The sequence below is a fragment of the Curtobacterium sp. MCBD17_026 genome (assembly GCF_003234895.2).
GTDB classification, from domain to species: domain Bacteria; phylum Actinomycetota; class Actinomycetes; order Actinomycetales; family Microbacteriaceae; genus Curtobacterium; species Curtobacterium flaccumfaciens.
This window is the reverse complement of sequence record NZ_CP126281.1, coordinates 2,908,795-3,019,073: the sequence shown is the minus strand read 5'-3', so window position 1 is coordinate 3,019,073 and position 110,279 is coordinate 2,908,795. Positions and strand designations below refer to the sequence as shown.

Below are 110,279 nucleotides of genomic sequence, written 5' to 3'. Positions count from 1 at the left end.
ACCCCGGTCTCAGCGTGGAGTCCTTCGGTGGCGCGCTCGAGCGCGGCCACGCCCCAGTCCTGCACCTCGTCGTGGAAGACGGTGAAGGCGGTCTCGTCGAACTGGATGATGTCGACGCCCGCGTCCTGGAGCTCGCGCGCTTCGTGGTTGCAGATCGTCCACCTCCGCAGGCCCTCTCGCTGAGTCCGGAGACGACACGCCCGGGTCACTTCTGAAGTTGTATATCTGATGTATTGGTGAGTTGACTGCTCATTGTCGGCAACGCCGCCGACGACGAGACCCGGCGTTGGGGCCGGAGAGAGAGGGGAAGTTTCATGAAGCAGTCGACCTACGGGCGGATCGTCTCGATCGGCGCAGTGTGCGCCGTCGTCGCCACCTCCATCATTGGTGCCGCGCCAGCCAACGCCGCGGCCGCACCGCCCGCCGCCGGTGACGTTGCCGCTCCGCGAACGCCGTCTGCAGTGTTGTCGGCTATCCGCGCCGACCTCGTTGCTTCCGGAGCCTCGTCTGACGTCGCGGCCTTCGACCACCTCAACGCTGAACAGCGACACGAGCTCGCCTCGTACTTCTTGGATCCGGCTGTTGCGTCTGCCGCAACTGCCGCCTCCGACGAGAGAGTGCTTGGCCCGGCGACCGTTCGCACGAGCGGGGACTTTGAGTGGGGTGAGGTGGAATCGTCGGGGGCCGAGCGAAGCGAGGATGGCGTCGGGGTGGGGACCAGGGCGGCATCGCGGTCCTCCTGGGGCACACAGTGGTTCGCCTTCGCTGGAATCAGGCTCACCGAGACGAAGGTTTCGATGTCGTACGAGTACAGCGGTACTACGGCGAGGAAGATGCTCGGATACTCGTGCACGGTCGTCAGGAACGTGCAGCCGTTCACTCAGGTGACGACCTCCAAGAGCAGCGGCTACATCAGTGGCGGGCAGGCCACCGCGAAGTGCAAGGTCGTCGTGAAGCGTGGCGTGCCGACCCCATGGGGAACGATTGCGTGGAGCACGTACTCCGCGGTCCAGCGGCTCAGCGCCAAGGGCAACGGCGCGATCACCTACAACCGCTGGGAGTGAACGAATTGACGTCTTGGACGGAGGAATAGACCATGAACCCGCTCGTTCCGACAGCGCTCGACGGAGTGCTGATGACCGTGTCACTCGTCGCTCTGTTCCTCGCACTCGCAGCGTTCATCTCGCTGATGCGATCCGGGTCGACCTCCGGCCGTCGCTTGATCGCATGGACCCTCGTCGTCCTCTTCATCCCGATCATCGGGCCGGCAACGTGGTTCGTAGCACGGCGCCGCGAGCGGTCGACCGAAGTCAACGGTGATGGGTTCGGCTCGTAGTGGTCGGAGCCGTCGCGCGAGATTCACGGACGCCATCTGGACACTGGCGCGCGAGTCTTCGCGCGGCTGACGGCTGGCGAACGGTCCGTGAGTCCCGAGGGCCGTACGACACCGCCTCGATGCTCGAGTGGGGGAGCATCACGAAGGGACTCGTGGGCACGACGGCCTGGGTCACACTCGAGGTCGAGCGGCCGGTCGTGCACTACCTCCCCGGTGTGCCCGATGCCGAGATGACCGTTGCTGACCTCGTCCACCACACCTCCGGTCTGCCCCGGCTTCCGGCCATGATGCGCGACCGCCTCTTCGGCGACCCGTACCGAGTGTCTGTCGGGGTTCCTCTGGATTTGACGGCTGCGATACCGGCCACGCCCCGAGGCCAGTTCGTGTACTCGAACCTGGGGTACGCCCTCCTCGGTGCGGTACTCGACGAGGTACACGGCGACTGGTTCGCCGCTGTACGCCAGCACGTCCTCGAGCCGGCGGGGATCAGCTCGGCGGTCCTCGTGCCAGCTCCAGCAGACCGGGTGGTGCCGAAGCTCTTCGGTCGCGCGATCAAGCCGTGGGCGCTCGGAGAATCGTCGTTCGCGGCGGCAGGCGGCGTCTGGTCGACGTTCGACGATCTCTGTCGCTACGCCGATTGGGCGCTCGAACCCGGAGCAGGGCACTCCCGCGCGGTGAGCTGGCAGCGGGAAGGAGCATCGATCTGGATCAACGGAGAAGTGCGAGCGGGAGGAGCGGTCATCGCCAACGCGGCAGGGATCACCGCGGTGGTGCACACGCTCGCGAAGGCCCCACGCGCGGCCGACGCGATCGCCACGGCGCTCATCGAGCGGGAAGCGCGGGAGACATGCAACGGCTGATGAACGAACCGATGGCCAACGCCCGCGGCCGACGCAGGCGAGCGGGGATCTTCGCTGCCGTCGTTGCCGCGTTCCCCGTCGTCGTCGAGGTTGCGCTCACCAGCGCCTGGTGGGATCGACTACCCGAACGGATCGCCACGACGTTCGGCCCCGACGGCAGCCCGAGCGGGTACGGAACACCGTTGGGAACCGCGATCCTGCTCGCGGCGATACAGGCGCTGTGCCTCGTGGCGGCGGTCGGCTCCGCTTTTGCTCGAGATCGGCGCAGAGGTCGCATCTCGTGCGCGGTCACCGCAGGGTTCGTCGCGGCTCTCGCGATGAGCTGGCTGATCATCGTGGGATTGGCGTCTTCGACGTTGAGTCCTACTGCTTGGTGGCTTCTCGCGGCGGCGCCCGCATGGGCCGTTGTTCCGTACTGGCTGCTTCCCCGACGAGGGACTGAAAGCGGATCGCTGAGGCAGTCACCGGGGTCGAGGGACGGTAAAGGGCGAGGGCGTTACAAACGCAACCTCGCAGCCGGACGGCAGCCGTGCCTCCAGGCCGGGTCGAGAGCCGCGCACGCGGCGGACGCAACACGAACGGCGGCTCTCTTCCGATCGGAAGAGAGCCGCCGTGGTGTTTCGCGGCGATCAGCGGGCCGACGGCACCGCCACGCGAGCGAGCTCGGCCCGCACGATGTCCGCACCAGCGGACAGCGCGCCGAGCTTGTTCAGCGCCGCACCCCGCGCCAGGGGCGCCATCCCGCAGTTGGAGCTCGGGATGAGCTTGTCGGCATCGACGAACTCGAGCGCCCGACGCAGCACCTCCGCGACCTCCTCCGGCGTCTCCACGGTCTCGGTCGCGACGTCGATCGCCCCGAGCATGACCTTCTTGCCGCGGATCAGCTCGACGAGTTCGAGGGGGACGTGGGAGTGGATGCACTCGAGCGAGACGATGTCGATGGACGACTGCTGCAGGAGCGGGAAGGACTGCTCGTACTGCCGCCACTCCGCCCCGAGCGTCTCCTTCCACTTGTTGTTCGCCTCGATGCCGTAGCCGTAACAGATGTGCACGGCGGTCTCGGCGCGCAGGCCCTCGGCTGCGCGTTCGAGCGCGGCCACGCCCCAGTCCTGCACCTCGTCGTGGAAGACGGTGAAGGCGGGCTCGTCGAACTGGATGATGTCGACGCCGGCGGCTTCGAGCTCGCGAGCTTCCTGGTTGAGGATCGTGGCGAACTCCCACGCCAGCTTCTCACGGCTCTTGTAGTGCTGGTCGGAGAGCGTGTCGATCATCGTCATCGGGCCGGGGAGCGCCCACTTGATCGGCCGGTCGGTCTGTGCGCGCAGGAAGCGAGCGTCGTCCACGAACACGGGCGCCCGGCGGCTCACGGCACCGACCACGGTCGGGACGGCCGCGTCGTAGCGGTCGCGGATGCGGACGGTCTCCTTGCGCTCGAGGTCGACGCCGTCCAGGTGCTCGATGAACGTCGTGACGAAGTGCTGGCGGGTCTGCTCGCCGTCACTGACGATGTCGATGCCACGGCGCTCCTGCTCGTGGACGGCGGAGCGGAGTGCGTCCTGCTTGCCCTCGGTGAGCGCTGCCCCCTGCAGGTTCCAGGGGGACCAGAGCTGTCCGGGCTCGGCGAGCCAGGACGGTTTCGGCAGGCTGCCGACGATCGAGGTGGGGAGGAGAGAGCGCATGGGAGTGACGATCCAGTCAGTCGAAGGGCAGAGGAATTCAGCGCGCGAGGGCGGGGTCAGCCCACCGAGCGAGGAGTGCGTGGTGCGGCCGCACCAGGTGCTCCTCGGTCCACCGGCCCTGCGTGATCCCGAGGCGGCTGCGCTCCTCGCGGTCGTAGGTCACCGGGGTGGGCGTGAAGTCGGTGTGGTCGAGGGTGGGGCGGTAGGTGCTGCCGGCCGGGGTGTTCGCGGCGTAGACCTCCGGGCGGTAGATCTTCTGGAAGGTCTCCATGGTGGCGATCGTGCCGATGAGCTGGAGGTCCGTGTAGTCGCCGGTCAGGTCGCCGCGCGTGTAGAACGCGAGCGGGGCAGCCGCTCCGGCGGGCTGGAAGTACCGGACCCGCATGCCCATCCGGCCGAAGTAGTCGTCGGTGAGCGAGGAGTGCTCGTGCTCGTACTCGGCGCCGAGCACCGGGTGGACGTAGCCGTTCCGGCGGTAGGTCTGGCTCGTCGAGACGCTGATGCACACGACGGGCTCGGCATCGAACTGCGAACGGAAGGCGTCGGACTCCAGGAAGCGCTGGAAGAGCGCCCCGTGCAGCTGTCCGAAGTCGGACGGGATGCCGGACGACGCCGAGGGCAGCAGGACGGAGAAGTCGTAGTCGCGCAGGTACGACGAGAAGTTGTTGCCGAGGATTCCCTGGTGGCGCTCGCCGGTGTGCTGGTCGAGGATCGTGACGTCGAGCATCTCGAGCAGCGGGAACTCCGCGTCCGACCCGCTGTCTGAGAACTCCAGCGCCACCGAGACGATGTCGAGCTGCAGACGGTAGCGGTCGTGCGCCGCGGCCAGCTCGTTCGCGCGCCCGTCGATCATCGTGAGCGCAGCACGGAGGTTCTCCTGACGGTGCTCGCCACGCGCCAGGTTGGCGAAGTTCGTGGTCAGCCGGGAGCTGTCGGCGGGGGAGTAGTCCTCGTCGAACCGGGTCCTGGTGATGCTGAAGGTGAGGTCGTTCGCCATGGTCGGCAATCTGTTCGTCGAGCGGCCCGTGGGCACGGTGGGAAGGATGAATCGATCATGCGGGAATGTTGAGCCATCAGGTAATACCGAGACGCTATGCACGGGTATAGCCTCGTCCTATGGCCCGGGTCTCGAACGACATCACCCTGCAGCAGCTCCGGTACTTCATCGAGGTGGCGACGGAGGGCTCGATCAGCGCAGCGGCCGATCTGCTCTACGTGTCGCAGCCGACGATGTCCGCGGCGATGAAGGACCTCGAGACGCGGATCGGGCGCCCGCTCTTCACCCGATCGGCCAGGGGCGTCGTGCTCACCGTCGACGGCGTCGAGTTCCTCGGGTACGCCCGACAGGTCGTCGAGCAGGTCTCCCTGCTCGAGCAGCGGTACGTCGGCGGCCAGCGGTCGCGTCGGCTGCTCGGGGTGTCCGCCCAGCACTACTCGTTCGCGGTGGAGGCCTTCGTCCGGATGGTCGAGGCCGCGGCTGCGGACGAGTACGAGTTCTCGCTGCGCGAGACGCGCACCTGGGACATCATCGAGGACGTCCGCACCCTGCGCAGTGAGGTGGGCATCCTCTACCGCAACGACTTCAACAAGCAGGTGCTCGGCAAGTTGCTGCGCGACGCCGGTGTCGTGTTCACACCGCTGTTCGTCGCACAGCCGCACATCTTCGTGGCCAAGCGGAACCCGCTCGCGTCGCGGGAGCGTGCGACCCTCGAGGACCTCGCCGACCTGCCTCGGCTCACCTTCGACCAGGGTGCGAACAACTCCTTCTACCTGGCGGAGGAGATCCTGTCGACGATGTCGAGCAAGCGGGAGATCCGTGTCTCGGACCGGGCGACGATCTTCAACCTCATGATCGGCCTGGGTGGCTACACGATCTCGACCGGGCTCATCAGCGACGACCTCGACCCCGAGATCGTCGCCATCCCCCTCGACGTCGACGAGCGCATCGAGATCGGCTGGATCGCCCACGCCTCGGTTCCCCTCACCGTGCAGGCGCAGACGTACCTGGACGAGTTGCGTGCGGTGGTCACCAGCTATGGCGTCGAGCCGCTCGGGTAGGCAGGCGGCGGGTCCGGCGGTTCCAGCGATCGGCCTGGAGGCGCGACATGCGTCCGTCGGGAGGCTGCGGTCCCGAGCATCGCCGTCACGTGCGGCGCGCTCCACCACAGGAGCGCGTCAGCAGGTGAATCCTTCAGGTCCTCACCCCAGATCGCGACGACGGCGCCCGACATCGGAGCCGCGAGAAGCGAACCGGAGTCGCTGTCCCAAGCCCGGAGTGACCAGTTCTCGCGGAGATCGGCGACGTGTACTCGCTGTCCGCCGGGTCGAGGTCGGTCGGCACCTCGTAGAGGTAGTACGAGTCGTAGTTGAGCAGGTCGATCCCGGCCTGCTGCAGGTCGACCGCACTCGCCCGCCGCGCTCGGCGTTCGCGCCGCTCCGCTGCGTCCTCGGTGTCGCCGTCGAAGCTCCAGTACGTGACGTGGATGCGCGGATCGAGTCGCCCGACCGCAACCCGATCGATCCCGTCGTTCCAGGCCCGGACTTCGCGGTTGCCGAGCGTGACCGCCATCGCGTTCATCCAGGCGACGCGTTGGGCGGCGGTGACGTCGTCGCCCCATTCATCACCGCCGATGTGCACGGTGCGGCTGGAGGGGAAGGTCCGCTGCACCTCTGATCCCGTTCTGGGTCAGTTCTCCAACCGCAGCTTGTCCGGCATACCGTCGGAGCACTTCGAAGTGGCAGAAATCTGATAATTGCCGGGATAGGCGTTGAAGCTCACCGAAGTCACCGGACCGCCTCGACCACGAACTCCGGGCACCGGATAGGCGCCTCCGCTCTGGTACTCCTCGACCTCGATGCCAAGGTCCTGCCAGTGCTTGCTCACCAACCGTATGTCGCTGTCCGCATCGGCCCCCGCGGTGTCCGCGCGCTTGATGACGTACACGAAGGCGGTCCCTGTCGCGCCACCCTGCTGCTCACACTCTCGAACGCCTGGACCGCTCACGTGCTCCCAAGTCCCGCCTGCTGCCGTGGAGGAATCTTCGACGAAGTCGACCACGGATTGCTTCGCTTCTGATGGTTGCATGCCGGGTTCTCCAGGATCATTGCTGCAGCTGGACAGGAAAAGCACGGAGCACCCAAGGGTCATCGCGATAGCGATCGACCTGTTGCGCTGGGAGCGCCTCGTCGTCACGGTTGCCCCTGCATCTGCTCGAGCACGCTCTTCTCGTACCACGTCATTCCTTTGGGCTCGTGACGGGTCATTGCCTCGGGATGCCCCGTGGTGGCCTGACCAATGTTGTACAGCGATTCCGTGTCGGTATCGAGGTAGCCGCGGTGATCGTCCGTGAGGACGTTGTGATCATCCACGGAGTGCTTCTTGCCATCTCCCGGAACGCCGTCGGTGCCGAACGCGGTCGCGCCGAATGCAGGAGCGTTGGGATCTTGACCGTGCGTCGGACTCAGTCTGCCGGTCTGTGCCCAGCGGTCGCCGCGGCCGGGCTCGATGGCCCAGATGTTCTGGGCTTGACCCGTGGCCCGCGAGTCGGCCTGTGCCCCGGATCTGACGGCTCGGGGCGTGCGGACGACAGTGGTGGAGTCACTTGGGTGTACGTGAAGCAGCGCGAGGGCGCGGCCGACCCGAGGGACGATCTCCGGAAAGTCGAGGCGCTGTGGAAGAGCCTCGGCATGACGACCGAGCGGTATCGGAGCGGCGGCGACGATCCTGATCTCGGGGTCCGGGGCCGCGGTGGTCCGATCGAGACGATCGACTTCCTCGCTTCCACAGTGGGTGGCTACAGCATCGACGCTGAATCGCAATGTGCCGACGGCCATTACGGAGAGATGACGGGGAGCGGCTCGACCAGCTGATCAGGGGCTCATCAACGGACCTCCGCTCGACCACAGCTCGTGCGCAATCCTCCGGCTGCTGCATGTTCGAGATGACCGTGTCCTGCGCGAAGGGCACGCTGTCCGTGTGGTCAGTCGGAAGAAGCGGGCGGCAGGTCGATGGCAGGCTCCCTCGGCCGCAACCCGAGCTCGGCAGCAGCCGTGAGGTACGCGCAGTACACCTCGCCGTACCGAGCGGTCGCGCGATCCGCACGAGCGACGTCCGTCGGGCGCTCGACGTTCGTCTCGTACCCGATCGTCCGGCGCTCCGCTGCCTCGTCACCGACCGCTACGGACCACCGCCAGATGTCGGAACTCGACGCAGTCGGCGGCGCATGCTGCAGCACCTCGTCCGGTACTGGGATCACTCGACGGTCGGGGGCGGCGCTGCGGAAGAAGGCGAAGAGCATCGCGGGAACGGCGACGACGCCTCCACCGAGGACCACGCCGGTGAGTCGGGCAATGATTGGCTCGTCTCCGGGCAGCAGCGGCGGCGCGACCACGAAGCCGAACGCGCCGCCTGCCATGTACCCAATCGCGAAGGCCGCCAAGGCGGACGCTGTTGCGAGCCGGGCCTGACGGCGCACGCCAGCGGGGTCGTGGAGTCGGCGCCACCGAGACGCGGTGTCGGCAGCGGGGCCGTCGCGGTCGACGTGCACGCGGCCGTCGGGGGCCCGGAAGAAGGGTGAGTCTGCACGCTCCGGATCGATCACGGGATTCCGTCAGCCCTGGTCATCGCCCCTGTGGTCAGCATCCGAAGTCCGGGCCCTGGTGAGTCTGCCCCTTGGCCAAGGAGCATCCGGCCAACGACCCGCGCAAGCGTGGCTCCGAACACGCAGACGAGCGCCGGCGTCCACCTCGTGATGCGTCGAGCGCGATGCTTCTGCGAGTTCACACCCTCAATCTACGGCGTGACGCCGCCAGCTTCCGCTGCTATGTTTGCGCGCACAACAAATCCGGGACGACGATGTCGGAGGACGCGCGATGACGCACGCAACAGAGCACCGCTTCGGTCAGACGACCCTGACGATCGTCGATGTCGAAGGCAATCCGATCCCCGATGCCGACATCACGGTCGAGCAGACCCGCCACGCCTTCGCCTTCGGCAACATCGGCTTCGACTTCATCGGACTCGCCAATGGCGAAGCAACCGGCGAAGCAGGCACCGAGCACCTCGCCGACCTCTACACCGACGTCTTCAACACCGCGACGCTCCCGTTCTACTGGGGCCGCTTCGAGCCCGAGCGCGGAGCCCCGGACACCGCCAGGCTCCTGACGACGGCGCAGTGGTTCCGCGACCGGGGCATCGCCCTCAAGGGTCACCCGCTCGTCTGGCACACCGTGCAGCCCGATTGGCTGCTGGGGCTCCCGCTGGACGAGGTCGAGCAGCTCCAACGCGAGCGCATCCGCCGCGAGGTCTCCTCCTTCGCCGGCGCGATCGACACCTGGGATGCCATCAACGAGGTCGTCATCATGCCGGTGTTCGACAACGGCGACAACGCCATCACCCCGCTCGCCCGGGCGAAGGGCCGCATCCCGATGATCCGGATGGCCTTCGACGAGGCCCGCGCCGCCAACCCGCACGCCACCCTGCTGCTCAACGACTTCGACCTGTCGAGCGCGTACGAGTGCCTGATCGAGGGCGTGCTGGAGGCCGGTGTGCAGATCGACGCCATCGGGTTGCAGACCCACATGCACCAGGGCTACTGGGGTGAGGACACGATGCTCGCGATGGTCGACCGGTTCGCCCGCTACGGCCTGCCGCTGCACCTGACCGAGACCTCGCTCGTCTCCGGTGACCTCATGCCCGCGCACATCGTCGACCTCAACGACCACCAGGTGGCCTCGTGGCCGTCGACGCCCGAGGGCGAGGCGCGCCAGGCCGACGATGTCGAACGGCACTACCGGAGTCTCGTGGGGCACCCTTCCGTCGAGGCGATCACCTACTGGGGCATCACCGACGCCGGCGCCTGGCTCGGCGCCCCGATCGGACTCGTCCGCGCCGACGGCACCCCGAAGCCGTCGTACGACGCGCTCCGCCACCTGGTCAAGGAGGAGTGGTGGCTCGGTCCGACGGTGCTGCGGACCGACGACCGCGGTCGGGTGCAGATCCGGGGTTTCCGCGGCGACTACCGCGTCGACGCGCGTGGCACGTCCACGGCGTTCGCCGTCACCGACGTGCCCACGCAGGTGCAGATCGTCGCGTGACCATCTGACGGCCTGGAGGCCCGGTGCGGCCCCGCCCCGCGCCTCCAGCCCGTCACCTGGTCGCGCGTCCTGCCGCCACCACGCCCCAGAGGGCTCCACCGACGAGGATCGCGGCGCACGCGACGAACGCGGGAACGTCGTCGGCGCGTCCGAGTGCGATGGAGACCAGGCTCACGACCACCGCCGCGCCGCCGGCGATGCTCGTCGGGACGATCGCTGCTCCGTGGCCGAGGACCCAGCTCTCGTCGCTCCGCATGGTCGCCCGGGTGCGGATGCCCACGAGCCCGTTCCGGCCGATGATGCCCCGCGCCGGCAGTGCGACGAAGACGATGGTCAGGACGGCGGCGGCCATCTCGATCGCGATCACGTGGTCTCCTTCTGAGTTGGTCGTCGCGCTCGCGTGTGCAGTGAGCCTGAGCTCGGAGCGCGTCAGTCCAAACCTGCCGGTATCCGGTGAAATACGCAAGCGGCAGCGGAGTCCACTACCGCCGCACGTACCGGTGCTCCGGCCGTCCCGCAGCCCCGTACCGCAACTGCATCGCCACGGTCCCGTCCGCCGTGAGCTGCGCCAGGTACCGCTGCGCCGTCGCTCGTGACACCCCGATCGCCGCAGCCACCTCGGCGGCGGATCGTTCCTCACCAGCGACGAGCTGCTCGAGCACCAGCGCCGCGGTGGCCGCCCGGGACGGCGACGCTCCACCGCTGTCGCCGGCGTGCAGGATCCGGAACGCCCGCTCGACGGCCTCCTGGTCGAGGGTCGACCGCTCGTCGAGCACGTTCCGCGACCGTGCGTACGCCTGCAGCCGCTCGGCCAGCACCCCGGCCGTGAACGGTTTGATCAGGTAGGCGAGCGCCCCGCTGCGCATCGCCCGACGCACGGTGCCGGAGTCCGAGGCGGCGCTCAGCACGAAGGCGTCGGTGTCGATCGACCGCAGCAGGTCGAGGCCGCTGCCGTCGGGCAGGTACACGTCGACGAGCACCAGGTCCACGGTCCCGCTCGACAGCGCGGCGCGGGCGGCTGCGAGGGTCCCGACGGGTTCGAGTGCCCGGAACCCCGGTACCTCGTCGACCTGCCGCCGGTGCAGGTCGGCGACGTGGAAGTCGTCGTCGACCACCAGCACGGTGAAGACGGAACTCACGACACCACTCCTTCCAGTCGGGCGCAGAAGACCGCGCCGTGGTCGTCACCGCCGGGGGAGGCGAGCCACACGTCACCGCCGTGCCGCCGGGCGATCTCCCGCGACAACGGCAGTCCGATCCCGAGCCCGTGCACCTGCGAGACGTCCTCCGACGCAGGAGCAGCCGCCGGCCCGCGGACGAACAACGAGTCCGCGGCGTCGGCCGGTACCCCCGGCCCGGAGTCCATCACCGACAGGTGCAGGGTCGTGCCGTCGTCGAGCACCTCGACCTCCACCCACGGGGATCCGCCGTCCCGCGACCGCTCGTCCCCGTCGAGGGCCGCCGACACCGCGTTGTCCACCAGGTTGCCGAGCACGGTCGTCACGTCGCCCGGTTCGGTGATCGTCCCCTGCACGAGCGTCTCCGCCCCGATCCGCAGCAGCACGCCCCGCTCCGCGGCCTCGACGCCCTTCGCCCCGAGGAACGCCTGCAGGTACGGCTCGGTCAACCGGTCGGCGTGCTGCACCGGGTAGCGCAGCGGCCCGCGCTCCTGCACGTCCGCCAGGTACGCCCGCGCTCGCGCGGTCTGGCCGATGTCGAGCAGGCCCGAGATCGCGTGCAGCCGGTTCGCGAACTCGTGGCGCTGCGCGCGGAGCGCCGTGCTCATCGCCCCGACGGCGTCGAGCCGCCGGGTCAGGGCCTCGACGTCGGTGCGGTCGCGCAGGACCGCGACCCGGCCCAGGTCGCGTCCGTCCCGGAACACGGTGCGGACGTCGACGAGCAGCACCCGGTGCCCGGCGACGATCGTGGCGCTCGCCGAAGCGGCCGGAGCCGCGGGGGACGCGGCGAGCATCGACCCGAGCGGTGCGGGCAGGTCGAGCGACGTCACGGGTCGACCGATCGGGTCCACCAGCCCGAGCAGCTGCAGGGCTTCGGGGTTGCAGACGGTGACGACCCCCGATGGCCCGATCGCGATGACCCCTTCACCGACGCCGCCGAGCACGGCCTGCTGGTTCTGCACGAGCGTCACGAGCTCCTCCGGTTGCAGCCCGAGCGTCAGCCGCACCAGCCGCCGCCGGATCAGCACCGAGGCGATCACCGCGAGCAGGACCGCCGCCAGCCCGGCACCGACCACCGGCATGCTGTCCTCGACCAGGGTGTCGTAGACGCGTGCCCGGTTGAACCCGACGCTCACCTCGCCGACGACGGGGGACTGCCGGGAGGCCCGCCTCGCCTCCGCCCCGCCGGCTGCGGGCGCGGAGACGGGCACCTTCGCCCGCGCCGACTCACCGAGCGTGCCGCGCGCCCAGGACACGGTCTCGCGACCGGCGAGTGCGGCGTCGGGGGAGGTGCTCACCATCTCGCCGATCCGGTCGACGTCGGGGTGGGCCAACCGGATGCCCCGGTCGTCGGTGACCACGACGAAGAGTGCCCCGGTCCGGCGCTGGGCCGCGACGGCCGCACGCTGGACGGGTCCGTCGGCGAGGACCGCGGGGTCGAGGTCGGTGCCGTCGACGCTCAGCCGGGCGACCGCGGCCCGGACGTCGGACTGCGCGGCGACGCTCTGTGCGATCGCGAGGGCGGTCCCCTCGGCAGCGCGCTCGAGCCGGGTGACCTCGATCCGGACGAACACGGCGCTGGTCAGGGCGACGACGGCGACGACCACGGCGAGCTGCAGCACGAGCACCTCGGTGGCGAAGCGGAGCCTGGGGCGCCGTGAACGGTCGTCGGTCACGACCCCAGCGTACGGAGGGCGAGCGGACGTGCCTGCGCACAATGCGCAGAAAGCGGTCAACGCGCGATGGTGCGCCAATGTGCAGAAGAGCGCCGCGCCTCCAGGCCGGGTCGTAGCGTGCCCGGACTGCCAGACACGGACGAAGGAGTCCTGATGCTCGTCATCCTCGGGTACGCGATGGTCCTGACCTTCATGGTCCTGATCATGACCAAGCGCATGTCGCCCATGCTCGCGCTGATCATCGTGCCGACCGTGTTCGGACTGTTCGCGGGGGCGGGTCTGGGACTCGGCGACATGGTGACCGAGGCGATCGGCACGCTGGCACCGACGGCCGCACTCCTGATGTTCGCGATCATGTACTTCGGGCTGATGATCGACGTCGGCCTGTTCGACCCGCTCGTCAGGTTCATCCTGCGGGTGACCGGCAACGACCCGGCGAAGATCGTGCTCGGGACGGCCCTGCTGGCCGGCGCAGTGTCGCTCGACGGAGACGGCTCGACGACGTTCATCGTGGTCACGGCGGCGATGCTGCCGATCTACCTGAAGCTCGGCATGAGCCCGGTCGTGATGACGTGTGTGGCCGGGCTGACGAACGGCACGCTCAACATCGTGCCGTGGGGCGGTCCCACCGCCCGTGCCGCCGCCGCGCTGAAGATCGACCCGACGGACATCTTCGTGCCCCTCGTGCCGTCGCTCGTGGTGGGGCTGCTGCTGTGCTTCACGTTCGCGTGGACGATGGGCCTGCGGGAGCGCAAGCGCCTCGGGCTGATCGAGTTCACCGAGGCCACACGGGGCGCACGGGTGCCGGAGCGGGCGAACGCCCGAGCGGGGTCACGGGTGCTCGCGGCGGTCGGCGGGACCGGCGGCGGGATGTTCACCAGCCCCACGGTGGCGCTCGGACTGCGCGGCGGCAAGGCCGACGGTCGGCGTGCGGACGGCGATGGCGTGGACGCCGTCGGGTCGGGGGACGAGAGCACGGGCACCGGCACCATGGCCGAGACGATGCTCGACCCGAACCGTCCGACGCTGCGGCCGAAGCGCATCTGGTTCAACCTGGCGCTGACCGTCGCCGTGATGGTGGCGCTCGTGCTGGGGCTCCTGCCGCTGCACTTCGTGTTCATGATCGGCACGGCGATCGCCCTGCTCGTGAACTTCCCGCAGCTCAAGCAGCAGACCGCGCAGATCGTCGCGCACGCCCCGAGCATCGTCGGTGTCGTGTCGATGGTGTTCGCCGCCGGGGTGCTGATCGGGGTGCTCGACGGCACCGGGATGGTCGCGGCGATGGCCGACTGGCTCGTCGCGGTGATCCCGGACTCGATGGGCCCGTACCTGGCGGGCATCACCGGTGTGCTGAGCATGCCGCTGACGTTCTTCATGAGCAACGACGCGTTCTACTTCGGGATCCTGCCGGTGCTGTCCGAGAGCGCCGCGGCGTACGGGATCACGCCGGCCGAGATGGCGCGGGCCTCGGTGGTCGGGCAGCCGGTGCACATGCAGAGCCCGCTCGTCCCCGCGATCCTGCTGCTGGTGTCGCTGGCGAACGTGAACCTCGGCGACCACCACAAGAAGGTGCTGTGGCGGGCCGCCGTGGTGGCCATGGCGATGCTCGTGGTGGCGATCGTGGTGCGGGTCATCCCGTTCGGATGAGCCGGCGGACGGTGCCGGTCCGGCGCGCGCCGGGCCGGCACCGGGCCGGGCGGCTCAGGCGGCGTCGAGCTCCCGCGTCAGAGCAGCGACGAAGTCGTCGATGTCCTGCTCCGAGGTGTCGTACGCGCACATCCACCGCACCTCGTTGCGGCTGGCGTCCCAGTCGTAGAACCGGAAGTGCTTCCGCAGCCGCTCGGCCACCCCGGCGGGCAGGGTCGCGAACACGCCGTTCGCCTGGGTCTGCTGGCTGAAGCCGACACCCCGGATGCTGCCGTCGGCGATGCCGGCCTCGAGTGCACCGCGCAGTCGGGCGGCCATGGCGTTGGCGTGCCCGGCGGAGCGCAGGTACAGGTCGTCGCTGAGCAGGGCGATGAGCTGCGCGGAGACGAACCGCATCTTCGACGAGAGCTGCATGTTCATCTTGCGCAGGTAGTGCAACCCCTCCGACGCCGAGGGGTTCAGCACGACGATCGCCTCGCCGTAGAGCATGCCGTTCTTCGTGCCGCCGAAGCTCAGCACGTCGACACCGGCGTCGGTGGTGAAGTCGCGCAGGGGCACCCCGAGGGATGCTGCAGCGTTGGAGATTCGGGCGCCGTCCATGTGCAGCTTCATGCCGAGCGAGTGGACGTGGTCAGCGATCGTCCGCACCTCGTCCACCGTGTAGGCGGTGCCGAGTTCGGTGGTCTGCGTGATCGACACGACGAGCGGCTGGGCGCGGTGCTCGTCGCCCCAGCCCCAGGCCTCGCGGTCGATGAGTTCGGGGGTGAGCTTGCCGTCGGGTGCCTCGACCGGCAGCAGCTTGATGCCGGCGACGCGCTCGGGCGCTCCGGCTTCGTCGGTGTGGATGTGCGCGGTCGCGGTGCACACGACCGCTCCCCACCGCGGCAGCATCGACTGCAGGCCGACGACGTTCGCGCCGGTGCCGTTGAACACCGGGAACGCCTCGGCCTGCGACCCGAAGTGGTCCCGGATCACCTCGTTGAGACGTGCCGTGTAGACGTCCTCGCCGTAGGCGATCTGGTGGCCGTCGTTGGCCGCGGCGATGGCGGAGAGGATCTCGGGGTGGACGCCGGCGTAGTTGTCCGAGGCGAAGCCCCGCAGGTCCAGGTCGTGCAGTCGGAGGGTCACTCGTTCATCCTAGGTTCGAGGGATCGGGCGCCGTGAGCGGGATGCGGGCGCCGTTGACGCCGGCCGGTGGGGTGTCCCAGAGCCGGACGACCTCGGCGCCGAGCTGCGCTTCGAGGCCGGACAGCGCGCCGACGACGAACACGGCGGCCGCCGCGGTCTCCGGCGCCTCCTTCCGGAACCCCTGCGCGACGGCACGGACCCAGGCGTCGGACGCGGCCTTCGCCGCCGCGTAGTTCGCGGCGCCGGCGGTGGGGGAGTCGACCGCGGTGGACGACACGAACGCGAGCCGTCCGGCAGGGGACGCCACCAGGTCGTCGTGGAACACACGGGTCGTGTTCCGCAGGGTCCGGAAGGCACGGTCGAAGAAGTCCCAGTCCGCGTCGGACTGACCGACGATGCTGCCACCGCCGCGCCACCCGCCGACCAGGTGGACCAGTCCGTCGACGCGGCCGACGTCCGCGTGGACGTCGTCGGCCAACGCGCTGACCGCACCGAGGTCCGACAGGTCGCACGTGCGGGTCGTGACGCCCGGGACGGACGCACGCAGGGCCTCCAGGGCGTCGGGTCTGGTGCCGACCGCGACGACGGCCGCACCGGCGGCGGTGAGTGCGCGCGCGACGGCCGCGCCGCTGGCACTGGTCGCACCGGCGATCAGTACCAGGCGACCGGCCACCGAGGCGTCGGTCACGCGGCGGCCTCGCCGACGAGCTCGGCGTCCGTGGTGCCGGTGATGCCGGCCGTGGACGCGATGACGGTCGCCATCTTCTTGTCGAGGGCCTCGTAGAACATCGACAGCGGGAACTCGTCGTCGAGCACCGCGTCGGTGTAACCGCGCGGCGGTCCGGCGAGCGTCTCCTCGGGCAGGCCACGCGCCCACTTCGACGCCGGGTGCGGCGTGAGCGTGCGTGTCAGCATCTCGTACGCGGCAAGCCAGTGCGCCGACTTCGGCCGGTCGATGGAGCGTCGGTAGAGCTCGTTGATCTCGTCACTCAGGGTGATGATCACGTCCGGTACCTCGGGCCAGTCGATCGTCAGCTGCGTGTCCGTCCAGTGCAGGACGCCGTGCTGGTGCATCCAGGCGAACAGCAGCTGGCCGCCGAGTCCGTCGTAGTTGCGGACGCGGCTGCCGGTGATCGCGAAGCGGAAGATGCGGTCGAAGACGACCGCGTACTGCACCAGGCGCGCGTGGTCGCGGATGGCGCGCTGCGCATCCTGGAGGCCCGCGTCGGGTCCGGCGGACAGCTCGCGTTCCAGACGCACGGACTCGCGGAACGCGGTCAGGTCGCAGCGGAGCTCCTCGAGCGAGTAGAGGAAGAACGGCATCCGCTGCTTGATCATGAACGGGTCGAAGGGCAGGTCCCCGCGCATGTGCGAGCGGTCGTGGATGATGTCCCACATCACGAAGACCCGCTCGGTCAGCTGCTGGTCGTCGAGCATCGCAGCGGCCTCGGCCGGCAGCTCGAGCTTGGTGACGTCGGCGGCGGCACGGACGACCCGGCGGTAGCGGGCGGCCTCGCGGTCCTGGAAGATCGCGCCCCACGTGAACGCGGGGATCGAGCGCATCGCGACGGTCTCGGGGAACAGCACCGCCGAGTTCGTGTCGTACCCCGGGGTGAAGTCGACGAACCGCAGCGCGACGAACAACGCGTTGCCGTGGTCGCCGGCCTCGAGCTCGGCGATGAACTCCGGCCAGATGACCTCGACCAGGACCGCCTCGACGAACCGCGAGGTGCTGCCGTTCTGCGTGACCATCGGGAACACGACGAGGTGGCCGAGCCCGTCGACGCGGTGCTGCTGCGGCTGGAACGCGGTGAGGGAGTCGAGGAAGTCGGGGATCCCGAAGCCCTGCTCCTGCCAGCGAGCGAAGTCGTGCTGCAGCACCTGCAGGAACGCGGCGTCGTGCGGGAAGTGCGGCGCCAGCTCGGCGACGGCCGGCACGATCACCGCGACGTGACCGGCGGCAGCGGCATGGTCCGACGGTTCGGGGACGGAGCCGTCCCGCGTCTGCAGGGCCTGCAGGCCGACGACTGCACGCTTGAGCCGGAGCCAGGCGGGGTGGGCGGCGATCTCGCGCACCGACAGGTGGTCCTCGACGACCTCGGGCTCTCCGACGATGGCGTCCTGCGAGATCTTCTGGACGAACTGGGACATGTCGAACCTCCCGTCATTGGGGTCGGCCGCGGATCTGCGGACGAGTGGTGCGCGTTACCGGATCGTCTCGAGCCTAGGGAAGTTCGGGGGACGCAAAGTTGCCCATCTCCGGTGGAATCGTGCGTCGTCACGATGCTCGCGCGTGGATCCGACTGCTGCGCACACGGAACCGTCGCCAGTCGTGCGTGGGCGGTCAGCGAGGTCGGAGTCAGCGGCGCTGGGCGGTTCACCCGGAGTCGATGTCCCCACGGGTCGCCGAGTCGATGTGCTCACGCTTGGTGACGGCATCGATCGCTTCGCTCACCGTCGAGTCCGGATGGGTCTCACGCCAGCTCCGGACCTGTGCCGGGTCTGGTGCTGACCCCGGGGGGATCGGCGTACTCCCGACGATGCTCGGAGCGAAGGCGGCGTAGGTGATCGTCGCGAGCGCTGCCAAACACGCGTAGAGCAGATCGAGCGAGAGCCAGGCGCCGACCGTCGACACGATCCCGAAGAGCACGATGAAGGCCGGCGCCCGGCGCCTCATCGGAAGCACCCTCGCTTCACTGCCGCGATGCCGAGGAGCTCAGCCCCCAGCGCAGCCGCAGCCCCGCCGAGGGCCCGGATCTTCTCCCAGCTGAAGGACGCGCCCCACATGATCCGGACTGCCTTCGTGACGCCGCCGAGCGAGTTGATCAAACGCTTGATCCTCACTTCTTTCAGTCTCTTTTCCTGGGTGTTGGCCCGGTGTGGGCCGCCGAGAGATGCATCACCGCGGTTCTGCGCGGAGCTGTCGGAACCACCCGAGCGCGAGTGGAATCGCGGTCCAAACGACGAACGACGTCATTGCGGGGCCGACGCCGACGCGGGTTTCCGAGGCGATCGTCCAGTCAAGACCAGGCGCCGCGAGCCACGACGCGAAGGCGTATGGATTCAGCCAGTTGAGGAGGGCTGGTGTGAACGCGAGGCCGATCGTGAGGAACAACGGACCGAACACAGCGATGACGAGTGCGGGCGCTGTTCGTAGCACCAGGCCCGCCACAGCCGTCGCGGTGAGCGTCGCGGCGATCGTCGTCGCGAGCATCTCCCAGAACTGCCGGAGTACCGCGATGTCGAAGACAGAAGCGGCTGAGGTGGGCCGTGTGACGGCAAAGACCACGGCAGCGAGGAGATGGATGACGACGAGCGTCGAGACGCCGAGGATCAAGACCGCGACGTAGCGGGCGCCGAGGATCCGCTGGCGTCGTGGCGTGATCGAGAACGTCGTCAACGCCGCACGCGTGGTCCATTCGGCCGTGAACGCCATGACAGCCAGGAGACCCATGAGCAGGGGAAGAGCCACGCTGAGTCCCGCCACGAAAGCGACGAACGTCTTCGTTTCCCACCCGATAAGGAAGGACAGCACCACTCCGCTGACAGCTGCGACTGCGAATGCCCATCGGGGACCGCGTGTGTCGAGAGCGCGTCGCATCTCGACGAGCACCAAACGGATCACACCATCCTCCCCTCGTACTCCGTGGCGGTGAGGGATGCCAGGTACGCGTCGAGCCGGATGTTCTCGCTCCTGAGCTCGAGGAGCGCGATTCGTGCATCCCGCGCAGCACGACCGACCTCCTCTGGTGCAAGGTCCACGAGCAAGCCTGCTCCCGTGGGGAAGGGATGGCTGCCGACGCGTCGGAGTGCCTCCTCAAAGCGCGGAAGATCTTCAGCGACGACGAAGGTGCGTCCGGCTTGTGTCCGAAGATCATCGAGTCGGGTTTCATCCACGATCCGTCCGCGGGAGATCACCACCAGGCGGTCGGCGGTCCGTTCCACTGCCGCGAGTTGATGAGTGGAGACGAGGACTGTTCCTCCCTGCTCCGCGAAGTGGAGCAGCAGGTTGTCGAGCCAACGCATTCCTTCGGGATCCAGGCCGTTGGACGGTTCGTCCAGCACGAGGGCACGTGGGTGCCCGAGTAGCGCGTGCGCCAAACCGAGTCGCTGACGCATGCCAAGGGAGAGTTTCCCGACTCGTCGGGCGGCAACCTCTGACAGGCCAACCATCTCGAGACACTGATCGACCCTTTGGAAGGGCTCGCCGATCGTGAAAGCTGTGAGCCGAAGAGTTTCGCGGACGGATCGACCTGGGTGGAAGGCTGACGCGTCCAGCAGGCAACCGAGGAAGCGGGCCGGATCGGAGAGCTGTTGGAGTTCCTGCCCGTTCACGAACGCGGCTCCGACATCGGCTCGGGTGATTCCGGTGAGGATCTTCAAGGCGGTGGACTTGCCGGCGCCGTTCGGCCCACAGAACGCTGTGATCGTCCCCTCGGGACAGGAGAAGGAGACGTCATCGAGCGCGATGCGTTTGCCGTAGGTCTTACCGACCCGACGGAGTTCGATCGGATCGGTCACGACATCAGCTGATCGAGCAGAAGTGCTGCCCCGATCGCTCCGACGCAGACCAAGAAGGCGGCGGGTGCCACCTTGCTCCTCGGTTCGACGATGCCAGCAAAGCCCGCTGCGCTGAGGCCGGCCGCTCCGGCCGCCACCGAGAGCGGCCACCCGGCGGCAACGAGGACGACACAGGTGGCCCCGAGCAGGACGGCCATCGCTGCGAGTCCAGCGCTGAGCAGTGGTCGTATACGAGATTTCCTTGCAGCCACAACCCCTCCTTACGTTGGGGCTTCGAAGGGGTGGTGCAGCCACCACCCCTTCAAAGCTGGGTCAGTTGAAGTACTTCCAGATGTCCCAGGCCGTGATGAGCGTGCTGACCGTCCCTACGGCAGCCTTGATTGCGGGCCACGCAGTGCGCTGGAAGGTTGCGAACGACTTCTTGACACCGTCCGAAAGCTTCTTCCACAGCGCGGGGACCTTCTTCAACGCATTGATCGCAGTGCGGATGAGCGATATCCAGCTCCGCTCGGTCTCGCCGACACGATCGGATGACCCCGCCGGTGCTGCGGTGTTGGAGAGGGGCCGCGCCCAAGCGGGGGCACCGGTCGCGGCCGCGCTGCGAGTGGTTGTCGGGCCGTGGGTCGGTGCGCTGCTCGACGCGGAGACCGGCGTCGATGCCGGGGCCACCGCAGCCGTCGCGGGCACGGATGTGCCGAGGACAGCTGCTGCCGTGACGCAGGCTACGACTCCTGTCGACGCTGCCCAGCTCCGCCGCTTGCGCTGATACATGATTGCTCCTTCGCGATCCGTACGTGCCGGTCCTGGTCGACCGGCAGGCTGTACGGGCAGCACGCTACCAACGTTTCAACCGCTGATGTGCGAAGTCTTGAAATATTACGAACGCGCTCATCGATCGGTACGGTGGTGGCCATGGCCCGATTCACGCCCCCAGCCGCCGACGCGATGCGCGCCCGGCTCCTGCTCGCCGCGCGGGACGAGTTCGCCGCGGTCGGACTGGCCGCCGGCAGGGTCGAACGGATCGGTGCCGCAGCGTCGAGCAACAAGGCACAGGTCTTCCACTACTTCGGCAGCAAGGAGGGGCTCTTCGACGCGCTCGTCGCCGACACCGTGACCGAGACGTTCGCCGAGGCACCGCTCGACACCGCCGACCTCGCCGCCTGGGCCGGCCGGGTGCACGACTCGTACGTCCGTCGCCCCTGGGCACAGCGGCTCGCGACGTGGCACCGGCTCGAGCGCGCCGACGTCCCGCTCGAATCCGTCGCGACGAGCTACGCCGACGCGGTGGCCGAGGTCGAGCACGCCCAGCGTGCCGGGGTCCTGCCGCGGGCGTTCCGGCCGGCGGTGCTGCTCGGACTCGTCCTGCACACCGCCGCGTTCTGGAGCGCGACCGCTCCGGAGTACGAGCCGCTGGTGCAGGCCGTGACGCCGCCACGGCGTCGCCAGGTCGTGGTCGACGCGGTCACGGCGCTGGTCGGCGGGAAGTCCTGACCGAGGGGACCGCAGGGACCAGCGTGAGCGTGCTCGGACCGAGCGTGCGGGACGGAGCCGCGCCGGGCCTCCTGGCCGTCCCTCAGTCGGCTGCGCCGGCGGCGACCCGCAGCGTCCGCTCCGCATCGTCGAGGTAGTCGGCGAGCAGCGCCGAGGCGGCGTCCTGGTCGCCACCGCGCAACGCGGACACGATCGCGTCGTTCCGGTCGACGAAGTCGGCGTGGAACGACGCCGGGTCGTCGGCGGTCAGGAAGGCGAGTCGCATCTCGGCGAGCAGCCCGTCCATCAGGGCGTGGATCCGTTCGCTCGGCACCGCGCGCACGAGCTCGGCGTGGAAGCGGATGTCGGCGGTGCCGACCGCGCCCCAGTCGCCCGCGGACGCTGCTGCCCGGGCGTCGGCGACCGCTGCGGCGGCCTCGGCGAGTGCCGGTGCGTCGGGGGTGCAGGCACGGACGGCCGCCTCCTCGAGCACCCGCCGAGCCGCGTAGAGATCGGCGACGTCGGCAGCGGAGAGTCGTCGGACGAACACCCCGCGGTTGAACACGTGCTCGACAAGGCGGTCGCGGGCGAGCAGTCGGAAGGCCTCGCGCAGGGTGTTCCGTGACACCCCGAGCTGGTCGCTCAACCGTTCCTCGGACAGCTGCGCCCCGGGGGAGAACCCACCCGACGCGATCATCGTGCGCAACCGCGTGGCCGTGGAGTCAGCGCCGCCGACGGTTCGGGTCATGGCACCGATCCTGGCACGGGTGGCGTTTGTGAAGGGCGTGTTACAGAGCGGAACCGGCTCTTGCGATTGTTGAACAATGCGGTCCAGACTGTCCCGCATGTTCGTCCTCATCGGCGTCGCCGTCGTCATCGTCGGCTTCGCGCTGCGCATCAACGCGCTCCTCGTCGTCACGGTCGCGGGCATCGTGACCGCGGCCATCGGCGGGATCGGTCCCGTCGGCATCCTCGACGCGTTCGGCAACGGGTTCGCCTCGAGTCGTTCCGTCACGACCTTCGCGCTCGTCCTGCCCGTCATCGGCCTGATCGAGCGCTACGGCCTGCAGGACCAGGCGAAGCGTCTGATCGCGAAGCTCGACAAGCTCACGACGGGTCGTCTGCTCGCGGGCTACCTGGTGATCCGCCAGGTCACCGCGGCGGTCGGCCTGACCAGCATCGGTGGCCCGGCGCAGACCGTGCGCCCGCTGGTGTACCCGATGGCCGAGGGTGCGGCGACCAAGAAGTACGGGCGGATCGACGACCGGATGCGCGAGAAGATCAAGGGCTACTCGGCCTCGTCCGACACCGTCGGCGTGTTCTTCGGCGAGGACGTCTTCGTCGCGGTCGGTTCGATCCTGCTCATCACGACGTTCGTCGACTCGACCTACGGGCTGTCGCTCGAACCGATCGACCTGGCCCTGTGGGCGATCCCGACGGGCATCGCGGCGCTCATCGTGCACGGCGGACGCCTGCTGCTGTTCGACCGCCGACTCGACAAGATGGCGGCGGACGCCCGTGCCGACGCCCCGACCCTGGGGGCAGCAGCGTGATCACCAGCGAATGGCTCTACTGGCTCATCGGCGCGTTCTTCATCGCCGTCGCCGTCCTGATCGTCACCGACACCGCGCACGCGAAGCGCCTGGGCAACGCGGCGTTCTGGGGCATCCTGGGCCTGTCGTTCTTCTACGGCACCTTCGTCGCCGCCGGCACCGTGCCGGCCTGGACGCTCGGGATCGCCGTCCTCGTCATGGTCGCGCTCGCCGGACTCGGCTTCACGGGCACGACGAGCCGCACCCGGGTCGCGAGCATCCCCGGCGCGGGCACGGGTGCCGAGACCGGCCCCGCCGAGCCCACCGGGGTGACGCAGAAGATCACGAACGCCGGAAGCGGCAGCGGCAGCGTGCTGGCCACCACCAGCCCGGACGAGCGCGCCGCGTTCGCGACGAAGTACGGCAACCGGCTCTTCATCCCGGCCCTCGTGGTGCCGGTGGTCGCCGTGCTGGTCGCGACGCTCGGCCCGCTCGTCTCGTTCGGTGGCGAACCGCTCCTCGCCGAGGGCAGCGCGACCCTGACCGGCCTGGGCATCGGTTCGGTGCTCGCCGTCGTCGTGGCCGTGTTCGTCCTGCGCCCGCCGAAGATCGCCACTCCGATCCGCGAGGGCGGTCGCCTGCTGCAGGCGATCGGCTGGGCGGCGCTGCTGCCGCAGATGCTCTCGACGCTCGGCATCGTCTTCACCCAGGCGGGGGTCGGTGACGCCGTCGGCACGATCATCAAGTCGGTGCTGCCCGACGGCTCGCTGCTCGCCGCCGTGGTCATCTACTGCCTGGGCATGGCCCTGTTCACGATCATCATGGGCAACGCCTTCGCCGCCTTCCCGATCATGACGGCCGCGATCGGCTGGCCCGTCCTGGTGCAGGGCTTCGACGGCAACCCCGCCGCGATCTTCGCGATCGGCATGCTCTCCGGCTTCTGCGGCACGCTCGTCACCCCGATGGCGGCGAACTTCAACCTGGTGCCGGCCGCCCTGCTCGAGATGCGGGACAAGTACGGCCCGATCAAGGCGCAGATCCCCACCGCCGCCATCCTGCTCGTCGTCAACATGGGAGTCATGTACCTTGTCGCATTCTGATGCCGCCCCGATCGACCTGACCCGGGCCGCCTGGGCCGACCGCTTCGCGGCCGTCGCCGCGGACAACACGACCCGCGAGTACCCCTACGCCGCGCACCACGCGACGTCCGGACCGGACGACCGAGCCCTGCCCGTCGAGCTCCACCCCGCCTTCGCCACGTCGTACGACTGGCACTCGTCGGTGCACATGCACTGGCTCGCGGCGCGCCTGGTCGCGCACGGCCTGCCCACCGACCTGGAGGCCCGGCTCACCTCGATCCTGCAGGCGCACCTCACGACGGATCACCTCGCGACCGAGGCGGCCTACCTGCGTGAGACGCCGCACTACGAGCGCCCCTACGGCTGGGCCTGGCTCGCACGGCTCGCCGCCGAGGTGTCAGCGTCCGAGGCGCCCGCGGTCCGGGCGCTGGCACCGGGGTTCGCGCCCGTCGTCGACGTCCTCGAAGACCTGGTCGTCCGGTGGATCGACGGCGCCGCGCACCCGGTCCGGCACGGCGTGCACTCGAACTCGGCGTTCGGGTTGCTGCTCGTGCTCGAGGCCGCCCGGTCGCTCGACCGTCCGGCCCTGGCGGCTGCGGTCGAGGGGGCTGCGAAGGACTGGTTCGGCGCGGACGCCGGGTGGCCGTTCGCCTGGGAGCGGAGCGGGCACGACTTCCTGTCCGCGGGCCTCGCCGAAGCCGACCTGATGCGTGCGGTGCTTCCCGCCACGGAGTTCGCCACGTGGGCGCGCGGCTTCTTCGCCGCGGTGCAGCCGGGCGACGTGATCCTGCGGTCGACGGTGGTCCGTGACGAGAACGACCCGCAGCAGGTGCACCTGTTCGGGCTCGACCTGTCGCGGGCGGGCTCGGCCCGGCGCATCGCGGACGCACTCCGCGCCGGGGCCCCGGACGACACCGGGATCGCCGACCTGCTCGACGACGCGGCCGATCGGCTGCTGGCCTCCGGGCTCGCGGCGAGCGTGGGCGAGGAGTACTACTCCACCCACTGGCTGGCGAGCTTCGCGTGGGATGCCATGGAGGCCCGGGAGCAAGCAGCCCGCTGATCGTTCGTCGGAAGGTCGGTCGTCTCCGGACACAACGAGGATCCGGAGGTACCTTCGGGGCCATGAGCGATCCGAAGGACGACGAGACCCTCGACGACTTCCGCGAGGCGCAGGAGACCGACTACGAACCGGAGCCGACCGTGCTCGACCCCGACGACCTGCCGGTGGTCGACGACGCGGACGACGAACTGCTCCCCGACGACGACCGACCGGTGCCGCTCGTCACCGACGACGACGCGATCTGAGCCATCGCGCCGCCGTCCTGCAGCGGCACCGGCGTCGGCGTCGGCGTCGGCGTCGCCTCAGTCGAGCGGGAGGGTCCGCGCGAAGGTGCGGGTGACCGGTGTCGCGGCGAGGAACGGTGCCATCGCCGGAGCGCCCTCCGGCGTCGCGCGCCAGGCCACGTAGGTGTCGTGGTCCTCGGCGGTCGTCCACGACTCGACGACGACCATGCGCGCCGGGTCCTCGTCGTCGACCAGGACCTCGAGCGACTCCAGGCCGTGGAACGACGCCGTCTGTTCGAGCGTCTCGCGGATCGCACCCTGGAGTGCGTCGGAGGGGGCATCGCTCTGGAACTGGACCTCGAGCAGGACGGTCATCGACATGGGGAACCTTTCGTCAGCGGTGTCCAAGCCAACCCCTGACCCCCTGCGCTTGTTCCGGGTCGGTCAGTCGACGATCCGGAACCGGAGCGGATCGCCCGGACGGAGCTGTGCAGCGAGGTCGATCGACGACGGTGTCAGGACCGCGACGACCGGGTACCCGCCGGTCACCGGGTGGTCGGCGAGGAACAGCACGGGGAAACCCTCGGGCGGCACCTGCAGTGAACCGGTCTCGACGCCCTCGCTCGGCAGCTCGCGTGCCACGGAGCGGACGAGCGGCGTCTCGGCCGTGGTGCGGACCCCCACGCGGTCGCTGTCCGCACTGACGGAGAAGTCCTGACCGGTCAGGGTCGCACGCCACTCCGGGGTGAACCAGTCGTCGCGCGGTCCGGGCACCACGTCGAGCACGACCGGCTCGTCGGGCCACCGCGGCTCGGGCTGCGGCACCGCGTCGACGATCGGCCACGACACCCGGGCGTCACCGACGGGCAGGACGTCACCGGCCGACAGCGGCGGCGGACCGAGGCGCGCGAGGGAGTCCCACGAGCGACTGCCGAGCACCGGGTCGACCGCGAAGCCCCCGAGGACCGCGACGTAGGCGCGCAGGCCCACGGTCGCGGTGCCGATCCGGAGCGTGTCGCCCGGGGCCAGGAGCAGCACCTCGTGCGAGGCCGCACCCCGGACCGACCCGTCCGCCCGCTCGACCTCGACGGGGCAGGCCGCGCCGGTGGTGGCCGCGACCACGTACGCGTCTGCGTGGAGCGTGACGGAGCCGAGCAGGGCCTCCAGGACGGCCGCGTCGGGACGGTTGCCGACCAGTCGGTTGGCGAGCGCCGCGGAGCCGCGGTCGGCGGCCCCGGCCGCGCCGAGGCCCATGTCGCTGAAGCCCGGGCGCCCGAGGTCCTGCGTGGTCGCGCCGTAGCCGACCTGCACGACGGTCAGCGCGCTCATCCCGCACTCGCCACGACGAAGCGGACGAGCGTGCCGGCGGGCGCGAGCGCCGGGGGTGTGCGTTCGAGCGACCACATCGGCACGTCGGTGCGACCGATGAGCTGCCAGCCGCCGGGCGAGGTCCTCGGGTAGACGGCGCTGAACTCGCCGGCCACCGCGACGGCCCCGCTCGGGACCGCCGTGCGGGCGGTGCTGCGGCGGGGCAGGTCGAGCGGTCGAGCACTGCCGGTGAGGTAGCTGAAGCCGGGCGCGAAGCCGCAGAACGCACTCGTCCAGAGCTGCCCGGTGTGCCATGCCACGAGCTCGTCCCGCCGCATGCCGGTCAGCTCGGTGACGGTGTCGAGGTCCTCGCCGTCGTACGTGACGGGGATGACGAGCGGTTCGGCGTCGTGTGCTTCGAGCGCTGCGCTGACCGGGCTGACCTGCGTGAGCTCGGCGCGGAGCCGGCCGGCGTCCGTCGTGGTCGGGTCGAACCGGAGCAGCAGTGTCCGGGCGCCGGAGACGATCTCGGTCAGCCCCGGCAGGGCGGCCTGCGCGAGCCCGGCGCGGAAGGCGACGACGTCGGCGAGGGACTCGAACGTGGCCAGGAGTGCGCTGCCGCCCGCGGAGCGGACCTCGGGACCCGTCACGGTGCGAGCGGCGGGGACGGTGCGAAGGGAGCGATCGTCACGCCGTGCTCGGTCAGCAGCGCTCGGATGGCTCGGGCCATCGCGACCGCGTCGGGGGAGTCGCCGTGCACGCAGACCGAGTCGGCACGCACGGCCATCTCGGACCCGTCGACGGCGGTCGCGACGCCGTCGGTGACCATGCGGAGCACCCGCGCTGCGACCTCGTCCGGGTCGTGCAGCACCGACCCCGGCTGCTTCCGTGACACCAGTGAACCGTCGGGTTCGTAGGCGCGGTCGGCGAAGGACTCGCTCACCGCGCGGAGCCCGTGGCGCTCGGCCGCCAGCAGCAGCTCCGACCCGGGCAGCGCGAGCACGGCGAGGGACGGGTCGACGTCGGCCACGGCTCGGACGACGGCCTCGGCCTGCACCGGGTCAGCGCAGGCGGTGTTGTACAGGGCGCCGTGCGGCTTGACGTAGGTGACGGCCGTGCCGGCGACGTGCGCCGTGGCGGCCATCGCGCCGAGCTGGTGCACGACGTCGGCGTACAGCTCGTCGGGCGTGACGTGCACGGGGCGGCGGCCGAACCCGATCAGGTCGCGGTAGGCCAGGTGTGCGCCGACCGCCACCCCGCGCTCGGCGGCGGCGCGGGCGGTGGCGAGCATGATCGTCGGGTCGCCGGCGTGGAACCCGCACGCGACGTTGGCGCTCGAGACGACGTCGAGCATCGCGGCGTCGTCGCCCATGGCCCAGGCGCCGAAGCCCTCGCCCAGGTCGCTGTTCAGGTCGATCGTGGTCACGGGTGCTCCCTGTCCTCGCGGGTTGTTGAACAATCTACCGATCGCCCCGGTCCCTGTCACCCGCTGCCTCCGACCGGACGGCGGTTTCCGAGGTGCGCCACGTACTGTCCGAGTCCTCAGTACCACCGGCGGCAGTGCTGCCGGATCGATCTCTGCACTGGAGCAGCTCATGACCGACAGTGACAACACGCACGACGCCCCGAAGAACGACTCCGAGGGCACCGAGAAGCCGGGCGGCCTCGGCGACGACAACACCATCCCGAACAACCCCGACGGCCTGGCCGCGGGCCACACGGGTGACGACTCGCACTTCAACCCGGAAGAGGACGGCGAGCACTAACGGCTCCTTCCGGCCTGCGGGTCGATGCAGAACGACACCGTCGTTGTCCTCCGACAGCGGCGGTGTCGTTTTGCGTCAGCACCACGTCCGTCAGCACCCGACGAAACATGCGCTACAAAACCTTCCGGCACGAGGTTTCCGGTGCTACAGTCCCGATCACCTAGCAGCACTAGGGATTCAGCGGGCGCCGAAGCCCCCTGTGACTCAAGGAGGAGTCATGTCGACACCGACGTCGAAGGAAGAACCCACGCGGGGCATCGCCGGGACCGCGTCCCCAGCGGTCACCGCAGCCGCCGGAGCCACCGCCACGGACGCCGCGGCGTCCCGGGCGTTCTCGGTCGAGGGCATCACGCAGTCCGTCAGCACCGTCCGGGTGGGTCGGGGGTACCTCTGGGGCCTCAGCTTCGCCCAGTTCGGTCTGTTCGTCGCCCTGCTCACCCCCGTCTTCGTGAGCATGTCGATCAAGGCGACGGAGCTGAACCCGACGAGCCCCGAGACCGTCGTCGGCTCGGTCCTGCCGTTCGGAGCGCTCGGCGCCCTGTTCGCCAACCCCCTGTTCGGCGCGCTCTCCGACCGCACCCGGACGCGGTGGGGTCGTCGTCGCCCCTGGATGGTCGGCGGTGTCGTCGTCTTCGTCGGTTCCCTCGCCTGGCTCGCGTTCTCGCCCGACGTGCTCCAGCTCACCCTGGCCTGGGTGCTGGCGCAGGTCTCCGCCAACGCCGTCCTGTCCACGCTCACGGCGAGCTTCGCCGACAACGTGCCGGAGTTCCAGCGCGGCAAGGCGTCGAGCGTCATCGCCCTGGCGCAGAACATCGCGATCCTGGCCGGGCTCTACCTGGCCGTGTACCTGGTCGGCAACCTGCCGCTGCTCTTCATCGCACCGGGCGTCCTGGCGATCGTCGCGGTCCTCGTCTACTCGGTCGTCGCCCGTGACGACCTGCCGACGACGCCGGTCAAGCCCTTCAGCTGGATCAACCTGATCAGCTCGTTCTGGACGAACCCGATCAAGCACCGCGACTTCGGGCTCGCCTGGTGGGGCCGCTTCCTCATCACCTTCGGCACGTTCATGTTCACGACGTACCGACTCCTCTACATGCAGGACCGCATCGGACTCCCGCAGGCCGAAGCGGTCGGGGTCGTGGCGTTCGGCGTGCTCCTCTACACGATCGCCCTGCTCGTCAGTGCCGCCGTCTCCGGCTGGGTGTCCGACCGGATCCAGCGTCGCAAGGTCTTCGTCTGGGGTTCGACGGCCATGACCGCCGTCGGCCTGGTGATCCTGGCCCACGTCGACAGCGTCGGCGGGTTCTACTTCGCCGAGATCGTCCTCGGCTTCGCCTTCGGCATCTACGCCGCGATCGACACCGCCCTGATCGTCGACGTGCTGCCCGACCCGGAGCGCCCCGGCAAGGACCTCGGTGTCATCAACATCGCGAACGCCCTGCCGCAGTCGCTCGCTCCCGCCGTCGGCCTGTTCCTGCTCGGCATCGGTGGTGGCCAGAACTACACGCTCATGCTCTGGGGTGCCGGCGTCGCCGTCATCCTCGGTGCCCTCGTGATCCTGCCCGTCAAGTCGGTCCGCTGACCGACGCGACCGCCTGGAGGCGCGACCCGCGCCCGCGACGCATCTCGCGCCTCCGGACGGTCACCTCCACCGCACGTGCCCGGCTCCGCGGGCGCGGTGACGGGCAGGGGTGGCGTGGTTCAGAGCTGCGGTGTGCGCTTGCCGAACAATGCGTCGAGGAACCGCGAGAACCGCGACTCCGGTTCGTGAGTGGTCTCGATCGAGCGGGTCGGCGAGCGGAACGCCAAGTCGTGCAGCATGTTCCGCTTCGACCCGTCCCAGTTCGCGAACAGGTAGGTCCCGCCGATGAAGGACATGCTCCGGACCGGCGTGCGCTTCCACGAGTCGGCAGCCACGTAGTACCCCGCGTGGCCGGCGCGGATGTGCTGGATCACAGTGTCCACGTCGATGACACCGGTCGGTGTCACGACGGCGGTGATGCCCGTGCGGTCGCGGGCGACGTACTCGATGAGGTGTTCGGTCACGATGGAACTCTTCGTCACGGTGGTGAGGCGCCACGGCAGGGAGCGTGGCGAAGGGGATTCGGAACCGCCGTTGCTTCCGTTTCCAGAGTACGTCCGCGGCGGGCGTGCCGTTCCCGGATGTCCACCGTTCGCAGACGGGTGAGCGTTCAGCGGATGGGGGTCCGGACGGCCCACTCCGCGATGCGTTCGATCGTGGCGCCGAAGTCCCTCGTGCCGGGTCTGTTGAGGAACGCGTGACGGCTGTCCGGCAGGACGTGTCGTTCGACTTCGATGCCCGCGGTCTCGAGCTCGTCCGCGAAGCGCTCGCCCGAGGCGCGCATGACGTCCCGCTCGGCGTCGATCACCAGGGCGCGGGGGAACCCGCCGAGGTCGTCGGACGCCGGGTAGACCGCAGCGGGGCGGCCGCCCGCGTACGCCCGGTTGCTCAGGTCGAGCAGCAGCGGCGCGTGCGTGAGCCGCCGGTGCCCTCGGACGAGTCGCCGCACCGCCGGGTCACGGGGGAGTCGGGCGTGGAAGAACCCGTAGGTCAGCACGAGGCCGGCCAGCGGCGGGGCGCTCGCGACCGCGGACGCCGCCAGGCACGCACCGGCGCTCGCGCCGCCGAGCAGCAGGCCGGACGGTGCCTCGTCGTGCAGGTGGCGGAGCACGGCGACGGTCTCGTCCCGCGCGTGCGGTGCCCGTCGTCGCCCTCGCGGTCCGCCCCGGCCGAGCCAGGGCAGTCCGGGCAGCGGTCCGAGGCGGTAGTCGACGGTCACGACCGGCAGGCCGCGCTCGGCGAGTGCCCGTGCGACGGCGTCGGACTCGGGCAGCTCGAGGTCGCCCCGGAAGAACCCGCCACCGTGCACCCAGACCAGGGTCGGGGACCCCGTGCCGCCGCTCTGCTCCGCCGGTCGGTACCGCCGGATGGGGACCGGTCCGTGAGGTCCGTCGATCCTGTCGTCCGCGACCTCGATCGCGTCCTGGTGCATCCCCCGCATGGGAGCAGTGTCGCAGCACGCGGGCGGGAATCAGGCTCACGGCGCTTGAATAGGCATACTTTTGTAGCGGCCAAAGGGGCACAGCCCGGGGACCATGCGTCAAGGCGGACGAGGCCAATGCGGACGCCTCGGACGGCACCACCGCGACCTTCACCTGGAACGGCGAGACCGGCCGCGTCGAGATGACGGGGGACACCCCGCCCGAGGGCAGATCGCGGCTGCACGACCACGTCGTCACTGTCGGTCGTGGTGATCCATACGCCGAAGTCGGCGCGCTGGCCGCGGGAGTCGCAGTACTCCACCGTGCCGTCCTGCCCGTCACGGCCACGGATCGTCCGCGAGCGCGACATGCTGTTCCCATGCAGTCCGTCCGTGCCGCCGTCCCCGGTGTCGCCCTCGCCGTGGCGATCGGCATCGTCGCCACTCTCGTCGGCCGTGTCGTCCCCGTGGTCGGTGGTCCCGTCCCCGCCGTCATGATCGGTGCCGTCCTGGGGTGGCTCGTCCGGCGTCGCACCGGTGGCTCACTCGCCGCACTGGCTCCCGGGGTGAAGTTCTCGTCCAGCCGGGTGCTGCAGTTCGCGGTGGTCCTGCTCGGCGCGCAGCTGTCCATCGGTGAGGTCCTGCGCATCGGCGGTGAGACCCTGCCGGTGATGCTCGCGACGCTCGTCGTCTGCCTGGTGGCCGCTTGGGGGATCGGCCGACTGCTCCGGGTCTCGGGCGCGCTCCGCACCCTGATCGGCGTCGGGACCGGCATCTGCGGTGCCTCGGCGATCGCCGCCGTGACACCCGTCATCGGCGCGGTCAGTGCGGACGTCGCCTACGCGATGTCCACGATCTTCCTCTGCAACATCGCGGCCGTCTTCGCCTTCCCGCTGCTCGGGCACGCTCTGGGCCTCAGTCAGCACGCCTTCGGCGTCTTCGCGGGCACCGCCGTGAACGACACGTCGTCCGTCGTCGCCACGGCGACGGTCTACGGCCGCCAGGCGACCGACACCGCGGTCGTCGTGAAGCTGGTGCGCACCCTGATGATCATCCCGATCGTCATCGGGCTGGCCGGACTGGAGGCCCGCCGCGCCTCCCGCGAGCAGCTCGCCCCCGCCTCGGGGCCGGGCCGCTGGTTCCGGGTGTTCCGGTTGGTGCCGTGGTTCCTGATCGGGTTCCTCGTGGTGGTGCTGCTCCGGACGGTCGGGGCCCTGCCCGCGTCCGTGGCGCCGGAGTTCGCGACGGCCGCCTCGTTCCTCATCACGGTGGCGCTCGCCGCGATCGGCTGCTCGACGGACTTCGCCGCGCTCCGCCGTGCCGGGTTCCGACCGATGCTGCTCGGCATCGCGCTCTGGGTCCTGGTGGCGGGGACGAGCCTGGGCATGCAGGCGGCCTTCGGTCTGCTGTAGGGCTTGCCGAGGTCCTCCATATCGTTTATCGTTGCATCGAAATTCGATGGTATCGATGATCGACAGGGAGACAGTCATGACCACACCCGTCTACGAACCGCCCCGCGGGCGGAACTCCTACCTGGCCTACGTCGTCTCGTGCGCGATCGGCATCGCGATCGTCGTGTGGCGGTACGTCGACCTGCTCGTCCACTCGATCACCTCGGGCACGGTGGCGGTGCCGATCCGGATCCGTGAGACCAGTGCCGTCCCGCAGCCTCCGGGTGGTGCGACGGTGACGTCCGACCAGCTCGTGCTCCGGGCGCCGATCGCCGACGTGCCAGGTGGTGCGATCGGGTACATCCGCGTCGGCGACGCCCTGGAGGTCCTGCTCGTCAGCGCCCTCATCGCCCTGGTCGCGGCGGTGGCCTGGAAGATCTCGCGCGGCGGGCTCTTCGACCGCTCGACCACCCGGATCCTCGACTGGCTCGCCGGCGCGGTGCTGGCCGCCGGGTTCCTGCCGTCGTTCGTCCGCCGCATGGGGTGGAACTGGGTGGTGTCCGGCCTCGGCTGGGACGGGTACCTGCCCACACCGGTGGTGGACCACCAGTTCCTGCCCGTGTACCTCGGCCTGCTCGTCGTCGTCTGCTTCCGGTTCGCGCTCACCGCCTCGCAGCGGATGGTGCAGGACCAGGCCGGGCTGGTCTGATGCCCCCGGAACAGGAGGACGGCCACGCGGTCGTCTGTCACCTCGACGACCTGCTGGCCGCGCGGGGGATGACACTGACCGAACTCGCCGACCGCGTCGGTGTGACCGTTGTCAACCTCTCGGTGCTCAAGAACAACCGGGCTCGCGCTATCCGGTTCTCCACCCTCACCCGACTGTGCGAGGTGCTCGGCTGCCAACCGGGCGACGTCTTCTCGGTGCGCACGGACTGACGACGGGAGGCCCGTCCTGCGTGAGCGGATCTGCTCACGTGGGACGGGCCTCCTGGCCGGGTCTGCCGTGCCTGCCGCGCCGGCGGCGTCAGCCGCGCAGTGCCTCGGACAGCTTCACGCGACTTCCGGTGCGGAGCAGGGCGTTCTCGTAGACGCGGGCGCCGATGACGACGACCGCGACGACCGAAGCGGCGACGATGAGGAGCGAGAGGATCGGCTCCCACCACTCGGCCGTCCCCAGGAAGATCCGCATGGGCATGCCGATCGGGGCGCTGAACGGCACGTACGACATGATGCCGAGGATCGTCGGGTTGTCGTACGCGACGATGATCAGGAAGTACGGGATCATCACCAGCATCATCACCGGGGTGGTGACGCTGCCGACGTCCTCCTGGCGGGAGACGAGCACGGCCGCCGCGGCGAACAGCGACGCCAGGAGCACGAACCCGATCGCGAAGAAGCCGATGAACCACAGGATGCTCGGGCCGAGCATCGCGAACATGTTGTCCTGCCCGGTCACCGCCAACGTGACGATGGCGGCGACGGCCACCGCGACGATCTGGGCGAAGGCCATGATGCTGTTGCCGAGCACCTTTCCGGCGAGCAGCGCCCGGGCCGGGATCGCGGACATCAGGATCTCGACCACCCGTGTCGACTTCTCCTCGACGACACTCTGCGCGATGGACTGGCCGAACGTCACCGCCGACGCGAAGTACACGACGCCGAACGCGATGGCGATGAGGTAGACCAGCCCACCCGGGAGTGCGTCCGGGTCGAGCAGCTCGATGCGCGGGGTGACGCTCAACGCCGAGACGACCTCGGACGGGGCCTCGTCGAGTCCGACGACCTTGTAGCCGAGCGGGTCGTCCGACGGCACGATCGCCGCGTCGACGTCGCCCGTCGTCACCAGCCGTTCGGCGTCGTCGACCGATGCCGACTTCGTGACGTCGAGCCCACTGGTGGTCGGCAGCGAGACGCCATCGACGACCGCGACCGGGATGGTGTCGTCGGCGGTGGCCTTGCTCACGATCCCGCCGACGACGATCGACGCGACGACCATGCCGATCAGGATGAGCGCCGAGACCACGAAGGCCTTGCTGCGGATGCGTGCCTGGATCTCACGTGCGGAGACGAGCCGCACGGCCTGCACGAAGGAGTTGTTCATCGGACGACCTCCCGGAAGACCTCGCTGAGCCGCGGCACCCGCGGTGAGAACGACCCGACGGTGCCGTGCTGGACGGCCCGCTGCAGGACACGCTGGGCGGTGGCGGCGTCGGCCTCGAAGACCGCGTACCCGCCGTCGAACTCGCGCACGGCCACACCCGGCTCGTCGCGGAGCCAGGCGACGTCCCCGTCGACCAGCAGCTCCCAGGCGGCCGGACCGGCCTGCTTGCGGAGTTCCTCCTGCGGGCCGGCGGCGCGGATCGTGCCACCGGCGATGACGACGACGTCGTCGCAGAGCCGCTCGACCACGTCGAGCTGGTGGCTCGAGAACAGCACCGGGACGCCCCGGGCAGCGGTCTCGCGCAGCACGCCGAGCACGGTGTCGACGGCCATCGGGTCGAGGCCCGAGAAGGGCTCGTCGAGCACGAGCACCTCGGGGTCGTGGGCGAGCGCCGCCGCGATCTGGACGCGCTGCTGGTTGCCGAGCGAGAGCTTCTCGACGGGGTCGCCGGCGTGTGCGGTGAGTTCGAGGCGTTCGAGCAGCTCGCCGGTGCGGCTCGTCGCGGCGCGCTTGTCGACGCCGTGCAGCCGGGCCAGGTAGGTGATCTGCTCGGCCACCGGCATCTTCGGGTACAGGCCGCGTTCCTCGGGCATGTAGCCGAAGCGGCGGCGGTCGGCGGGCCGGACCGTGGTGCCGTCGATCGAGACCGTGCCGGCGTCGGCTTGCAGGACACCGAGCATGATGCGCATGGTGGTGGTCTTGCCGGCGCCGTTGCCGCCGACGAACCCGGTGAGGCGTCCGCTGCCGACCGTGAACCCCACGTCGTCGAGCACCCGGCGGTCACCGAAGTGCTTGGTCACCCCTTCGATGGTGAGCATGTCGTTCCCCTTCGTCGCGACGCTGGTCGTCGCTGCGTCCGACGCTATTGGCCGGGAGGCACGCCCCGCCTCCGCCGTCAGGCGGGACTCGGGTGGGTGCCCGGCTCCACCGCGTGGGGGAGGAGGGCGGGCGGGTCGCGCCGTGCCGTGCCTCCAGGACGGATGCGTGTGCATGTTCCGACGTTCCACGCGTCGATCGACTCACGTTCTGTCGGAACTTGCACCCACATGCGATGCGTGTGCATCTTCCGACGTTGCACGCGTCGATCGAGTCGTGGAAAGTCGGACTTCGCGGCGGCAGCCGGTCGACGAGTTGCGCTCGGTCAGCCGGCGACGCCGTGCTCGAACGCCCAGACGACGGCCTGGATCCGGTCGCGCAGTGCGAGTTTCTGGAGCACGTTCGACACGTGGGTCTTCACGGTGGCGTCCCCGACGTAGAGCTCGGCGGCGATCTCCGCGTTGCTCAGACCTCGGGCGAGCAGCCGCAGCACCTCGGTCTCCCGCTCGGTGAGCCCGGCGGCGGCGAGTGCGTCCTCGCCCGTCGTGGCGGGTGTCGTGGTCGTGGTGGTCGCCGGGGGCTGCGCCGCAGCCGACGCCGTCGCCCGGCTGATCACCCGGCGCGTGACGTCCGGCGCGAGCAGGGCGTCCCCGGCGGCGACGGTCCGGACCGCGTCGATCAGCCGCTCGGGGGAGGCGTTCTTCAACAGGAACCCGCTCGCCCCCGCCTCGAGCGCCTGGAACAGCGCGTCGTCGCTGTCGAACGTGGTGAGGATGAGCACCGCCGGCGGATCCGGCAGCGCCGCGATCCGCCGTGCCGCCTCGAGCCCGTCGACGCCGGGCATCTGCACGTCGAGGCAGACCACGTCCGGGCGGAGCTCCTGCACGGCCTCGACCGCACGCGCGCCGTCCGAGGCTTCGCCGACCACGCGGAACCCCGGCTCGGACTCCAGGATCACGCGGAACCCGGCGCGGACGAGCTCCTGATCGTCGGCCAGCACGATCGTCAGGTCGGTCGTTCCGTTCACGTCGTCGGCAGCCATGCGCGCACCAGGTAGCCTCCTCGGGCTCGTGGCCCGATCTCGATCCGTCCGTCCACGGCGGCGACGCGTTCCCGCATCCCGACGTGTCCGAGGCCGCTGCCGGAGGTGCTCCGGGCGGCACGGGCACCGAGCCCGTCGTCCGTGACCTCCACCTCGACGCCGTCGTCCAGGTACCGCAGCCGGACGTCGGCGCGGGCGGTCGGGCCGGCGTGCTTGAGGATGTTCGTCACCGCTTCCTGCACGATCCGGTACGCCACCGCGGCCACCGTCGGCGGCACCGGGCGCTCGTCGCCCACGACGACGTACTCGGCGGGGTGGCCGGCCACCCGGGCGGACTCGGCCAGTTCGGCGATCCGCGTGATGCCCTCGGTGCTCGGGCCGTCGCCACCGGCCGCCCCCAGGCCGCCCGCGTCGTCGTCGGAGCGCAGGGTCCCGAGCATCCGCCGGAGTTCCTCCACCGCGGTGCGGGCGCTCTCCTCGACCACCCCGAGCGACGCCGTCGCCTGCGCCGGGTCGCGGTCGATCACGCGCCGTGCCGCACCCGCCTGCACGCCCATCAGCGAGACGTGGTGGGCGACCACGTCGTGCAGCTCGCGGGCGATCCGTACCCGCTCGATCGTGACGGCCTGGGCCGCTGAGCGCTCCCGCTCGGCGGCGAGTTCGGCGGTGCGTTCGGCGAGCTCGTGTCGTGCGACCGCGGAGGCCCAGGCCCGGTTGCCGGCGTACCAGGCGGCGCCGAAGTAGATCACGTTGATGACGATGTTCAGCAGCGAGATGGCGACGTAGGGCGCCACCGGCGAGTCCGTGTCGTTCGGGAGCGCGTTCGGTGACGCCCACCCGAACGAGATCGCGACGAACAGCCACGCGAACATGCCGCCGATGACGACCCAGCGCACCGCTTCGGCCCGCACCCGATCCGAGCACCACGCGCCCACCGTGTAGAGCGCGATGAAGAGCGTGAAGTTGACGAGGAAGACCTCGGGCACCTGGAGCAACTGCGTCGCGGCGAACGCCACCGCCGACACCAGGGCCACCGACATCGGGAACCGCCGGCGGAACGCGATCGGGGCCGCGTTCGCGACGATCATCAGCGCGGAGACCCACCAGGAGGCCTGGTCGTCGCCGTAGGTGCCAGCCGACCCGTACAGGAACGTCGTGACGGCGAGCCCACCGGCCAGCACCACCGCGAGCACCGTGTCCTGCCGGTACTCGTGCTGCCCCACCGGCAGTCGCGACCACTCCGCCGTCGTCCCCATGCAGGAAACGCTACTGGGTGCCCCCGGTCAGGAGTAGCCTCCCGCCAACGAGCAGGGGAGACGCGATGCAGTTCCTCGTCAACGTCATCGACGACGGCCAGGCCGCCGCCGTCGGCGACACGTACTCCGCTACCGACGCCGAAGCCGCCGCGGTCGACGCCTTCAACGAGCGGATGGCCGACGCGATCGTGTTCGCCGCCGGGGTCTCCGCACCGGCCGACGCCACCGTGGTCGACGCCCGCGGGGGCGCGGCCGACACGAGGACCGGGCCAGCGACGACCGGGCCAGCGACGACCGGGTCCGCCACGGCGGGGTTCGCCAGCAACTCCGACGAGTACGTCGCCGGGTTCTGGGTCATGGACCTCCCGGACGCCGAGACGGCTGCCCGGGTGGCGCACCAGGCGTCGCAGGCGTGCAACCGGAAGATCGAGCTCCGCCCGCTGCTCTGACGGCACGGACCCCACCCGGCCGACGGACCACCGCGGGGACGGCGCTCGCCGCGGTCACGACCGCCCCGACCACGAACGTCGCGACGAACCCGATCGCACCGACGAGCGCTCCGGCAGCCGCCGCACCGACGGCCTGCCCGAGCACGAGTGCGACGAACAGCATCGAGGTGCCCGCCGACGACCGCTCGTTGTCGATCTCGGTCGTCCACGCGATCAGGGCGCCGGTCGCCGCCGTGTAGCCCCAGCCGAACACGGCACACGCCAGCAGTGCCGCGACCGTCGACTGCGGCGCTGCCCCCAGCACCACGACGGCGACGGCGACCGAACCCGCCGTGAGCGCCCAGAGCGTCCGGGCGCGCAGCCCGTTCGTCCAACGCGCGGTGACCACGACGGCGGCTCCACCGATCCCGAGCGCGATCCAGGCCGACACCGAGACGACGACCGACGCGCCGGCCTCCACCAGCGCCGAACGTCCGTAGGTCCAGACGACGGCGGACCCGGCCCCGAACAGCAGCGCCAGCACGAGGACCCCTCGGTGCGCGACGAACCACGGAGCGCCGGGCAGCGGTGACCGGGACGCAGCAGCCCCGCCGCGTGACACCACGAGCAACAGGGCTCCGACGGCCAGGGCGAACACCCCGGACACCGCCCAGGCCGTCCGCCAGTCGGGCAGCAGCACGAGTGCGAGCACGCCGGCGCCCACGAGCCCGGGGCCGGTGCCGGCGTTCACGATCGCCTGCGCGCGGCCCTGCAGCCCCTGGGGCACCTGCGCCGCGACGATCCGCACGAGAGCGGGGGACGCGAGTCCGGCACCCGCCGACGCGAGCACGGCGCTGACGCCGAACGCCAGCGACCCACCGGCCGTCGCCATGGCGATCGCACCGGCCCCCGCCACCAGGGTCGCGACCGCGACGAGCACCCGGGGCATCCGCGCGGCGAGCAGGAACCCGGCCACCGCACCGACGCAGTACAGCGCCGAGGCGCCCGACGAGACCCACCCGGCGGCGTCGGACCGGAGCCCCAGGTCGCGCTGCACGTCGGGCAGGAACAGCCCGTACGCCAGGCGCACCAGGCCGTAGGTGGCGGCGATCAGGCCGAGTCCGCTCACGAGGAGCAGTCGATGTCGTAACGAAAACGATCGTTTCACTTTTCAGAGCCTAGGGTGCTCTCATGGTGATGCGCCCAGGGACCGAGCAACGGCTGCTCGACGCCGCCGAGGAGCTCTTCTTCTCGCAGGGCATCGCCGCCACCCCGATCGACGCCGTCCTCGAACGGGCCGGGGTCTCGACGGCCACGCTGTACCGCGGCTACGCGAGCAAGGAAGCGCTCGTGGCGGCTGCCCTCACCCGTCGCCACGAGGACTGGATCGCCACCTGGGACCGCGCGGTCGCCGCCGAGCGTGACGACCTGGGCCGACTGCTGGCGGTGTTCGACGCCCTCGACGACTACCGCTCGACGCCCACGGGCTCCCGCTGGTGCGCCTTCCTCGGCACCGCCGCCGAGTACGCCGACGCCCCCGCCGAGGTCCGACAGGTCCTGGACCTCGAGACCAACACCCTGCGCCGGCGGCTCGTGGCGCAGGCGGTGCCGGTGGTCGGTCCCCGTGCCGACGCGCTCGCCGATCAGCTGCTCCTCATCGTCTCCGGTTACCTTGCGATGCGGTTGCGCGACCCCGCGCTCGACACGACGACGGCACGGTCCGTCGCCGCGTCCCTCATCCGGGAACACACCACCCCGGACGGAACGATGCCCCGGGCCTGACGCGACCCGCGCCCGGGACGCCACCCGCGCCCGGGACGCGCGTCGAGGCGGACAGGAGGCCCGTGGCGGCCCCGCGCCGCGCCTCCAGGCCGTTGACCGTCACCCCACGGCCCGTGCCGCTCGGCCGAGCGCTCAGGCGCGACCGCGGTTGCGGCGCCGGATCTCCTTCGGAGCCCGCCCGGCCATGAAGGACCGTGCAGGATCGACGAGGAAGCCCTGCCGGAGCGCCTCGCGACCGACGAGCATCCGGAACCCCATCTGGTCCCGGTTGCTCAAGGTGACCTCGGACTCGACGACCTGCCCGGCCAACGCGACCCGCGTGCGGACGACGATGCGCTCCTGGGTGTGCCCGGTCGAGCTGCGGACGATGCGGCGGTCGTGCACGTCGCACTCGATGGTGGTGGCGTCGGCATCGGTGTCCTGCCAGGGGTGGAGCGAGAACCGGACCCGCTCGCCGGGCAGTTCCTCGAGGTCGAAGGCGTGCAACGCGGAGCTCCGAGCGCCGGTGTCGAGCTTCACCTTGATCCACGGCACGCCGAGGTCCGGCAGTCCCGCCCACTCACGCCACCCGGCGACGACGAGCCCGCTGTCGGAGGACTTCGGAGCTCGGGCCATGTGCCCATCCTGTCGCATGCTCCGCGGCCACGTCCGCATGCTTTGATGGAGCGTCGCCGTCGATCCGACCCAGCGGAGAACCCCTCGATGAAACTCGCCATCCTGTCGCGCGCGCCCCAGGCGTACTCGACCCAGCGCCTCCGCGCAGCGGCACTCGACCGCGGTCACGAGGTCAAGGTGCTCAACACCCTGCGCTTCGCGATCGACCTGTCCGGCGACGACCCGGACCTGCTCTACCGCGGCAAGCTGCTGAGCGACTACGACGCCGTGCTGCCGCGCATCGGCAACTCGATCACCTACTACGGCACCGCGGTGGTGCGGCAGTTCGAGCAGATGGACGTCTACACGCCGAACACGGCGAACGGCATCACGAACTCGCGCGACAAGCTGCGGGCGAACCAGATCCTGTCGCGGCACGACATCGGCATGCCGGCGACGACCTTCGTGGCCGGCCGCAACGACGTGCGCGGGGCGATCGAACGGGTCGGCGGCGCGCCCGTCGTCATCAAGCTCCTCGAGGGCACGCAGGGCATCGGCGTGATCCTGGCACCCGAGGCGAAGGTCGCCGAGTCGATCGTCGAGACCCTGCACTCCACCAAGCAGAACGTCCTGATCCAGCGGTTCATCGCCGAGAGCCGCGGTCGGGACATCCGGGCCCTCGTCGTCGGCGACCGGGTCGTGGCCGCCATGCGCCGGACCGCCTCGGGCGACGAGTTCCGATCGAACGTGCACCGCGGCGGCACCGTCGAGAAGGTCACGCTCTCGCCCGAGTACGAGGCCGTGGCGGTGCGCTCGGCGCAGATCATGGGCCTCAAGGTCGCCGGCGTCGACATGCTCGAGGGCAACGACGGGCCGCTCGTGATGGAGGTCAACTCGTCGCCAGGGCTCGAGGGCGTCGAGCGCGCCACCGGCCTCGACATCGCCGGTGCGATCGTCGACTTCATCGCGAACCAGGTCGCGTTCCCCGAGATCGACGTCCGCCAGCGGCTGTCCGTCTCGACCGGCTACGGCGTCGCCGAGCTCCTCGTGCACACCAACGCCGACCTGGTCGGCAAGACGATCAAGGAGTCCGGGCTCTGGGACCGCGACATCACGGTCCTCACGCTGCACCGCGGCTCGAACGTCATCCCGAACCCGCGCAGTGGCGTCGCCCTCGAGCCGGGGGACCGCCTGCTCTGCTTCGGCAAGCTCGAGGAGATGCGGTCGATGATCCCGGAGCGCCGCAAGCGGCGCGCGAAGGTGCGGAAGCTGCCGAAGGACGTCTGAAACGGGCCGTCCAGCGCATCCGGATCGCGCACACAGGCCAGATGCGGAAGTATGTGTCGGTGACGATCATGACGGAACGGCCGGTCGACCAGGCATCGAGCAGTGAACCGGAGCAGCCCGGCAACGCCACGGCGAAGCACCGGAACGTCTCACTGCTCTCTGTGGCGACCACCACTGCGGAGCGTGTGACGACCTCGGCCGACATCGAGGCCAAGCTCCGAGGGGTCCTCCGTCGGCTCCGTCTGCCGATGGGACTGCTCGAGCGCGTCGCCGGGGTCATCGAGCGTCGCAACTGGGGTGAGGGTCAGACCTTCCAGGACGCTGCGATCGACGCCGGCCGTCGTGCCATGGCCGAAGCCGGTGTCCGTCCGGACGAGATCGGGCTGCTCATCAACACCTCGGTGACGCGCCCGCACCTCGAGCCGTCGGTGGCCGTCCGCCTGCACCACGGCCTCGGGCTGCCGTCGTCCGCCATCAACTTCGACATCGCGAACGCCTGCCTGGGCTTCGTGAACGCCATGAGCGTCGCCGCGGGCATGATCGACTCCGGGCAGATCAAGTACGCCCTCGTCGTCGACGGCGAGGACGCCGACCAGGTGCAGCTCAACACCATCGACCGCCTGAACCAGGGCGGCCGGAACCGCAAGGACTTCATGAGCGAGTTCGCCAGCCTGACCCTCGGGTCCGGTGCCGCGGCGGCCGTGCTCGGCCCGGCGGACCTGCACCCCGAAGGCCACCGGATCGTCGGCGGCGTCACCCGCGCGGCGACCCAGTGGTACGACCTGTGCGTCGGCAGCGTCGACGGCATGTTCACGGACGCGAAGATGCTGCTCAAGGGCGGCATGGAGCTCGTCGTCGCCGCCTGGACCGAGGCCCGAGCCCACTTCGACTGGGCCGACATGGACCGCTACGTGCTGCACCAGGTCTCCGACGTGCACACCAACGCCTTCGTCGAGGCGATCGGCATCCCGCGCGCCAAGGTCCCCACCACGTACCAGCGGTTCGGCAACGTCGGCCCCGCGTCGATCCCGATCACCCTCGCCGACGAGGTCGCCTCCGGTGGGATCCGTCGCGGTGACCGCGTGTTCCTGGGCGGCGTCGGCTCCGGCATCAACACGGCGATGATGGAACTCCACTGGTGAGGTCCCGGCTGCCCCGCGTCGCCGCGAGCACGGCTCCGGCGACGCAGCCGCCCTCCCTGCCCGGCCTCGACCCGGCCTGGTCGCGTCTGGTCACGGTTCCCGCGTGGTCCGCAGAGCGGACTGGGCCCACGCCGCCGGTTCCGGAGCGACGCGCCAGCGGCGGGCCGGCCGTGCCGGTGGGGAGAGGCACAGATCGCGCCGCGCGCACCTGGCACCTCCTGGACACGGCCGGTTCCCTGGCCGCGCTCGGCGTGGAACCAGTCGGCACGATCCTCTGCGTGCACGGCAACCCGACCTGGTCGTACCTGTGGCGGTCGGTGCTCCGCACCTCGCTCGAGGTCGCCCGGGCCGGCGGACCGGCCTGGCGCGTGGTCGCCGTCGACCAGCTCGACATGGGCTTCTCGGAGCGCACCGGCGTCGAGCGGGGACTGGCGCAGCGCGTCGCGGACCTCGGAGCCCTGACCGACGAACTCGGGCTGGCCGGACCGATCGTCACCCTCGGCCACGACTGGGGTGGTGTGGTGTCGCTCGGTTGGGCGGTCGACCACCCGGACGTCCTGGCCGCCGCGATGACGTGCAACACCGCCGTGCACCAGCCCGACGACGCCCCGATCCCGGCACCGCTGCGGCTCGCCCTCGGTCCGGGGATGCTCGGCCGCGCGACGGTCGTGACCCCGGCGTTCCTGGAGACCACCCTGGCCATCGCGCACCCGAAGCTCGAGCGGGCCACAGCCGACGGCTACCGGGCGCCCTACCGCGGTGCCGCCCGACGCGGTGGCATCGGCGGCTTCGTCGGGGACATCCCCGTCGACGCCCGGCACCGGAGTGCCGCCGAACTCGACCGCATCGCCGCCGGGGTCGCCGCGCTCGACGTGCCGGTGCTCCTGCTCTGGGGTCCGCGCGACCCGGTGTTCCTCGAGCGCTACCTGGACGACCTGACCGAACGCGTGCCGCACGCCGACGTCCACCGGTTCGAGGGCGCCGGGCACCTGCTGCCTGATGACGCCGACGTCGCGGGTGCGGTGTTCGACTGGCTCGGTGACCGCCTGCCGGACGGTGGCCGTCCTGCTCAGGCCCCCACGGGCCTCCAGTCCGACGTCGTGGACCCGGGCCAGCCCGCACAGGCGACCCCGCCGCTCTGGGCGCGGCTCGACGAGCTGCGTGACAGCGACGAACCCGCGCTGGTGGAGATGGCCGCCGCCGGTGGCCCCCGCACGATCACGTGGCGGCTGCTCGCCCGACGGGTCGACGAGATCGCCGCCGGACTCGACGACCTGGGCGTCCGGAGCGGCGACCGTGTCTCGCTCCTGGTGACCCCCGGCGCCGACCTGACCGCCGTCCTGTACGCCTGCGTGCGGATCGGGGCGGTCGTCGTCGTCGCGGACGCCGGACTCGGACTCGGCGGCCTGACCCGGGCCGTCCGCGGAGCCCGACCGGACTGGATCATCGGCGCGCTGCCCGGGCTCGGTGCCGCGCGCGCCCTCGGCTGGCCGGGGCGACGCATCGCGACGGTCTCGTTGCCCGCGCCGGCACGGAAGGCGCTGCGTGTGGAACACACGCTCGTCGACGTCGCCCGCCGCGGTGCCCGCCGTCTCGCCCACGGCACCGCGCTGCCGGCGGCACCGTCGTCGGACGCACCCGCGGCCGTGCTCTTCACCTCGGGATCGACCGGGCCGGCGAAGGGCGTCGTGTACACGCACGGGCAGCTCAGCGCCGTCCGGGACGCCCTGGCCACCCAGTACGACGTCGGTGTCGGCACCGGCCTCGTCGCCGGGTTCGCACCGTTCGCGCTGCTCGGCCCGGCCCTCGGGGCACGGTCGGTCGCGCCCGACATGGACGTCACCGCGCCGCGCACCCTGACGGCGAAGGCGGTCGCGGCCTCGGTCGCCGCGGCTGACGCCACCGTGGTGTTCCTGTCGCCGGCGGCACTGGCGAACGTCGTCGTGACCGCGTCGGAGCTCACCGACGCCGACCGCCAGGCACTGAAGGGCGTGCGGCTGTTCCTGTCGGCCGGGGCTCCGGTCTCGGCTGCGCTGCTCACCGCGGCGACCGAGCTGATGCCGAACGCCAGCGCGCACACCCCCTACGGCATGACCGAGGGGCTGCTCATGACGGACGTCGACCTGGACGGGGTCCGTGCCGCCGGCCGGTCCGATGACGAGGGGATCTGCGTCGGGGTGCCGGCAGCGAACGTCCGCGTCCGCATCGCGCCGCTCGGCGGTTCCGGGCGCTCGACCGGAGCCCTGACGGACGAGCCCGGGGTCACCGGCGAGATCGTCGTCGCGGCGCCCCACGTGCGCGACCACTACGACCGGCTCTGGCGCACCGACCGGGTCTCGCGCCTCGGCGTCGACGACCCGCGCGGGCACCGCACCGGGGACGTCGGGCACCTGGACGCCGCGGGACGGATCTGGGTCGAGGGCCGGCTGCAGCACGTGCTCACCACCCCGAGCGGGGTCGTCACGCCGGTGGGGCCGGAGCAGCGGATCGAGGGCGTCGACGGTGTCGGACGTGCCGGGGTCGCGGGCATCGGGCCGATCGGCACCCAGCAGGTGGTGGCCGTCGTCGAGACCGACCCGGCCGTGCGCCGGCCCGGGTTGGCGTCGCCGTCGCTCGCGGCAGCGGTCCGTGCCGCCGCCGGAGTGCCGCTCGCCGCGGTGCTCGTCGTGCCCGTGCTGCCGACCGACATCCGGCACAACTCCAAGGTCGACCGCACCCGGCTCTCACGCTGGGCCGGCTCGGTGCTGTCCGGTGGACGGATGGTGCGCCCGTGAAGGGCGCGTCCGGCATGACCTCACGCGCTCACCGACACTTCGCGGGCCGTCAGACGCGTGACCTGTCGCTCAGCACGAATCTCCGACCCGCCGCGGTTCGAGACGGCGGACGGATGGTGCGCCCGTGAAGGTCCTGGTCACCGGGGCCAGCGGGTTCCTCGGGCAGGCCACCGCCGCTGCGGTGCGGGACGCCGGGCACGAGGTCCGGACCTTCCAACGCCGTCCCTCCGGAGTGTCGGGCGTGCAGGACGTCGCCGGGACGATGACGGACGACGCTGCGATCGCCCGCGCGGTCGACGGGGTCGAGGCGGTCGTGCACCTGGCCGCGAAGGTGTCGCTCGCCGGGGACCCGGCCGACTTCGCCCGGGTCAACGTCGAGGGAACCCGGTCACTGCTGGGGGCCGCCCGTGCCGCCGGCGTCGGGCGCTTCGTCTTCGTGTCGTCGCCGTCGGTCGCGCACACCGGTTCGTCGCTCGTCGGGGCCGATGCCGGTCCGGCCGAGCCGTCCCGTGCGCGTGGTGACTACGCCCGCACCAAGGCCGCGGCGGAGCTGTTGGCACTCGATGCCGACGCCCCGGACTTCGCCGTCGTGGCGGTCCGGCCGCACCTGGTGTGGGGTCCGGGCGACACACAGCTCGTCGGACGGATCGTCGAGCGTGCCCGAGCCGGACGGCTCCCGCTGCTCGACTCCGGCGCTGCGCTCATCGACACGCTCTACGTCGACAACGCCGCGACGGCCATGGTCGCGGCACTCGAACACGTCACGGACGACGGCGTGCACGGCAACGCCTACGTGGTCACGAACGGTGAGCCCCGACCCGTCGCCGACCTGCTCGCCGGCATCTGCACGGCGTCGGGCGTCCGGCCCCCGCAGTGGCACGTGCCGGCCGTTGTCGCCCGGGCAGCGGGGTCCGTGGTCGAGGCCGTCTGGCGCGTCCGACCAGGCGAGGACGAACCGCCGATGACCCGGTTCCTGGCCGAACAGCTGTCGACGGCGCACTGGTTCGACCAGCGGCGGACCCGGCGGGATCTGCGGTGGACCGCGTCGGTGTCGATCGACGAGGGGCTCGAGCGACTGGCGGCGGCGGCGACAGCGGCAGGGGCAGCGGCGGCGGCGGCTCAGGCGTCGTCGGCGGCGACGTAGACCCAGGCCGTCCAACCCGAGGCGAGTGTGACCCGCACGCGCTGGTAGTCGGCGACCTCGTACGCGTCGACCGCGCGGAGCTGCCACTCGTACCCGAGGGACAGGGCCACTCCCTCGACGACGTCGTCAGCAGTACCGCGGCGCAGGATCGGGTGCTGGTCCGAGCCGCTCGTCCGGATGACGTCCGGGTCGGTGATCGTCACCCGGTCGACCCGCCAGCCGGGCAGGGAGTCCGGGGTGGTCGGGACGTGCTCGCCGAACAGTGACTCCTGCACGAGGGGCTGCTGGAGCGTGCCGTAGGAGAACACCCGCTGGGTCTGGCCGGGCAGGTGCTCGGGTCGCCGGACCGGCTTCGGACCGATCGTCGGCGTCGAGGTCCAGACGAGTGCCCCCGCGAGCCCGGTGAGTCCGAGGTGGAGCAGTCCGACGACGGCGAGGACGCTGCCCCACAGGATGCTGCTGGTGTCACCGGGGCACGCGTACTGCAACCCGTCGTCCTCGACGTCGACGCAGGTGGCGGCGCCGTTGCCGATCCCGACGGCGATGGCGATGATGCCGACGACGAGGCAGACGAGCGCGAACGCGCCGAGACCGATGACCCAGCGCTGGCCGGGGGAGAGACGCTTCACGTCGCGAGGGTAGCGGACCGGAGGCGCGGATCACGCGAGCCGATCGGCTCACGTGATCCGCGCCTCCGGTCCGGCGACGTCACCCGCAGAACTCGTACGGGACTTCCGCCTGCGAGCTCACCCAGACGCCGCCGACGGTCGAAGCCTGCCCACCGAGCTCGAACGTGATGTGACGACCGTCGCGCTCGATCGTCCACAACCCCGACCCTTCTTCCTCCGAGTAGTAGACGGAATCGACCGACGTCAAGTCCGGGTACGCCGCGCGGAGCTCGTCCAACGTGCTGCCGACACCGAGTCCCTCCGCGGTCGTCGGTGCGTCGACGTCCTCCCCCGAGAAGCCCGAGATGTAGACGCCCCACACGAGCCCGTCCACCGCGACGACGGTCAACGCAGCAGACCCGTCCCGGCGGAAGTTCGACACGTTCGGGTTCGGGCAAACGCCTTCCACTGTGCCCGGGTAGGCGTCCGCCACCTCGTCGAGTTCACCCGAGACCGGACTGCCGAAGGCGATGGGCCCCACCTCGCTGCCGGAGATCGTCCAGGTGTCCGGATCCGACAGCGAGTACGGCGGCCGGGTCGACGTCGGCGTCGGCGTCGGCGTCGGGTTCGTCGTGGGCGTCGGGCCGCCCACGACCGGGGCCCCGGACGAGGTCTCGGTCGGCGACGGCTCGGGTGTCGTCGTCGCGGTGGGGGCGGGCGCGGTGGTGATCGACGTCGGGATGAGGCCGAGCGCGACCCCGCCGCCGGCAGCACCGAGCAGCAGCACCCCGACGACACCGATCGCGATGCCTGCCCGGCGGCCTCGTCGCTTCGGGCGAGGGGTGGCCCGCTCGAGGACGTTCTGCTTCATCGAGACGAGCATGCGCTGCAGGTCGTCTCCCTGGGGAGGTTCAGTGTTCATCGTGCGTCACCGCCTTCCTGAGTCGTCGGCGGGACCGGGAGACCCGCTGGGTGACCGCCCCGACGCTGAGTCCGAGCAGTTGTGCGGCTTCGGCGTAGGAGTACCCCTGCAGCAGGCAGAGTTCGCAGATCCGGCGATCAGTCTCCGGCAGTGCGGCGATCTCGGCGCGGACCCAGCGGAGCTGCTCGGATGCCTCGGTGGTGTCAGCGGGGGCGGCGAGGTCGAAGGGGAGCTCGTCGCCGGCGTGCTTCTGGTTGCGCCGTCCCAGGTTCTTGGCGTGGTTGCGGCACACCACCAGCAGCCACGGCAGGAGTGTGCCGGTCGGGAGCTGCAGACCGTCGGCTCGCTGCCAGAGCGTCAGGAATGTGTCCTGGACCAGCTCTTCGACGTCCTGCTTGCTCCCCGCGATCGCCCATGCGTACCGGGTCAGCGTCGGCGCGAACCGGTCGAACGCCGTCGCGAGTGCTGCTCTGTCCCCCGAGGCGAGGCGCCGTGCGAGGCCGGCGTCGTCTTCTGCGGTGTTGTCCACGGTGCTCCCTTCACTACGACAATGTCGTGAAGAGGCCGAACCTGACACGGATCACGACACGAGTCGTCCGTGTCGTGATCCGATGGTGATGTGGGAGCGCCATCCGCGCGCTCGGCGGACTCGGCGATCTCCTCGCGGAGCTCCGTGCGGGCCCTGCGGGCGGGCGGCGGTGCAGGTGCCGGCGTGTCAAGCGGTGAAGCGTTGCCAGAGGTCGGCGACGATCGGCCAGACGTCACCGGCGCGGTCTGCTGACCCGATGGCGACGAGGACGATCGGGACGATCGTGACGGCGACGGCCACGAGGACGGCGAGCACGACGGCCGAGGCTGCGGTCGCGGTGTGTCGTCGCGTGAAGGCGAGGACGAGCAGCGCGAGGACGACCAACGACCCCGCGACCGTGGCGAGTGCCACCCGCACGAACGGGAACGGCACGAGTCCCGAGGTGGTCGCGGTGACGCCGCCGAGGAAGCCGACGAGGGGCAGGAACGCCCCGAGTGCGGTGCCGAGGACCAGCACCACGCCGATGCCCGAGGCGATCCAGACGCCGCGCGGGCGGGGGCGACGGAGCTTCGCCCGGCGGTTCCCGGACCAGGCGGTGGTCACGGCTGCTCTCGGCGGTGCCGTGCTGCGTCGGTCTCGGCCGCGTCGGCGGAGTCGGCAGCAGCGGATGCGGCGTCCTCAGCAGCGGCGGCCGCATCGGCTGCGGCGTCCGCGGCCTGCTCCGACGCCCGGGCGAGCGACTCGGCGGCGGCGTCACGCACGTCCTCGGTGGTGTCGGCGGCGGTCTCGACGACGCCCTTCGTGGTCTCGGCGGTGGCGTCGGCTGCGCGCTTCGACGCGTCAGCCGTGGCATCCGCTGCGCGCTCCGCCGCGTCGGCGGTCGCGTCCGCGGTGCGCTTGGTCACGTCGGCGGTCGCTGCGGCAGCGCGCTTCGTCGCGTCCGCCGTGGTCTCGGCGGCCTGCTTGACGGCGTCGCCGGTGGTCTCGCCGGCCTGCTTGACGGCGTCGGTCGCGGCCTCGGTCGCGCGGCCCAGGCGTGACTGCTCGTCGTCGAAGGGGCCGTGCACGTCGAGGACTCGGACGTCCACGCTCGTCGGGAGCTCGGACAGCTGCCGCGTCGCGGCGGTCACCTGCTTCCGCACCTCGTCGGCGACGTGCAGCACCGGCGCCGGGTAGCTGACGACGATGGAGACCTGCACGCCGAGCGCGCCGTCGTCCTCGTCGACCTGCACACCGGCGGTGCCGGCGCTCCGGCCGAGCTGCTTGCGGAGCTGGTCGGCTGCACGGGCGGCGATCCCGCCGAGGCGGTGCACACCGGGCACGCCGAGTGCGGTCTCCGCTGCGATCCGGGCGACGATCGTGACAGTGCTCGCGTCGTCGGGCAACGGCTCCGTCAGTTCTGCGGGCAGGGCTACCTCGGTGACCTGCGTGTGCGCGTTCGGGTCGTGCTGCATGGTTCCTCCTCGTTCGGGATCTGCGCGGGGACGCATCGGGGCACCCGTTCGACGGGGGCCCCGATGCGGTCGGGCGACCTACTTCTTGAAGACGTCCTTGACGTCCTCGCCGGTCTGCTTCGCGCTCGCAGCTGCCTGGTCCTTCTTGCCCTCGGCGACCTTGGAGTCGTCGTTGGTCAGGTTGCCGACGGCTTCCTTCGCCTTGCCGGCGAGGTCCTGAGCGGCGTTCTTGATCTTGTCGTCGAGTCCCATGACGGGTCCTTTCGTGGGTGGGCGGTGCGCCCGGTGTGGTGTGGTGGTGGGCCGGGAGGCCCGGGGTGCGTCCGGCTGACGGGTGTCAGTGGACGCGGGTCGACTTCGCGAGCGCGGAGCGGGTACCGCCGGTCAGGTGCACGAGCACCGGGACCGGACGGCCGAGGGTGCGGTCGAGGACCGCGACGGCTCGGTCGACGGCGTCGAGCACGGTGACGGCGTCCCCGCCGCGGCGGACCGCGACACGGATCCGTGCGGCGCGCTGCCGGCGGACGAGGTAGGTGTCGACACGGGAGCCGACCACGTCGCGGACACCCGCGAGTTCGTGTTCGACGACGTCCCGCACGAGTGCAACGTTGATCGTGACGGCGTCGTCGCCCGAGTGCTCCCGGACGGCGACGGACGTGCCACCACCACCGCGGGTGAACACCCACACGAGCGACAGCACGATCACGAGGGCCGCGGCCCCGGCGACGACCCACAGCGCCGACGCGGGAACGTCGAGGCTGCGGGGGAGGTCGACGTACGGCTTGACGGCGTCCTGGACGGCGGGCAGCACGCCCGCCCCCATCGCGATCCCGACGACGACGGCGACGAGGCCGAGGACGAACAGGATGATCCGGTTGAGGGTCCGGTTGCTCTTGGTCATGCGAGGGTTCCCTTCTCCTCGACCCGGACGCGGACGCGTCGGCCGAAGCGCTCGTCGAGACCGCTCAGGCGCTCCACGACTGCGGCGCGGACGTTCGCCTCGTCGACCGGTACGCCGGTGACGGGGACGATGCGGACCTCGGTGGAACGGCCACGGGCGGTGGCGGATGCGTTCCCCTCGGGGACACCGGCCGCCATGCCGGCGGCGTTCGCCGCGGTGGAGGCGACGATGCGGGAGTCGATGACGACCGCACCGCGGTCGTGCTCGACGACCGATCGGTGCTGGCGACCGGGCTTGAGTGCCAGGACGACCAACACGACGCCGAGGACGACGAGTGCACCCGCGATGACCTCGACGATGGTGACGAACGCGGCGTCCGGGCGGAGCGCCGTGTCGACGACCGTCTGCGGGTCAGCGAGGAGCGGTGGGCGTCCGATGGCGCTGAGCACTGACTCGGTGCCGATCCAGGCGGCCACCAGGGCGAACACCACGAGGGCCACCGCCACTGCTGTGGAGCGGGAGCGGTGGACGCTCCGACGACGGATGCGTCGTTCGACGGAACCGTTGCTCATGATGGCCTCCTAGCGGGCACGGGACTCGTGCGCGCGCACGATCCCGGTGAGTTCGATGTGGGCACTGCCGACACGGCGCCCGGTCAGGTCGCTCACGCGGCCCTTGACCTGGTCCGCGATCCGGATCGACCCGGAGACGATGTCGTCGCTCGCGGCGATCGGCCCGGTGATGTCGAGGGACAGTGCTCCCGAAGCGTCGCCGAGTCCGACGCGCACCCGCTTGGCGGGGGCGCCGAGCCCTTCGGCTGCGACGGCCCGCGCCAGCGAGGTGAGCGCGCGTGCGGTGATCTCGACGCGGCCCGGGACGTCCGGGCCGGCGTTCACCGGGAGCTCCGGCGTCCGGTCAGCACGTCGGTCAGGGCACCGCGGTCGATGCGCCCGGTGGCGAGGGCGGCCACGAGGGCCCCGATCGCACCGAACACGATCACGAGCACGAAGCCCCAGAACCCGAACTGCAGTGCCACGACGGCGAGGACTGCGCCGATGAGGGCGCCGATCAGCGTGTTGCTCATGCGACTCGGGCTTCCTTCTTCTCGTCCTCGTTGTCGTCGTCGTCACCCGGGATGTAGACGTCCTGGATGGTCACGTTGACCTCGGCGACCTCCATGCCGACGATCTGCTCGAGGGCTCGGGCGACACCGGAACGGACGCCGTCGGCGACCTGCTGGAGCGACACCGGGTACTCGGCGACGATCACGATGTCCGCGGCGACCTGCTTCTCGCCGACCTCGACCTTGACGCCCTGACCGAAGTCACGCTGGCCGATGGCGTCGCGGAGGGCACCGATGGCACGGGCTGCGCCGTTGCCGAGGGAGTGCACACCGTTGACCTCGCGGGCGGCGATGCCGGCGACTTTCGACACGACGGTGTCGTCGATGACGGTCTTGCCGGTGACGCCGCTGGTGCCGGCGTGCGAGGTGGCACGGGTCGCCGTGGCGGCCGGGGTGGGGGTGATGGTGTCAGCCATGTTCGTTCCTTCCGTTGACCCGCCGGGCGTTCCCAGCGGTTGCTGTTCACGGATGAGACGGGCTGTGGAAGAGGTTCGTCACACACGACTTCTCGCATTCGGCGGAGATCCAGGGAACCCCGGAAACACGGGGATCCACGTGTACCCCCGGGGTGTTGCGTCAGGCGGTTCCGCTGTTTCCGGCCGCGTCGTTGCGTTCTGCAGCGGCCCGCATGGCGCGCACGCAGGCCATCGGGGACTCGCCGCGCTCCTCGCGGAAGAGCTGCTGCAGGCGTCGGGGGAGCACCCCGGCCGCGGCAGCGATGTCGTCCAGCGTGAGGGCGTCGTCGAGGTGCTGCTCGATGAACGCGACCGCTCGCCGGACCCGCCACGAGGCCCTGCCGGCCTCCGGTCGCGCGGCCAGCGACGCACGCTTCGTCGTGGCCGGGTCCTCGCTGAAGCGGTCGCGGTAGGTCTCGGCGAAGCGCCCGGGGTTGGTGAATCCCCAACGTCGGGCGATCGCGGCGATGCCCGTCGATCCGTTCGTGCCCCCGGCGCGGTCCGCGCGCAGCAGTTCCTCGCGCACGCGGTCGAGCCGGTGGTCGCGGAGGAACCGGTGCGGGGTGGTGTCGAGGGTGCGGGCGAAGTCGTCCTGCAGCCCGCGCTGGCTCAGCCCGCACGCGGCGGCGATCGTGGGGACCGACGGGCGTTCGGCGGCCTGCAGCTCGATGAACCGGATCGCGTCGCGGAGCCGGTTCGCCACGGGCACGTCGTCACCGCGGTTGCGGATGGGGAACGTGTCGAGGATGACGACGGCCAGCCGGCGGTTCAGGGCGGTCCGCATCGGTCCGAGCACGCGGTCGTCGACCAGGGCCGGCCCGAGCTCACGGACCAGGTGCCGCAGCGGCTCCCGCCGGGCGATGACCGCGTCCTGCTGGTCGAACAGCAGGGGACCGTCGGGCAGGCGGTAGCCGAGGTCGCGTCCGACGGACCGCAGGAATCGATCCGCGACGTGGATGCCGTTGTAGACGGTCCCGCTCGACTCGAACCGGTAGGCCTCGGATGCCGACGCGATGTACGGGCTGCCCGGTTCGACGACGCGGGTGCGGTCGGCGAAGTGCATCTCGAGCCGACCCTTGGTCAGCCAGAACACCACGTGGTCGTCCCGCACGCCGATGACCCCGCCGCGTCGACCGCCCTCGGCGCGCATGGTGCGGAGCGTCAGGTCGTCGTCGCCCACGACCGTGTACTCGTACCTGGCGTCGTCGGTGGCGAAGGTCTCGGAGGCGAAGTCCGAGCCGCCGTACTCGGCCTCGAAGATGTCCGAGTAGTCGGAGCCCGCGCCGTCGGAGAACCGCAGCCGGCGGAATCCGTTCGTCGTCGAGGGGTCCATCCGCCGATCATGCCACCGGTTGCGCGCGGACGAGATCGGAATACCCTAGGGGGGTACCGTATTGAGAACGGTGGAGGCGGACATGCACGAACACGTCGGGTACATCGGCGACAAGGACGACCTGCTCAAGCGACTCCGTCGCGCCGAGGGGCAGGTGCGCGGCATCGCGCGGATGGTCGAGGACGAGACGTACTGCATCGACGTCCTGACCCAGATCTCGGCGGCGAACCGGGCGCTCGAACGCGTCGCGCTGTCGCTGCTCGAGGACCACCTGGCGCACTGCGTCGCCGAGGCCGTCGCCGAGGGCGGGGACGGCGCCGACGAGAAGGTGCGCGAGGCCAGCCAGGCGATCGCCCGGCTCGTCCGCTCCTGACCCTGACGACCCACCACCGAGAAGGAGACACCATGACCACCGAAACGCTGCTCGTCGAGGGCATGACCTGCGAACACTGCGTGATGAGCGTCACCGAGGAGCTCACCGAGGTCGACGGGGTGTCGGGCGTCGACGTCCGACTCGTCCCCGGCGGGTCGTCCGAGGTCACCGTCAGCTCCGCGGCACCCGTCGACGCGGACGCCCTCCGCGCCGCCGTCGCCGAGGCGGGGTACGAGGTCGTGCGCTCGTGACCGACCGCACCGTCGAACTCGACATCACCGGGATGACCTGCGCCTCGTGCGCGAACCGCATCGAGCGGAAGCTCGGCAAGCTGCCCGGGGTCACCGCAACGGTCAACTACGCCACCGAGAAGGCGCAGGTGCAGGTCGCCGCGGACGGCACCGCCGACCCCGAGGCGCTCATCGCCGCGGTGGAGTCGGCCGGGTACGGCGCCACGGTGCCGGCGCCGCCCGCCGCTGCTGACGCCGACCCCGCGCTGGACGAGGACCCGACCGGCCCGCTGCGCCGACGCCTGGTCGTGTCCGCCGTGCTCGCGGTGCCCGTCGTGGTGCTCTCGATGGTGCCGGTCCTGCAGTTCCCGAACTGGCAGTGGCTCGCCCTGACGCTCGCCGCGCCCGTCGCGGTCTGGGGCGCGCTCCCGTTCCACCGGGCCGCGTGGGTCAATGCCCGCCATGGTGCCGCCACCATGGACACCCTGGTGAGCGTCGGGGTCCTCGCTGCCTTCGGGTGGTCGCTGTACGCCCTGTTCTTCGGTGACGCCGGCACGACCGGCATGCACATGACGTTCTCGTGGTTGGCCACGGACCCCGAGGCCACCGACCTGTACCTCGAGGTCGCGACGGCCGTGACGGTGTTCATCCTCGCCGGCCGGTACATGGAGGCCCGTGCGAAGACGCAGTCCGGCGCCGCACTCCGGGCACTGCTCGAACTCGGCGCGAAGGACGCCACCGTCCTGCGCGACGGTGCCGAACACCGCGTGCCCGCGTCGTCCCTCGTCGTCGGCGACGTCGTCGTGGTGCGACCCGGCGAGCGGATCCCGAGCGACGGCCTGGTGCAGGACGGCTCCTCGGCCGTCGACCTCAGCATGCTCACCGGTGAGTCCGTGCCGGTCGAGGTCGGCCCGGGCGACCTGGTCACCGGCGCGACGATCAACGTCGGCGGCCGGCTCGTCGTCGCGATCACCCGCGTCGGCGCCGACACCGAGCTCGCCCGGATGGGTCGCCTGGTCGAGGACGCCCAGACCGGCAAGGCCGAGGTGCAGCGCCTGGCCGACCGCGTGTCCGGGGTCTTCGTGCCGATCGTCATCGCGCTCGCCGTGCTGGCGTTCGTCGGCTGGCTCGTGTTCGGCGGCTCGGTCACCGCGGCCTTCACCGCGGCCGTCGCCACCCTGATCATCGCCTGCCCGTGCGCCCTCGGACTCGCCACGCCCACCGCCCTGCTGGTCGGGACCGGCCGAGGCTCGCAGCTCGGCATCCTGATCGGCGGTCCGCAGGTGCTCGAGCGCACCCGCGGGGTCGACACCGTCGTGCTGGACAAGACCGGCACCGTCACCACGGGGTCGATGACCCTGCGGTCGGTGACCGCCGTCGACGAGACCGAGGACTTCGTCCTGCGCCTCGCCGCCGCGGTCGAGGACGGCTCGGAACACCCCGTTGCCCGTGCCGTCACCACCGCGGCGCGTGCCCGAGGCGCCGACCTGGCCGAGGCCGAGCAGTTCACCGCGACCGCGGGTGCCGGGGTGCAGGCCGTCGTGGACGGCGACGTCGTGCTCGTCGGCACGGCCCGCTGGCTCGCAGACTCGTGGTCGATCGCCCTGCCGACGGTGCTGTCCGACGCCGTCGAGCGCGCCGAGGCCGCCGGGGCGACCGCGGTCGTCGTCGCCCGGAACGGCAGCGCCCTGGGCGTGGTCGTCGTCGGGGACACCGTCAAGCCCGAGGCCGCCGACGCGATCGCCCGGTTCCGGGCGCTCGGCCTGCACCCGGTCCTGCTCACCGGCGACAACGAGGGTGCCGCACACGCGGTCGCCGCCCGTGTCGGCATCGACGAGGTGCATGCTCGCGCGACCCCGGCGTCGAAGCTCGAGACCGTCCGCCGGCTGCAGTCCGAGGGCCGGAGCGTCGCGATGGTCGGCGACGGGGTGAACGACGCCGCCGCGCTCGCCGCGGCCGACCTCGGCATCGCCATGGGGGCCGGCACGGACGCGGCCATCGCGGCCAGCGACATCACGGTGGTGAGCGGTCGGCTCACCGTGGTGGCCGACGCCATCCGGCTGTCGCGCGCCACGCTCGGCGTCATCAAGGGCAACCTGTTCTGGGCGTTCGCGTACAACGTCGCGGCGATCCCGCTCGCGATGGCGGGGCTGCTCAACCCGGTGCTCGCGGGTGCGGCGATGGCGTTCTCGTCGGTCTTCGTCGTGACGAACAGCCTGCGCCTGCGTCGCTTCGCACCGCAGCCGTGAACCCGGCGAGCCGACCGCGGCCCTGAACCCGGCGAGCCGACCGCGGCCCTGCACGCGGCGAGCCGACCGCGGCCCTGCACGCGACCGGCCCGGGGGCGTGACGCGCGCAGCGAACGCGAGCCGCGCCTCCCGGCCGACTGTGCGCACCACCTGCCGGAGCGCACTACGCTCGAAGACGGTCCGCGACGCAGCGCTGCGTGACCCGCGGGCTGTACGTCCAGAAGGTGATCCAGGAGGACCCCGTGACCGAATCCGCTCCCGTCGACCCCACATCGACCGAAGGCTGGAAGAAGCTCGACAGCATCGCTGCCGACTTCACCCCGGACCTGCGAGGGTGGTTCGACAGCGACCCCGGTCGTGCCGAGCAGTACACCTTCCAGGCGGCCGACCTGACCGTCGACCTGTCCAAGGGCCTGGTGACCGACGAGATCCTCGCCGCGCTGCTGCAGGTCGCGAAGGACACCGGCGTCGCCGAGCGCTTCCAGGCGATGCTCGCCGGTGAGCACATCAACGTCACCGAGGACCGCGCCGTGCTGCACACCGCGCTCCGCCGCCCGAAGGCGACCGAGGGCCTCGTGCCGGCGGCGCCCCTGACCGTCGACGGCCAGGACGTCGACGCCGACGTGCACGCCACGCTCGACAAGGTCTACGGCTTCGCCGAGCAGGTCCGCAGCGGCGCCTGGACCGGTGTCACCGGCAAGCGCATCGAGACCGTCGTCAACATCGGCATCGGTGGCTCCGACCTCGGCCCGGTCATGGTCTACGAGGCACTCAAGCCCTACGTCCAGCCCGGAATCGAGGCCCGCTTCGTCTCGAACATCGACCCGGCGGACATCTACGAGAAGACCGCCGACCTGGACCCCGAGACCACGCTCTTCATCGTCGCGTCGAAGACCTTCGGCACGCTCGAGACCCTGACGAACGCACGCCTCGCCCGCCAGTGGCTGTGGGAGGAGCTCGGCCTGACCGACGCCGCCGACGACGAGAAGAAGAACGCCGTCGCCAAGCACTTCGTCGCCGTCTCCACCGCGCTCGACAAGGTCGAGGCGTTCGGCATCGACCCCGAGAACGCCTTCGGCTTCTGGGACTGGGTGGGCGGCCGCTACTCGGTCGACTCGGCCATCGGCACGAGCGTCGTCATCGCCATCGGCAAGGAGAACTGGGAGCAGTTCCTCGCCGGTTTCCACGCCATCGACGAGCACGTCCGCACCACCCCGCTCGAGCAGAACGTCCCCGTCCTGATGGGCCTGCTCAACGTCTGGTACACGAACTTCCTCGGTGCGCAGAGCCACGCGGTCCTGCCGTACACGCAGTACCTGCACCGCTTCGCCGCGTACCTGCAGCAGCTCACGATGGAGTCGAACGGCAAGCGCGTCCGCTGGGACGGCTCGCCCGTCACCACCGAGACCGGCGAGGTCTTCTGGGGTGAGCCCGGCACGAACGGCCAGCACGCGTTCTACCAGCTCATCCACCAGGGCACCCGCCTGATCCCGGCCGACTTCATCACGGTCGCCAACCCGGCCCGTCCGCTGAAGGACGAGACCGGCGACGGCAAGGGCGTCGCGCCCGGCACCGACGTGCACACGCTGTTCCTGGCGAACTTCTTCGCGCAGACCAAGGCGCTCGCGTTCGGCAAGAGCGCCGACGAGGTCCGCGCCGAGGGCACCACCGACGAAGGCATCGTCGCGGCGCGCACGTTCCCCGGCAACAAGCCGACCACGTCGATCATCGCGCCGGAGCTCACCCCGAGCGTCCTCGGCCAGCTCATCGCTCTGTACGAGCACATCGTGTTCACCGAGGGCACGATCTGGGGCATCGACTCGTTCGACCAGTGGGGTGTGGAACTCGGCAAGCAGCTGGCGCTGCAGGTCACGCCGGCCGTCGAGGGCGACCAGGCTGCGCTCGACGCGCAGGACCCGTCGACCAAGGCACTCATCGCGAAGTACCTGGAGCTGCGGAAGTAGCGGACGCCCCCACACGACGGACGGGAGGCCCGTGGCGGATCCGCCACGGGCCTCCCGTCCGTCGTGTGCGTGCGCTGGCCGCGGGGGTGGACGCCGGGCCGGCTTCGCGGTCAGCGACACCTCACGCGCCCCGCGGCCCGTGAGGTGTCGCCCAGCGTGAAACGCGCCTGCCGCCGCGCCCCGTCAACGCGCCTGCCGCCGCGCCCCGTCACCGCGCCGGACGGTCCGCCGGTGTCGGTCGGAGCCGCTACGGTCGAGGGCATGGAGCGTTCGGAGATCCTCGCCGCGGCTGCCGCCGCGCACGCCGCCCGCATCGCAGCGGCCGGTGGTGACGACGTCGCAGCGCGTGAACGGGCCGACAGCGTCCGCCGCCGGGCCGACGGGCTCACCGACCGGTACGACACGGTCGAGGGCACGGACGGCGAGTCCGCCGCCCGCGACGCCGCACGCCGACGCGCAGGCGAGGCAGACCGAGCGGCCTCGCGCACCGAGGGCGTGCTGTCGGACTGGCACCGGATGGGCACCCGTCGCGGCGTCACCCCGGACGCGCAGGTCCGCACGGCCTGGACCGTGACCGGGGTCCCCGAGCGCGGCGACGCCCGGGCACTGGCCAACGTGCTGCTCTCCACCGCGGGGCACGCCGGACGCGTCGCCGACGCCGCCCGACGCAACCCCGCCCTGTCCGGTGCCGCGAGTGCCGCCGCCCGACGGACCGTGCGCCGCTACACCGACCACGGTGCCGACATGGCCTCGTTGGGGGACGTGCTGGGCGACGGCCCCGTCGACGACGAGCGCTGAGCCCGATCCGCGGGTTGGACCGCTCCCGTCCTCATCAGGCCTTCTGTGGACCGATCCAAACGACCCCACGACAGAATGTCCAATTGACAGGACATGGAATCGGGTTACGATCGGTCCACGCGATGAAGCGCGATCACCGACGAAGGAGTCACCGAATGGTCGACATCAAACCGACAGCCCCGACTGTCGCACTGCCCCCGTTGGGGACCGGGCCGCACCGCCGACGACTCGGCGTGCTGGCCCTCGTCGCCACGTTCGGCGGGTTGCTCTTCGGGTACGACACCGGTGTCATCAACGGTGCCCTGAACCCGATGAAGGCGGAGCTCGGCCTCACGAACTTCACCGAGGGCGTGGTCACCAGCTCGCTGTTGTTCGGTGCCGCGATCGGCGCCATGCTCGGCGGCCGCATCGCCGACGGCTGGGGTCGTCGCAAGACCATCATCCTGCTCGCCGTCACGTTCTTCGTCGGCACGCTGATCTGCGTGTTCGCGCCGACGTTCGAGGTCATCGTCGTCGGTCGTGTGCTCCTCGGCCTCGCGGTGGGTGGCGCGTCCACGGTGGTGCCGGTGTTCCTCGCCGAACTCGCACCGTACGAGATCCGCGGGTCACTGTCCGGCCGCAACGAGCTCATGATCGTGATCGGTCAGCTCGCCGCGTTCGTGGTCAACGCGTTCATCGGCACCTTGTGGGGTGAGGGCAACGGCGTGTGGCGCGTCATGCTGGCCGTCTGTGCGCTCCCCGCGATCGCGCTGTTCGTCGGCATGCTCCGCGTGCCGGAGTCGCCGCGCTGGCTCGCGTCGAAGGGTCGCAACGACGAGGCACTCTCGGTCCTCGGACAGATCCGCACGACGGAGCGGGCGAACGCCGAACTCGACGACATCAAGCGCACCAACGACCTCGAGGCGAAGCTGCAGAAGATCAGCGGCTGGCGCACCTTGCTCGGCAACAAGTGGCTCATCCGCATCGTGCTCATCGGTGCCGGGCTCGGGGTCGCGCAGCAGCTCACCGGCATCAACTCGATCATGTACTACGGCCAGACCGTGCTGATCGAGTCGGGCTTCGAGCAGTCGGCAGCGCTCATCGCCAACATCGCGCCCGGCGTCATCGCCGTGATCGGTGGCTTCATCGCCATCTACAACATGGAGAAGATCAACCGCCGCACGACCCTGATCATCGGCTTCTCGCTGACGACCGTCTGCCACTTCCTCATCGGCATCGCCTCGGTGGCGCTGCCGGACGGCAACCCGGCTCGTCCGTGGGTCATCCTGTTCCTGGTCGTCGCCTTCGTCGGCTCGATGCAGACCTTCCTCAACATCGCCGTGTGGGTCGTCCTGTCCGAGATCTTCCCGACCCAGATCCGTGCACTCGGCATGGGCATCTCGGTGTTCTGCCTCTGGATCGCGAACGCGTTCCTCGGGCTGTACTTCCCGACGATCGTCGCCGCGACCGGCATCACCGGGACCTTCTTCGGCTTCGGGGTCGTCGGGCTGCTGGCGTTGCTCTTCATCTGGAAGTTCGTGCCGGAGAGCCGCGGCCGCACCCTCGAAGAGGTCGAGGAGGGTGTCACCACCGGCAACATCTTCACCGTCCCGGAGAAGGCGTCGCGCCGCTAGTCCGCACCACGCAGGAGACGTCGGGGCGCCCCAGGGCCCCCGACGTCTCCTGTCCTGCGTGACGGGCGACCTTGGTGCCCACGGATCGGCGGGTTCCTACACTCGACCCGTGCATCCCCTCCTCCTGGCGACCGGCGCCGGTCTGGCCTCCGGTCTCGCCCTCGTCGTCGGTGCCGCGATCGCCTGGTTCGTCCGGGTGCCGCGGACGGTCGTGGCGACGATCACCGCCTTCGGCGCCGGCGTCCTCATCTCGGCGCTCTCCTTCGACCTGGTCGCCGAGGCCACCCGGTCCGGCACGTACTGGACGGCGATGGCCGGGTTCCTCGGCGGGGCGGTCGTCTACGTCGGTCTCGACGTCCTGCTGGAACGACGCGGTGCACGGAAGAAGCGCAGCGGGGCCGGCTCGACGGGATCCGGGACCGGCCTCGGCATCGCCCTCGGCGCGTTGCTCGACGGCATCCCGGAGACGGCGGTGCAGGGAGTCGGGCTCGCCGCGGGCGGCTCGCTGTCGATCGCGGTCGTGGCCGCGGTCATCATCTCGAACCTGCCGGAGGGGCTGTCCAGCACGTCCGACATGAAGGAGAACGGTCGGGGAGCGCGGTACGTGTTCTCCGTCTGGGGCGCCATCGCCCTCGCGTGCGCCCTCTCGGCGCTCGGCGGGTACGCGATCCTCGGGCAGGCACCGGCCGGGGTGCAGAGCGCCGTGACCGCCGTCGCCGCCGGAGCCATCCTGGCGATGCTCGCGGACACCATGCTGCCCGAGGCCTTCCGGAAGACCGGCCCCTGGACGGGCCTCATCGCTGTCCTCGGGTTCTTCGCGGCGTACGGCATCCACGTGATCGGCGGCTGACCTGGAAGCACTCAGCGCCGGTGCGTTCCCGGTGCCGGTCACCCTGGTCTGCGCCGCGCTGCTCGTGATCGCCGTGGGCTGCGCGGCGTTCGTGGCGGTCGACGTCGCGCCGCCCGCCGCAGATGCGCGTCATGGCGTTCGTGTGGCCGCTCACGATGCTGTTCGGCAGCGTCGTGTGGCTCGTCTTCTACCTGCGCCGGGGTCGGGCCACCGCGCCTGTCCACGGACGGTGGGCGGGCAACGCGATCGACACGAGTCACTGCGGTGCCGGCTGCGCACTCGGTGACCTGATCGGGGAGTTCGGGCTCGCGGCGTTCCCGGCGGTCGGGGTGGCGGTCGGCCTGGGCACGCTCTACCAGGACCGGATGGTCGCCGGGTGGATCGTCGACTTCGTCATCGCGTTCGTGCTCGGCATCGCGTTCCAGTACTTCGCGATCGCGCCGATGCGGGGCCTCGGCGTCCGGGCCGGGCTCGTCGCAGCGCTCAAGGCCGACACGTTGTCGATCATCGCGTGGCAGGTCGGCATGTACGGACTGATGGCGGTGTGGCAGCTGGTCGTGTTCCCGGCACTCGTCGGCGGACGCGCGAGCGTCTTCTCGCCGGAGTTCTGGGTGGCGATGCAGCTGGCGATGGTGGCCGGCTTCGTCTGCTCGTACCCCGTGAACGTGTGGCTGGTGCGTCGGGGGATCAAGGAGGCCATGTGACGGACCAGCGAACGGACGGGAGGCCCGGTGCCAGCTGGCACCGGGCCTCCCGTCCGTTCTGTGGTCGCGCTACGGGCGCAGGAGCACCTTGCCGACGCGGCCGGCGGTGTCGCTGGCGCGCACGGCGTCGCGGACCTGCTCGAAGGCGAAGGTCTCGGCGACGGGGAGCGTCAGCGAGCCGTCGAGCACGCGGGTGATGAGCTCACCGAAGAGCTGCCCCTTCGTCTCGTCCGGCATCGTCTTGCTGACGACGGAGCCCCAGAAGCCCTTCACGGTGAGCTGGCCGAAGATGACCTTGCCCGACGGGATCTCGAGCGTCGGCGACGCCATCGCGCCGAAGACGACGAGGGTGGCGTTCTCGCCCAGCACCGAAGCGATGTCGCCGGCGGCCTTGCCACCGACCGACTCGACGCCCGCGATGATCGGGGCGCCACCGGTGATCGCGGCGACCTGGTCCTGCCAGTCGTCGGCGTCGGTGGCGACGATGCGCTCGATGCCCTGCTCGCGGAGCTCGTCGACACCGGCGGCGCGACGGACGAGTCCGATCACGTTGATGCCGCGGGCGGCACCGAGCTGGGCGACCATGCGACCGACCGCACCGTTGGCGGCGTTCTGGATGATCCAGTCGCCCTCGTGCAGGTCGAGCGAGTGCAGCAGGCTGATGGCGCTGAACGGCATCGAGACGAGCTGGGCTGCGGCCTCGTCGGTCATCGCGTCCGGCACCGGCACGAGTCCGGCGGCGTTCGCGGTGTAGTACTCGGCCCAGACGCCGAAGGCACCGCCGGCGACGCGCTGGCCGACCTGCAGGTTCGTGACGCCCTCGCCGAGTGCCTCGACGACGCCGAGTGCCTCGGTGCCCGAGGCGGCGGGGAGCTCCGGCTTGAAGCCGTAGGTGCCGCGGACGGTCCACAGGTCGTGGTTGTGGATGGGGGAGAGGACCGTGCGGACGAGGACCTCGCCGGCGCCGGGCGTCGGGACGGGGCGCTCCTGCACCTCGAGGACGTCGGCGGGCTCGGCGAACGTCTCGTGGACGACGGCGCGCATGGTGGTGGGGGTGGTGGTGCTCATGGGTCAGTCCTCCGAGACGACGATGGTGACGTCGATGTTGCCGCGGGTCGCGTTCGAGTACGGGCAGACCTGGTGGGCAGCGTCGGCGAGGGCCTGGGCCTGGTCGTGCTCCAGGCCGGGGATGACGACCTCGAGCATGACGGCGAGCTGGTAGCCACCGTTGCCGTTCGGGCCGATCGACACGCGGCCGCCGACGGAGGAGTCGGTGATCTTCACCTTCTGGCTGCGGGCGACGCCCTGCAGGGCGGAGTGGAAGCAGGCGGCGTAGCCGGCGGCGAAGAGCTGCTCGGGGTTGGCGCCGTTGCCGGAGCCACCCATCTCCTTCGGGATGGCGAGGTCGAACTCGACCGTGCCGTCGCTCGTGGCGACGTGGCCGTTGCGGCCTTCGCCGGTGGCCAGGGCCTCGGCGGTGTAGAGGGCTTCCATGGGGTTCCTTCCTTGTGGGCGGATCGTGCAGGACGTGGGCACTGCGTTGGGGTGCTGCGTGCTCTCGCGCTCAGCGACAGTTCACGGGCGCACGTGGGCGTGAGCTGTCGCTCAGCGCGAAACGGCGCCAGCGGGATCGGCCGCCGCGTGCATCGTCTCGGTCAGCCGGTGCAGCGTCGCGATCAGCTCGGCGGCGGCGCGTTCGTCGGCCAGGCCCATCCCGGCGGCGATGCGCGCGGGGATGCCGCTCAGCTCGGACCGCAGTTCGCGGCCGCGCTCGCCGACGGTCACCGTGACGACGCGCTCGTCGGTGCTGCGGCGCTCGCGGCGGACCAGGTCGCTCTGCTCCATGCGGCGGAGCAGCGGCGAGAGGGTGCCGGAGTCGAGCTGCAGGTGTTCTCCGAGGCTCGAGACGGTCTGGTCGCCCTCGACCCACAGGGTGACGAGCACCAGGTACTGCGGGTACGTCAGGCCCCAGGGTTCGAGCATCGTGCGGTACGCCTGCGTGGTGGCGCGGGACGCCGCGTAGAGGGAGAAGCACACCATCTCGTCGGTCACGGGCATGCGTCCACACTGTCACGCAACTGAGTTGTGTGCAACCTACATCGACGGTTCGCAGGCGAGCTCACAGCGAGCGCCGGGCAGGTGCCCCGCCTCGGCGAGTGCGGCCTGGGCGTCCCGGAACGACGAGTAGGGCACGTGCACCCCGCGGACGTCCCGGTAGTCGGTCAGGCCCGGACCGGCCCAGTACACGACCCCGTCGTCACCGACCTCGGCGATCGCCCGGCGGATCGCCCGCGCCGGGTCCGGCTCCTCGACGACCAGCGCGTCGTGCCCGCTCGCCCGCGCACCGTCGACGATCGCCGCCCGGATCGGGGCGGGGGCCTCGAAGCGGGGATGGTGGTCGGCCACGACGACCACGTCAGCGGCCTCGGCCGCCACCGCTCCCATCGCCGCCCGCTTGCTCGGGTCACGGTCGCCGTCCGCCCCGAGGACGATCCCGACCCGGCCCGGCGCGAACGCACGCACCGCCGCCAGGCTCTTCGCGAAGGCGTCGGGGGTGTGCGCGAAGTCCACGAAGACACGGGGCCCGGTCGCCGCCGACGCATCCGCCATCCGCCCGGGCACGACGACGTCGAGGCGGCCTCGTGTCGCCTCGAGCAGGGCGGGCACCGGCACGCCCGCGGTCGCGAGCATCGCCACCGCCAGGCCCGCGTCCGCCGCCATGTGCACGCCGAGCAGCGGGAGGTCGAGGTCGATCGTCGTGCCGTCCGGTGCGGTCAGGGTCGACCGGGTGCCGTCGGGCCGCTGCTCCCGCACCAGCACGGTCCAGTCGGCCCCGGCCGCGGGGGCGGTCGAGATCGTCGTCACCGGGACCGTCGCCCGCCCGACGATCCGTCGGCCGGCAGGGGAGTCGAGTGACACCACGCCGGCGCGCGACCGAGCGGGCGTGAACAGCAGGGCCTTCGCCGCCAGGTACTCGTCCATGTCGGCGTAGTCGTCGAGGTGGTCGTGTGACAGGTTCGTGAAGCCCGCCACGTCGAACCGGACGCCGTCGGTGCGGTGACGGGAGAGGCCCTGCGCACTCACCTCGAGGGCGGCTCCGTCGACCCCGCGTTCGGCTGCGCGTGCCAGGAACGCGTGCAGTTCGGGGGCTTCCGGTGTCGTCAGCGCACTCGGCAGCGACTCGTCGTCGACACGGCGCTCGACCGTGCTGCTGATCGCCGACCGCCACCCGAGCCGGCGCATCAGGGCGTCGAGCAGGTGCACCGTCGACGTCTTGCCGTTCGTGCCGGTCACCCCGAACAGCGGGAACGGCAGCGACTCCGTGCCGGCGAGGAGCCGTGCGACGGCGCCCAGGTGGGCGCGGACGTCCGGGACGACGAGGACCGGCAGCCCGCTCCGTCGCGCCGCGGCCTGCCCGTCCGGGTCCGTCAGCACCGCGGCAGCACCGGCGTTGCGCGCCGCCTCGGCGAACTGCGCGCCGTGTGCGAGGCGGCCGGGGAGCGCGGCGAACAGCATCCCCGGCCGGAGTTCGTCGGTGGCGAGCGCCAGGCCGGCCACCGGGACGGCGCCGGGGCCGACACCGCCGCCGGCACCCGCGAAGGGCCCGGCACCCCCGCCGGGACCGTCGACACCGAGTGCTCGGGCGAGCTCGTCGAGCCGGACCGGGCGCGGTCGGGCCGGTCGTAGGGCGTGCGGCATCGCGGCTCCTCGTCGTGGGCGGACCCCGATGGTGCGCCACGCTCCCGGAACGGCGTCCCAGGTCCGCCCGCAGCGCACGACGAACACGCCGACGGCCGAGGCGGTTAGGCTGACGTGACCCACGATGACCAGCAGCGACCTCGACACCACCACGACCCCCGGCAACGGATCGGCGTCCTCCCACGGCAAGACGATCCTGATCGGTGAGCACGCCGTGGTCTACGGCGCACCCGCTCTCGTCCTGCCGGTGCTCGACGCACGGGTCGTGGCGACGGTCACCCCGGTCGCCGCCGACGCCGAGCAGCCCGGTCACAGCCTGCAGTCGACCGTGCACACCGGCCCCCTCGACCTCGCACCAGCGGCCGTGATGCCGACCGTCACCGCCGTCACCGCGACCCTGCGCCACTTCGGGGTCACCGACCGCCACTTCCACGTCCGGGTCGACAGCGAGGTCCCGACCGCCCGCGGCATGGGCTCGAGTGCCGCGGTCGCCGCCGCCGTGACCGCCTCCGTCGCCGATGCCCTGGGCGAGACCCTCGACGTCGAGACCCACCACGAGCTCATCCAGGAGTGCGAGCGCGTCGCCCACGGCCGACCGTCCGGCCTGGACGCCCGGGGCGTCGTCGCGTCCGCGCCGGTCTGGTTCGAGGCCGGCCGGATCGAACCCGTGACGCTCGGCGCCCGGTTCACCTTCGTCGTCGCGGACACCGGCGTCCCCGGGCACACCCGCGAGGCCGTCTCAGCCGTCCGCGCCCGCCACGACCAGGACCCGGTCGGTGTCGGCGCCGTGATCGACCGGATCGGCGCGCTCGCCCGGCGGGCACGGGGGACACTCGAGGACGGCGATGCCCAGGCTCTGGGTGCCACCATGGACGCCGCGCACGACCTGCTCAGCACACTCGACGTGTCGAGTGGCGACCTGGACCGGCTCGTCGACGCCGCACGCGATGCGGACGCCCTCGGCGCGAAGCTCACCGGCGGCGGGCGGGGCGGGTGCGTCCTCGCGCTCGCCGCGGACGACGACCACGCGGACCGCATCGCGGCCGCACTCCGCGGCGCAGGGGCCGCAGCCACCTGGACCACCACGATCGGAGCCCGCGCTTGCTGACAGCCACCGCCGTCGCGCACCCCAACATCGCCCTCGTCAAGTACTGGGGGAAGGCGGACGCGCAGCTCGCGCTGCCCGCCACGGGCAGCGTCTCGATGGGGCTCGACGTGTTCCCGACGACGACCACCGTCACGGTGGACGGCGGACGGGAGGCCCGTGACGCGTTCACGCTGAACGGTCACGTCGTCGACGACGGTGCGCTGGTGCGCGTGCAGCGGTTCCTCGACCTGGTGCGCGAGCTCGCGGGGTCGTCCGAGCGGGCATCGGTGGTGTCCGAGAACACGGTCCCGACCGGTGCCGGGCTGGCATCGAGCGCGTCCGGCTTCGCCGCCCTGGCGACCGCGGCCGCCGCGGCCTACGGCCTCGACCTGTCGCCACGGGACCTGTCCCGTCTGGCCCGTCGCGGTTCCGGCTCGGCCACGCGCTCGATCCCCGGCGGTGTCGCCGTCTGGCACGCCGGCGACGACCAGGGCTCCTTCGCCGAGCCGATCCCGGCCCCGCCGATGGCGATGGTCGTGGTCACGATCGACGCCGGCCCGAAGCCGATCGGGTCGCGCGAGGCCATGCGCCGCACCATCGCGACGTCGCCCTTCTACCCGGCCTGGGTGACCTCGACGACCGAGACCGTCGGCGACATGCTCACGGCCTGCGCGGCCGGTGACTTCACCCGCATCGGCGAGATCACCGAGAGCAACGCGCTCCGCATGCACGCGACGATCGAGGGCGCGTTCCCGCCGATCCGCTACCTCAACGCCCGCAGCGTCGCCGTGTTCGACGCCGTCGCCGAGCTGCGTGCCGGCGGCACCGAGGCCTACGCCACGGCCGACGCGGGCCCGAACGTCGTCGTGCTCACGAAGCCGCAGGACCGGTCGGCGGTCGCCGGCGCGCTCGCGTCGCTGGGGGACGTCATCGAGTCCGGCACCGGACCTGCCGCGCGGGTGCTCCGCTCCGAAGAGATCGGGAGCAATCCCGACCAGAAGGAGTCCGCGCAGTGATCGAGTTCCGTGCACACGGCAAGCTGTTCGTCGCCGGCGAGTACGCCGTCGTCGAGCCGGGCCAGCCGTCCGTCCTGATCGCCCTCGACCGCGCCATCACGGCGAAGGTGCGCGAGGGCCACGGCGCGGGCAGCGTGCACTCCGAGGAGTACGGGCACCTGCCGCTCACGTGGACCCGTGCCGAGGACGGCCTCGCGCTCGACCGTGAGCGCCACCCGTACGACTACGTGATGGCCACGATCGACCTGGTCGAGAAGCTCCGCGCCGAGCACGGCATCGCCCCGCGGTTCCACGACCTGCGCATCGAGAGCCAACTGGACGACGCCAGCGGCCGGAAGTTCGGGCTCGGGTCCTCGGCCGCGGTCACCGTCGCCACCGTCGGCGCTCTCGACCGGTTCTACGGCATCGGCCTGACGCAGCGCCAGCGCTTCCAGGTCGCGCTGCTCGCCACCATCCGGGTGAACCCCCGGGCCTCCGGCGGCGACCTCGCCGCGAGCACGTTCGGCGGCTGGCTGCGCTACAGCGCCCCCGACCGCGAGCGCCTCGCCGCGATGCTCGGCGACCACGCCGTGTCCGCGATCCTGACCGACGCCGACGCCTGGGACGGCTTCGACGTCCAGCGGCTGCCCGCCCCCGAGAACCTGCAGCTCCTCGTCGGCTGGACCGGCTCGCCCGCGTCCACCACGAAGCTCGTCGACGTGGTGCGTCGGCACCGCGACGGCGGGTACCAGGCGTTCCTCGACGAGAGCCGCAGCTGCGTCGACGACCTGACCACGGGCCTCCAGACCGGCGACGCAGCGCGCACGCTCGGGGCCCTCCGACGCGCCCGCGGGCTGCTGCAGCGCCTCGGTGCGTCCGTCGGGTCGCAGATCGAGACCGAGCGTCTCGCGACCCTGTGCGACGTCGTCGAGGCCGCGGGCGGGGCGGCGAAGCCGTCCGGGGCCGGCGGCGGCGACTGCGGCATCGCGCTCGTCCCGGCGGACACCGACCCCGCTGGCATCCACCGCGCCTGGGAGGCGCACGACATCAGACACCTCAGCGTCGCGGTGCGAGCACCAGAAGGAGCCCTCGATGAGTGACCTGCTCACACCGATCCCCACCAAGTGGGTCGGCCCGATCCGCGTCAGCGGCAACGCCGTGCAGGGGGAGCACGAGGTCCCCCTCGCCACCTACGAGTCGCCGCTCTGGCCGTCCGTCGGCCGCGGCGCACGCATCTCGCGCATGGTCGAGGACGGCATCGTCGCGACCGTCGTCGACGAGCGCATGACCCGCTCCGTCGTCGTCCGTGCCGACAGCGCCGCAGCAGCCCACGTCGCCGCGGGCCAGATCCTCGCGCGCCAGGACGAGCTCGCCGCGATCGTGTCCGGGCAGAGCCGGTTCGCCAAGCTCATCGAAGTGCACCCGGAGATCGTCGGGGACCTGCTGTTCCTGCGCTTCGCGTTCACCACCGGCGACGCCTCCGGCCACAACATGGTCACGCAGGCGGCGGACAAGCTGCTGCCGGCGATCCTGGACTGGCAGCCGGGCCTGCGGTACGTCTCGGTGTCGGGCAACTTCTGCACCGACAAGAAGGCCACCGCCGTGAACGGCATCCGTGGCCGTGGCCGCAACACCATCGCCGAGATCGTGATCCCCGGCGAGGTCGTCGAGAAGCGCCTGCGGTCGAGCACCGCGCGCATCGTCGAGCTCAACATCGCGAAGAACCTGATCGGGTCGACGATCGCCGGGGCCATCCGCTCGGCGAACGCGCACTACGCGAACATGCTGCTGGGCTTCTACCTGGCCACCGGGCAGGACGCCGCCAACATCGTCGAGGGCTCGCAGGGCATCACGAGCGCCGAGGACCGCGACGGCGACCTGTACTTCGCGACCTCGCTGCCGCACCTGATCGTCGGCACGGTCGGCAACGGCAAGGGCGGTGACCTGCCCGTCGTCGAGGACGCCCTGGTGCGCCTCGGCTGTCGCGAGGACCGCGAGCCGGGCGGCAACGCCCGCCGCCTCGCTGCCCTGTGCGCCGCGACCGTCCTGTGCGGGGAGCTCTCGCTCCTCGCCGCACAGACCAACCCGGGCGAGCTGATGGCCGCCCACGTCGCCATGGAACGTCGCGGCGCGAAGCCCGCAGGGGGTGCGGCATGACCGGCGTCGGCATCCACGACATCGCGATCGCGACCGGCCACCACGTGCTCGAGCTCGACGACCTGGCCGAGCGGCTCGGCGTCGACCCGGCGAAGTACCACGTCGGCATCGGGCAGGACGCCTTCAGCGTGCCCGCGCCCGACGAGGACATCGTCACGATGGGCGCCGCCGCAGCGAAGGAGCTCATCGACCGGCACGGCGTCGACGGCATCCGAACGGTGCTGTTCGCCACCGAGTCCGGCGTCGACCAGTCGAAGGCCGCCGGTGTGTACGTGCACGGCCTGCTCGGGCTGCCGAAGGCCGTCCGCGTGGTCGAGCTGAAGCAGGCCTGCTACGGCGGGATGGCCGCCGTGCAGCTCGCACTCGGCATCGTCGCCCGCGCCCCGCACGAGCGGGTGCTCGTCATCGCCGCCGACGTCGCCCGGTACGACGTCGACACCCCGGCCGAGCCGACCCAGGGTGCCGGTGCCGCCGCGATCCTGGTGTCCGCCGACCCCGACCTGATCGAGGTCGAGCCGGCGGCGGGTGTCTACACCGCGGACGTCGACGACTTCTGGCGGCCGAACGACCGCTCCACCGCACTGGTCGACGGGCGGCTCTCGGTGAGTGCGTACGTCAACGCGTTCGTCGGCGCCTGGGACGACCTGGCGGAACAGGGCGGCCCGGCGTACGACGACATCGCCCGGTTCGTGCACCACCAGCCCTTCACCAAGATGGCGATCAAGGCGCACCGCAAGCTCACGCAGCACGTCGGGGCAACCTTCGACGAGGCCGACCTGGCGATCGGGTTCACCTACAACCGGCAGACCGGCAACACCTACACGGCGTCGCTCTGGATCGGCCTCGCGGCACTGCTCGACCTCGACGACGACCTGGCTGGGGAGCGACTCGGCCTGTTCAGCTACGGCTCGGGCAGCGTCGGCGAGCTCATCACCGGCATCGTCCGGCCCGACTACCGCGAGCACCGTCGTACGGGTCGCGTGCGGTCGCTGCTCGAGGCACGGGTCCCGCTGACGGTCGACGCGTACCGCGCGCTCCACGCCGCGGGTGCCGCCACCAGCGAGGACGTCGAGCGTCCGCGCGTCACGACCGCGCCGTTCCGGTTCGCGGGCGTTCGCGGCGGCGCGCGCCACTACGAGGCGTCCTAGACCGGACACCGGGACGGACGGGAGGCCCGTGGCGGCGCCGCCACGGGCCTCCCGTCCGTCTGTCGGTCACGCTGCGGACAGGACCTCGCGTTCCAGCCGCTGGTAGCTGGCCTCCATGCCCTCCGTCATGCCGGTCGCGAGGATCGCGTCCCGCTGCTCCCGGTCCGGGTAGGTGACGAGCAGGGTCATGAGCGTGACGCCGTCGTCCTCGTCGAACTGCAGGTCGTTCGTGTTCGGCGGGAAGGGCGCCCCGGTCATGCGTTCGGTCGACACCATCCGGCGTTCCGGTTCGACGACGAGGTTCTCGCCCTCGAACCCGAAGGGCTCACCCTCGGTGTCACCCGTCGGCGCCCAGGCCTGCCGGAACGCGCCGCCCGGGGTCAGGTCGTTCTCGTACACCGTCATCTCCCACCCGTCGGGGCCGAGCAGCCACCGGCGCACCAGGTCGGGCTCGGTGTGCGCCCGCCAGAGCAGGTGTCGCGGCGCCGCGAACGCCCGGGTGATCCGGACGTGGGTGTCGTCGAGGACCTCGGTCCCGGTGCCGGCACGGAGGGCCCACTCGCGCAGGTCGGCGAGCACCCGGTCGAGCTGGCCGAAGGCCTGCTGGTAGCCCTCGAGCATGCCCATCTGGAGCATCGCGTCGAGGTCGGCGGCCGAGGCGAACGAGGACACCACGGAGACCCGGGCGCCGCCCTCGGCCGGCTCGAACGACAACACGGTCTCGCCTGCGGGCAGTGACTCGTCGACGGTGCCCTGGGGGTCGGTGAACAGGTCGCGGAAGACGATGCGACGGGGCTCGTCGACCTCGGTGACCTGCCAGACGGCGTGGAACCGCTCGCCCTGCGGTGACGTCATCCGGTAGTCGGCACGGCCACCGGGGCGCAGGTCGAACGTCGTGAACGTCGCGGGGAACCCGGGCGGTCCCCAGAACCGCTCGAGCTGGCGCGGGTCGGCGAAGGCGGCCCAGAGGCGTTCGACGGGGACGGGGAACTCGGCGACGAGGGTCATCGAGAGGGTGTCGGGATCGGTGTGGACGGACGTGGTGGGCATCATCGCTCCTGGTGTCGTCGGGTGTCGTCTGGTGCTGGGTGTCCGGAGGCGTCGCCGTCGAGGAGGTCGCCCAGACGGTCCATCCGGCTGTGCCAGAGGCGGCCGTAGGCGTCGAGGAGGGCACGGACCCGTTCGAGCTGCTCCGGCTCGGCGCGCACGATGCGGGTGCGGCCGCGGGCTTCCTTGCTCACGAGTCCGGCTCCTTCGAGGACGGCGACGTGCTTCTGGACGGCGGCGAACGACATCGAGTAGGCGTCCGCGAGCTCGCTCACGGACGACGACCCGACGAGCGTGCGCCGGACGATGTCACGACGGGTCGCGTCGGCGAGTGCGTGGAACACCCGGTCGACCTCGGCGTCGGACAGTTCGATTCGTACAACCATTTGGTTGTAGGTTACGTCCGGCCGGTCTCGTCCACAAGGGGGACCTGCCGGTAGTCTTGCCGCGGAGATCGGAGGGGCGATGGCGGAGCAGCTGGGTGCGTCCGGTGCCGTCCGTGCCCTCGTCGCCACCCTGCCCCGTGCGCCGCAGCTGTCCGACGTGGTGACCGGCGTCGGTCGGATGGTCGGCAAGCCCACGCGCGTCGTCGACGTCGACGGGCCGAGCTGGGGTCCGCTCACCGCGCTCGTGTCGCAGTTCGAGCACGAGAACCTGGTGCTCGTGCCGGCCGACGCACCGCCGCTCTACCGCATGCACTGCGTGCTGCACGAGCTCGGGCACCTGGTGCACGGCGACGTCGGCACACCCACCCCGTCGTCCGTCGCCGAGTTCGCCGCCGGGGGTCACGTCTGCCGTCGTGCGCTCGACGCCGACTCCGGGCTCATGAGCATCTCCGACGACGACGAGCACTTCGCCGAACGGTTCGCCTACGAGCTCGCGACGGTCCTGCTCGCCGGGGCCACGGGCGCGGACGAGCGGGCCTACGGCTGATGGCCGTCCTGCACGCCGCGGCCTTCTGGTTCGCGGCGCTGATCTTCCTCGCCCGCACGCCGTACGTGCTGCGGAACCCCCGTGGTCGGGCGGCCTGGGGTGCCACCGGCGTCGGGGCGCTCGGGCTCCTGACGCTCGGCAGCGTCGTGCCGCAGCCGGCGCTCGACGGCGCCCTGGGCGGTTCGAACCTCATCAACCTGGTGCAGAACGTCTGCGCGACCGTCGCGTTCTGGCTGATGCTGCGCGCGAGCACGGACGACCTGCCGGAGCGCCCGGTGCTCGCCAGGCCGATGGCGCTGCTCGTCGTGGTCGTGGCCTTCACGGTGCCGTTCCTGCTGGTCGAGGAGCGCGGCGGGACCGACTTCCACTTCATCGTGCGCGAGATCGAGCAGACGCCGATGTGGCTCTACGCGACCGTGTACATGGTGGGCGTGGGACTGATCGCCGCGACGACACTACGTCGCGGCGTGCTGCAGGACCCGGTGGCACTCGTGGTGTTCCGCGTCGGGCTCGCCCTGGTCGTCGTGGCGAGCGTCGACGAGGTCGCCTCGCTCACCGCCGACCACTTCGGACTCTTCCCGGCCGGGGTGCGGGACGGCCTGCGCCTGGCCTTCGATCCGCCGTTCTACCTCGGCATCGTGCTCATCGTCGTGGCGATGGCCTCGCTGACGTTCCGACGGTGGGGTCGTGACCTGCGCCACCGCGGGCACCACCGACGCCTGCGCCGCATCGCCCGTCGGCACGCGGTGCGGGCGGTCGAGCGGCCGGGGGACCCGCAGGCCCGGACCTACGACCTGGTCATCGCGATCCGCGACGCCGAGGTGCAGGGACGGACCCTCGACGACGCCGAACTCGCGCAGGTGCGGTCGGCGGAACGGACCCTGACCCGGAGCCTCGGAGGATGACGGCGTGACGATCGTGTGGTGGGTGCTCGGAGCGCTCCTGGTGCTGGTGGCGGTGTCGCTGGTGGTCCTGGTCGTCCTGCGGAAGGTCGTCGGCAGGATCGTGCTGCCCGGCGGCGATCGGTGGACGCCCGTGATCGAGTCCGACGCTGACTCCGTCCGGCTGCCGATCACCGACGACACCGTGCGGCCGGGGGAGTACGGGCTGTGGCACGACGGCCCCGGGCACACCACCGTCGGGCCGGTGCTCGAAGTCGACGAAGCCGCCGGGTTCGTGCGCCGGGCCGTGGTGCGGACGACCGGCGCGGTGTCGTCGCGGGTGCGGTGGAGCGGACACGTGCACCCCGACCCGGCGGCGATGGACGTCGACTGGTCCGAGGTGTCGCTGCCGACCCCGGTGGGGCCGGCACCCGCGTGGGTGGTGCGGCCGGGTCCGGGCGGCGCTGCCGACCGCGCTCCGTCTCCCGACCGCGCGGCTGCCCAGGGTGCGGACCCCGAGGCTGTCCGCACGTGGGCCGTCCACGTGCACGGGATCCGGACGACCCGGGTCACCGCGCTCCGGACCGTCCCCGCGGCGCTCGAGCTCGGCTGGACCTCGATCGTCCCGTCGTTCCGCGGCGATGGCGAAGCACCGTGGGAGGGCCGGGCCTCGCACCTCGGCGCCCGTGAGTGGGCGGACGTCGAGGCGGCGCTCGACCACGCCGTCGCCAACGGCGCCGAGCGGCTCGTCATCGTGGGGTGGTCGATGGGCGCGACGATCACGCACGAGCTCCTCGCCCGCTCGGCGCACCGCGAACGCCTGGCCGGCGTCGTGCTCGTCGCCCCCGCGCTGGACTGGTCCGTCACCGTGCGGTCCCAGGCCCGCCGCGCAGGACTGCCGGGCCCCGTGGTGGGCGCTGCCCTCGGGGCGATGGCGACGCCGGTCCTCTGCCGGTTGGTGGGGCTGCGCTCGCCGGTCGACGTGCGTGCGCTGTCCTGGTTGCGTGCGCCGCGACGGCTGCCACCGACCCTGCTCATCCACTCCACGGGCGACACCACGGTGCCGTTCTCGGCCAGCCAGGAGTTCGCGGATGCGCACCCGGGCACGGTGACCCTGGCGGTCAGCGAGCCCGCCGAGCACGCGTGGGAGCGCAACGTCGACGCCGTCTGGTTCGACCGCACCATCACGAACTGGGCATCGCACCTCGAACACACCGGAGCGCAGGAGTAGAAGGAGCCATGGGGCAGCTCATCTACGACGGCCAACCGCTCGACCTGCGGATCGACGACCGCGCGCTCACGCACCTGCAGATCGTCATCGTCAACATGCTCCGACGCGACCACCGCTTCGCGTTCTCGTGGAAGGACGACGTCGTCCACGGCAACGGTCGCAGCACGATCTGGCTGAACCCCAACGTGAGCCTGCACTTCAAGTTCACGGGCAGCCGGGTGCCGTCGATCAACCGCAGCTGGCTCGAGGACCTCTACGCCTCGGCCACCTCGGGGTCGGGGCTCGTGCTGACGCCGGAGCCGCCGGACACCAGCACGGCGGCCGACTCCGCGTGGTCGCGGGCGGTGGCGCCCGGCGACGCGGACGACGCCTCGGGGACACCGAGCGGGAGCACGGCGCGCTGATCCCGGGAGCAGTAGCACAGCGGGCTGATCCGGGTCAACGGGTTCCACTCGAACTCCACACCTCGTACGGTTTCCGTACCGCGGTTCGCTGTCGTCCCCCCGCACCGGCCCGCTAGGGCGCCGGTGCTGGCAGTGTCCGCGGCAGGAGGGGAACCCGAACAGCCCGTGACGCACAGCGAGTCCGGTGCCGACCAACCACCGGTGGCCGAGACGAGCGAGGGACGTGAGTCCCGGATCAGGGGACTCCCTGCTCGGGTCACCGACGCCACGCGTCGGTGATGCGTGCGTCACGCTGCAGGGCTCGCCGGTCCGCCCCCATCGACCGGCGCTCCTCCGGGACCGCCCCGGCCATCGGATTCGGGTTCCGTGGCCGGGGCGGACTCATCCCGTCTGCATGCGGCTCAGTAGACGTCGCGCACGTACCGCTTCGCGCGACGCATGTCGGCCAGGTACGCCTGCGCGTCGTCCTCGCCGCGCCCGCGTCCGGTCCGGATGACCCGGAGCAGCGCGGCCTCGACGTCCTTCGCCATGCGTGAGGCGTCGCCGCACACGTACACGTGGCCGCCGTCCTCGAGCCAGGCGAACAGCTCCGCCGAGCGCTCGAGCATCCGGGTCTGCACGTAGACCTTCTCGGCCTGGTCGCGAGAGAACGCCAGGTCGAGGCGGTCGAGCACGCCCTGTTCCTGCAGCTCGGTGAGCTCGTCCTGGTACACGAAGTCGGTGTCCCGGTGCTGGTCGCCGAAGAACAGCCAGTTGCGCCCCGTCGCCCCGGACACGGCCCGCTCGTGCAGGAACCCGCGGAACGGCGCGACACCCGTGCCCGGTCCGATCATGATCATCGGGGCCGACTCGTCCGCCGGCACCCCGAACGACGCGTTCGGCTGCAGGTAGACGTCGACGGTGCCGTCCGGGTCGACCCGGTCGGCCAGGAACGTCGACGCGACACCGGCGTACATCCGGTGCGGGTCGCCGTAGCGCACGGACGCGATGGTCAGGTGGATGCGGTCCGGGTGGGCCAGCGGGCTCGACGAGATCGAGTACTGCCGCGCCTGCAGCGGCCGCAGGTTCGGCAGCAGCTCGTCGAGTCCCGGGGCGGCCGGGCCGGCGTCGCGGAGCAGGTCGAGGACGTCGCGTCCCCAGAGCCAGCGGTCCAGCTCGTGCTTGTCGCCGTGCGCCACGACGGCCGCGAGCTCGCTCGACGGCGCGCGCTGCACCAGGTCGGCGATGAGGTCCTTCGAGGGCGTCCGGATCTCACGGTCGGTCCGCAGGACCTCGGTGATCGGCCGGCCGTCGAACGCCTCGCCACCGTTCGCGCCGACCTGCTCGAGCAGGTCCGCCACGAAGACCTCGTCGTTCACCGGCACGACCGCCAGGGCGTCGCCGGCCGCGTACTCGATGCCCGAGTCGCCGAGGTCGAACTCGTAGTGCCGGATCTCCTTCGCGCTGCGCGGCGAGGAGAGCAGCCGGTTCTCGACCAGGCGCGACGGGTACGGGTTGCGCTTGTTCCACTGCGACCCCGGCCGGGAGGCACGGCTCGCGCCCGCCCCGCCGGTCGCGCCGGCACCGTCGCCGGCACCACCGCCCGCGGTCGCGCCGGGTGCGGCCGTCGCGCCGGCCTCGGCGGCGAGGCGGTCGAGGACCGCCGCGGTCCACAGAGCGGCCGGGTCCTCGAAGTCGACGTCGCAGTCGACGCGGTCGTGGACCCGGGTCGCGCCGAGCTGTTCGAACCGGGTGTCGAGGAGCTTGCCGGCCTGGCAGAACTCGTCGTAGCTCGTGTCGCCGAGGCCCAGGACGGCGTACTGCAGCCCCTCGAGCCGCGGCACGGTGCTCGCCTGGATCGCGTCCCAGAACAGCCCGGCGTTGTCGGGCATCTCGCCCTCGCCGTAGGTCGAGGTGACGACGAGCACGTGCGACATCTCGGCGAGATGCTCGGGGGTGACGGCGTCGAGCGCACTGGCACGACCGCCGAGTCCGCGGGCCTTCGCGCCGGCGACGAGCTCGTCGGCCAGGAACTCGGCGTTGCCGGTCTGGGTGCCGAAGAGCACGTCGATCGTCGTCGTGGGCGCGCTGGCTGCGACCTTCTTGCCGGCGGCGGCGATGCCCGCGATGAACCCGGCGAGCCAGGACTCCTGGGCGGCCGAGAACGGTGCGTCGACGGGGATCAGCGACCCGGTCGGGGGGAGCAGGCTCACGCGGTCACCGCCTCGGTCGGCGCCTGCGGTGCACGGCGGGCGATGTCCTCGAGCGCCGCGGTGGCGAGCAGCTCGTCGAAGCGGGCCTCGCGGACGCGGCCGTCGTTCTTGGCGTTCTGGTGCATGATCCACCCCGTGGTGCCCGGCGCGTCCATGCTGCGGTTGTTCCGCTGCGTGAGCGCGCGCTTGTAGTCGTCGAGCCGCTTGATCGCGATGAGGGTCGCGAGCTGGTCGTCGGCGAACCGGTCGAGCGTCCCGCGCAGGTACTTCACGACGCGCTGCTTGACGGAGAAGTCCTCGGTGAGCACGAGGTTCTTGACGGCCTCGGCGACCCGCGGGTCGGCGGCACCGAACGCACCCGGGACGCGCTCCAGGGCGACGTCCTGGGCGACCCCGAGCACGGTGTACGACGACAGCAGCGAGAACATGTCCTCGCCCTGGTCGCCGAGCGCCGGGGCACGACCGTCGAGCACCGTGCGCTGGTCGCGGTAGTCGAGCTTGAACGCGCGGAGCTTGTCGGTGGCGATCGAGGTCGCGAGCTCGTCGAGGAGCTCGGGCCGGGTCGCCGCCGCGAGGATCTCGCCGGCGTCCTGCGTGAGCAGCAGGGCACGGGGCATGCCGACGTAGACGTGCGCGCGGGCGGTGTCCCACTCGGCGAGCAGCCGCTCGGCCAGGGCCGAACCCGTCGCCTCGAGGTGCCACTCGAGCAGCAGGCGAGCGGCGGCCTCGTGGAACGCACCGCGCTCGGTGTCGGTGACCGGGAACACCAGGAGCGAGTCCGTGCTGGCACGCTCGGCGACCTGGCCGGAGGGGTCGTACTGGTACAGGAACCCGCCGGACATGCCGTTGCCGAGGCCCTTGCCGAACGCGCCGAGGTTGAACACGGCGCCGCCGGTCATGTACTCGCACCCGAAGTCGCCGAGGCCCTCGACGACGGCGGTCGCACCGGAGTTGCGGACGGCGAACCGGTCACCGGCCTCGCCCTCGACGAAGGTGCGACCACCGGTGGCCCCGAACAGCGCGAAGTTGCCGACCAGCACGTTGCCGCCCTGCTCGGCGCTGCCGCCACCGGGGGCGCGGACGATGATCCGTCCGCCGCTCTGGCTCTTGCCGACGCCGTCGTTCGCGGTGCCGGTGTGCTCGAGCACGACGCCGTCGTTGTTGAAGACGCCGTAGGACTGCCCGGCCGAGCCCTGCGTGCGGATCGTGACCGCGCCGTCCACCAGCCGGCGGCGTCCGCGGTCGTCCGTCGTCACGGCGGGCAGGCCCTGCACGTCCTCGGCCCCGAGCTCGTGGTTGAGCAGACGCTCGAGGTCGATGCCGAGCTGACCGCCGACCGACTTGTCGGCGTTGCCGAGCAGCACGCCGTGCACGAGCACGTGCTCCTGCGCGTGGTCGACGAGGGCGGTGCGGACGCGCTCGAGCAGGGCGTCGTCGGTGTGGAAGTCCTTCTCCAGGTACTCCGGGTCCGCGACGACCTTCTCGGGCACCTGGGCGAGCAGGGCGCGGGCGTCGAGCCGGCCCACGCTCGCCGGGTGGTCCAGGAGCTGCAGCAGGTCGGTCCGGCCGCGGGCCTCCCGCAGGGAACGCAGGCCGAGACGGGCCAGGATCTGCCGCACGTCGTGGGCGATGTTGAGCAGGTACTGCGCGAGCGCGCGGGGGTCGCCCTCGAACGCCTCGGCGTTCGTGGTCAGGCCCGCCGGGCACTTCACGTTGCAGTTCTTGGCCATCACGCAGCCGAGCATCATGAGCGCGGTCGTGCCGAACTCGAAGCTGTCGCCGCCGAGCAGGGCGCTCGTGACGACGTCGCTGCCGGTCTGGTGCGCACCCGAGCAGCGGAGCGTGACCTTCTGGCGCAGGCCGTTCGCGACCAGGGCCTGGTGCACCTCGGCGACGCCGATCTCGGCGGAGCGGCCGGCGTACTTCAGGCTGGTGACGGCCGCGGCACCGGTACCGCCGGTGTTGCCCGCGACGTTGATCACGTCGGCGCCCGCCTTCGCGACGCCGACCGCGATGGTGCCGATGCCCTCGGACGAGACGAGCTTCACGATCACCCGGACGCGGGCGGCCTTGCAGTCGTGGATGAGCTGCGCGAGGTCCTCGATCGAGTACGTGTCGTGGTGCGGCGGCGGCGAGATCAGCTCGACGCCGGGTGTGCCACCACGGGCCGCGGCGATGTCCACCGTGACCTTGGGTGCGGGCAGCTGACCACCCTCGCCGGGCTTCGCGCCCTGGCCGATCTTGATCTCGAGCTCCTCGAGCATGGGGTCGGCGAGGTAGCCGGCCCAGATGCCGAACCGGCCCGAGGCGAACTGCTTGATGCGCGAGCCGCGGATGGTGCCGTACCGGGAGTGGTGCTCGCCGCCCTCACCGCTGTTCGACATGCCGCCGACCATGTTCGTGCCGTGCGCGACGGCCTCGTGGGCGGTGGCGACGAGTGCGCCGTGGCTCATCGCACCGGACGCCAGGGTCCGGGTGATCTCGTGGGCCGGCTGCACCTCGTCGAGCTCGACGCTCGCCGGGGCGCTCTGCAGCAGCGCGAGCAGGGCGACGGCCGCACCGGTGGCGCGGAGCGTCACCCCGGTGTCGTCGACGGCGTCGACGTCGATCTGCCCCGGGTGGAGCAGCGCGAGGCCGTCCGCCAGGGCCGCGTGGCGCAGTGCACCCGTGGTTCCCGTCGACGTGAGCTCCAGGCGGAACCGCTCCGTGCCTCCCGGCAGCTCCTGTTCGTCCGACGGACGCGAGCCGGAGAGCCCGCGCACGGTGACGCTGGCGTTGCCGCTCGTCGAGAAGCGGCCGAGCTCGCGGGCGAAGTCCTCGGCCGTGTCGATGCCGGTGACGTCCGCGGGCAGCGCGAGCACGTCGCGGAGCGCGGCGGGGCGGCGCGACCGCTCGTCGTGGGTCGTCTGCAGGAACGTGACGTAGCCCGGCGTGATGCGGTGTGCGTCGATCTCGGCATCGCTCAGCCGGTCGTACCCGGTGTTCCGGTACGCGGCGTCGGTGATGCCGAACGAGTCGTCGAGCTGGCCGAGCGTGAGCAGGCGCAGCGCGTCCGAGTCGCCGGAGCGTTCGAAGGCCGGGCGCTCCTCGGTCATGCCGCCGAACCCGCGGACGCTCGCGACACCGAACGAGTGGCCGGCGCCGTCGGAGCGTTCCTTGAACAGGCCGAGCAGCGGGACCTGGCCCTCGGACGCCACCGAACGGGCACGCTCGTGCCAGTCCGTCGCCGCCTGGGCGATGCGTGCGAAGCCGACGCCGCCGACCGGCGCCTGCATGTGCGGGAAGATCCGCGCGAGCACGTCGTCGCCGGTGTCGAGGTAGTTCGGCTCGAAGAACTCGCCACCGATGTAGCTCTCGGCGGTGCACAGGCCGACGCGGCCCATGGTCTTCGCCAGGGCCTTCTCGGCGGCCTTCCGGAACTGCTTGAGTGCCAGGTCGGTCGCGGTCAGCTCGCCGGCGGGTGCGGGTGCGGCGGGGTACTTCTCCTCCGCACGCAGCCGAGCGCTCAAGCTGTACACAGCGGCGGCACCGAAGCCCAGCGCGGTCGCGACGTGGTGTGACGATGGCAGCTGACCGCTCTCCGCGACGACGGACACCCGCAGGCGCAGACCGGTCTCGATGAGCCGCTGGTTCACGGCGGCCACGGCCAGGATCACGGGGAGGGGCGCATGGGTCGACGACACCTCGCGGTCGGTCACGACCGCGATCCCGCCACCGCGCGCCGCGAAGGCCTCGATCGCGTCGCACAGTGCGTCCAGCGCGCCGCGCATCGCGTCGGCGTTGGCCTGCTCGTCGGCGGGCACCGGCACGTAGAGCATGTCGAAGCGCTCGAGCGGCACGATGTCCTGCTCGCGCAACCGCACCATGTCGAGGTGCCCGAGGATCGGCGACTGCACGACGAGCTGACGCCCCGTGGTGCCCGTGCCGTCCGGCTTCGCACCGAGTGCCACGCGCATCGACATCCCGTCCGCCTCGCGGATCGAGTCGAGCGGCGGGTTCGTCACCTGGGCGAAGCGCTGCGAGAAGTACTTCGCCATGCCGCCCTCGGTGTCGCTCAGGGCGTTGATCGCGTTGCCGTAGCCCATCGCCGAGATGCGCTCCGACCCGTTCTGCAGCATCGGGTCGAGCATGAACCGGAAGCTCTCCTGGTTCAACGAGTACGCCACGTACCGGCCGGCGAGCGACAGGTCGCCGTCGTAGCCCAGGGTGGACGTCGTGCGCTCGTAGTCCGGAGCGGGCACGTCGTCCAGGTTCACCCGGGCGGCGTCGAGCAGGGTGCCGTAGTCACGGCGGGCCGCGAGCATGCGCAGCACCTCGCCCGTGCGCATGCGGGTGCCGGTGCGGTGGTCGACGACGAGCATGCCGCCGGCCTCGATGCGGCCGCGGTGCACGACCTCGTCGGCGTCGAACTCGACCTGGCCGGCCTCAGACGACACCATCAGGTACTCGGCCGTCTCGACGGTGCGCAGCGGGCGCAGGCCCAGGCGGTCCAGGCGGGCGCCGACGACATCGCCGTCGCTGAAGATCACGGCGGCGGGACCGTCGTTCTTCTCCTCGTACAGCGAGAAGTACTCGAGCATGTCCCGGACGTCCGGGGTCAGGGTGCGGTCGTTCTCCCACGCCGGCGGCATGAGCGAGACCACGGCCTCGATGATCTCGAGCCCGTCGTCGAACACGCGGCTCTGCAGGGTCTGGTCGAGCCGGCTCGAGTCCGACTGCCCGGGCGGGCGGACGATGCTCCGGGTGCGGGCCCGCGCGAGCGCCTCGTCCGACAGCCGGTTCTTGCGGTCGGTGTTCAGTTCGCCGTTGTGCGCCATCAGGCGGAACGGCTGCGCCATCGTCGGGTGCGGCTCGGTGTTCGTCGAGAACCGGGTGTGGAAGTACAGCGTCCGCACCGAGTGCCGGGGGTCGCGCAGGTCGGTGAAGTACCCGATCACCTCGCCGGAGTTCAGCCGGCCCTTCAGGATCTGGGTCCGGGCGCTGAGCGACAGCGGGTACAGGGCGGCGTGCTCGGCGCGCTCGGCGGCGGCCTGGGCGTAGGAGACGGCCTCGATGGCGAGCAGGGCGCGGTTCGCGGCGGCGTCGACCTCGGAGCGGTCCCAGTCGGACGGTGCCCGGAAGACCCATTGCACGATCGGCAGCTGGTACTGCTCGGCCTCGGGGCGCGCGACGGAGTGGTCCACCGGGACGTCACGGACCAGCAACAGCTCGAAGCCCTCGGCCGTGATGGCGTCCGTGACGGTCTGCTCGGCACGGGCGCGCTCGTCGGTGCCGTCGGCTCCGTCGCTGCTCGGCACGAAGCAGTTCGCGACGCCGAAGTGCCCGGCGCGCAGCTGCTCACCGGTGATGGCGCTGAAGAACTCCACCGACAGGTCGATGCTGACGCCCGCGCCGTCGCCGACACCCTCGGCGGACTTGCCGCCGCGGTGCGGGATGGAGCAGAGCGCTTCGTCGCCCTTGCGGATGACGTCGTGGCTCGGCGTCCCGTCGAGACGGGTGATGAAACCGACGCCGCAATCGCTCGATTCGCGGGCAGGGTCGTAGAGACCGAAAGAGGTGGGGTTCACGTGCGGGTCCAGTGGGGCGTTGCCGGCAGCGGACGGCGCGGGCTGCATCGATGGAGCGCTCGCCGCGGGCAGACCGATGGTGGCAGTCGGGCCCTGTGGGGTGGTGGTGCGGTAGGGCGATGCTACGGCTTGGTATACCGACCGTGCAACACGGGTGGTGTGGGGCGCGGCGCGGGGTTTTCCGGCTGGTGCGAGGTCGATCACCCGGTGCGAGGTCGCAGCGCCGCACGGAGTGGACGACCTCGCACCGGGAGGGGCGAGGCGGCGGCAGGTGCCGTGCTGCTCGCACCCGCCACGCCCGCCCGTGGGACGGACCCGGTGACCGCCGTGCTGGCGTCGGCCGCCGGGTGGTTCCGGGGCGGATGAGCTCGCCGATCCCGCGCGGCACCGCGCGCTCCTCGCACCGTTCGAGGGGTCAGGCGTACCGCTGTGCTGCCCGGAGTGCGGCGCCGGTGTACGAGCCGCCGAACAGGAACACGTGCAGCAGCAGCGGTGCGAGCTGGTGGAGCTCGACGCGCTCCTGCCAGCCGTCGGCCAGCCGTGACTCCCGGTCGTAGGCGGCGAGCACCGTCTCGAGCCGGGGGAGCCCGAACAGCCCGAGCAGTGCCAGGTCGGTCTCCGCGTGGCCGCCGTGGGCGATCGGGTCGATGAGCACGGCGCCGGTCGGTTCGGACGGGTCCGTCGGCCACAGGACGTTGCCGGCCCACAGGTCGCCGTGCAGGCGCGCGGGGCGGTCCCCGACGAGCACGGGCTGCGGCGACCCGAGGGTTCCGTCCTGCACGCGCTGCGCGACCCGCTCGAACACGGCGGCCTCGGCGCGGTCGAACCCGCCGGCGTCGACGATGCGGCGGACGAAGTCGCGGATCCGGTACTCGGCGAAGAACTCGCCCCAGGTCGCCGGTGCCTGCTCGGCCGCGACGAACGGCGTGCGCGAGCGGCCCATCCGCAGTGCCGCACCGCGAGTCCATCCGGCGGGCGGCGCACCCCAGTGATCGGCGCCGGCGGCGTGCGTGTGGGCGAGGGAACGGCCGAACCGCTCGGCCTGGGCGGCGGTGGGCGAGCCGTCGGAGATCAACTCGAGGTCGAGCACGGTCGGGCCCGGACGCCCCAGCACACGGGCGATGCGGGTCCCTCCGGTGTCCTCGGCCTGGGCGAGCCAGGCGAGCCCGGCGGCTTCGGCTGCCGCCTCGTCCGCGGTGGTGAACGTCTTCACGTGCGTCTCGGCCATCGGCCCATCCTGCCGAGGGAGCACCGTCGACCGTTCAGCCGACGGTCACCCGGTCACGCGCTCGGCTCTCCCCGCCGGGCCGCGTGCACCACGAGTGCCAGCTGCACCCGGTTCTCGACGCCGAACTTCTCGTACACGTGCCCGACGTGCGTCTTCACGGTGGCGAGTCCCACGTACAGGTCGGCGGCGATCTGCGCGTTGGACGCCCCGTTCGCCACGGCGAGTGCGACCTCCCGTTCCCGCTCGGTCAGCAGGGCGAGCAGCCGGCGCGCCTCGGTGTCGTCCGCAGCGGCGCCGGCGGTTCCGCCGCCCCGGCCACCGGCCGCCTGGCCCGAGCGTGGCCCGGCCGCGAACGCGATGACCCGGTCGAGCACGGACGGGGACAGGATCGAGCGCCCGGCCGCCACGGTCCGCACGGCCTGCACGAGTTCGTGCGGCGGGGTGTCCTTGAGCAGGAACCCACGGGCACCGGCCTGCAGTGCTCCGAGCACGAGGTCGTCACCCTCGAAGGTCGTCAGCACCAGGACGGCCAGGTCGGGTCGTCGGCGCAGTTCACGTTCGGTGGCGACGAGTCCGTCGCACCGGGGCATCCGGATGTCCATGAGCACGACGTCGGGCGCGGTCGACGCGATGACGCCCTCTGCTTCGAGCCCGTCGCCCGCTTCGCCCACGACCACCAGGCCGTCGTCGCCGCTGAGCAGCATGCGGAGCCCGACGCGCACGAGCTGGTCGTCGTCGACCAGGACGACGCGGACGGGAGCGGTCACGGGGTCCACGGCAGCACCGCCTCGACCACGTGCACGCGTCCGTCGTCGCTGCCGGCGCGGAAGCTCCCGCCGACGAGACGGGCGCGTTCGGCGAGCCCGCGCAGGCCGTGCCCGGCCGAGTGCCCGGAGGCGTCCGCGGGCGCAGGTCCGTCGGCCAGCGTGTTCGACACCACCACCCGGATCGCCGACCCGCGGACCGTCTCGACCACGACGTCGACGGGCTCTCCTGGGGCGTGCCTTCGGGCGTTCGTCAGTGACTCCTGCACGATCCGGTAGGCGTGTCGCCCCACGGCGGTCGGTACCGCCGCACTGTCGGCGTCGACGCGCGCCCGGACGGTCGCACCGCCGGCACGCGCCTGGTCGAGCAGGGTGGGCAGGTCGACGAGGGTCGGCTGCGGAGGCGCGGTGCCGGTAACTTCATCGCCGCCGTTCGCCGCGGGGTCGCGCAACACCCCGAGGACGTCGCGCAGGTCGGTGAGCGCGGAGTGCGCCTCGGCCCGCACGACCCCGGCCGCCGCGGCGGTCTCGTCGGGGGTGAGCCCCGGGCCGCGGTACTCGAGTGCACCGGCGTGCAGCGCGACCAGGGACAGCCGATGGCCCAGGACGTCGTGCATCTCGCGGGCGATGTGGGCGCGCTCCTGCTCGCGGGCACGGTCCTCGCGCAGCTGCTGGTCGCGTTCGAGCAGGGCCGCGCGCTCGCGCAGGGACAGCACGAGCGCCCGACGCTGTCCGATCCCGATGCCGATCGCGACGAGCAGGGCGATGCCGACGGCGCCGGCGACGAGGATCTGCCAGAGCGGCATGGCGTCGTCCTGGGGAGCCAGGACGACGTCGTAGAGCACCGTGGCACCGAGCAGCACCGCACCGGCGACGGCGAGCTCGACGGCCCGGCGCCGGGTGGCGAGCGACACCGTGGCGATCGCGGCCGCCCCGACCGCCAACGTCGACACCGAGCTGAGGGCAGCGATGACGACCGTGATCAACAGCGGTGCCCGGTGCCGGAACGGCAGGAGGACGAGGGCAGCCAGACCGGCACCCACATCGCCGAGGATCAGCGCGCCGACGTGCAGGTCGCTCCAGCCGCGGGTGTCCATGGACGGCCACACGAGCCCCGCCGTGAGCAGTCCGGTCAGGGCCGCGACGGCGACACGCCAGCTCTGGGACCACACACGCTGCCCGAGTGGCACAGCGGGGAGCGCGGTCGAGGTCATGCCCCGAGCCTAGGGAGCCGTCGGGACGAGCGGATCCGCCGAAGGTCGGAGGTGCCCCGTCTCTCAGACCGCGTCGACCAGGGCCCGCGCCAACGGGTGCCACGCACGGGACGACGGCCCGCTCAGCACCAGGGTCCGTTCGAGCCGCCGGGCCATCGGGATCATCACGAGGTCGGGCGGCAGCATCCCGCGGCCCAGGGTCGGCACGATCGAGACGCCCTCGCCCCGCTGGATCATCCCGAACATCGTGCTCATCTCCCGCACCCGGTGGGCGTAGCGGAAGGGGCGGCCGTCGAGCTCGTGGAGCTTCTGGACCTGGTACTCGCAGCCGCCGCCGCCCGCCACGAGGCCGTCCTCGTGCAGGTCGTCGAGGGTGAGTGCGGGCAGTTCGGCGAGGGGGTGGTCGCGGCGGATCACGGCGGCCATCTCGTCCCGCGCCACGACCACGCCACCGGCGGGTGCCGGCGACGGGTCGACGAGCACTGCGGCGTCGACGGTGCCCGCCTCGAGCCACTCCGGCATCTCGTCGTCGTCCCCCTCGTAGACCTGCACGTCGACGTCCGGCAGGGTCACGGCCCACAGCTCGCGGAGCCGCGGCAGCAGGCCCTGGCAGACGGTGGGGACGGCGGCGAGGCGCACGGTGCCGCGCGCCGAGGCGGGCCGGACCACCGCCTCCAGGGCTTCGACCGAGGCGAGCACGCTGCGGGCGTGGGCCAGCAGGCGGTCGCCCAGCGGTGTGGCGGCGGCGACCGTGCCACGGCGCACCACGGGGCCGCCGACCTCGCGTTCGAGCCCGGCGACGGCGTGGGACACCGCGGACTGGCCGACGCCCAGGGCGGTCGCCGCCGCGGTGAAGGACCCGGCGTCGAGCGTGGCGACGAACGCGCGCAGTTGCTGGACCGAGACGGTCATGCGTCCTCCTCATGTCGGCATGAGCCCCATGCGTTTGCCGCATGTCACTCGCTGGTCCGACACTAGGCCACGTGAACGCCCTCCTCTACGCCCTCGTCGCACTGACCTGGGGCTCGAGCTTCCTCTTCGCGAAGATCGGGCTCGACGGTCTCGCCCCGCAGCAGGTCGCCACCGTGCGGACCGTGCTCGGTGGGGTGACGCTCGTGGTCGTGTTGCTCGCCACCCGGCGCCGGTGGCCCCGGGAGCCGCGGACGTGGGCACACCTGGCGGTCGTCGCGGTGTTCCTCAACGCGGTGCCGTCGTCTCTGATGGCGTGGGCCGAGCAGACGGTGCCGTCCGGGCTCGCGAGCATCTACAACGCGACCACGCCGATCATGACGCTGGCCGCGCTCGCGGTGCTCGTGCCGTCCGAACGGCTGCGCGGACGGCAGGTGCTCGGGATCGTGCTCGGCATCGTCGGGGTGCTCGTGCTGGTCGGCCCGTGGGACGTCCTGACCGACCCGGAGGTCCTGGCGAGCGTGCCGGGGCAGGTCGCACTGCTCGGCATGACCGCGTCCTACGGCATCGGGCTCGCCTACCTGCGCCGGGTGGCCGTGGCGAGCGCGTACGACCCGGTCACGCTGGCGACGGTCCAGCTGACGCTGGCCTCCGGGATGCTCCTGCTGGTCGCGCCCGTCATCGCGACCGGTCCGGTGCAGCTGGACGGGAGGATCGTGGCCGCGATGATCGCGCTCGGTTGCGTCGGCACGGGGCTGGCCTACGCCTGGAACACCCGGCTCGTGCAGGCGTGGGGCGCCGGTCGCGCCTCCACCGTCACGTACCTGACGCCGGTGGTCGGGGTGGCGCTCGGTGTGCTCGTGCTGGGGGAGCGGGTGCGGTGGAACGAGCCCGTCGGCGGACTCGTCGTCCTGCTCGGGATCGCCCTGGCGTCCGGGGTGCTCCTTCGGCGTCCGACACCTCGTCCTCGTCGGCGCACCGAGCGACTGCTGCATCCGGACCACCACGCACGCAGCGGCCGCCCGTGAGTCCGACGTCACGTCGGTGTCCGACGCGCACACGCCGACGGACGCCGAGCACGACGACGTCCTGATCACCGGCGAGCCGATCATCGACCCCCGCATCCGCGGCCGAGCGATCGGGGTCCTCCAGACCGCGAGCTCGATCGGCATGGCACTGTTCCCGCTCACGCTCGGGCTATTCGACTCACGCTTCCCCTGGGCGCTGTGGACGATCACCACGGCCGTGTTCATCGCCGCAGCCTGGGCATGGCGAGCTGCGCTGAAGGGCTTGCCCGGCCGAGTGCAGATCGCCTCAACAACCGACCTCGACGCTTAGCCCCATCCCTCACCGGACGGCCGGCCACCGCCGCCCGGTGAAGGATCGGTATCCGGACGAGGTATGCCGTCGTCGATCCGCCTGCTTGAGGGGTGGGTGGTCAAGCTTCGGCACCGGTCAGCTCGGCGGATTGGCCCCACAGGGTCCGTGCCGTTTCCATGTCGGTGAACGGCCGCCACATCGGCTGAAGCGTCGGCGCACCGCCGACCGTACGTCGCGGGCCGACGAACGCGTCGCCGTGTGAGTCAGGGCCCGTCGCCGCGAGCAGTGCGGGCAGGGCAGCGCTCTCGACCGTGCCGAGCACCCCGACGCGCGACAGGAGCTCGATGGCGCGGCGTTCCGCACCGGCACGCTCCCGACCCATGCCGGGTTGGGCGGCGAGGAGGTTCGTCGGTGACACACCGGGGTGCGCGAGGTTGCTGCTGATGCCCCACCCGTCCGCGCGGCTGCGAGCGTCGAGCTCGCGTGCGAAGAGGCCGACAGCGATCTTCGACGTGGTGTAGGCCCGCATCACGTCGTACTGGCGTTGATGGGCGAAGTCCGCCAAGTCGAGCGTGCCCCGTCGAGCGGCGACGCTTGTCTGGTGCGTGACCCGTGCCCGTCCGGCCCGCAGAAGCGGGAGGAGGCCGAGCGTGAGGGCGAAGTGCCCGAGGTGGTTCGTCCCGACTTGCAGTTCGAACCCGTCGGCTGTCTCCTGCCGCGCCGGCGGTCGCATCACGCCGGCGTTGTTCACCAGGAGGTGGATCGGTCGCCCCTCGTCGAGGAGTTCCGCCACGAGGGCGGCGACGGAGTCGAGCCGGGCGAGATCGAGCGTGGCAATCCGGAGCGCCGCGTCTGGCACGACCGCACGGATCTGGGCAGCCACCCGTTCGCCCTTCTCCCTGGAGCGGACCGGCATCACGACCTCCGCACCGGCGGCAGCGAGGCGTCGGGCGATCACGGCGCCGAGGCCGTCACTGGCGCCGGTGACGACTGCCAGACGTCCGGTCAGGTCTGGGATGTCGAGGTGTGGCGTGGCTGGCATGGTGTGTCCTTCCGGGACGGCGAGCAGGAACGGGTCGTTGTCATGCTCGATGGGTCTCGTGATGACATCCAGGACCCGTCGGTCAGTGGCTCGAGAGGTCCTGCGTGCCGATCACCGCGAGCAGCTGCAACCGCTCGTGACTGAGGCTCCCCGGAACGGCCGTGTACACGAGCATCCGGTGCGACTGATCCGGGTCGAGGAGGGTCTGGCAGGCAAGTTCGAGCGCGCCGACCGCCGGGTGCAAGAATCGCTTCACCTCGGGCAGGCGGACCCCGACTTCGTGCCGGTCCCACACCACACGGAACTGCGGGTTGTCCCGCAGTTCGTCGACCATGGCCGCGGCACGGGAGCCTGGTCCCCGCATTGCGACGAGTTCGCGAAGCCCGGCCGCATACACGCGGGACAGCACGAGCTGCTCGTCCTCCGGGTACGGCTCTCGCGCGGCAGGGTCGGTGAACCACCGGTACCCGAGGCTCCGCGCGTACCCGGTGCGCTGCATGGCGTCACCGGTCAGAGCCTTCCCGAGTGGCGTCTGTCGGAGGGTTTCCCCGAGCTCCGAGACGATCTCGGCCGGGGTGTCGATGAGCCGGTCCAGGATCCGCAGCATCCCGGGCCCGACGTGTTCGCTCGCAGTCCCGCGCAGGGGCGGGTGCTGCCCGGCGAGGCGGAACACGTGGTCCCGTTCGTCCATGGAAAGGTGCAGGCCTTGCGCGATCGCGGCGACCATTTGCTCTGATGGCTGCGGCCCGGTGCCTCGCTCGAGTCGGGCGTAGTAGTCGGTCGACATGTTGCAGAGCGCCGCAACTTCCTCACGCCGAAGTCCCTCGGTGCGACGCCGAGACCCAGGGGGCAAGCCGACGTCCTCCGGTTGCAGCGCGTTGCGTCGAAGTCGGAGGAACTCGGCCAGGGCAGGGCGGTCGATCACCTGTCCGTCCTACAGGATCTCCTCCGCGGTATCCACGACTCGACAATCCACCGCTCCGCACGTCTCGACCCTCAGGCCTCAATAGCCGACCGGGCGCCGTGAGGTTCAGTGGCGCGGTTCGCGCAGCGCGTCGACGACGAGGTCGAGGAGGTGACCGGTGCGCGCCTCAGTTTGCGGAGCGACGTGCCAGAGGAAGCTCAGGAGCGGGAAGACCTCGTCCGGTGCGACGTCGGCGCGTACCTCTCCGTTGGCCTTCCCGGCATCGAGGAGCGCAGCGACCGCCGAGAGGATGCGGTCGTACTGTTCGTCGTGCAGTTCCGCTCGGGTCACCGCGTCCAGGACGTCGGAGAGTGCGTGTTTCATGTGCCCGAACGCCGCAAGGGCTTCGAACCAGCGACGGAGCGCCTCGAGCGGTGAGTGGTGCTCGAGCAGCTTGCGCGCCGCGGTCGTCAGTGCCTCGAAGTCGTCGCGGTACACCTCGACCAGGAGCGCCTCGCGCGTGGGGAAGCGCCGGTAAAGGGTCCCCTGTCCCACTCCTGCTGCGCGGGCGATGGACTGCATCGTCGCGGATCCGTCGGCGGCGAAGGCGTCACGTGCGATCTCGACGATGCGTGCGCGGTTCTGTTGGGCGTCTCTGCGAAGGTCAGCATGCGGACGACTCGACGAAGTGGACATGTGTCCGTTATGCTCCCTCAGTGGTGGACAGGTGTCCGCTTACTCTACTTGGAGGAATCATGATGAACGGCATCTCGGGCAAGACCATTGCGATCACGGGCGCTTCGAGCGGCATCGGTGCAGCGACTGCTCGGCGCCTCGCACACGCCGGGGCCGACGTCGTCCTCGGCGCTCGTCGGGCGGAGCGTCTCGAGTCGTTGGTCGAGGAGATCACACAGTCCGGGGGCCGGGCTGTCGCGGTCCCCATCGACGTCCGGCGACGAGATGACCTCGAGCGGTTCGTCAGCGCTGCTCGTGAGCAGTTCGGTCGACTCGACGTGCTGTTCTCGAACGCCGGCAGCATGGCGATCTCGCCGTTTGACGAGATCCGGGTCGACGACTGGCAGCAGATGATCGACGTGAACCTCACCGGGGTGCTCAACGGAATCGCTGCCGCGCTGCCGGTGTTCCGGGCTCAGGGGTCCGGTCACTTCATCCACACCGCCTCCACCGCAGCGCACCGGATCGTCCCGACGATGGGCGTCTACGCGGCCACGAAGACCGCTGTCCGCGTCCTCTCCGAAGGCCTGCGCCAAGAGGCAGGCCCGTCGCTCCGCGTGACGGTCGTCACGCCAGGGATGACCAACACGGAGGGCGTGGGCGTCGGCGCGAGCGCCGATGTAGCTGCGGCACTCATCGAGCAGCGCGATGCCATTGCGATGCCGCCCGAAGCGATCGCACGCGCTGTAGCGTTCGCCATCGAGCAGCCCGACGGCGTCGACGTGGGCGAGATCATCGTCCGACCCACCGCACAGGGCTGAAGATCCAAAACCAAATCGGCGGCCCGGTAGTCGATGGTTGAGCGAGACGTCGAAACGGGGTTGAGTGAGCGCATGACGAGGACGTCGGTGTTCGAGCAGGTTCCACGCGAAGAATGGGTGACGCACAACGCGCTGGCCTTCGCGATCCGCGACGCTCACCCAGTGTCACCAGGACACACCCTCGTCATCCCTAAGCGGACCATCGTGAGCTGGTTCGACGCGACGGCAGACGAGATCGCAGCGATGACAGAGCTGGTCACAGCCGTGAAGGGCCAGCTCGACAACGACCATCACCCGGACGGGTACAACGTCGGGTTCAATGACGGAGCAGCCGCCGGCCAAACCGTCTTCCACGCTCACATGCACGTCATCCCCCGGTTCGACGGAGACGTCGCCTCACCTGCCGGTGGCGTCCGACATGCGGTGATAGGGCGGGGCCACTACTAAATCGGTCCTCGAGAGCACCCGGAAGAGGATCGGCTATCGAGACGTCGTCGGGAGCGACTGAATCGAGCCGGGAGGGCCGCAATCGGCGGCCCTCCCGGCTCGGATCAGAGTGTCCGGGCGTAGTCGACGGTCGGGTACGGGATAAAGCCGAGGAATTCGTTGAGGGCTCGTGCTGGTGCGTGGAACTCGTCGCCGTCGGTTTCGACGTGCACCACGGTGACGCCAAGCTCTTCAAGCCTCGTCAACGCCGCCGAGCAGAGCGCTCGCGCGACTCCGCGCCGTCGAGCGTCAGGGTGCACGGCGACCATCTGCAGTCGTCCAGACGATGCGCCTGTGGTGTTCCAGCCGACGTAGCCGAGCGGTTTGCCGTGTTCTTTCGCAAGTGTGATGAAGCGGCCTTCATCGGGAGCGAGCAGGGAGGGGACCTCGTGGCGGTAGTCGTCTTCCCAATGCCGGTGGTCGTGCGCGGTGACTTCGGCCCGTAGCTGTACGAGTGAGCCGGCGAGGAGGGGCCGGAAGACATCGATCGTGAGCGCGGTGAGCGCGGGCAGGTTGAGCGGGGTGCAGTCGCGGATGTGCATGGTTGTGCTTCTCTCGTGAGCAGTCTGAAGGCTCCACGCCCAGGGTTCGGGGTGGAGGAGAGCGACGGCCGGGGCCGTCCCTCCAGTCGCGCGTGCGCCAGCTCGCGAAGCAGTCCATGTGTCCACGGTATCCAGGGGGACGATCGGCTATTGAGCCAGCCGACGCTCGCAGGGCGGTGCGATCAGTAGCCGCGGCGATAGAGCGCTTGGAAGACGACCACCCACGCAATCAGAACGATGAGCCCGATCCCGCCGACCCACTTCTCGGTTGTGCCGCCGGCAACCAAGGCCCAGGCGCACAACACGCCGAGGAGCCCACTGCCAACCGCAATCGGGATGCGGTAGGTCGTCGTCCACGTCTTCGGAGTAGGGCGAGCTGCATCGTCGCGGTCGGTCATGACGCGAGCGTAAGTGTCATCCGGTGGCGGCGGAACGAGAGCAGCCAAGGGATGCGGTGTCACGCCATAGCAGGAGCATCACGAAGGGGATTGACGCCCGGACAGCGCTCAAGCCGACGGAGCGGCGTCGGGGCCGAGCGCGATCACTGTCCCGATGAATCGAGGCGGTTGCTCGCCATCAGTAAAGGTCACGGGAGTGAGTTCGGAAACCGGAATTAGCCCACTCGCTCCTTCATCTGTCCTGAACCACACCGCGGGAACAGGTTCGCGACCCTCCTCAGTTGCCAGGACCGCGACGGCGGCAAGCCGCGGCCAGTTCGCCTCCTGCTCCGCGGAGACACCCATCGCCACAGTCTGGGTCGTCAACACACGCACACGTTCATAGTGCGCCGGAACCTGCTCGAGCGCGTCCCGTAAGCCGGTCGTCCACCGCTACACGACAGCTGTTGCGACAGGGCCCGGTGCCTCCTGCTGCCTGATCTGGGGTGATGCCGCATGCCTGTCCCGCGAAAATGCCCGGTGAAGGGGCGCTAAACGCTACATGAACGAGCATCCGGTGCAACGTGGTGCGGTCGATGCCGAGGTTCCGGGCGACGATGATCTTGGGGACGCCAGTACCGATGAGGCGGTGTGCTTCAGTGACCTGGTCGTTGTTGAGCCTGCGGGTGCGGCGCTTGTACTTGCCGGCGGCCTTGGCGATCCGGATGCGTTCGCGTTGGCGTTCGCGGATCGGGGTGCGTTCAAACTCGGCGAATGCGCGGAGAAGGTTGAGCATGAGACGACCGATCGCGTCGTCGGTGTCGCGACTGTCGGTCTGTTGCTCCTTCAGGAACTCGACGGAGGCTCCGTTGGTGGTGATCTCGTCGCGGAGGTCGCGGAGGTCGCGGAGGTCGCGGAGGTCGCGGAGGTCGCCGAGGGAGCGTGCGAGTCGGTCAGCAGGTGCGACTCGGACGGCGACGGCGTCGGCTGCCGGGTGAGACCGACACGTCGTCACCGGACGCCACTCCGGGGTCGGTCGTAGGATCGGCTGTGACGACGACGAGGTCGTCGACGAAGACGGAGACGGGCATGCACGACACCCACACCACCCGCGCGACCGCGTCGGTCGCAGCCATCCTCGCCGAGTCGGCGGCGCGCTACCCGGACGACATCGCCGTCATCGTGGGCGACGTCCGCACGACCTACGCCGAGCTGTGGGCGCAGACCCTGGCCTACGCCGGGGCGCTCCGCGCGCGGGGTGTGACCGAGGGGGCGAAGGTGGCGATGCTCGTGCCGAACGTCGCGGACTTCCCCCGCGTCTACTACGCCACACTGGCCCTCGGCGCGGTGGCCGTGCCCGTGCACGCGCTGCTGAAGCGCCGCGAGATCGAGTACGTCCTGCGCGACAGCGGAGCGACCCTGCTCGTCTGTGCTGCCCCGCTGCTCGGTGAGGGCGCTGCCGGTGCCGAGCTCGCCGGTGTCGACGTCGTGACCGTGCTCGCGCCGGCGACGACCGACGACGGGTCCGCGGTCGGCCCCGACCGGCTCGAGGCGCTGGCGCAGCAGAGCGTGCCGCTCGACACCTACGTGCCACGGCACCCGTTCGACACCGCGACGATCCTGTACACGAGCGGCACCACCGGCCAGCCCAAGGGTGCCGAGGGTTCGCACTTCTCGCTGCTCGAACAGGTCAACACGAACCTGATGACCACGTTCGACATGCACCGCGGGGACGTCCTGCTCGGCGCCCTGCCGCTGTTCCACACGTTCGGGCAGACCTGCACGATGAACACCGGGTTCCGGACCGGCGCGACGCTCGTCATGCTGCCGAGGTTCGACGGCGACTCGGCGCTCGCCGCGATGGTCGAGCACGGCTGCGGCATCTTCATGGGCGTCCCGACGATGTACATGGCGCTGCTCGACGCCGCGACCCGCTCCGAGGCCCGTCCGACACTCCGGTACGCGATCTCCGGCGGTGCCTCGCTGCCGCTCGCGGTGCTCGAGCGGTTCCAGCAGGTCTTCGACGCGCCGATCCACGAGGGGTACGGGCTGACCGAGACCTCGCCGGTCGCCACCTTCAACCACGTCGGACGGCCCCCGCGGCCCGGCACGATCGGTACCCCCGTGTGGGGCGTCGACGTCGAGATCGCCGACCCCGAGGTCCGCGACGCCATCGTCATGCTGCCGCACGGCGAGATCGGCGAGCTCGTGATCCGCGGCCACAACCTGATGAACGGGTACCTCGACCGGCCCGAGGACACCGCAGAGGCCATCGTCGACGGGTGGTTCCGCACCGGTGACCTCGGTACGAAGGACGACGACGGGTACCTGACGATCGTCGACCGCACCAAGGACATGATCATCCGCAACGGCTACAACGTGTATCCGCGGCAGGTCGAGGAGGTCCTCGCCACCCACCCCGACGTCGCGATGGCCGCGGTGTTCGGCGTGCCGCACGCGGTGCACGGACAGGAGATCGAGGCCGCGGTGGTCCTGCACGCGGGCGCGTCCGTCGAGCCGCAGGTCCTGGTCGACTTCGTCGCCGCCGAGATCGCCGCGTACAAGTACCCCCGGGTGGTGCACGTCCTCGACGCGCTGCCGCTCGGTCCGAGCGGCAAGGTGCTCAAGCGCGAGCTCGTCGACCGGTTCGGCGTCGCGGTGACGGCCGTTCCGTGATCCCTGCCACGACCGCGCAGGGGCGATCCGTACGCTGACCGGGTGACCGCCAGCAGCGCCCCTTCGATCGTCCGACTGCTCTTCGCGTCGTCGCATCCCGGGCCCACCGTCACCGTGACCGTCCTCGCCGCGGTGATCGCCGCGGCCGTCGGACACCCGGTGTGGCTCGTGGTCCTGGTGGCGCTGACGGTCGTCGCCGGGCAGCTGTCGATCGGCCTGGCGAACGACTGGATCGACGCGGACCGCGACCGGGCCGTCGGGCGGAGCGACAAGCCGGTGGCCCGCGGGCTCATCGCCGTCGGCACCGTCCGCACGGCCGCGTACGCCACGGCCGGGGCCGCCGTGGTGCTCTCGCTGTTCCTGGGTCCCGTCGCCGCGGTCGCGCACCTGGTGCTCGTCGCAGCGGGGTGGGCCTACGACGCCGGGCTGAAGCGTTCGGTGTGGTCGGTGGCGCCGTTCGTCGTCGCGTTCGGGCTGCTGCCCGTCGTGTCCGTCGCGGCCGGGCCGGAGGGGCAGTGGCCGGCGTGGTGGGCGATCGCCACGGGTGCCGTCTTCGGGATCGCCATCCACTGCACGAACGTGCTCCCCGACCTGGTCGACGACGCCGCCACCGGTGTCCGGGGGTTCCCGCACCGGCTCGGGCTCCGTGGCGCGGGGATCGTCGCGTTCGCCTCGCTCGTCGTCGCGGCCGCCCTGGTGCTCGGCGGACAGGTGCTCGGCGACGACCCGGTGCGGGGCCTCGGGGTCGTGCTCGCGGTCCTCGGTGCCGTCGTGGTGGCCGGGCTCGCGGTCGTCGGCGTCCGGTTGGTGCTCGCGGGACGGGCATCACGCATCCTGTTCCGGCTGGTCATCGCGTCGTCCCTCGTGCTCGTCGTCGAGCTCGGCTTCGCGGGCGCGCGACTCGTCGCCTGACGACGCGGAACACGCTGCGCGTCTGCGCGCCCGACGCGAGCCGTCAGGCCCAGCGCATCGCGTAGAGCCGGGCCAGGCCGTGCGCGGTCGGCAGTGCCAGGGCGGTCCGGAGCAGCGCCTCCCGGCCGGTCGCCGTGACGGAGCCGAGCGGACGGCCGAGGGCCATGTTCACCTCGGCCTGCCGGGCCGCACGACGGGCGGCTGCTTGACGGCGGGCGGCGTACCTCGGCCAAGGACCGGCGACTCCGGTGCGGACCGCACGCGCGAGCAGCGGCGCCAGCTCGGCGGCGTCGAGCCAACCGAGGTTCATGCCCTGCCCGCCGATCGGGCTGATCTCGTGGGCGGCGTCCCCGATGAGCACGACCCGGCCGACGCCCACGCGGTCGGCGGTGCGACGGCGTACCCGGAAGCCGCTGGTCATCGAGCAGCTCACGGGGTCGGGGACGACGCCGGTGCGGTCCGCGACGAGTGTGGCCAGACGTCTGACGACCACGGGGTCCGGAGCAGCCGTCGCGCCGCGTTCCGCCGCCGCGAAGGCGTCGTCGTCCGGCACCAGGGCGACGTACCGGCGCCGTGCACCCGGCAGCGGGAAGGACTCGACGACGCCGTCCGGGCCGACGTCGACCAGCGCGGCGGACCGGGCTGACGGCTCCTCTGGATCGGCGAAGTCGCCCATCACGTAGCGGTCCGGGTACTCGCGTCCGGTCGTGCCGATGCCGAGCAGATCGCGGACGACGCTCCGGGCACCGTCGGCACCGACGACGAAGCCCGCGCGGATCGTCACCGTGTCGCCGTCCGGTCCGGTCCCGGTGGCGTCGACGTGGTCGGTGTGCGGGGACAACGCGGTCAGGGTGGTCCCGGTGCGCAGGGCGTCCGGTGCGCTGGTGCCGAGCCGGGCCCGGAGCAGGGACTCGGTGCGGTGCTGGTCGAGGGTGGCCACGTACGGATGGGTCGGCGAGGCTCGCTCGAAGCGCAGGGTGCCGAGGGTCCGACCGCGGCTCCTGGCCACTCCGGCGTGCACCAGCGAGGCCTCGGCGAGCACCGCGGCGTCCAGCCCGATCTCGGCGAACGCGTCGAGGGACGGCGGGTGGATGCCGATGGCCCGCGAACCGGTCGGGGGTTCGACCCGTCGTTCCCACACACGGACGTCGACACCCCGCCTGGCGAGGAGCGTCGCGAGGAACAGGCCGACGGGCCCACCTCCGACGACCAGGACGTCCGTTCGTTCCGCGCTCACGGGCCGAGCCTACGGAGCGACGGTGCCGCCGGGCCGGATGTACCGAGAGCGCAGTCCGGTGCCGGCGTCTGTCCGGCCTCACACGTGCGCCGGAGTTGCCTTCCGCCGAGGGGACGACCAGCACCTTGGAGGTTGACCATGAGCACACCCGACGACCGCACCCGACCCGACGTCGATGCCGCGCGGCGGGACGCAGGGACCGGGCCGGCGCACGACTCCGACGGCGCGACCCGAGCAGTCCCGGCGGAACGCGGCGCGACCCAGCGCGAGACCGTGCTCGAGCGCGAGAAGGAGGAGTTCTCCGGCTTCAAGTGGGGATCGGCCTTCTTCGGTTGGCTCACCGCGACGGGCACCGCCCTCATCCTGACGGCGATCCTCAGCGCGGTGGGCGCCGGGGTCGGCCTCGGCCAGAACGGCGGCGACGTCGACGACGCGGCGAAGGACGTGACCCGGAACGGTGACGTGGTCGGGATCGTCGGTGCGATCGCCCTGGCCGTGATCCTCTTCGTCGCCTACCTGTGCGGCGGGTACGTCGTCGGACGGATGGCCCGGTTCGCCGGTGCGAAGCAGGGCATCGCCGTGTGGATCTGGGCGGTCGTCATCGCCGTCGTCGTGGCGGTGGTCACCGCCGTCGCGGGGTCGCAGTTCAACGTCCTCGGCAACCTCAACAGCTTCCCGCGGATCCCGATCGACGAGGGCACCCTCACCGTGACGGGCATCGTCACGGCGGTCGTCGTCGCCGTCATCAGCCTGGTGGGGGCCGTCCTCGGCGGGATCCTCGGGATGCGCTACCACCGCCGGGTCGACCGCGTCGGCCTCGGCCGCTGAGCGCCGGCCGCCACGACCGCAGGACGGCACGTCAGCACGTCAGCACGTCAGCGCGTCAGCACGTCAGCACGTCAGCACGGAAGGGAACACACCATGATCGACTCCACGAACCTGAACAGCGTCTTCGGCGCCCAGGTCACCGATCCGGACGGTGCCAAGGTCGGCACCGTCAAGCAGGTCTACGTCGACCAGCAGGACGGACACCCGCTCTTCGCGAGCGTCAGCACCGGGCTCTTCGGGCGGTCCGAGTCCTTCGTGCCGCTCGAGGGCGCCGACCTCAGTGGGGACGAACTGCGCGTGGCCTACGGCAAGGACCAGATCAAGGACGCTCCGCGGGTCGAAGGTGACGGCGAGCTCAGCGACGAGGAGCAGGACCGCGTCTTCGACCACTACGGGATCGGCGGCGGGCACCAGACCGGGCACCAAACCGGGCAGCAGGCCGGGCAGCAATCCGGGCAGCAGGCACCGCAGGAGACAGGTCAGCAAGCCGACCAGCAGACCGGCGGGACCTCCGACGCGACCGATGCGACGACCGGTACCGACCCCGATCTGACGGCTGGCGCTGCCGGCCGCGACACGTCCGGATCCACCGGGCAGGGTTCGTCCGCGTCGACCGGGCAGGGCACGACCCGCTCGGCCGGACACGACACCTCGGGTCCGGACACCGACGACGCGATGACCCGCTCCGAGGAACGCCTCGAGGTCGGTACCGAGCAGGTCCCCGCCGGCCGCGTCCGACTCCGCAAGCACGTCGTCACCGAGCAGCAGAACGTCACGGTGCCGGTGCAGCACGAGGAGCTCCGCGTCGAGACGGAGCCGATCACCGACGCGAATGCCGGTGCGGCGCTCGACGGCCCGGCCTTGTCGGACGAGCAGCACGAGGTGACGCTGAACGAAGAACGCGTCGTCGTCGACAAGGAGACCGTCCCGGTCGAGCGGGTCCGCGTCGGCAAGGAGACCGTGACCGAGCAGCAGCAGGTCTCCGAGGACGTCTCCCACGAGGAGATCGACCTCGACCAGGACGGCACGACGCGTCGCTGAAGCGTCGCCGACGCGTTCTGGGACCGAGAACGCGAGAGCGGACGGACGGGAGGCGCGGTGCCAGCCGGCACCGCGCCTCCCGTCCGTCCGTGGCCCCGGGCCAGGGCCCCGCTCCCGCTGCGTCAGCCGGTCACGTCAGCCGGTCACGTCGCGGACGTGCGTGCCGCGCTCGGCCCTGGCGCGACCCGCTCGGACCCGTGCGCGGAACCGCTCGACGGGCACCTCGACGGCGTACGCGGCACCGATCGACACGATCACCACGGCGCCGACCAGGCCGACCGTGCCCCAGGGACCGATCGCGAAGGTGCCGAGCAGCGCGATCACCAGCGGGTGCCAGAGGTACGCCGAGTACGACACCCGGCGACCGAACCACGACACCGGTGTCCAGGCCAGGGCGGCCGACACCGGGGAACGCACCGAGACCAGCCCGCCGATCGCCACCGCCGCGATCAACCCGGTCAGCGGCAGCACGATGCCGAACGTCGACGCGTGCCGGGTCCAGTCGTCGTCGATCCAGAGCAGCACCCCGACCAGCAGCGCGAGACCGAGCCAGGTCGCCACGTGCCCGAGGACCCCGGCGGCCCGCACCCGCACCCGTTCGTCGTCGAGCAGCAGCGCCAGCCCGCAGCCGATCGCGAGCGGCACCACCCCGAGCACCGGCGAGAAGTAGACGTCGGGCGTGGCACCGCCGCTCGGGCTGCGGTAGCTCGCCCACGACGCCGCCGACGCCCCGACGACCAGGACCCCGAGCCCCGTCAGCAGCCAGCGGCGGCGGACCCGGAGTGCGGCGAGCAGGACCAGGACCGGCGGCCAGACCAGGTAGAACTGCTCCTCCATCGACAGGCTCCACGTGTGCGCGAAGACGCCCTGCGAGGTGTCCCAGAAGGCGCGGAACAGGTTGCCCGTGTAGGTCAGCGCGATGAACGCCGCTTCGCCGGACGACAGCGACGCGCCCTTGTAGTCACCGACCCAGTTCCAGAGGAGCAGCCCGACGACGACGAACGCGAGCAGCGCCGGGTACAGGCGGAGCAGCCGCTTCACCCAGAACGAGCCGAGGCGCACCCGCCCGGTGCGACGCCGTTCGCCGAGCAGCAGCGTCGTGATGAGGAAGCCGGACAGCACGAAGAACACCGTCACGCCGATGAAGCCGCCCTCGAACTGCGGCACGTGCAGGTGGTACAGGACGACCACCAGGATGGCGAGGGTCCGGAGTCCGTCGAGCGCGGGTGCACGGTGCGTCAGCGGAGGTGGCGGAGCCTGCGACGACCCGGCCCCCGCGTGCGCCGGGGTCGCCGTGCGGTGCTGTGGCTGCGCCTGCGTCGGCGCGTGGGTCAGCGTGGTCGTCGCCATGGTCCCTCCCCGCGCTGCTCGGTTGCGTGTCGCCGACCAGGGTCCTCCTCGCGGGTAAGAGGAGTCTCAACGAGCGGGGTGCACCAGGCTCGTCAGGGCATCGAGTCGCTCGTGCGCGATCGCGGCGAAGGGGCGGTCCTCGTCGGGTGCGATCCACTGGGCGAACGACAGGTGGAACACGGTGACCGCGGCCTCGGCGGCCATCGTCGCGACCGGCTCCGGCACCGCTCGCTCCCGCAGGACCTCGCCGAGGCGGGCCTTCAGGGTGGCGAGCTTGCCGAGTTCCCGCTCGCCGAGGGCCGCGTTCGCGTCGATCACGTGCTGGCGCGCACGGGACCACCCCCGACGGTCCTCGGGGAAGAAGTCGGCGCTGGCGTCCAGCGCGAGGCGGATCAGCTCGAACGGCGCGGTGCCCTGGGGAGCGGCGGTGATCGGGTCGACGAACATGGCGAGGAATCCGTCCTGTCCCGCGAACAGCACCTCGGGCTTGTCGGCGAAGTGCCGGAAGAAGGTGCGCTCGGTGACCTCGGCCGCCGCCGCGATCTCGGCCACCGTCGTGCGGTCGTACCCCTGCTCGGCGAACAGCTGCAGGGCGACCGCCTGGAGTCGCGCGCGGGTGCCGGGTTGCCAACGAACCATCCCCGCAGTCTACTGATGACAGTGGCTGACATCGAGTGCTACGGTGATGTCAGTTCATGACATCAGGTTGTGAACACTGCGGAAGGGAACGCTCATGCACGTGTTCGTCACCGGGGCCTCCGGCTGGATCGGCTCACACACCGTCGACGACCTGCTCACCGCCGGTCACGTCGTCACGGGGCTCGCTCGCTCCGACGCATCGGCCGCGGCACTCGCGGCGAAGGGCGTCGAGGTGCTCCGCGGCGACCTCGACGACCTGGACGTCATCCACCGTGGTGCGGCCGAGTCCGAGGGCGTCCTGCACCTCGCCAACAAGCACGACTTCGCGAACCCGGCGGTGTCCGACGCCGCTGAACGTGCATCCATCGAGACGATCGGCGCAGCGCTCGCCGGCAGCGATCGTCCGTTCGTGTTCGCCGCCGGGGTCGCCGGGCTCGCCTCAGGGCGTCCGGCGACCGAGGCCGACCCCAACCCCTTCGTCGGTCCGGACGCTCCGCGCGGTGGCGGCGAGAATCGCGGCTTCGACTTCGTGGAGCAGCGCGTCCGCGCTGTCGCAGCACGCTTCAGCCCCACCACACACGGCCCGGGGGACCACGGGTTCGTCGCGTACATCGTCGCCACCGCCCGGCAGCACGGGGTCTCCGCGTACATCGGCGAGGGCACGAACCGCTGGGCTGCCGTGCACGTCGCCGATGCCGCCCGGCTCGTGCGGCTCGGCCTCGAGCAGGCGCCGGCGGGCACGCGGATGCACGCCGTGGCGGAGACCGGCATCCCCACCCGGGCGATCGCCGAAGCCATCGGCGAGGGCCTCGGGCTTCCCGTCGCCTCGATCGACCCCGCTGACGCGCCCGCGCACTTCGGGTTCATGGCGTCGTTCTTCGGCATGGACATGTCCGCCACGTCCGAGGCCACGCGCGAGCTGCTCGACTGGCGGCCCACCGGCCCGGGGCTGCTCCAGGACATCGCCGCCGGCGCGTACTTCGACGTCCGGGTGGCGTAGGACGGCTGACGTCGAACGACAGCGACGACGTCGTCCGTTGCACGCGCGCACTGTTGCGAAGCGCGCGCAGCGACAGTGTCGACGTCGCCCGACAGCGACATCGTCGTTCCGCGTCGGCCGGTCCCACGGTCCCGGCCACGCGTCGGCGCCAGCCCCGCGCACCACGCGCCGGCCGGGAGGCCCGTGGCCGGCCCGCACCGCGCCTCCAGGCCGCCGCGCCCCGTGTCCACGGCACGCAGATCGTGAGCAGGAACGGCCGGGTCCGACGTGCGGACCCGACCGTTCCTGCTCACGAAGCGAGCGCGCGAGCGACCTCGGCGGCTACTCGGCCTTCTGCAGCTGCCAGGGGTCCGGCTCGCGGTCGCCGTTCGGGCGCACCGGGCGCACGTCGCCGACGATCGGGATCGAGCGCTTCCGCATGAACCAGACGTAGCGCACGAAGAAGTGCGTCAGGGTCGACATCCGGTTACCGGCACCGAGCAGGCTCGTGATGTGCACGAACACCCAGGCGAGCCAGGCGACCGGGCCGACCATCGTGATCCCGCCGCGCAGCTGGGCGACCGCGGCGTTCGTGCCGATCGTCGCCATGGTGCCCTTGTCGAAGTACTTGAAGCGCTCGGTGGCCTTGCCCTCGAGCAGGCGCACGATCTGCCGCGCCGAGTGCCGTCCGCCCTGCAGCGCGGGCTGGGCGAGCTGGGCGAGGGCGTCGTCCTGCGCGGCGATGTCGCCGGCGGAGAAGATCCGTTCGGCACCCTTCACGCTCAGGTCGTCGTTCACCTGGATGCGGCCACCGTGGGTCTGCGGCAGGCCCCAGCCCGAGACCTCCTTGTGGGCGGCGACACCGGTCGCCCAGATCACCTGCGACGCGGCGATGAACTCGCCGTCCGCCGTCATCACGCCGTCGCGCTTGACCTCGGAGACGCCGGTGTTCAGCCGCAGCACGACACCACGCTTGCGCAGCACCTTGGCGGCGTAGCGGCGCAGGCGCGGCGCGAACGGCTTGAGCAGCTCGCCGCTGCGGTGCACGAGCGTGATCGAGATGTTGCCGCGTTCGATCTCCGGGTACGCGCCGACGAGCGCCTGGTCGCGGAGCTCGGCGAGCGCGCCGGCCATCTCGACGCCGGTCGCACCGCCACCGACGATCACGATGCGGATCTCGTCGGGGCCCTGGTTCGCCGCCGCTTCTTCGAGCCGGGTGAACAGCTCGTCGCGGATGCGGAGCGCCTGCGAGCGCGAGTACATCGAGTAGGCGTACTCGTACGCACCGGGGGTGCCGAAGTAGCTCGTATTCACGCCGTTGGCGAGGATCAGGTAGTCGTAGTGCAGGTGCTCGCCGTCGGACATCTCGGCGATGCGCTCGTCGGTGCGGATGCCGGTGAGCAGGCCGTGACGGAACTCGGCGTTCGACTGGCGGGCCCGGAGCGAGCGCAGGAAGTACGTCACGTCGCCGGCGTTCAGGCCGCCCGTCGCCACCTGGTACATCAAGGGCTGGAACATGTTGTAGACGTGACGGTCGACCAGGGTCACCCGGACCGGTGCGTCGGCGAGCTCGCGCATGGCGGCCACACCGGCGAATCCACCGCCGACGATGACGACGTGCGGGCGGGTGTCCTGGGTCATGCTTGCTCCGGTGTTCCTCGGGTGCGTGTGGTCACCCACGAGGGTACGCGCGGTTTGCCGGGGCGCATGACGGGTGGGGCCGGGAGGCCCGTGGTGCGTCCGTCAGGCGTCGAACCGCCCGTAGGTGTTCAGCACGTTCCCCTTGCTCGTCACGGTGCTGTCGACCAGACGCAGGCGCGTGGGCGGGTCGGTCGGTTCGAACAGTCGCCGGCCACGGCCGGCGATCGCCGGGTGGATCATGAGCTGCAGTTCGTCGAGGACCCCGGCGAACAGCAGGCTGCGGACGAGCGTGACACTGCCGCAGACGGCGATGTCGGCTCCCTCGCGCTGCTGCAGTCCGCGGACGAACGCGGGGACGTCGCCCGGGATCTGCGTGCTGTTCTGCCAAGTCAGGTCGCCGCCGAGCGTGGTGGAGGCCACGTGCTTCTCGATCGGGTTGATCCACTGCCCGAACGGGTCGTCCGCGTGGGCGGGCCACCACTCGGACCACTCCAGGTAGCTGTTCCGCCCGAGCAGCACGGTGTCGGTCCGGGCCATCCAGGCGCCCATCGCCGCACCGAGCTCGTCGTCGAAGCTGTCGTACTGGAACTCGTAGGGGTCCTGCACGACGCCGTCGACCGACGTGAACAGACCGGCAGTGGTCTTCCGCATGGAACGGATCGTACCCGCCGGTCAGCTCCCGGTGCCGTCGCCCGGGAACCGGTTCGTGCCGGGCACCTGGGTCGTCGACTGCGTCCGGTCCGCACCGATCGCGTGGCCGATGGCGAAACCGACGCCACCGCCGACGAGCAGTGCGGCGAGCCCGACGATCGCGGCGAGGAGCGGCCAGAACCACGGGGGCTTCGGGCCTGCGCTGCGCCGGTTGGCTGTGGCCCCGGCTCCGTACCAGGGGGTGGTGCCGTTCGGGGCGGTGGAGTCCCAGGCACCCGGGGTCCAGGCGCCGGCGTCCGCACGGTACTGCGGCTGCGGCTGCTGTTGTTGTTGTGGCGCGGGGGCGTCGAGCGTGGAGGTCGACGTCGGGGTCGGGGCGGCGCCCCAGCCGGTCGGCGTCGTCGCCCGGTCCACCGGGTGGGAGCCGTCCGGCTGGTGGTCGTTGGTGGGAGTGGTGTCGCTCATGTCAGGAGTGCACACGGCCCGGCTGTGTGCGGCCGATGACGAGGCTGACCCGGCGCTGCGAACCGCCGCGTAGCCTCGGCTCGTGCGCGCTGCTGTGGAGACCGTCCGGATCGACGGGTTGCCCGTGCGCCTGCACGCGATGGCGTCGCGGCAACCGGTCCGCGACGACACCGACCCCACCGTCGTGTTCGTCCACGGCATCGGGATGTCCCACCGCTCCTTCGCTCGGTCGCAGCGCGCCGTCGCCGCCGAGCACCACACGATCAGCGTCGACCTGCCGGGGTTCGGCTGGCTGCCCGCAGCCGGTCGACGGCTGTCGATCGAGGAGCTCGGCGACGTCGTCGTGCGGGCCGTCCGCCACCTGGTCGACGGCGACCTGGTGCTCGTCGGGCAGTCGATGGGTGCCCAGGTCGTGGTCGAGTCCGCCCGGCGCCACCCGGAGACCGTCGCCGCGATCGTGCTCGTCGGTCCGGTGATCGACTCCGAGCGGCGATCGCTCCCGCTGCAGGCGCTCGACCTGGGCCGAGACGGGTTCGTCGAGGGCGTCCGGATGAACGGCGTCCTGGTCACCGACTACGTGCGGAGCATGCGGCAGTACACGCGTGAGCTCGGGCCGATGCTCCGCTACCCGACCGAGCGGACGATCACCGAGGTGACGCAGCCCGTCCTCGTCGTCCGCGGCACCCAGGACCCGATCGCGCGGCACGACTGGTCGGCTCGGGTCGCGGCCGCTGCGCCGAACGGCACCTTCGTGGAACTGGCCGGCCCGCACCACGTGCAGGAACGGCAGCCGGACGCCTTCGCACGCCTCCTCGAGACGTTCCGCAGCGCCGAGCGCCTGGAGGGGCTGCGATGACCCGGCCGGCCACGTCGGGGACGGAGGCGGCGCGGACGGGGCGATCCGGGCCTCCAGGCCGTGTCCCGCTGGTGCGACGCGCGTGGTGGGCCGCACTCGACTGGGGGTACGCGGCGAGGTGGCAGGTCCGGAGCCTCGGCCCGACCACCGCGGACGACTACCGGACCGGCGCCGGGCAGCCCGTCGTCGTGGTCCCCGGCGTCTACGAGACCTGGCACTTCATGCGGCCGCTGATGGACGCGCTCCACGATCGGGGACACCCGGTGTACGTGCTGCCCGTCCTGCGGCACAACCTGCGGCCCGTGCCCGACTCGGCGCGCGAGGTGATCGCGACCCTGGAGGAGCAGGACCTGCGGAACGTGCTCGTGCTCGCACACAGCAAGGGCGGACTGATCGGCAAGTACGCGATGACGCAGCTCGACCAGCACGATCGGATCGACCGGATGGTCGCGGTGTCGACGCCCTTCGCGGGCTCGGTCTACGCGCGGCTCGCACCGGTTCCGCACCTGCGGGCGTTCCGGGCGGCCGACCCGGTGCTGGCGGGGCTGGCACGGGAACTCGACGCGAACGCGCGGATCACCTCGGTGTACGGGGTGTTCGACACGCTCATCCCCGAGGGCAGCGAGCTCCAGGGGGCGACGAACGTGCGGCTGCCGGTGGGTGGGCACTTCCGGATCCTCGGCGATGCGCGGACGCGGTCGGCGGTGCTGGCGGCGGCGGATCCGGGTGGCGGCTCCGGCGGTCTTTCGCGCTGAGCGACACGCCACGGGCGCGTGGCCGCGTGAGGTGTCGGTCAGCGCGAAACCGCGTCGGCCGTCACCGGTCGGCGACGCTCGCCCGCTCGACGATCCGGTGCGGCACGACGACGGTCTCCGGCGCGGCACCGCGGTCCGCGATCCGACGGGTCAGCAGGTCGAGCGCCGCCGTCGCGAAGGCCCGACGGTCGAACGACACCGTGCTGAGCGACGGGATCGCGTACGCGGCGCCGTCGACGTCGTCGAACCCGATGACGCTGACCTGGTCCGGCACCCGGACGCCGCGGGCGGCGAGCACGTGCAGCACCCCGAACGCGATCGAGTCGGTGAAGGCGAAGACGGCGTCGGGCAGGGGGTGCTCGTCGAGCCAGGCCGCGAAGGCCGTCGCCGCGGAACTCGTGGTCCACGCCGGCAGCGGGACACGGAGCGACGGGTCGGGCGCGATGCCGGCGGCCGCGAGCGCGGCGGCGTACCCGCGTTCACGGAGCTCGCTGGTCGCGGTCGCTGAACCCTCGGGTGACGCCCCGACGATCGCGATGCGTCGGTGGCCGTGGGCGATGAGGTGTGCGGTGACCTGCTCGGCCGCCGAGCGGCTGTCGACGTGCACCTGGTCGACGTGCTCGGGCTCGACCTCGCCGATGACGACCGTGGGCGGCAGCCCCTCGGTCGAGGCCAGGACGCTCGCGCTGAGCGACACCGGGTTGAGGATCAGCCCGTCCACCAGGTGTGCGCGGGCACGGGAGACCAGTTCGCGTTCACGGGCCGGGTCGTTGCCGGTCTGCTCGAGCTGCACGACCCAGCCGCGTTCGCGGGCGAGTTCGACGAAGGACTGCGCGAGCTCGGCGGAGTACGCGCTGCCCATCTCCGGCAGTGTCAGCGCGATCGCTCCGGAGCGGCCGTTCCGCAGCCCACGTGCGGACAGGTTCGGCACGTAGTCGAGCTCGGCGACCGCCCGCTCGACGCGTTCACGGGTCTCCGGGCGCACCACCACGCCGCCGTTGACGACGTTGGAGACGGTCTTCGGGGACACCCCGGCGAGGGCGGCCACGTCCCGCACGGTTGCGCGCATCGGGACGAGCGTAGCGCGGGCGCTCCGGTGAGGACGCTCCCGGGCGGTACCCGGCTGGCCGCTGCG

The 110,279-nt window shown here is 71.3% G+C and carries 118 protein-coding genes and 1 pseudogene (1 of these 119 running past the window's edge); 51 read left to right on the top strand and 68 right to left on the bottom strand.

Annotated features, from left to right (window positions below):
* Positions 1-155 (bottom strand): annotated as a pseudogene (locus tag DEI85_RS14340) (uroporphyrinogen decarboxylase/cobalamine-independent methonine synthase family protein) (its annotated part extends 420 nt beyond the left edge of the window); the annotation flags it as partial.
* Positions 156-314: 159 nt separating this feature from the next.
* Here DEI85_RS14340 and DEI85_RS14335 point away from each other — a divergent pair.
* The 3 genes from DEI85_RS14335 to DEI85_RS14325 are packed head-to-tail and all read left to right on the top strand — an operon-like array spanning position 315 to position 2,196.
* Entirely contained in the window at positions 315-1,064 is a 750-nt protein-coding gene (locus DEI85_RS14335; protein ID WP_111090978.1) for a hypothetical protein, read from the top strand.
* A 32-nt stretch (positions 1,065-1,096) separates the two neighbouring features.
* Entirely contained in the window at positions 1,097-1,336 is a 240-nt protein-coding gene (locus tag DEI85_RS14330) for a PLD nuclease N-terminal domain-containing protein (protein WP_110861024.1), read from the top strand.
* On the top strand, positions 1,336-2,196 hold the full coding sequence (locus tag DEI85_RS14325) for a serine hydrolase domain-containing protein (RefSeq protein ID WP_258376227.1): 861 nt from the start codon (positions 1,336-1,338) through the stop codon (positions 2,194-2,196). Before DEI85_RS14330 ends, DEI85_RS14325 begins: the two co-directional genes overlap by 1 nt.
* Positions 2,197-2,825: 629 nt before the next feature.
* On the opposite strand, the gene DEI85_RS14320 is transcribed toward DEI85_RS14325, so the two are convergent.
* Together DEI85_RS14320 and DEI85_RS14315 are read right to left on the bottom strand one after the other, a co-directional pair.
* A complete protein-coding gene (locus DEI85_RS14320; protein ID WP_111122838.1) occupies positions 2,826-3,875 on the bottom strand; it encodes a methionine synthase in 1,050 nt (349 codons plus the stop codon).
* A 37-nt stretch (positions 3,876-3,912) separates the two neighbouring features.
* Positions 3,913-4,872 (bottom strand): putative oxygenase MesX, encoded by a 960-nt coding sequence (locus tag DEI85_RS14315; protein WP_111122839.1) that lies wholly within the window; start codon positions 4,870-4,872, stop codon positions 3,913-3,915.
* Positions 4,873-4,991: 119 nt separating this feature from the next.
* Here DEI85_RS14315 and DEI85_RS14310 point away from each other — a divergent pair, with 119 nt between their 5' ends.
* Positions 4,992-5,933 carry a LysR family transcriptional regulator gene (locus DEI85_RS14310; RefSeq protein ID WP_110861016.1) on the top strand — a complete coding sequence of 314 codons (942 nt, stop codon included), beginning with the start codon at positions 4,992-4,994 and terminating at the stop codon, positions 5,931-5,933.
* A gap of 133 nt (positions 5,934-6,066) precedes the next feature.
* Here the strand turns inward: DEI85_RS14310 and DEI85_RS14305 are convergent, their stop codons facing one another.
* The 4 genes from DEI85_RS14305 to DEI85_RS14290 form a co-directional block, all read right to left on the bottom strand.
* Positions 6,067-6,543, bottom strand: coding sequence for a glycoside hydrolase family 20 protein (locus tag DEI85_RS14305; protein WP_111090977.1), 477 nt, complete (start codon positions 6,541-6,543; stop codon positions 6,067-6,069).
* Between the two features lie 18 nt (positions 6,544-6,561).
* A complete protein-coding gene (locus tag DEI85_RS14300; protein ID WP_111122840.1) occupies positions 6,562-6,933 on the bottom strand; it encodes a hypothetical protein in 372 nt (123 codons plus the stop codon).
* Positions 6,934-7,064: 131 nt separating this feature from the next.
* Positions 7,065-7,709, bottom strand: a complete 645-nt coding sequence (locus DEI85_RS14295; protein ID WP_146248956.1) for a hypothetical protein — start codon at positions 7,707-7,709, stop codon at positions 7,065-7,067.
* 146 nt (positions 7,710-7,855) lie between these two features.
* Complete coding sequence (locus tag DEI85_RS14290; protein ID WP_146244748.1) at positions 7,856-8,290, bottom strand: hypothetical protein; 435 nt, start codon at positions 8,288-8,290, stop codon at positions 7,856-7,858.
* 457 nt (positions 8,291-8,747) lie between these two features.
* Between DEI85_RS14290 and DEI85_RS14285 the strand changes: the two genes are divergently transcribed.
* On the top strand, positions 8,748-9,971 hold the full coding sequence (locus tag DEI85_RS14285; RefSeq protein WP_111122843.1) for an endo-1,4-beta-xylanase: 1,224 nt from the start codon (positions 8,748-8,750) through the stop codon (positions 9,969-9,971).
* A gap of 52 nt (positions 9,972-10,023) precedes the next feature.
* Here the strand turns inward: DEI85_RS14285 and DEI85_RS14280 are convergent, their stop codons facing one another.
* The 3 genes from DEI85_RS14280 to DEI85_RS14270 form a co-directional block, all read right to left on the bottom strand.
* Entirely contained in the window at positions 10,024-10,338 is a 315-nt protein-coding gene (locus DEI85_RS14280) for an SdpI family protein (protein ID WP_111122844.1), read from the bottom strand.
* A 115-nt stretch (positions 10,339-10,453) separates the two neighbouring features.
* Positions 10,454-11,110: a response regulator gene (locus DEI85_RS14275; RefSeq protein WP_111122845.1), complete on the bottom strand. Its 657-nt coding sequence runs from the start codon at positions 11,108-11,110 to the stop codon at positions 10,454-10,456.
* The gene (locus DEI85_RS14270; protein WP_111122846.1) at positions 11,107-12,825 is read right to left on the bottom strand and encodes a sensor histidine kinase; all 1,719 of its coding nucleotides are present in this window, start codon (positions 12,823-12,825) and stop codon (positions 11,107-11,109) included. Before DEI85_RS14270 ends, DEI85_RS14275 begins: the two co-directional genes overlap by 4 nt.
* 153 nt (positions 12,826-12,978) lie before the next feature.
* Here DEI85_RS14270 and DEI85_RS14265 point away from each other — a divergent pair, with 153 nt between their 5' ends.
* A complete protein-coding gene (locus DEI85_RS14265) occupies positions 12,979-14,472 on the top strand; it encodes a CitMHS family transporter (RefSeq protein WP_110860998.1) in 1,494 nt (497 codons plus the stop codon).
* Between the two features lie 54 nt (positions 14,473-14,526).
* Here DEI85_RS14265 and DEI85_RS14260 read toward each other — a convergent pair whose 3' ends face one another.
* The 8 genes from DEI85_RS14260 to DEI85_RS14225 form a co-directional block, all read right to left on the bottom strand.
* Positions 14,527-15,600: a threonine aldolase family protein gene (locus tag DEI85_RS14260; protein WP_110860996.1), complete on the bottom strand. Its 1,074-nt coding sequence runs from the start codon at positions 15,598-15,600 to the stop codon at positions 14,527-14,529.
* Positions 15,601-15,604: 4 nt separating this feature from the next.
* Complete coding sequence (locus DEI85_RS14255) at positions 15,605-16,288, bottom strand: SDR family NAD(P)-dependent oxidoreductase (RefSeq protein ID WP_111122847.1); 684 nt, start codon at positions 16,286-16,288, stop codon at positions 15,605-15,607.
* Entirely contained in the window at positions 16,285-17,751 is a 1,467-nt protein-coding gene (locus DEI85_RS14250) for a DUF6421 family protein (RefSeq protein WP_111122848.1), read from the bottom strand. The genes DEI85_RS14255 and DEI85_RS14250 overlap by 4 nt, the downstream gene beginning before the upstream one ends.
* Before the next feature lie 226 nt (positions 17,752-17,977).
* Entirely contained in the window at positions 17,978-18,277 is a 300-nt protein-coding gene (locus DEI85_RS14245; protein ID WP_111122849.1) for a hypothetical protein, read from the bottom strand.
* Positions 18,274-18,444, bottom strand: a complete 171-nt coding sequence (locus DEI85_RS14240; RefSeq protein WP_181435515.1) for a hypothetical protein — start codon at positions 18,442-18,444, stop codon at positions 18,274-18,276. Before DEI85_RS14240 ends, DEI85_RS14245 begins: the two co-directional genes overlap by 4 nt.
* A 55-nt stretch (positions 18,445-18,499) precedes the next feature.
* Complete coding sequence (locus DEI85_RS14235) at positions 18,500-19,036, bottom strand: hypothetical protein (protein WP_146244688.1); 537 nt, start codon at positions 19,034-19,036, stop codon at positions 18,500-18,502.
* A gap of 185 nt (positions 19,037-19,221) precedes the next feature.
* Positions 19,222-20,121, bottom strand: a complete 900-nt coding sequence (locus tag DEI85_RS14230; protein WP_258369892.1) for an ATP-binding cassette domain-containing protein — start codon at positions 20,119-20,121, stop codon at positions 19,222-19,224.
* The gene (locus tag DEI85_RS14225; RefSeq protein WP_110860986.1) at positions 20,118-20,318 is read right to left on the bottom strand and encodes a hypothetical protein; all 201 of its coding nucleotides are present in this window, start codon (positions 20,316-20,318) and stop codon (positions 20,118-20,120) included. Before DEI85_RS14225 ends, DEI85_RS14230 begins: the two co-directional genes overlap by 4 nt.
* 119 nt (positions 20,319-20,437) lie before the next feature.
* On the opposite strand from DEI85_RS14225, the gene DEI85_RS14220 reads away from it, so the two are divergent.
* Complete coding sequence (locus DEI85_RS14220; protein ID WP_111192192.1) at positions 20,438-20,887, top strand: hypothetical protein; 450 nt, start codon at positions 20,438-20,440, stop codon at positions 20,885-20,887.
* A gap of 146 nt (positions 20,888-21,033) precedes the next feature.
* Positions 21,034-21,612 (top strand): TetR/AcrR family transcriptional regulator, encoded by a 579-nt coding sequence (locus DEI85_RS14215; RefSeq protein ID WP_111122850.1) that lies wholly within the window; start codon positions 21,034-21,036, stop codon positions 21,610-21,612.
* Positions 21,613-21,694: 82 nt separating this feature from the next.
* Here the strand turns inward: DEI85_RS14215 and DEI85_RS14210 are convergent, their stop codons facing one another.
* A complete protein-coding gene (locus DEI85_RS14210) occupies positions 21,695-22,339 on the bottom strand; it encodes a GntR family transcriptional regulator (protein ID WP_181436278.1) in 645 nt (214 codons plus the stop codon).
* Positions 22,340-22,436: 97 nt separating this feature from the next.
* Here DEI85_RS14210 and DEI85_RS14205 point away from each other — a divergent pair, with 97 nt between their 5' ends.
* From DEI85_RS14205 to DEI85_RS14190, 4 genes are all read left to right on the top strand, one after another.
* Positions 22,437-23,144: a DUF969 domain-containing protein gene (locus DEI85_RS14205; protein WP_027465970.1), complete on the top strand. Its 708-nt coding sequence runs from the start codon at positions 22,437-22,439 to the stop codon at positions 23,142-23,144.
* The gene (locus tag DEI85_RS14200; protein ID WP_111122852.1) at positions 23,141-24,223 is read left to right on the top strand and encodes a DUF979 domain-containing protein; all 1,083 of its coding nucleotides are present in this window, start codon (positions 23,141-23,143) and stop codon (positions 24,221-24,223) included. Before DEI85_RS14205 ends, DEI85_RS14200 begins: the two co-directional genes overlap by 4 nt.
* A complete protein-coding gene (locus tag DEI85_RS14195) occupies positions 24,210-25,265 on the top strand; it encodes a DUF2891 family protein (RefSeq protein WP_258376228.1) in 1,056 nt (351 codons plus the stop codon). Before DEI85_RS14200 ends, DEI85_RS14195 begins: the two co-directional genes overlap by 14 nt.
* Positions 25,266-25,327: 62 nt before the next feature.
* Positions 25,328-25,510, top strand: coding sequence for a hypothetical protein (locus DEI85_RS14190; RefSeq protein WP_111122853.1), 183 nt, complete (start codon positions 25,328-25,330; stop codon positions 25,508-25,510).
* A 57-nt stretch (positions 25,511-25,567) separates the two neighbouring features.
* Here the strand turns inward: DEI85_RS14190 and DEI85_RS14185 are convergent, their stop codons facing one another.
* The 4 genes from DEI85_RS14185 to DEI85_RS14170 all read right to left on the bottom strand — a co-directional run bounded on the left by DEI85_RS14185 (position 25,568) and on the right by DEI85_RS14170 (position 28,223).
* A complete protein-coding gene (locus tag DEI85_RS14185) occupies positions 25,568-25,870 on the bottom strand; it encodes a putative quinol monooxygenase (protein WP_110860974.1) in 303 nt (100 codons plus the stop codon).
* Between the two features lie 63 nt (positions 25,871-25,933).
* Complete coding sequence (locus DEI85_RS14180; RefSeq protein WP_111122854.1) at positions 25,934-26,818, bottom strand: 5-oxoprolinase subunit C family protein; 885 nt, start codon at positions 26,816-26,818, stop codon at positions 25,934-25,936.
* The gene (locus DEI85_RS14175) at positions 26,815-27,447 is read right to left on the bottom strand and encodes a 5-oxoprolinase subunit B family protein (RefSeq protein WP_111122855.1); all 633 of its coding nucleotides are present in this window, start codon (positions 27,445-27,447) and stop codon (positions 26,815-26,817) included. Before DEI85_RS14175 ends, DEI85_RS14180 begins: the two co-directional genes overlap by 4 nt.
* Entirely contained in the window at positions 27,444-28,223 is a 780-nt protein-coding gene (locus tag DEI85_RS14170) for a LamB/YcsF family protein (RefSeq protein ID WP_111122856.1), read from the bottom strand. Before DEI85_RS14170 ends, DEI85_RS14175 begins: the two co-directional genes overlap by 4 nt.
* Positions 28,224-28,392: 169 nt before the next feature.
* Here DEI85_RS14170 and DEI85_RS14165 point away from each other — a divergent pair, with 169 nt between their 5' ends.
* Together DEI85_RS14165 and DEI85_RS14160 are read left to right on the top strand one after the other, a co-directional pair.
* On the top strand, positions 28,393-28,563 hold the full coding sequence (locus tag DEI85_RS14165; RefSeq protein ID WP_164941189.1) for a hypothetical protein: 171 nt from the start codon (positions 28,393-28,395) through the stop codon (positions 28,561-28,563).
* Positions 28,564-28,780: 217 nt separating this feature from the next.
* Positions 28,781-30,145 carry an MFS transporter gene (locus DEI85_RS14160; RefSeq protein ID WP_111122857.1) on the top strand — a complete coding sequence of 455 codons (1,365 nt, stop codon included), beginning with the start codon at positions 28,781-28,783 and terminating at the stop codon, positions 30,143-30,145.
* A gap of 119 nt (positions 30,146-30,264) precedes the next feature.
* On the opposite strand, the gene DEI85_RS14155 is transcribed toward DEI85_RS14160, so the two are convergent.
* Positions 30,265-30,609, bottom strand: a complete 345-nt coding sequence (locus tag DEI85_RS14155) for a hypothetical protein (protein WP_110860961.1) — start codon at positions 30,607-30,609, stop codon at positions 30,265-30,267.
* 146 nt (positions 30,610-30,755) lie between these two features.
* The gene (locus DEI85_RS14150; RefSeq protein ID WP_111122858.1) at positions 30,756-31,586 is read right to left on the bottom strand and encodes an alpha/beta hydrolase; all 831 of its coding nucleotides are present in this window, start codon (positions 31,584-31,586) and stop codon (positions 30,756-30,758) included.
* A 359-nt stretch (positions 31,587-31,945) separates the two neighbouring features.
* Here DEI85_RS14150 and DEI85_RS14145 point away from each other — a divergent pair, with 359 nt between their 5' ends.
* The 3 genes from DEI85_RS14145 (at position 31,946) to DEI85_RS14135 (ending at position 33,895) form a co-directional block, all read left to right on the top strand.
* Entirely contained in the window at positions 31,946-32,977 is a 1,032-nt protein-coding gene (locus tag DEI85_RS14145; protein ID WP_111122859.1) for a YeiH family protein, read from the top strand.
* Positions 32,978-33,053: 76 nt separating this feature from the next.
* On the top strand, positions 33,054-33,665 hold the full coding sequence (locus DEI85_RS14140) for a hypothetical protein (RefSeq protein WP_111122860.1): 612 nt from the start codon (positions 33,054-33,056) through the stop codon (positions 33,663-33,665).
* The gene (locus DEI85_RS14135; protein WP_017886849.1) at positions 33,665-33,895 is read left to right on the top strand and encodes a helix-turn-helix domain-containing protein; all 231 of its coding nucleotides are present in this window, start codon (positions 33,665-33,667) and stop codon (positions 33,893-33,895) included. The genes DEI85_RS14140 and DEI85_RS14135 overlap by 1 nt, the downstream gene beginning before the upstream one ends.
* Positions 33,896-33,983: 88 nt before the next feature.
* On the opposite strand, the gene DEI85_RS14130 is transcribed toward DEI85_RS14135, so the two are convergent.
* The 4 genes from DEI85_RS14130 to DEI85_RS14115 form a co-directional block, all read right to left on the bottom strand.
* The gene (locus DEI85_RS14130; RefSeq protein WP_111122861.1) at positions 33,984-35,060 is read right to left on the bottom strand and encodes an ABC transporter permease; all 1,077 of its coding nucleotides are present in this window, start codon (positions 35,058-35,060) and stop codon (positions 33,984-33,986) included.
* Entirely contained in the window at positions 35,057-35,938 is an 882-nt protein-coding gene (locus DEI85_RS14125; RefSeq protein WP_111122862.1) for an ABC transporter ATP-binding protein, read from the bottom strand. The genes DEI85_RS14130 and DEI85_RS14125 overlap by 4 nt, the downstream gene beginning before the upstream one ends.
* Before the next feature lie 323 nt (positions 35,939-36,261).
* On the bottom strand, positions 36,262-36,978 hold the full coding sequence (locus DEI85_RS14120) for a response regulator (RefSeq protein WP_110860948.1): 717 nt from the start codon (positions 36,976-36,978) through the stop codon (positions 36,262-36,264).
* On the bottom strand, positions 36,960-38,234 hold the full coding sequence (locus tag DEI85_RS14115; protein ID WP_258369890.1) for a sensor histidine kinase: 1,275 nt from the start codon (positions 38,232-38,234) through the stop codon (positions 36,960-36,962). The genes DEI85_RS14120 and DEI85_RS14115 overlap by 19 nt, the downstream gene beginning before the upstream one ends.
* A 65-nt stretch (positions 38,235-38,299) precedes the next feature.
* On the opposite strand from DEI85_RS14115, the gene DEI85_RS14110 reads away from it, so the two are divergent.
* Positions 38,300-38,683, top strand: coding sequence for a YciI family protein (locus DEI85_RS14110; RefSeq protein ID WP_111122863.1), 384 nt, complete (start codon positions 38,300-38,302; stop codon positions 38,681-38,683).
* Here DEI85_RS14110 and DEI85_RS14105 read toward each other — a convergent pair.
* Positions 38,589-39,791 carry an MFS transporter gene (locus tag DEI85_RS14105; protein WP_220038920.1) on the bottom strand — a complete coding sequence of 401 codons (1,203 nt, stop codon included), beginning with the start codon at positions 39,789-39,791 and terminating at the stop codon, positions 38,589-38,591. The two genes, DEI85_RS14110 and DEI85_RS14105, sit on opposite strands and share 95 nt — an antisense overlap.
* A 62-nt stretch (positions 39,792-39,853) precedes the next feature.
* On the opposite strand from DEI85_RS14105, the gene DEI85_RS14100 reads away from it, so the two are divergent.
* Positions 39,854-40,444 carry a TetR/AcrR family transcriptional regulator gene (locus DEI85_RS14100; protein WP_110860942.1) on the top strand — a complete coding sequence of 197 codons (591 nt, stop codon included), beginning with the start codon at positions 39,854-39,856 and terminating at the stop codon, positions 40,442-40,444.
* Positions 40,445-40,576: 132 nt separating this feature from the next.
* Here DEI85_RS14100 and DEI85_RS14095 read toward each other — a convergent pair whose 3' ends face one another.
* On the bottom strand, positions 40,577-41,059 hold the full coding sequence (locus DEI85_RS14095; protein WP_111122865.1) for an ATP-dependent zinc protease family protein: 483 nt from the start codon (positions 41,057-41,059) through the stop codon (positions 40,577-40,579).
* An 87-nt stretch (positions 41,060-41,146) separates the two neighbouring features.
* Between DEI85_RS14095 and DEI85_RS14090 the strand changes: the two genes are divergently transcribed.
* The 4 genes from DEI85_RS14090 (at position 41,147) to DEI85_RS14075 (ending at position 47,385) form a co-directional block, all read left to right on the top strand.
* On the top strand, positions 41,147-42,325 hold the full coding sequence (locus tag DEI85_RS14090; RefSeq protein WP_110861118.1) for a RimK family alpha-L-glutamate ligase: 1,179 nt from the start codon (positions 41,147-41,149) through the stop codon (positions 42,323-42,325).
* A gap of 68 nt (positions 42,326-42,393) precedes the next feature.
* Positions 42,394-43,467, top strand: a complete 1,074-nt coding sequence (locus tag DEI85_RS14085; protein WP_110861116.1) for a 3-oxoacyl-ACP synthase III — start codon at positions 42,394-42,396, stop codon at positions 43,465-43,467.
* 8 nt (positions 43,468-43,475) lie between these two features.
* Positions 43,476-46,241 (top strand): alpha/beta fold hydrolase, encoded by a 2,766-nt coding sequence (locus DEI85_RS14080; RefSeq protein ID WP_111122960.1) that lies wholly within the window; start codon positions 43,476-43,478, stop codon positions 46,239-46,241.
* Positions 46,242-46,365: 124 nt separating this feature from the next.
* Positions 46,366-47,385, top strand: coding sequence for an NAD-dependent epimerase/dehydratase family protein (locus tag DEI85_RS14075; protein ID WP_110860937.1), 1,020 nt, complete (start codon positions 46,366-46,368; stop codon positions 47,383-47,385).
* Here DEI85_RS14075 and DEI85_RS14070 read toward each other — a convergent pair.
* The 12 genes from DEI85_RS14070 to DEI85_RS14015 all read right to left on the bottom strand — a co-directional run bounded on the left by DEI85_RS14070 (position 47,361) and on the right by DEI85_RS14015 (position 54,710).
* On the bottom strand, positions 47,361-48,014 hold the full coding sequence (locus tag DEI85_RS14070; RefSeq protein ID WP_258369889.1) for a gamma-glutamylcyclotransferase family protein: 654 nt from the start codon (positions 48,012-48,014) through the stop codon (positions 47,361-47,363). The genes DEI85_RS14075 and DEI85_RS14070 overlap by 25 nt on opposite strands.
* A gap of 79 nt (positions 48,015-48,093) precedes the next feature.
* The gene (locus DEI85_RS14065) at positions 48,094-48,915 is read right to left on the bottom strand and encodes a hypothetical protein (protein WP_146238547.1); all 822 of its coding nucleotides are present in this window, start codon (positions 48,913-48,915) and stop codon (positions 48,094-48,096) included.
* Entirely contained in the window at positions 48,905-49,444 is a 540-nt protein-coding gene (locus tag DEI85_RS14060) for an RNA polymerase sigma factor (RefSeq protein ID WP_110860933.1), read from the bottom strand. Before DEI85_RS14060 ends, DEI85_RS14065 begins: the two co-directional genes overlap by 11 nt.
* A gap of 186 nt (positions 49,445-49,630) precedes the next feature.
* Positions 49,631-50,047, bottom strand: a complete 417-nt coding sequence (locus DEI85_RS14055) for an MFS transporter permease (RefSeq protein ID WP_110860931.1) — start codon at positions 50,045-50,047, stop codon at positions 49,631-49,633.
* Complete coding sequence (locus DEI85_RS14050) at positions 50,044-50,898, bottom strand: Asp23/Gls24 family envelope stress response protein (RefSeq protein ID WP_181420086.1); 855 nt, start codon at positions 50,896-50,898, stop codon at positions 50,044-50,046. The genes DEI85_RS14055 and DEI85_RS14050 overlap by 4 nt, the downstream gene beginning before the upstream one ends.
* Positions 50,899-50,976: 78 nt before the next feature.
* Positions 50,977-51,150: a CsbD family protein gene (locus DEI85_RS14045; protein WP_071246087.1), complete on the bottom strand. Its 174-nt coding sequence runs from the start codon at positions 51,148-51,150 to the stop codon at positions 50,977-50,979.
* Between the two features lie 85 nt (positions 51,151-51,235).
* A complete protein-coding gene (locus DEI85_RS14040; RefSeq protein ID WP_110860927.1) occupies positions 51,236-51,799 on the bottom strand; it encodes a hypothetical protein in 564 nt (187 codons plus the stop codon).
* Entirely contained in the window at positions 51,796-52,371 is a 576-nt protein-coding gene (locus DEI85_RS14035; RefSeq protein WP_110860925.1) for a DUF6286 domain-containing protein, read from the bottom strand. Before DEI85_RS14035 ends, DEI85_RS14040 begins: the two co-directional genes overlap by 4 nt.
* A 9-nt stretch (positions 52,372-52,380) precedes the next feature.
* A complete protein-coding gene (locus tag DEI85_RS14030; protein WP_110860923.1) occupies positions 52,381-52,695 on the bottom strand; it encodes a hypothetical protein in 315 nt (104 codons plus the stop codon).
* A complete protein-coding gene (locus DEI85_RS14025) occupies positions 52,692-52,883 on the bottom strand; it encodes a DUF2273 domain-containing protein (RefSeq protein ID WP_017885412.1) in 192 nt (63 codons plus the stop codon). Before DEI85_RS14025 ends, DEI85_RS14030 begins: the two co-directional genes overlap by 4 nt.
* On the bottom strand, positions 52,880-53,338 hold the full coding sequence (locus DEI85_RS14020; RefSeq protein ID WP_110860921.1) for an Asp23/Gls24 family envelope stress response protein: 459 nt from the start codon (positions 53,336-53,338) through the stop codon (positions 52,880-52,882). Before DEI85_RS14020 ends, DEI85_RS14025 begins: the two co-directional genes overlap by 4 nt.
* Positions 53,339-53,498: 160 nt before the next feature.
* The gene (locus DEI85_RS14015) at positions 53,499-54,710 is read right to left on the bottom strand and encodes a helix-turn-helix domain-containing protein (protein ID WP_111122866.1); all 1,212 of its coding nucleotides are present in this window, start codon (positions 54,708-54,710) and stop codon (positions 53,499-53,501) included.
* 82 nt (positions 54,711-54,792) lie between these two features.
* Between DEI85_RS14015 and DEI85_RS14010 the strand changes: the two genes are divergently transcribed.
* The 8 genes from DEI85_RS14010 to DEI85_RS13975 all read left to right on the top strand — a co-directional run bounded on the left by DEI85_RS14010 (position 54,793) and on the right by DEI85_RS13975 (position 63,491).
* Positions 54,793-55,083, top strand: a complete 291-nt coding sequence (locus DEI85_RS14010; protein WP_110861109.1) for a metal-sensitive transcriptional regulator — start codon at positions 54,793-54,795, stop codon at positions 55,081-55,083.
* Positions 55,084-55,115: 32 nt separating this feature from the next.
* Entirely contained in the window at positions 55,116-55,334 is a 219-nt protein-coding gene (locus DEI85_RS14005; protein ID WP_110860917.1) for a heavy-metal-associated domain-containing protein, read from the top strand.
* Positions 55,331-57,562 carry a heavy metal translocating P-type ATPase gene (locus DEI85_RS14000; protein WP_111122867.1) on the top strand — a complete coding sequence of 744 codons (2,232 nt, stop codon included), beginning with the start codon at positions 55,331-55,333 and terminating at the stop codon, positions 57,560-57,562. The genes DEI85_RS14005 and DEI85_RS14000 overlap by 4 nt, the downstream gene beginning before the upstream one ends.
* A 242-nt stretch (positions 57,563-57,804) precedes the next feature.
* A complete protein-coding gene (gene pgi, locus DEI85_RS13995; RefSeq protein WP_111122961.1) occupies positions 57,805-59,526 on the top strand; it encodes a glucose-6-phosphate isomerase in 1,722 nt (573 codons plus the stop codon).
* A 261-nt stretch (positions 59,527-59,787) separates the two neighbouring features.
* Positions 59,788-60,324 (top strand): hypothetical protein, encoded by a 537-nt coding sequence (locus DEI85_RS13990; protein WP_111122868.1) that lies wholly within the window; start codon positions 59,788-59,790, stop codon positions 60,322-60,324.
* Between the two features lie 155 nt (positions 60,325-60,479).
* Complete coding sequence (locus tag DEI85_RS13985) at positions 60,480-61,937, top strand: sugar porter family MFS transporter (protein ID WP_111122869.1); 1,458 nt, start codon at positions 60,480-60,482, stop codon at positions 61,935-61,937.
* 109 nt (positions 61,938-62,046) lie between these two features.
* On the top strand, positions 62,047-62,787 hold the full coding sequence (locus tag DEI85_RS13980; RefSeq protein WP_111122870.1) for a ZIP family metal transporter: 741 nt from the start codon (positions 62,047-62,049) through the stop codon (positions 62,785-62,787).
* 131 nt (positions 62,788-62,918) lie between these two features.
* Complete coding sequence (locus DEI85_RS13975; protein WP_220038921.1) at positions 62,919-63,491, top strand: DUF4396 domain-containing protein; 573 nt, start codon at positions 62,919-62,921, stop codon at positions 63,489-63,491.
* Between the two features lie 69 nt (positions 63,492-63,560).
* Here the strand turns inward: DEI85_RS13975 and DEI85_RS13970 are convergent, their stop codons facing one another.
* From DEI85_RS13970 to DEI85_RS13955, 4 genes are all read right to left on the bottom strand, one after another.
* A complete protein-coding gene (locus tag DEI85_RS13970) occupies positions 63,561-64,535 on the bottom strand; it encodes a zinc-binding dehydrogenase (protein WP_110861105.1) in 975 nt (324 codons plus the stop codon).
* A gap of 27 nt (positions 64,536-64,562) precedes the next feature.
* Positions 64,563-64,985, bottom strand: a complete 423-nt coding sequence (locus tag DEI85_RS13965) for an organic hydroperoxide resistance protein (protein WP_027466009.1) — start codon at positions 64,983-64,985, stop codon at positions 64,563-64,565.
* 111 nt (positions 64,986-65,096) lie between these two features.
* The gene (locus tag DEI85_RS13960; RefSeq protein ID WP_181420085.1) at positions 65,097-65,549 is read right to left on the bottom strand and encodes a MarR family winged helix-turn-helix transcriptional regulator; all 453 of its coding nucleotides are present in this window, start codon (positions 65,547-65,549) and stop codon (positions 65,097-65,099) included.
* Between the two features lie 36 nt (positions 65,550-65,585).
* Entirely contained in the window at positions 65,586-67,190 is a 1,605-nt protein-coding gene (locus DEI85_RS13955; RefSeq protein WP_110860905.1) for a Mur ligase family protein, read from the bottom strand.
* A gap of 124 nt (positions 67,191-67,314) precedes the next feature.
* Here DEI85_RS13955 and mvk point away from each other — a divergent pair, with 124 nt between their 5' ends.
* The 5 genes from mvk to DEI85_RS13930 are packed head-to-tail and all read left to right on the top strand — an operon-like array spanning position 67,315 to position 72,577.
* Positions 67,315-68,298 (top strand): mevalonate kinase, encoded by a 984-nt coding sequence (gene mvk, locus DEI85_RS13950; RefSeq protein ID WP_111122872.1) that lies wholly within the window; start codon positions 67,315-67,317, stop codon positions 68,296-68,298.
* Positions 68,292-69,293 (top strand): diphosphomevalonate decarboxylase, encoded by a 1,002-nt coding sequence (gene mvaD, locus DEI85_RS13945; RefSeq protein WP_110860901.1) that lies wholly within the window; start codon positions 68,292-68,294, stop codon positions 69,291-69,293. The genes mvk and mvaD overlap by 7 nt, the downstream gene beginning before the upstream one ends.
* Complete coding sequence (locus tag DEI85_RS13940; protein WP_110860899.1) at positions 69,290-70,372, top strand: phosphomevalonate kinase; 1,083 nt, start codon at positions 69,290-69,292, stop codon at positions 70,370-70,372. Before mvaD ends, DEI85_RS13940 begins: the two co-directional genes overlap by 4 nt.
* Positions 70,365-71,429, top strand: coding sequence for a hydroxymethylglutaryl-coenzyme A reductase family protein (locus DEI85_RS13935; RefSeq protein WP_027466013.1), 1,065 nt, complete (start codon positions 70,365-70,367; stop codon positions 71,427-71,429). Before DEI85_RS13940 ends, DEI85_RS13935 begins: the two co-directional genes overlap by 8 nt.
* Positions 71,426-72,577: a hydroxymethylglutaryl-CoA synthase gene (locus DEI85_RS13930; protein WP_110860897.1), complete on the top strand. Its 1,152-nt coding sequence runs from the start codon at positions 71,426-71,428 to the stop codon at positions 72,575-72,577. Before DEI85_RS13935 ends, DEI85_RS13930 begins: the two co-directional genes overlap by 4 nt.
* A 66-nt stretch (positions 72,578-72,643) precedes the next feature.
* Here the strand turns inward: DEI85_RS13930 and DEI85_RS13925 are convergent, their stop codons facing one another.
* Together DEI85_RS13925 and DEI85_RS13920 are read right to left on the bottom strand one after the other, a co-directional pair.
* On the bottom strand, positions 72,644-73,627 hold the full coding sequence (locus DEI85_RS13925; RefSeq protein ID WP_111122873.1) for an SRPBCC family protein: 984 nt from the start codon (positions 73,625-73,627) through the stop codon (positions 72,644-72,646).
* The gene (locus DEI85_RS13920; RefSeq protein ID WP_110860892.1) at positions 73,627-74,010 is read right to left on the bottom strand and encodes an ArsR/SmtB family transcription factor; all 384 of its coding nucleotides are present in this window, start codon (positions 74,008-74,010) and stop codon (positions 73,627-73,629) included. Before DEI85_RS13920 ends, DEI85_RS13925 begins: the two co-directional genes overlap by 1 nt.
* A gap of 79 nt (positions 74,011-74,089) precedes the next feature.
* On the opposite strand from DEI85_RS13920, the gene DEI85_RS13915 reads away from it, so the two are divergent.
* Genes DEI85_RS13915 through DEI85_RS13900 form a run of 4 tightly spaced genes read left to right on the top strand, consistent with a single transcriptional unit; the run spans position 74,090 to position 77,073 of the window.
* Positions 74,090-74,557 carry a hypothetical protein gene (locus DEI85_RS13915; RefSeq protein ID WP_111122874.1) on the top strand — a complete coding sequence of 156 codons (468 nt, stop codon included), beginning with the start codon at positions 74,090-74,092 and terminating at the stop codon, positions 74,555-74,557.
* Positions 74,557-75,462, top strand: coding sequence for a hypothetical protein (locus DEI85_RS13910; RefSeq protein ID WP_111122875.1), 906 nt, complete (start codon positions 74,557-74,559; stop codon positions 75,460-75,462). Before DEI85_RS13915 ends, DEI85_RS13910 begins: the two co-directional genes overlap by 1 nt.
* Before the next feature lie 4 nt (positions 75,463-75,466).
* Positions 75,467-76,669 (top strand): alpha/beta hydrolase family protein, encoded by a 1,203-nt coding sequence (locus DEI85_RS13905; protein WP_111122876.1) that lies wholly within the window; start codon positions 75,467-75,469, stop codon positions 76,667-76,669.
* 8 nt (positions 76,670-76,677) lie between these two features.
* Positions 76,678-77,073, top strand: a complete 396-nt coding sequence (locus DEI85_RS13900; protein ID WP_110860885.1) for a DUF7882 family protein — start codon at positions 76,678-76,680, stop codon at positions 77,071-77,073.
* A 401-nt stretch (positions 77,074-77,474) separates the two neighbouring features.
* Here DEI85_RS13900 and DEI85_RS13895 read toward each other — a convergent pair whose 3' ends face one another.
* The 6 genes from DEI85_RS13895 to DEI85_RS13870 all read right to left on the bottom strand — a co-directional run bounded on the left by DEI85_RS13895 (position 77,475) and on the right by DEI85_RS13870 (position 88,950).
* Entirely contained in the window at positions 77,475-79,265 is a 1,791-nt protein-coding gene (locus DEI85_RS13895; RefSeq protein ID WP_111122877.1) for a sulfite reductase subunit alpha, read from the bottom strand.
* A complete protein-coding gene (locus DEI85_RS13890; RefSeq protein WP_111122962.1) occupies positions 79,262-84,832 on the bottom strand; it encodes a glutamate synthase-related protein in 5,571 nt (1,856 codons plus the stop codon). Before DEI85_RS13890 ends, DEI85_RS13895 begins: the two co-directional genes overlap by 4 nt.
* 415 nt (positions 84,833-85,247) lie before the next feature.
* Positions 85,248-86,060, bottom strand: a complete 813-nt coding sequence (locus DEI85_RS13885; protein ID WP_111122878.1) for a fructosamine kinase family protein — start codon at positions 86,058-86,060, stop codon at positions 85,248-85,250.
* Positions 86,061-86,113: 53 nt separating this feature from the next.
* Positions 86,114-86,836 carry a response regulator transcription factor gene (locus DEI85_RS13880; RefSeq protein ID WP_111122879.1) on the bottom strand — a complete coding sequence of 241 codons (723 nt, stop codon included), beginning with the start codon at positions 86,834-86,836 and terminating at the stop codon, positions 86,114-86,116.
* Positions 86,824-88,038, bottom strand: a complete 1,215-nt coding sequence (locus DEI85_RS13875) for a sensor histidine kinase (RefSeq protein WP_111122880.1) — start codon at positions 88,036-88,038, stop codon at positions 86,824-86,826. The genes DEI85_RS13880 and DEI85_RS13875 overlap by 13 nt, the downstream gene beginning before the upstream one ends.
* A 63-nt stretch (positions 88,039-88,101) precedes the next feature.
* Entirely contained in the window at positions 88,102-88,950 is an 849-nt protein-coding gene (locus DEI85_RS13870; RefSeq protein ID WP_110860871.1) for a LysR family transcriptional regulator, read from the bottom strand.
* A 71-nt stretch (positions 88,951-89,021) separates the two neighbouring features.
* Between DEI85_RS13870 and DEI85_RS13865 the strand changes: the two genes are divergently transcribed.
* A complete protein-coding gene (locus DEI85_RS13865; protein ID WP_258376229.1) occupies positions 89,022-89,975 on the top strand; it encodes a DMT family transporter in 954 nt (317 codons plus the stop codon).
* A gap of 16 nt (positions 89,976-89,991) precedes the next feature.
* The gene (locus DEI85_RS13860; protein WP_349815118.1) at positions 89,992-90,285 is read left to right on the top strand and encodes a hypothetical protein; all 294 of its coding nucleotides are present in this window, start codon (positions 89,992-89,994) and stop codon (positions 90,283-90,285) included.
* 100 nt (positions 90,286-90,385) lie between these two features.
* On the opposite strand, the gene DEI85_RS13855 is transcribed toward DEI85_RS13860, so the two are convergent.
* The 3 genes from DEI85_RS13855 to DEI85_RS13845 form a co-directional block, all read right to left on the bottom strand.
* Positions 90,386-91,309: an SDR family oxidoreductase gene (locus DEI85_RS13855; protein WP_111122882.1), complete on the bottom strand. Its 924-nt coding sequence runs from the start codon at positions 91,307-91,309 to the stop codon at positions 90,386-90,388.
* A gap of 82 nt (positions 91,310-91,391) precedes the next feature.
* Complete coding sequence (locus tag DEI85_RS13850; RefSeq protein WP_111122883.1) at positions 91,392-92,234, bottom strand: helix-turn-helix transcriptional regulator; 843 nt, start codon at positions 92,232-92,234, stop codon at positions 91,392-91,394.
* Positions 92,235-92,339: 105 nt separating this feature from the next.
* Positions 92,340-92,909, bottom strand: a complete 570-nt coding sequence (locus DEI85_RS13845) for a TetR/AcrR family transcriptional regulator (protein ID WP_111090964.1) — start codon at positions 92,907-92,909, stop codon at positions 92,340-92,342.
* Positions 92,910-92,971: 62 nt separating this feature from the next.
* Between DEI85_RS13845 and DEI85_RS13840 the strand changes: the two genes are divergently transcribed.
* Positions 92,972-93,709: an SDR family oxidoreductase gene (locus DEI85_RS13840; protein ID WP_111122963.1), complete on the top strand. Its 738-nt coding sequence runs from the start codon at positions 92,972-92,974 to the stop codon at positions 93,707-93,709.
* A 72-nt stretch (positions 93,710-93,781) separates the two neighbouring features.
* Entirely contained in the window at positions 93,782-94,156 is a 375-nt protein-coding gene (locus DEI85_RS13835) for an HIT family protein (protein ID WP_111091017.1), read from the top strand.
* Between the two features lie 104 nt (positions 94,157-94,260).
* Here DEI85_RS13835 and DEI85_RS13830 read toward each other — a convergent pair whose 3' ends face one another.
* The 3 genes from DEI85_RS13830 to DEI85_RS17620 form a co-directional block, all read right to left on the bottom strand.
* A complete protein-coding gene (locus DEI85_RS13830; protein ID WP_111122884.1) occupies positions 94,261-94,737 on the bottom strand; it encodes a GNAT family N-acetyltransferase in 477 nt (158 codons plus the stop codon).
* Positions 94,738-94,919: 182 nt separating this feature from the next.
* On the bottom strand, positions 94,920-95,135 hold the full coding sequence (locus DEI85_RS13825) for a hypothetical protein (RefSeq protein WP_111122885.1): 216 nt from the start codon (positions 95,133-95,135) through the stop codon (positions 94,920-94,922).
* A gap of 379 nt (positions 95,136-95,514) precedes the next feature.
* Positions 95,515-96,129, bottom strand: coding sequence for a recombinase family protein (locus DEI85_RS17620; protein WP_181436279.1), 615 nt, complete (start codon positions 96,127-96,129; stop codon positions 95,515-95,517).
* Positions 96,130-96,203: 74 nt separating this feature from the next.
* Here DEI85_RS17620 and DEI85_RS13815 point away from each other — a divergent pair, with 74 nt between their 5' ends.
* Both DEI85_RS13815 and DEI85_RS13810 read left to right on the top strand, forming a co-directional pair.
* Positions 96,204-97,790, top strand: coding sequence for a long-chain-fatty-acid--CoA ligase (locus DEI85_RS13815; protein WP_110861101.1), 1,587 nt, complete (start codon positions 96,204-96,206; stop codon positions 97,788-97,790).
* Between the two features lie 42 nt (positions 97,791-97,832).
* Positions 97,833-98,702 (top strand): UbiA family prenyltransferase, encoded by an 870-nt coding sequence (locus DEI85_RS13810; protein ID WP_110860867.1) that lies wholly within the window; start codon positions 97,833-97,835, stop codon positions 98,700-98,702.
* Positions 98,703-98,745: 43 nt separating this feature from the next.
* Here DEI85_RS13810 and DEI85_RS13805 read toward each other — a convergent pair whose 3' ends face one another.
* Positions 98,746-99,939 carry an FAD-dependent oxidoreductase gene (locus DEI85_RS13805; protein WP_111122887.1) on the bottom strand — a complete coding sequence of 398 codons (1,194 nt, stop codon included), beginning with the start codon at positions 99,937-99,939 and terminating at the stop codon, positions 98,746-98,748.
* 138 nt (positions 99,940-100,077) lie between these two features.
* Between DEI85_RS13805 and DEI85_RS13800 the strand changes: the two genes are divergently transcribed.
* Both DEI85_RS13800 and DEI85_RS13795 read left to right on the top strand, forming a co-directional pair.
* Positions 100,078-100,767 carry a hypothetical protein gene (locus DEI85_RS13800; RefSeq protein WP_181436280.1) on the top strand — a complete coding sequence of 230 codons (690 nt, stop codon included), beginning with the start codon at positions 100,078-100,080 and terminating at the stop codon, positions 100,765-100,767.
* Between the two features lie 93 nt (positions 100,768-100,860).
* Positions 100,861-101,808: a DUF2382 domain-containing protein gene (locus tag DEI85_RS13795; protein WP_111122888.1), complete on the top strand. Its 948-nt coding sequence runs from the start codon at positions 100,861-100,863 to the stop codon at positions 101,806-101,808.
* Positions 101,809-101,943: 135 nt separating this feature from the next.
* On the opposite strand, the gene DEI85_RS13790 is transcribed toward DEI85_RS13795, so the two are convergent.
* The gene (locus tag DEI85_RS13790) at positions 101,944-103,158 is read right to left on the bottom strand and encodes an acyltransferase family protein (RefSeq protein WP_111122889.1); all 1,215 of its coding nucleotides are present in this window, start codon (positions 103,156-103,158) and stop codon (positions 101,944-101,946) included.
* A gap of 66 nt (positions 103,159-103,224) precedes the next feature.
* The gene (locus DEI85_RS13785; RefSeq protein WP_110860859.1) at positions 103,225-103,797 is read right to left on the bottom strand and encodes a TetR/AcrR family transcriptional regulator; all 573 of its coding nucleotides are present in this window, start codon (positions 103,795-103,797) and stop codon (positions 103,225-103,227) included.
* 94 nt (positions 103,798-103,891) lie between these two features.
* Here DEI85_RS13785 and DEI85_RS13780 point away from each other — a divergent pair, with 94 nt between their 5' ends.
* On the top strand, positions 103,892-104,797 hold the full coding sequence (locus DEI85_RS13780) for an SDR family oxidoreductase (RefSeq protein ID WP_110860857.1): 906 nt from the start codon (positions 103,892-103,894) through the stop codon (positions 104,795-104,797).
* Positions 104,798-105,118: 321 nt separating this feature from the next.
* On the opposite strand, the gene DEI85_RS13775 is transcribed toward DEI85_RS13780, so the two are convergent.
* From DEI85_RS13775 to DEI85_RS13765, 3 genes are all read right to left on the bottom strand, one after another.
* The gene (locus tag DEI85_RS13775) at positions 105,119-106,417 is read right to left on the bottom strand and encodes an NAD(P)/FAD-dependent oxidoreductase (protein WP_111090956.1); all 1,299 of its coding nucleotides are present in this window, start codon (positions 106,415-106,417) and stop codon (positions 105,119-105,121) included.
* 102 nt (positions 106,418-106,519) lie between these two features.
* Positions 106,520-107,068: a dihydrofolate reductase family protein gene (locus DEI85_RS13770; protein ID WP_111090955.1), complete on the bottom strand. Its 549-nt coding sequence runs from the start codon at positions 107,066-107,068 to the stop codon at positions 106,520-106,522.
* A gap of 21 nt (positions 107,069-107,089) precedes the next feature.
* A complete protein-coding gene (locus DEI85_RS13765; RefSeq protein WP_111090954.1) occupies positions 107,090-107,533 on the bottom strand; it encodes a hypothetical protein in 444 nt (147 codons plus the stop codon).
* Positions 107,534-107,615: 82 nt separating this feature from the next.
* On the opposite strand from DEI85_RS13765, the gene DEI85_RS13760 reads away from it, so the two are divergent.
* Positions 107,616-108,389, top strand: a complete 774-nt coding sequence (locus DEI85_RS13760; RefSeq protein WP_146244686.1) for an alpha/beta fold hydrolase — start codon at positions 107,616-107,618, stop codon at positions 108,387-108,389.
* 71 nt (positions 108,390-108,460) lie between these two features.
* Complete coding sequence (locus DEI85_RS13755) at positions 108,461-109,144, top strand: esterase/lipase family protein (RefSeq protein WP_111122890.1); 684 nt, start codon at positions 108,461-108,463, stop codon at positions 109,142-109,144.
* A 61-nt stretch (positions 109,145-109,205) separates the two neighbouring features.
* Here the strand turns inward: DEI85_RS13755 and DEI85_RS13750 are convergent, their stop codons facing one another.
* On the bottom strand, positions 109,206-110,213 hold the full coding sequence (locus DEI85_RS13750; RefSeq protein WP_111122891.1) for a LacI family DNA-binding transcriptional regulator: 1,008 nt from the start codon (positions 110,211-110,213) through the stop codon (positions 109,206-109,208).
* Positions 110,214-110,279 lie beyond the last annotated feature (66 nt).

Coding starts and splice junctions, on each gene's coding strand:
- DEI85_RS14330 (WP_110861024.1), top strand. CDS start 1,097: ATGAACCCGCTCGTTCCGACAGCGCTCGACGGAGTGCTGATGACCGTG.
- DEI85_RS13875 (WP_111122880.1), bottom strand. CDS start 88,038: ATGACCTCGACCGCGCTCCCCGCTGTGCCACTCGGGCAGCGTGTGTGG.
- DEI85_RS13930 (WP_110860897.1), top strand. CDS start 71,426: ATGACCGGCGTCGGCATCCACGACATCGCGATCGCGACCGGCCACCAC.
- DEI85_RS14140 (WP_111122860.1), top strand. CDS start 33,054: ATGACCACACCCGTCTACGAACCGCCCCGCGGGCGGAACTCCTACCTG.
- DEI85_RS13900 (WP_110860885.1), top strand. CDS start 76,678: ATGGGGCAGCTCATCTACGACGGCCAACCGCTCGACCTGCGGATCGAC.
- DEI85_RS14180 (WP_111122854.1), bottom strand. CDS start 26,818: ATGAGCGCGCTGACCGTCGTGCAGGTCGGCTACGGCGCGACCACGCAG.
- DEI85_RS13975 (WP_220038921.1), top strand. CDS start 62,919: ATGGCGTTCGTGTGGCCGCTCACGATGCTGTTCGGCAGCGTCGTGTGG.
- DEI85_RS13960 (WP_181420085.1), bottom strand. CDS start 65,549: ATGCCCGTGACCGACGAGATGGTGTGCTTCTCCCTCTACGCGGCGTCC.
- DEI85_RS14185 (WP_110860974.1), bottom strand. CDS start 25,870: ATGTCGATGACCGTCCTGCTCGAGGTCCAGTTCCAGAGCGATGCCCCC.
- DEI85_RS13775 (WP_111090956.1), bottom strand. CDS start 106,417: ATGACCCAGGACACCCGCCCGCACGTCGTCATCGTCGGCGGTGGATTC.
- DEI85_RS13835 (WP_111091017.1), top strand. CDS start 93,782: ATGACGAGGACGTCGGTGTTCGAGCAGGTTCCACGCGAAGAATGGGTG.
- DEI85_RS13870 (WP_110860871.1), bottom strand. CDS start 88,950: ATGACCGTCTCGGTCCAGCAACTGCGCGCGTTCGTCGCCACGCTCGAC.
- DEI85_RS13990 (WP_111122868.1), top strand. CDS start 59,788: ATGGAGCGTTCGGAGATCCTCGCCGCGGCTGCCGCCGCGCACGCCGCC.
- DEI85_RS14190 (WP_111122853.1), top strand. CDS start 25,328: ATGAGCGATCCGAAGGACGACGAGACCCTCGACGACTTCCGCGAGGCG.
- DEI85_RS14040 (WP_110860927.1), bottom strand. CDS start 51,799: ATGACCAAGAGCAACCGGACCCTCAACCGGATCATCCTGTTCGTCCTC.
- DEI85_RS13965 (WP_027466009.1), bottom strand. CDS start 64,985: ATGGAAGCCCTCTACACCGCCGAGGCCCTGGCCACCGGCGAAGGCCGC.
- DEI85_RS14130 (WP_111122861.1), bottom strand. CDS start 35,060: ATGAACAACTCCTTCGTGCAGGCCGTGCGGCTCGTCTCCGCACGTGAG.
- DEI85_RS14285 (WP_111122843.1), top strand. CDS start 8,748: ATGACGCACGCAACAGAGCACCGCTTCGGTCAGACGACCCTGACGATC.
- DEI85_RS14315 (WP_111122839.1), bottom strand. CDS start 4,872: ATGGCGAACGACCTCACCTTCAGCATCACCAGGACCCGGTTCGACGAG.
- DEI85_RS14165 (WP_164941189.1), top strand. CDS start 28,393: ATGACCGACAGTGACAACACGCACGACGCCCCGAAGAACGACTCCGAG.
- DEI85_RS14110 (WP_111122863.1), top strand. CDS start 38,300: ATGCAGTTCCTCGTCAACGTCATCGACGACGGCCAGGCCGCCGCCGTC.
- DEI85_RS13790 (WP_111122889.1), bottom strand. CDS start 103,158: ATGGCGACGACCACGCTGACCCACGCGCCGACGCAGGCGCAGCCACAG.
- DEI85_RS14150 (WP_111122858.1), bottom strand. CDS start 31,586: ATGCGGGGGATGCACCAGGACGCGATCGAGGTCGCGGACGACAGGATC.
- DEI85_RS14320 (WP_111122838.1), bottom strand. CDS start 3,875: ATGCGCTCTCTCCTCCCCACCTCGATCGTCGGCAGCCTGCCGAAACCG.
- DEI85_RS13780 (WP_110860857.1), top strand. CDS start 103,892: ATGCACGTGTTCGTCACCGGGGCCTCCGGCTGGATCGGCTCACACACC.
- DEI85_RS14020 (WP_110860921.1), bottom strand. CDS start 53,338: ATGGCTGACACCATCACCCCCACCCCGGCCGCCACGGCGACCCGTGCC.
- DEI85_RS14095 (WP_111122865.1), bottom strand. CDS start 41,059: ATGGCCCGAGCTCCGAAGTCCTCCGACAGCGGGCTCGTCGTCGCCGGG.
- DEI85_RS14045 (WP_071246087.1), bottom strand. CDS start 51,150: ATGGGACTCGACGACAAGATCAAGAACGCCGCTCAGGACCTCGCCGGC.
- DEI85_RS14035 (WP_110860925.1), bottom strand. CDS start 52,371: ATGAGCAACGGTTCCGTCGAACGACGCATCCGTCGTCGGAGCGTCCAC.
- DEI85_RS13765 (WP_111090954.1), bottom strand. CDS start 107,533: ATGAGCGACACCACTCCCACCAACGACCACCAGCCGGACGGCTCCCAC.
- DEI85_RS13855 (WP_111122882.1), bottom strand. CDS start 91,309: ATGCCAGCCACGCCACACCTCGACATCCCAGACCTGACCGGACGTCTG.
- DEI85_RS14160 (WP_111122857.1), top strand. CDS start 28,781: ATGTCGACACCGACGTCGAAGGAAGAACCCACGCGGGGCATCGCCGGG.
- DEI85_RS14100 (WP_110860942.1), top strand. CDS start 39,854: ATGGTGATGCGCCCAGGGACCGAGCAACGGCTGCTCGACGCCGCCGAG.
- DEI85_RS14245 (WP_111122849.1), bottom strand. CDS start 18,277: ATGAGGCGCCGGGCGCCGGCCTTCATCGTGCTCTTCGGGATCGTGTCG.
- DEI85_RS14250 (WP_111122848.1), bottom strand. CDS start 17,751: ATGTCCCAGTTCGTCCAGAAGATCTCGCAGGACGCCATCGTCGGAGAG.
- DEI85_RS14145 (WP_111122859.1), top strand. CDS start 31,946: ATGCAGTCCGTCCGTGCCGCCGTCCCCGGTGTCGCCCTCGCCGTGGCG.
- DEI85_RS14135 (WP_017886849.1), top strand. CDS start 33,665: ATGCCCCCGGAACAGGAGGACGGCCACGCGGTCGTCTGTCACCTCGAC.
- DEI85_RS13750 (WP_111122891.1), bottom strand. CDS start 110,213: ATGCGCGCAACCGTGCGGGACGTGGCCGCCCTCGCCGGGGTGTCCCCG.
- DEI85_RS13955 (WP_110860905.1), bottom strand. CDS start 67,190: ATGCCGCACGCCCTACGACCGGCCCGACCGCGCCCGGTCCGGCTCGAC.
- DEI85_RS14115 (WP_258369890.1), bottom strand. CDS start 38,234: ATGGGGACGACGGCGGAGTGGTCGCGACTGCCGGTGGGGCAGCACGAG.
- DEI85_RS14050 (WP_181420086.1), bottom strand. CDS start 50,898: ATGCAGCACGACCCGAACGCGCACACGCAGGTCACCGAGGTAGCCCTG.
- DEI85_RS13915 (WP_111122874.1), top strand. CDS start 74,090: ATGGCGGAGCAGCTGGGTGCGTCCGGTGCCGTCCGTGCCCTCGTCGCC.
- DEI85_RS14005 (WP_110860917.1), top strand. CDS start 55,116: ATGACCACCGAAACGCTGCTCGTCGAGGGCATGACCTGCGAACACTGC.
- DEI85_RS13845 (WP_111090964.1), bottom strand. CDS start 92,909: ATGTCCACTTCGTCGAGTCGTCCGCATGCTGACCTTCGCAGAGACGCC.
- DEI85_RS14295 (WP_146248956.1), bottom strand. CDS start 7,709: ATGGCCGTCGGCACATTGCGATTCAGCGTCGATGCTGTAGCCACCCAC.
- DEI85_RS13885 (WP_111122878.1), bottom strand. CDS start 86,060: ATGGCCGAGACGCACGTGAAGACGTTCACCACCGCGGACGAGGCGGCA.
- DEI85_RS14015 (WP_111122866.1), bottom strand. CDS start 54,710: ATGGACCCCTCGACGACGAACGGATTCCGCCGGCTGCGGTTCTCCGAC.
- DEI85_RS14225 (WP_110860986.1), bottom strand. CDS start 20,318: ATGGCCGTCCTGCTCGGGGCCACCTGTGTCGTCCTCGTTGCCGCCGGG.
- DEI85_RS14025 (WP_017885412.1), bottom strand. CDS start 52,883: ATGAGCAACACGCTGATCGGCGCCCTCATCGGCGCAGTCCTCGCCGTC.
- DEI85_RS13925 (WP_111122873.1), bottom strand. CDS start 73,627: ATGCCCACCACGTCCGTCCACACCGATCCCGACACCCTCTCGATGACC.
- DEI85_RS13935 (WP_027466013.1), top strand. CDS start 70,365: ATGAGTGACCTGCTCACACCGATCCCCACCAAGTGGGTCGGCCCGATC.
- DEI85_RS14125 (WP_111122862.1), bottom strand. CDS start 35,938: ATGCTCACCATCGAAGGGGTGACCAAGCACTTCGGTGACCGCCGGGTG.
- DEI85_RS14310 (WP_110861016.1), top strand. CDS start 4,992: ATGGCCCGGGTCTCGAACGACATCACCCTGCAGCAGCTCCGGTACTTC.
- DEI85_RS14265 (WP_110860998.1), top strand. CDS start 12,979: ATGCTCGTCATCCTCGGGTACGCGATGGTCCTGACCTTCATGGTCCTG.
- DEI85_RS13815 (WP_110861101.1), top strand. CDS start 96,204: ATGCACGACACCCACACCACCCGCGCGACCGCGTCGGTCGCAGCCATC.
- DEI85_RS14335 (WP_111090978.1), top strand. CDS start 315: ATGAAGCAGTCGACCTACGGGCGGATCGTCTCGATCGGCGCAGTGTGC.
- DEI85_RS13770 (WP_111090955.1), bottom strand. CDS start 107,068: ATGCGGAAGACCACTGCCGGTCTGTTCACGTCGGTCGACGGCGTCGTG.
- DEI85_RS13910 (WP_111122875.1), top strand. CDS start 74,557: ATGGCCGTCCTGCACGCCGCGGCCTTCTGGTTCGCGGCGCTGATCTTC.
- DEI85_RS14120 (WP_110860948.1), bottom strand. CDS start 36,978: ATGGCTGCCGACGACGTGAACGGAACGACCGACCTGACGATCGTGCTG.
- DEI85_RS13800 (WP_181436280.1), top strand. CDS start 100,078: ATGAGCACACCCGACGACCGCACCCGACCCGACGTCGATGCCGCGCGG.
- DEI85_RS14090 (WP_110861118.1), top strand. CDS start 41,147: ATGAAACTCGCCATCCTGTCGCGCGCGCCCCAGGCGTACTCGACCCAG.
- DEI85_RS14215 (WP_111122850.1), top strand. CDS start 21,034: ATGGCCCGATTCACGCCCCCAGCCGCCGACGCGATGCGCGCCCGGCTC.
- mvk (WP_111122872.1), top strand. CDS start 67,315: ATGACCAGCAGCGACCTCGACACCACCACGACCCCCGGCAACGGATCG.
- DEI85_RS14065 (WP_146238547.1), bottom strand. CDS start 48,915: ATGAACACTGAACCTCCCCAGGGAGACGACCTGCAGCGCATGCTCGTC.
- DEI85_RS13825 (WP_111122885.1), bottom strand. CDS start 95,135: ATGACCGACCGCGACGATGCAGCTCGCCCTACTCCGAAGACGTGGACG.
- DEI85_RS13795 (WP_111122888.1), top strand. CDS start 100,861: ATGATCGACTCCACGAACCTGAACAGCGTCTTCGGCGCCCAGGTCACC.
- DEI85_RS13920 (WP_110860892.1), bottom strand. CDS start 74,010: ATGGTTGTACGAATCGAACTGTCCGACGCCGAGGTCGACCGGGTGTTC.
- DEI85_RS14235 (WP_146244688.1), bottom strand. CDS start 19,036: ATGGCGTTCACGGCCGAATGGACCACGCGTGCGGCGTTGACGACGTTC.
- DEI85_RS14085 (WP_110861116.1), top strand. CDS start 42,394: ATGACGGAACGGCCGGTCGACCAGGCATCGAGCAGTGAACCGGAGCAG.
- DEI85_RS13840 (WP_111122963.1), top strand. CDS start 92,972: ATGAACGGCATCTCGGGCAAGACCATTGCGATCACGGGCGCTTCGAGC.
- DEI85_RS13970 (WP_110861105.1), bottom strand. CDS start 64,535: ATGCGCGCCGTCGTCCACGAGACGTTCGCCGAGCCCGCCGACGTCCTC.
- DEI85_RS14210 (WP_181436278.1), bottom strand. CDS start 22,339: ATGACCCGAACCGTCGGCGGCGCTGACTCCACGGCCACGCGGTTGCGC.
- DEI85_RS13830 (WP_111122884.1), bottom strand. CDS start 94,737: ATGCACATCCGCGACTGCACCCCGCTCAACCTGCCCGCGCTCACCGCG.
- DEI85_RS14205 (WP_027465970.1), top strand. CDS start 22,437: ATGTTCGTCCTCATCGGCGTCGCCGTCGTCATCGTCGGCTTCGCGCTG.
- DEI85_RS14010 (WP_110861109.1), top strand. CDS start 54,793: ATGCACGAACACGTCGGGTACATCGGCGACAAGGACGACCTGCTCAAG.
- DEI85_RS13985 (WP_111122869.1), top strand. CDS start 60,480: ATGGTCGACATCAAACCGACAGCCCCGACTGTCGCACTGCCCCCGTTG.
- DEI85_RS13785 (WP_110860859.1), bottom strand. CDS start 103,797: ATGGTTCGTTGGCAACCCGGCACCCGCGCGCGACTCCAGGCGGTCGCC.
- DEI85_RS14290 (WP_146244748.1), bottom strand. CDS start 8,290: ATGGCAGGCGGCGCGTTCGGCTTCGTGGTCGCGCCGCCGCTGCTGCCC.